The organism is Burkholderia sp. PU8-34 (assembly GCF_053427725.1).
The window spans coordinates 506139-619300 of record NZ_JBSAXC010000003.1 but is presented as its reverse complement, the minus strand read 5'-3'; the positions used below and the strand labels follow the sequence as shown (position 1 = coordinate 619300).

The 113162-nt window shown below is 67.0% G+C and carries 101 protein-coding genes, 1 other RNA gene and 1 pseudogene (1 of these 103 only partly in view); 35 read left to right on the top strand and 68 right to left on the bottom strand.

Going from position 1 to position 113162, the window contains the following annotated elements; genetic code table 11:
* The 7 genes from ACV22Z_RS11300 to ACV22Z_RS11270 all read left to right on the top strand — a co-directional run.
* A protein-coding gene (locus tag ACV22Z_RS11300) for a phage Gp37/Gp68 family protein (protein WP_448076364.1) crosses the window boundary here: on the top strand, positions 1–207 show its 3' portion. The gene continues 849 nt to the left of window position 1, outside the view; the window shows 207 of its 1056 coding nt (coding positions 850–1056); its start codon lies off the left edge, out of view; its stop codon occupies positions 205–207.
* Positions 204–506, top strand: a complete 303-nt coding sequence (locus tag ACV22Z_RS11295; protein WP_448076363.1) for a hypothetical protein — start codon at positions 204–206, stop codon at positions 504–506. The genes ACV22Z_RS11300 and ACV22Z_RS11295 overlap by 4 nt, the downstream gene beginning before the upstream one ends.
* A complete protein-coding gene (locus tag ACV22Z_RS11290; RefSeq protein WP_448076362.1) occupies positions 503–1219 on the top strand; it encodes a hypothetical protein in 717 nt (238 codons plus the stop codon). The genes ACV22Z_RS11295 and ACV22Z_RS11290 overlap by 4 nt, the downstream gene beginning before the upstream one ends.
* Positions 1219–2046, top strand: coding sequence for a DHHA1 domain-containing protein (locus ACV22Z_RS11285; protein WP_448076361.1), 828 nt, complete (start codon positions 1219–1221; stop codon positions 2044–2046). Before ACV22Z_RS11290 ends, ACV22Z_RS11285 begins: the two co-directional genes overlap by 1 nt.
* Positions 2047–2123: 77 nt before the next feature.
* Positions 2124–2372: a DUF4224 domain-containing protein gene (locus tag ACV22Z_RS11280; protein ID WP_448076360.1), complete on the top strand. Its 249-nt coding sequence runs from the start codon at positions 2124–2126 to the stop codon at positions 2370–2372.
* A 3-nt stretch (positions 2373–2375) separates the two neighbouring features.
* Positions 2376–3446, top strand: coding sequence for a tyrosine-type recombinase/integrase (locus tag ACV22Z_RS11275; protein WP_448076359.1), 1071 nt, complete (start codon positions 2376–2378; stop codon positions 3444–3446).
* 76 nt (positions 3447–3522) lie between these two features.
* Entirely contained in the window at positions 3523–4554 is a 1032-nt protein-coding gene (locus ACV22Z_RS11270) for a MerR family transcriptional regulator (RefSeq protein WP_448076399.1), read from the top strand.
* A 136-nt stretch (positions 4555–4690) separates the two neighbouring features.
* Here the strand turns inward: ACV22Z_RS11270 and ACV22Z_RS11265 are convergent, their stop codons facing one another.
* Positions 4691–6073: a sigma-54 interaction domain-containing protein gene (locus ACV22Z_RS11265; RefSeq protein ID WP_448076358.1), complete on the bottom strand. Its 1383-nt coding sequence runs from the start codon at positions 6071–6073 to the stop codon at positions 4691–4693.
* Between the two features lie 252 nt (positions 6074–6325).
* Here ACV22Z_RS11265 and ACV22Z_RS11260 point away from each other — a divergent pair, with 252 nt between their 5' ends.
* From ACV22Z_RS11260 to ACV22Z_RS11245, 4 genes are all read left to right on the top strand, one after another.
* Complete coding sequence (locus ACV22Z_RS11260; RefSeq protein WP_448076398.1) at positions 6326–7192, top strand: MBL fold metallo-hydrolase; 867 nt, start codon at positions 6326–6328, stop codon at positions 7190–7192.
* A 39-nt stretch (positions 7193–7231) separates the two neighbouring features.
* Positions 7232–8911: a TIGR01244 family sulfur transferase gene (locus ACV22Z_RS11255; protein ID WP_448076357.1), complete on the top strand. Its 1680-nt coding sequence runs from the start codon at positions 7232–7234 to the stop codon at positions 8909–8911.
* Between the two features lie 39 nt (positions 8912–8950).
* Positions 8951–9757: a sulfite exporter TauE/SafE family protein gene (locus ACV22Z_RS11250; RefSeq protein WP_448076356.1), complete on the top strand. Its 807-nt coding sequence runs from the start codon at positions 8951–8953 to the stop codon at positions 9755–9757.
* 131 nt (positions 9758–9888) lie between these two features.
* Positions 9889–11499, top strand: a complete 1611-nt coding sequence (locus ACV22Z_RS11245) for a DUF3472 domain-containing protein (RefSeq protein ID WP_448076355.1) — start codon at positions 9889–9891, stop codon at positions 11497–11499.
* Between the two features lie 102 nt (positions 11500–11601).
* Here the strand turns inward: ACV22Z_RS11245 and ACV22Z_RS11240 are convergent, their stop codons facing one another.
* The 4 genes from ACV22Z_RS11240 to ACV22Z_RS11225 form a co-directional block, all read right to left on the bottom strand.
* Entirely contained in the window at positions 11602–12435 is an 834-nt protein-coding gene (locus tag ACV22Z_RS11240) for an ABC transporter permease subunit (protein ID WP_448076354.1), read from the bottom strand.
* Positions 12432–13361, bottom strand: coding sequence for an ABC transporter permease subunit (locus ACV22Z_RS11235; protein WP_448076353.1), 930 nt, complete (start codon positions 13359–13361; stop codon positions 12432–12434). The genes ACV22Z_RS11240 and ACV22Z_RS11235 overlap by 4 nt, the downstream gene beginning before the upstream one ends.
* The gene (locus tag ACV22Z_RS11230; protein WP_448076352.1) at positions 13358–14518 is read right to left on the bottom strand and encodes an ABC transporter ATP-binding protein; all 1161 of its coding nucleotides are present in this window, start codon (positions 14516–14518) and stop codon (positions 13358–13360) included. The genes ACV22Z_RS11235 and ACV22Z_RS11230 overlap by 4 nt, the downstream gene beginning before the upstream one ends.
* An 86-nt stretch (positions 14519–14604) precedes the next feature.
* Complete coding sequence (locus ACV22Z_RS11225; protein WP_448076351.1) at positions 14605–15699, bottom strand: polyamine ABC transporter substrate-binding protein; 1095 nt, start codon at positions 15697–15699, stop codon at positions 14605–14607.
* 453 nt (positions 15700–16152) lie between these two features.
* Here ACV22Z_RS11225 and ACV22Z_RS11220 point away from each other — a divergent pair, with 453 nt between their 5' ends.
* On the top strand, positions 16153–16356 hold the full coding sequence (locus tag ACV22Z_RS11220) for a DUF1289 domain-containing protein (protein WP_448076350.1): 204 nt from the start codon (positions 16153–16155) through the stop codon (positions 16354–16356).
* Between the two features lie 100 nt (positions 16357–16456).
* Here the strand turns inward: ACV22Z_RS11220 and ACV22Z_RS11215 are convergent, their stop codons facing one another.
* The 3 genes from ACV22Z_RS11215 to ACV22Z_RS11205 form a co-directional block, all read right to left on the bottom strand.
* Entirely contained in the window at positions 16457–17098 is a 642-nt protein-coding gene (locus tag ACV22Z_RS11215) for an OmpW/AlkL family protein (protein ID WP_448076397.1), read from the bottom strand.
* 65 nt (positions 17099–17163) lie between these two features.
* Positions 17164–18354 (bottom strand): NAD(P)H-dependent flavin oxidoreductase, encoded by a 1191-nt coding sequence (locus tag ACV22Z_RS11210; protein ID WP_448076349.1) that lies wholly within the window; start codon positions 18352–18354, stop codon positions 17164–17166.
* A gap of 126 nt (positions 18355–18480) precedes the next feature.
* Positions 18481–19917 carry an aldehyde dehydrogenase family protein gene (locus tag ACV22Z_RS11205; RefSeq protein ID WP_448076348.1) on the bottom strand — a complete coding sequence of 479 codons (1437 nt, stop codon included), beginning with the start codon at positions 19915–19917 and terminating at the stop codon, positions 18481–18483.
* 325 nt (positions 19918–20242) lie between these two features.
* Between ACV22Z_RS11205 and ACV22Z_RS11200 the strand changes: the two genes are divergently transcribed.
* Positions 20243–20608 (top strand): hypothetical protein, encoded by a 366-nt coding sequence (locus tag ACV22Z_RS11200; protein WP_448076347.1) that lies wholly within the window; start codon positions 20243–20245, stop codon positions 20606–20608.
* Between the two features lie 21 nt (positions 20609–20629).
* Here ACV22Z_RS11200 and ACV22Z_RS11195 read toward each other — a convergent pair whose 3' ends face one another.
* The gene (locus tag ACV22Z_RS11195) at positions 20630–21535 is read right to left on the bottom strand and encodes a LysR family transcriptional regulator (protein ID WP_448076346.1); all 906 of its coding nucleotides are present in this window, start codon (positions 21533–21535) and stop codon (positions 20630–20632) included.
* Positions 21536–21634: 99 nt separating this feature from the next.
* Between ACV22Z_RS11195 and ACV22Z_RS11190 the strand changes: the two genes are divergently transcribed.
* Positions 21635–25216 (top strand): indolepyruvate ferredoxin oxidoreductase family protein, encoded by a 3582-nt coding sequence (locus ACV22Z_RS11190; protein ID WP_448076345.1) that lies wholly within the window; start codon positions 21635–21637, stop codon positions 25214–25216.
* 131 nt (positions 25217–25347) lie between these two features.
* Here the strand turns inward: ACV22Z_RS11190 and ACV22Z_RS11185 are convergent, their stop codons facing one another.
* From ACV22Z_RS11185 to ACV22Z_RS11175, 3 genes are read right to left on the bottom strand one after another with little or no spacing between them, the layout of a single operon-like run.
* Entirely contained in the window at positions 25348–25659 is a 312-nt protein-coding gene (locus tag ACV22Z_RS11185) for a hypothetical protein (RefSeq protein ID WP_448076344.1), read from the bottom strand.
* Between the two features lie 44 nt (positions 25660–25703).
* Entirely contained in the window at positions 25704–25970 is a 267-nt protein-coding gene (locus tag ACV22Z_RS11180) for a DUF2218 domain-containing protein (protein ID WP_448076343.1), read from the bottom strand.
* A gap of 33 nt (positions 25971–26003) precedes the next feature.
* A complete protein-coding gene (locus ACV22Z_RS11175; RefSeq protein WP_448076342.1) occupies positions 26004–26330 on the bottom strand; it encodes a hypothetical protein in 327 nt (108 codons plus the stop codon).
* A 345-nt stretch (positions 26331–26675) separates the two neighbouring features.
* Here ACV22Z_RS11175 and ACV22Z_RS11170 point away from each other — a divergent pair, with 345 nt between their 5' ends.
* The gene (locus ACV22Z_RS11170; RefSeq protein WP_448076341.1) at positions 26676–26942 is read left to right on the top strand and encodes a hypothetical protein; all 267 of its coding nucleotides are present in this window, start codon (positions 26676–26678) and stop codon (positions 26940–26942) included.
* Positions 26943–27542: 600 nt separating this feature from the next.
* Here ACV22Z_RS11170 and ACV22Z_RS11165 read toward each other — a convergent pair.
* A complete protein-coding gene (locus tag ACV22Z_RS11165) occupies positions 27543–29135 on the bottom strand; it encodes an ABC-F family ATPase (RefSeq protein WP_448076340.1) in 1593 nt (530 codons plus the stop codon).
* Positions 29136–29329: 194 nt separating this feature from the next.
* Entirely contained in the window at positions 29330–31597 is a 2268-nt protein-coding gene (locus tag ACV22Z_RS11160) for an AsmA family protein (RefSeq protein ID WP_448076339.1), read from the bottom strand.
* 156 nt (positions 31598–31753) lie between these two features.
* Here ACV22Z_RS11160 and ACV22Z_RS11155 point away from each other — a divergent pair, with 156 nt between their 5' ends.
* Together ACV22Z_RS11155 and ACV22Z_RS11150 are read left to right on the top strand one after the other, a co-directional pair.
* A complete protein-coding gene (locus tag ACV22Z_RS11155) occupies positions 31754–32452 on the top strand; it encodes an ABC transporter ATP-binding protein (RefSeq protein WP_448076338.1) in 699 nt (232 codons plus the stop codon).
* Positions 32449–33252, top strand: a complete 804-nt coding sequence (locus ACV22Z_RS11150; RefSeq protein ID WP_448076337.1) for an ABC transporter permease — start codon at positions 32449–32451, stop codon at positions 33250–33252. Before ACV22Z_RS11155 ends, ACV22Z_RS11150 begins: the two co-directional genes overlap by 4 nt.
* A 40-nt stretch (positions 33253–33292) precedes the next feature.
* Here ACV22Z_RS11150 and ACV22Z_RS11145 read toward each other — a convergent pair whose 3' ends face one another.
* The 3 genes from ACV22Z_RS11145 to ACV22Z_RS11135 form a co-directional block, all read right to left on the bottom strand.
* Positions 33293–33763, bottom strand: a complete 471-nt coding sequence (locus tag ACV22Z_RS11145; protein ID WP_448076336.1) for a PliI family lysozyme inhibitor of I-type lysozyme — start codon at positions 33761–33763, stop codon at positions 33293–33295.
* 334 nt (positions 33764–34097) lie between these two features.
* The gene (locus ACV22Z_RS11140; protein ID WP_448076335.1) at positions 34098–34649 is read right to left on the bottom strand and encodes a DUF6013 family protein; all 552 of its coding nucleotides are present in this window, start codon (positions 34647–34649) and stop codon (positions 34098–34100) included.
* Positions 34650–34822: 173 nt separating this feature from the next.
* Positions 34823–35839 carry a zinc-binding alcohol dehydrogenase family protein gene (locus tag ACV22Z_RS11135; RefSeq protein WP_448076334.1) on the bottom strand — a complete coding sequence of 339 codons (1017 nt, stop codon included), beginning with the start codon at positions 35837–35839 and terminating at the stop codon, positions 34823–34825.
* A 126-nt stretch (positions 35840–35965) separates the two neighbouring features.
* Here ACV22Z_RS11135 and ACV22Z_RS11130 point away from each other — a divergent pair, with 126 nt between their 5' ends.
* Both ACV22Z_RS11130 and serB read left to right on the top strand, forming a co-directional pair.
* Positions 35966–36934: a LysR family transcriptional regulator gene (locus tag ACV22Z_RS11130; protein WP_448076396.1), complete on the top strand. Its 969-nt coding sequence runs from the start codon at positions 35966–35968 to the stop codon at positions 36932–36934.
* A 235-nt stretch (positions 36935–37169) separates the two neighbouring features.
* Positions 37170–38015, top strand: a complete 846-nt coding sequence (gene serB, locus ACV22Z_RS11125; protein ID WP_448076333.1) for a phosphoserine phosphatase SerB — start codon at positions 37170–37172, stop codon at positions 38013–38015.
* 58 nt (positions 38016–38073) lie between these two features.
* Here the strand turns inward: serB and ACV22Z_RS11120 are convergent, their stop codons facing one another.
* The 5 genes and pseudogenes from ACV22Z_RS11120 to rimO all read right to left on the bottom strand — a co-directional run bounded on the left by ACV22Z_RS11120 (position 38074) and on the right by rimO (position 42639).
* Entirely contained in the window at positions 38074–39255 is a 1182-nt protein-coding gene (locus tag ACV22Z_RS11120; RefSeq protein WP_448076332.1) for a cystathionine beta-lyase, read from the bottom strand.
* A 126-nt stretch (positions 39256–39381) separates the two neighbouring features.
* On the bottom strand, positions 39382–39936 hold the full coding sequence (locus ACV22Z_RS11115; protein WP_448076395.1) for a hypothetical protein: 555 nt from the start codon (positions 39934–39936) through the stop codon (positions 39382–39384).
* Between the two features lie 18 nt (positions 39937–39954).
* Positions 39955–40347: pseudogene (locus tag ACV22Z_RS11110) on the bottom strand (acetyl-CoA C-acyltransferase); the annotation flags it as partial.
* A complete protein-coding gene (locus tag ACV22Z_RS11105) occupies positions 40348–41274 on the bottom strand; it encodes a sugar kinase (RefSeq protein ID WP_448076331.1) in 927 nt (308 codons plus the stop codon).
* Between the two features lie 3 nt (positions 41275–41277).
* Positions 41278–42639: a 30S ribosomal protein S12 methylthiotransferase RimO gene (gene rimO / locus ACV22Z_RS11100; RefSeq protein ID WP_448076330.1), complete on the bottom strand. Its 1362-nt coding sequence runs from the start codon at positions 42637–42639 to the stop codon at positions 41278–41280.
* A gap of 408 nt (positions 42640–43047) precedes the next feature.
* Here rimO and ACV22Z_RS11095 point away from each other — a divergent pair, with 408 nt between their 5' ends.
* Positions 43048–44748 (top strand): dihydroxyacetone kinase family protein, encoded by a 1701-nt coding sequence (locus tag ACV22Z_RS11095; protein ID WP_448076329.1) that lies wholly within the window; start codon positions 43048–43050, stop codon positions 44746–44748.
* Between the two features lie 205 nt (positions 44749–44953).
* On the opposite strand, the gene phaR is transcribed toward ACV22Z_RS11095, so the two are convergent.
* The 6 genes from phaR to ACV22Z_RS11065 all read right to left on the bottom strand — a co-directional run bounded on the left by phaR (position 44954) and on the right by ACV22Z_RS11065 (position 52030).
* Entirely contained in the window at positions 44954–45520 is a 567-nt protein-coding gene (gene phaR, locus ACV22Z_RS11090) for a polyhydroxyalkanoate synthesis repressor PhaR (protein ID WP_448076328.1), read from the bottom strand.
* Between the two features lie 118 nt (positions 45521–45638).
* Positions 45639–46379, bottom strand: a complete 741-nt coding sequence (locus tag ACV22Z_RS11085) for a 3-ketoacyl-ACP reductase (protein ID WP_448076327.1) — start codon at positions 46377–46379, stop codon at positions 45639–45641.
* A 103-nt stretch (positions 46380–46482) separates the two neighbouring features.
* A complete protein-coding gene (locus ACV22Z_RS11080; protein WP_448076326.1) occupies positions 46483–47664 on the bottom strand; it encodes an acetyl-CoA C-acetyltransferase in 1182 nt (393 codons plus the stop codon).
* 99 nt (positions 47665–47763) lie between these two features.
* Positions 47764–49632, bottom strand: coding sequence for a class I poly(R)-hydroxyalkanoic acid synthase (gene phaC / locus ACV22Z_RS11075; RefSeq protein WP_448076325.1), 1869 nt, complete (start codon positions 49630–49632; stop codon positions 47764–47766).
* 352 nt (positions 49633–49984) lie between these two features.
* Positions 49985–50824 carry a peptidoglycan editing factor PgeF gene (gene pgeF, locus ACV22Z_RS11070; protein ID WP_448076324.1) on the bottom strand — a complete coding sequence of 280 codons (840 nt, stop codon included), beginning with the start codon at positions 50822–50824 and terminating at the stop codon, positions 49985–49987.
* A gap of 6 nt (positions 50825–50830) precedes the next feature.
* Positions 50831–52030 (bottom strand): RluA family pseudouridine synthase, encoded by a 1200-nt coding sequence (locus ACV22Z_RS11065; RefSeq protein ID WP_448076323.1) that lies wholly within the window; start codon positions 52028–52030, stop codon positions 50831–50833.
* Positions 52031–52071: 41 nt separating this feature from the next.
* Between ACV22Z_RS11065 and ACV22Z_RS11060 the strand changes: the two genes are divergently transcribed.
* The gene (locus tag ACV22Z_RS11060) at positions 52072–52896 is read left to right on the top strand and encodes an outer membrane protein assembly factor BamD (RefSeq protein WP_448076322.1); all 825 of its coding nucleotides are present in this window, start codon (positions 52072–52074) and stop codon (positions 52894–52896) included.
* Positions 52897–52996: 100 nt separating this feature from the next.
* On the opposite strand, the gene ACV22Z_RS11055 is transcribed toward ACV22Z_RS11060, so the two are convergent.
* From ACV22Z_RS11055 to ACV22Z_RS11045, 3 genes are all read right to left on the bottom strand, one after another.
* Positions 52997–55240 carry an ATP-dependent DNA helicase gene (locus tag ACV22Z_RS11055; protein ID WP_448076321.1) on the bottom strand — a complete coding sequence of 748 codons (2244 nt, stop codon included), beginning with the start codon at positions 55238–55240 and terminating at the stop codon, positions 52997–52999.
* A 56-nt stretch (positions 55241–55296) separates the two neighbouring features.
* Complete coding sequence (locus tag ACV22Z_RS11050) at positions 55297–55512, bottom strand: DUF465 domain-containing protein (protein ID WP_448076320.1); 216 nt, start codon at positions 55510–55512, stop codon at positions 55297–55299.
* Between the two features lie 81 nt (positions 55513–55593).
* Positions 55594–56331 carry a hypothetical protein gene (locus tag ACV22Z_RS11045; protein ID WP_448076319.1) on the bottom strand — a complete coding sequence of 246 codons (738 nt, stop codon included), beginning with the start codon at positions 56329–56331 and terminating at the stop codon, positions 55594–55596.
* 136 nt (positions 56332–56467) lie between these two features.
* Here ACV22Z_RS11045 and ACV22Z_RS11040 point away from each other — a divergent pair, with 136 nt between their 5' ends.
* On the top strand, positions 56468–58792 hold the full coding sequence (locus tag ACV22Z_RS11040; protein ID WP_448076318.1) for a Tex family protein: 2325 nt from the start codon (positions 56468–56470) through the stop codon (positions 58790–58792).
* Between the two features lie 98 nt (positions 58793–58890).
* On the opposite strand, the gene ACV22Z_RS11035 is transcribed toward ACV22Z_RS11040, so the two are convergent.
* The 17 genes from ACV22Z_RS11035 to ndk form a co-directional block, all read right to left on the bottom strand.
* A complete protein-coding gene (locus ACV22Z_RS11035; RefSeq protein WP_448076317.1) occupies positions 58891–60810 on the bottom strand; it encodes a potassium transporter Kup in 1920 nt (639 codons plus the stop codon).
* A 256-nt stretch (positions 60811–61066) separates the two neighbouring features.
* On the bottom strand, positions 61067–61657 hold the full coding sequence (locus ACV22Z_RS11030; protein ID WP_448076316.1) for a phosphoribosyltransferase: 591 nt from the start codon (positions 61655–61657) through the stop codon (positions 61067–61069).
* 6 nt (positions 61658–61663) lie between these two features.
* On the bottom strand, positions 61664–63010 hold the full coding sequence (locus ACV22Z_RS11025; RefSeq protein WP_448076315.1) for an adenylosuccinate synthase: 1347 nt from the start codon (positions 63008–63010) through the stop codon (positions 61664–61666).
* Between the two features lie 112 nt (positions 63011–63122).
* The gene (locus ACV22Z_RS11020) at positions 63123–64271 is read right to left on the bottom strand and encodes an ATP phosphoribosyltransferase regulatory subunit (protein WP_448076314.1); all 1149 of its coding nucleotides are present in this window, start codon (positions 64269–64271) and stop codon (positions 63123–63125) included.
* A gap of 98 nt (positions 64272–64369) precedes the next feature.
* Entirely contained in the window at positions 64370–64561 is a 192-nt protein-coding gene (locus tag ACV22Z_RS11015) for a DUF2065 domain-containing protein (RefSeq protein WP_448076313.1), read from the bottom strand.
* Positions 64562–64597: 36 nt separating this feature from the next.
* The gene (hflC, locus tag ACV22Z_RS11010) at positions 64598–65497 is read right to left on the bottom strand and encodes a protease modulator HflC (RefSeq protein WP_448076312.1); all 900 of its coding nucleotides are present in this window, start codon (positions 65495–65497) and stop codon (positions 64598–64600) included.
* A 15-nt stretch (positions 65498–65512) separates the two neighbouring features.
* Positions 65513–66859, bottom strand: coding sequence for an FtsH protease activity modulator HflK (hflK, locus tag ACV22Z_RS11005; protein ID WP_448076311.1), 1347 nt, complete (start codon positions 66857–66859; stop codon positions 65513–65515).
* A gap of 47 nt (positions 66860–66906) precedes the next feature.
* On the bottom strand, positions 66907–68070 hold the full coding sequence (gene hflX / locus ACV22Z_RS11000) for a GTPase HflX (protein WP_448076394.1): 1164 nt from the start codon (positions 68068–68070) through the stop codon (positions 66907–66909).
* A gap of 72 nt (positions 68071–68142) precedes the next feature.
* Entirely contained in the window at positions 68143–68382 is a 240-nt protein-coding gene (gene hfq / locus ACV22Z_RS10995) for an RNA chaperone Hfq (protein ID WP_006399927.1), read from the bottom strand.
* 142 nt (positions 68383–68524) lie between these two features.
* The gene (gene der, locus ACV22Z_RS10990) at positions 68525–69862 is read right to left on the bottom strand and encodes a ribosome biogenesis GTPase Der (RefSeq protein WP_448076310.1); all 1338 of its coding nucleotides are present in this window, start codon (positions 69860–69862) and stop codon (positions 68525–68527) included.
* Between the two features lie 245 nt (positions 69863–70107).
* Positions 70108–71253, bottom strand: coding sequence for an outer membrane protein assembly factor BamB (gene bamB / locus ACV22Z_RS10985; RefSeq protein ID WP_448076309.1), 1146 nt, complete (start codon positions 71251–71253; stop codon positions 70108–70110).
* Between the two features lie 41 nt (positions 71254–71294).
* On the bottom strand, positions 71295–71924 hold the full coding sequence (locus ACV22Z_RS10980; RefSeq protein WP_448076308.1) for a YfgM family protein: 630 nt from the start codon (positions 71922–71924) through the stop codon (positions 71295–71297).
* 55 nt (positions 71925–71979) lie between these two features.
* On the bottom strand, positions 71980–73320 hold the full coding sequence (hisS, locus tag ACV22Z_RS10975; protein ID WP_448076307.1) for a histidine--tRNA ligase: 1341 nt from the start codon (positions 73318–73320) through the stop codon (positions 71980–71982).
* Positions 73321–73336: 16 nt separating this feature from the next.
* A complete protein-coding gene (ispG, locus tag ACV22Z_RS10970; protein WP_448076306.1) occupies positions 73337–74641 on the bottom strand; it encodes a flavodoxin-dependent (E)-4-hydroxy-3-methylbut-2-enyl-diphosphate synthase in 1305 nt (434 codons plus the stop codon).
* A gap of 91 nt (positions 74642–74732) precedes the next feature.
* Positions 74733–75776, bottom strand: coding sequence for a helix-turn-helix domain-containing protein (locus tag ACV22Z_RS10965; RefSeq protein ID WP_448076305.1), 1044 nt, complete (start codon positions 75774–75776; stop codon positions 74733–74735).
* Positions 75777–75942: 166 nt separating this feature from the next.
* On the bottom strand, positions 75943–77082 hold the full coding sequence (gene rlmN, locus ACV22Z_RS10960; protein WP_448076304.1) for a 23S rRNA (adenine(2503)-C(2))-methyltransferase RlmN: 1140 nt from the start codon (positions 77080–77082) through the stop codon (positions 75943–75945).
* Positions 77083–77137: 55 nt separating this feature from the next.
* Entirely contained in the window at positions 77138–77563 is a 426-nt protein-coding gene (ndk, locus tag ACV22Z_RS10955; protein WP_448076303.1) for a nucleoside-diphosphate kinase, read from the bottom strand.
* A 249-nt stretch (positions 77564–77812) separates the two neighbouring features.
* On the opposite strand from ndk, the gene ACV22Z_RS10950 reads away from it, so the two are divergent.
* On the top strand, positions 77813–78508 hold the full coding sequence (locus ACV22Z_RS10950; RefSeq protein ID WP_448076302.1) for a Bax inhibitor-1/YccA family protein: 696 nt from the start codon (positions 77813–77815) through the stop codon (positions 78506–78508).
* Positions 78509–78572: 64 nt separating this feature from the next.
* On the opposite strand, the gene rlmD is transcribed toward ACV22Z_RS10950, so the two are convergent.
* On the bottom strand, positions 78573–79877 hold the full coding sequence (gene rlmD / locus ACV22Z_RS10945; protein ID WP_448076393.1) for a 23S rRNA (uracil(1939)-C(5))-methyltransferase RlmD: 1305 nt from the start codon (positions 79875–79877) through the stop codon (positions 78573–78575).
* Between the two features lie 311 nt (positions 79878–80188).
* Here rlmD and ACV22Z_RS10940 point away from each other — a divergent pair, with 311 nt between their 5' ends.
* Positions 80189–81043 carry an endonuclease/exonuclease/phosphatase family protein gene (locus ACV22Z_RS10940; RefSeq protein ID WP_448076301.1) on the top strand — a complete coding sequence of 285 codons (855 nt, stop codon included), beginning with the start codon at positions 80189–80191 and terminating at the stop codon, positions 81041–81043.
* Between the two features lie 15 nt (positions 81044–81058).
* Here the strand turns inward: ACV22Z_RS10940 and ACV22Z_RS10935 are convergent, their stop codons facing one another.
* The 10 genes from ACV22Z_RS10935 to ffs all read right to left on the bottom strand — a co-directional run bounded on the left by ACV22Z_RS10935 (position 81059) and on the right by ffs (position 90579).
* Positions 81059–81835, bottom strand: coding sequence for a 3'-5' exonuclease (locus ACV22Z_RS10935; protein ID WP_448076300.1), 777 nt, complete (start codon positions 81833–81835; stop codon positions 81059–81061).
* A 3-nt stretch (positions 81836–81838) separates the two neighbouring features.
* Positions 81839–82918, bottom strand: a complete 1080-nt coding sequence (gene rpoS, locus ACV22Z_RS10930; protein WP_448076299.1) for an RNA polymerase sigma factor RpoS — start codon at positions 82916–82918, stop codon at positions 81839–81841.
* A gap of 11 nt (positions 82919–82929) precedes the next feature.
* Positions 82930–83808: a peptidoglycan DD-metalloendopeptidase family protein gene (locus ACV22Z_RS10925; protein ID WP_448076298.1), complete on the bottom strand. Its 879-nt coding sequence runs from the start codon at positions 83806–83808 to the stop codon at positions 82930–82932.
* A gap of 5 nt (positions 83809–83813) precedes the next feature.
* A complete protein-coding gene (locus tag ACV22Z_RS10920) occupies positions 83814–84857 on the bottom strand; it encodes a protein-L-isoaspartate(D-aspartate) O-methyltransferase (protein ID WP_448076297.1) in 1044 nt (347 codons plus the stop codon).
* Positions 84854–85615: a 5'/3'-nucleotidase SurE gene (surE, locus tag ACV22Z_RS10915; protein ID WP_448076296.1), complete on the bottom strand. Its 762-nt coding sequence runs from the start codon at positions 85613–85615 to the stop codon at positions 84854–84856. The genes ACV22Z_RS10920 and surE overlap by 4 nt, the downstream gene beginning before the upstream one ends.
* 116 nt (positions 85616–85731) lie before the next feature.
* Positions 85732–86937 (bottom strand): CaiB/BaiF CoA transferase family protein, encoded by a 1206-nt coding sequence (locus ACV22Z_RS10910; protein ID WP_448076295.1) that lies wholly within the window; start codon positions 86935–86937, stop codon positions 85732–85734.
* Between the two features lie 49 nt (positions 86938–86986).
* Complete coding sequence (gene recR, locus ACV22Z_RS10905) at positions 86987–87583, bottom strand: recombination mediator RecR (protein ID WP_010092235.1); 597 nt, start codon at positions 87581–87583, stop codon at positions 86987–86989.
* A 31-nt stretch (positions 87584–87614) separates the two neighbouring features.
* Positions 87615–87941 (bottom strand): YbaB/EbfC family nucleoid-associated protein, encoded by a 327-nt coding sequence (locus ACV22Z_RS10900; protein ID WP_017332240.1) that lies wholly within the window; start codon positions 87939–87941, stop codon positions 87615–87617.
* A 94-nt stretch (positions 87942–88035) separates the two neighbouring features.
* Positions 88036–90342, bottom strand: coding sequence for a DNA polymerase III subunit gamma/tau (gene dnaX, locus ACV22Z_RS10895; RefSeq protein ID WP_448076294.1), 2307 nt, complete (start codon positions 90340–90342; stop codon positions 88036–88038).
* A gap of 138 nt (positions 90343–90480) precedes the next feature.
* An RNA gene (ffs, locus tag ACV22Z_RS10890) (signal recognition particle sRNA small type) lies at positions 90481–90579 on the bottom strand.
* 371 nt (positions 90580–90950) lie between these two features.
* On the opposite strand from ffs, the gene trxA reads away from it, so the two are divergent.
* From trxA to ACV22Z_RS10850, 8 genes are all read left to right on the top strand, one after another.
* The gene (trxA, locus tag ACV22Z_RS10885) at positions 90951–91277 is read left to right on the top strand and encodes a thioredoxin TrxA (RefSeq protein ID WP_006402348.1); all 327 of its coding nucleotides are present in this window, start codon (positions 90951–90953) and stop codon (positions 91275–91277) included.
* A 203-nt stretch (positions 91278–91480) separates the two neighbouring features.
* Positions 91481–92743, top strand: coding sequence for a transcription termination factor Rho (rho, locus tag ACV22Z_RS10880; protein ID WP_006478662.1), 1263 nt, complete (start codon positions 91481–91483; stop codon positions 92741–92743).
* 132 nt (positions 92744–92875) lie between these two features.
* Entirely contained in the window at positions 92876–93376 is a 501-nt protein-coding gene (locus ACV22Z_RS10875) for a MerR family transcriptional regulator (RefSeq protein ID WP_448076293.1), read from the top strand.
* Entirely contained in the window at positions 93373–94929 is a 1557-nt protein-coding gene (locus tag ACV22Z_RS10870) for an MFS transporter (RefSeq protein ID WP_448076292.1), read from the top strand. The genes ACV22Z_RS10875 and ACV22Z_RS10870 overlap by 4 nt, the downstream gene beginning before the upstream one ends.
* A 38-nt stretch (positions 94930–94967) precedes the next feature.
* The gene (locus tag ACV22Z_RS10865) at positions 94968–95801 is read left to right on the top strand and encodes a M90 family metallopeptidase (protein ID WP_448076291.1); all 834 of its coding nucleotides are present in this window, start codon (positions 94968–94970) and stop codon (positions 95799–95801) included.
* Positions 95802–95958: 157 nt separating this feature from the next.
* Positions 95959–96222, top strand: a complete 264-nt coding sequence (locus ACV22Z_RS10860; protein WP_017332244.1) for a type B 50S ribosomal protein L31 — start codon at positions 95959–95961, stop codon at positions 96220–96222.
* Positions 96223–96379: 157 nt separating this feature from the next.
* Positions 96380–98209 carry an ArnT family glycosyltransferase gene (locus ACV22Z_RS10855; protein ID WP_448076290.1) on the top strand — a complete coding sequence of 610 codons (1830 nt, stop codon included), beginning with the start codon at positions 96380–96382 and terminating at the stop codon, positions 98207–98209.
* 2 nt (positions 98210–98211) lie between these two features.
* Entirely contained in the window at positions 98212–99567 is a 1356-nt protein-coding gene (locus ACV22Z_RS10850) for an MATE family efflux transporter (RefSeq protein WP_448076289.1), read from the top strand.
* Between the two features lie 20 nt (positions 99568–99587).
* On the opposite strand, the gene lipA is transcribed toward ACV22Z_RS10850, so the two are convergent.
* From lipA to ACV22Z_RS10825, 5 genes are all read right to left on the bottom strand, one after another.
* The gene (gene lipA / locus ACV22Z_RS10845) at positions 99588–100553 is read right to left on the bottom strand and encodes a lipoyl synthase (RefSeq protein WP_448076288.1); all 966 of its coding nucleotides are present in this window, start codon (positions 100551–100553) and stop codon (positions 99588–99590) included.
* Positions 100554–100555: 2 nt separating this feature from the next.
* A complete protein-coding gene (locus ACV22Z_RS10840) occupies positions 100556–101671 on the bottom strand; it encodes an acetoin dehydrogenase dihydrolipoyllysine-residue acetyltransferase subunit (protein ID WP_448076287.1) in 1116 nt (371 codons plus the stop codon).
* Positions 101672–101675: 4 nt separating this feature from the next.
* Positions 101676–102680, bottom strand: coding sequence for an alpha-ketoacid dehydrogenase subunit beta (locus tag ACV22Z_RS10835; protein ID WP_448076286.1), 1005 nt, complete (start codon positions 102678–102680; stop codon positions 101676–101678).
* Between the two features lie 57 nt (positions 102681–102737).
* Complete coding sequence (locus ACV22Z_RS10830) at positions 102738–103721, bottom strand: thiamine pyrophosphate-dependent dehydrogenase E1 component subunit alpha (RefSeq protein ID WP_448076285.1); 984 nt, start codon at positions 103719–103721, stop codon at positions 102738–102740.
* Between the two features lie 155 nt (positions 103722–103876).
* Positions 103877–104941 carry an ATP-NAD kinase family protein gene (locus ACV22Z_RS10825; protein WP_448076284.1) on the bottom strand — a complete coding sequence of 355 codons (1065 nt, stop codon included), beginning with the start codon at positions 104939–104941 and terminating at the stop codon, positions 103877–103879.
* 567 nt (positions 104942–105508) lie between these two features.
* Here ACV22Z_RS10825 and ACV22Z_RS10820 point away from each other — a divergent pair.
* The gene (locus tag ACV22Z_RS10820) at positions 105509–107425 is read left to right on the top strand and encodes a sigma-54-dependent Fis family transcriptional regulator (protein WP_448076283.1); all 1917 of its coding nucleotides are present in this window, start codon (positions 105509–105511) and stop codon (positions 107423–107425) included.
* 93 nt (positions 107426–107518) lie between these two features.
* Here the strand turns inward: ACV22Z_RS10820 and ACV22Z_RS10815 are convergent, their stop codons facing one another.
* Positions 107519–107926, bottom strand: a complete 408-nt coding sequence (locus ACV22Z_RS10815; RefSeq protein ID WP_448076282.1) for a carboxymuconolactone decarboxylase family protein — start codon at positions 107924–107926, stop codon at positions 107519–107521.
* Complete coding sequence (locus ACV22Z_RS10810) at positions 107878–108366, bottom strand: MerR family transcriptional regulator (RefSeq protein ID WP_448076281.1); 489 nt, start codon at positions 108364–108366, stop codon at positions 107878–107880. The genes ACV22Z_RS10815 and ACV22Z_RS10810 overlap by 49 nt, the downstream gene beginning before the upstream one ends.
* 273 nt (positions 108367–108639) lie before the next feature.
* On the opposite strand from ACV22Z_RS10810, the gene ACV22Z_RS10805 reads away from it, so the two are divergent.
* Both ACV22Z_RS10805 and ACV22Z_RS10800 read left to right on the top strand, forming a co-directional pair.
* Positions 108640–109275, top strand: a complete 636-nt coding sequence (locus ACV22Z_RS10805) for a ComEA family DNA-binding protein (RefSeq protein WP_448076280.1) — start codon at positions 108640–108642, stop codon at positions 109273–109275.
* Positions 109276–109361: 86 nt separating this feature from the next.
* Positions 109362–109793 (top strand): YidB family protein, encoded by a 432-nt coding sequence (locus tag ACV22Z_RS10800; RefSeq protein ID WP_448076279.1) that lies wholly within the window; start codon positions 109362–109364, stop codon positions 109791–109793.
* A 95-nt stretch (positions 109794–109888) separates the two neighbouring features.
* Here the strand turns inward: ACV22Z_RS10800 and clpB are convergent, their stop codons facing one another.
* Positions 109889–112486, bottom strand: a complete 2598-nt coding sequence (gene clpB / locus ACV22Z_RS10795) for an ATP-dependent chaperone ClpB (RefSeq protein WP_448076278.1) — start codon at positions 112484–112486, stop codon at positions 109889–109891.
* Positions 112487–112625: 139 nt separating this feature from the next.
* Positions 112626–113120 (bottom strand): Rrf2 family transcriptional regulator, encoded by a 495-nt coding sequence (locus tag ACV22Z_RS10790; RefSeq protein WP_448076277.1) that lies wholly within the window; start codon positions 113118–113120, stop codon positions 112626–112628.
* Between the last annotated feature and the right edge of the window lie 42 nt (positions 113121–113162).

The following is a 113162-nucleotide window of genomic DNA, read 5'->3' as shown; positions in this document are numbered from 1 at the left end:
CGCCATATGGACGTCGACGAGCAAATGGCCAACCCCGACGCAGTAGTTCGCGGCCGCACGACCGCGTGGCCGGACGGAATAATTGGACACGGTGATTTTCGCCAAAACGGCGGCTACGGAAAGCCGATTTTCATGCTCGGCAAGAAGGCTGCTGGCCGCCTGCTCGACGGCCGCACTCATGACGAATTCCCGGGAGGTTCCACGTGAGCGATAACGAAAAGTTCTACGACGAAGAAATCGCGCCGGCTCTTCTCGAAATCACACACAAGCTGCGGACGCGCGGGATGTCGATGGTCGCTACTGTCGAATACGAGCCGGGCTCGCGCGGCTCGACATACGAGATGCCAAAAGCCCGCGGATTTGAAATGGATCTGCTGCGCGCCCTGTCGCGCGCGGGCAATAACGTCGACGCTTTCCTGCTCTCGGTCATACGGATGTGTGACACGCGCGGCATCGACTACAAGGGAAGCATCTTCCTCCAGCGTCTTGCGGAGACGGCACGATGAAAGAGCGCCCTATCCTATTCAGCGGCCCGATGGTGCGCGCCATCCTTGAAGGCCGGAAGACGCAGACGCGGCGCGTGTTGAAGCGTCAACCGCCAGCGATCGGAGAAGGCTATGCGCCGAAGGTGTACTGGCCTACGCGCGACTCGCACATGTCGAATCGCGGCGACCGCGCCTATCTGCAATTTGAGCGCCCCGGCGAGTATGACGGTCGACACATCATGAAGGACGGATTCGGCTTCGATTGCCCGTTCGGCCAGCCCGGCGACCGCCTGTGGGTGCGCGAGACGACCTATGACGTCGAGCGGAACGGCTGGATCGGCCCCGTCTACGTTGAGTCGGACGACGGCGCTGCCGCTGCCGCATGGGGCTGGGGCGAATCGGACGATCCCGACTACATCGAACCGTACGAGCTTCGCAAACGCCCCGCCATCCACATGCCGCGCTCGATGGCGCGCATCACGCTCGAGATCACCGGCGTGCGCGTCGAGCGCCTGCAGGACATCAGCGAGGACGACGCGATCGCAGAAGGCATTGATGGCCCAATGTGCGCGGCCGCAGTCGGTCGCTCGCCATCCCGCCATAAGCTACTGCCGGCGGCAGTGCACGGTTACGCGCACCTGTGGGGCGGCCTCAACGCCGCGCGCGGCTACGGCTGGGACGCGAATCCATGGGTATGGGTTGTCGAGTTCAAACGAATCAACGGGGAAATGTGATGACAGGGAAGCCGCTCGTGATCTACCACGGCAACTGCGCTGATGGCTTCAGTGGTGCGTGGTGCTTTTGGAAGAAATTCGGCGACGAAGCGGAATACGTTGCCGGTGTGTATCAGAAAGATCCGCCCGACGTAGCGGGCCGCATCGTATATCTGGTCGACTTCAGCTACAAACGCGAGATCGTAAAGGAGATGGTCGCGAGCGCGCTGCGCGTCACCCTGATCGATCACCACAAGACAGCCATCGAGGATCTGGACGGACTTCCCGGCCTGCTCACGTTCACCGACCTCAATCGCAGCGGAGCAACGCTTGCATGGGACTTCCTCTTTCCCGAGGAAGATCGCCCCCTTCTGCTCGGCCACGTCGAGGACCGCGACCTCTGGCGCTTCAAGCTGCCGGGAACCCGTGAGATTCAGGCGTTCATGTTCTCGCACGAATACACCTTCGAGCTGTGGGATCGCCTGATGAGCGCCGACCAGGCCGAGCTCGTCAAGATGACTGCAGCCGGTGCGGCAATCGAGCGGAAACACCACAAAGACGTCGCCGAACTCGTCCGGGTCTGCAAGCGGCGCATGGTAATCGGTGGCCATGACGTTCCGGTCGCCAATCTGCCCTACACCATGTCGAGCGATGCCGGCCATCTGATGGCTCAAGGCGAGCTATTCGCGGCGTGCTACTGGGATACCGAAGAAGGCCGCACCTTCAGTCTACGATCAGCCGATGACGGGATCGATGTCTCCGACATCGCCAAGCAGTACGGCGGCGGCGGTCACGCGAAGGCAGCCGGATTCAAGGTCCCGCGCGAGCACCCGCTCGCATCCGCATGACGGCCTATCCGGAGATCGAGATTGCAGGAAGCAGCACAACGGATATTGGAAGTGACGCGGAAAAATTGGAGATTGGAATGAGCGATACCTTCCTTTCGGTTGAGGAAGTGGCAGAATTGACTGGCATCCGCACTGGGCGTCGCGGAAAGACACGCGAGCAGTTGCAAGCCGAATGGCTGCGATCTTCGGGGCTGCCATTCTGGATGAACGCCCGCGGCCGCCCAATCGTCGCGCGCATTGCCATCGAGGGCCGAGCCGGCGTCGCGCCTGCGGTAGAATCGCCACGGCCAAAGTGGCAACCCCCAACCCTCGCGCTCGTAGGCTAAGCCATGGGACGCAAACCAACAGTTCATACGAATATGCCGCCACGCATGCGGCCCCGCGTCCGCGGCAAGAAAACCTACTACTACTATGACGCCGGCGGTAAGCCTCGAAAGGAGATTCCACTCGGCTCAGATTACGTCGTCGCCGTCCAGAAATGGGCTGAGCTCGAGCAAGAGAAACTGCCACCAGGCGGCATCGTGACATTCGACGAGGCCGCGAACCAGTACGTCGCAGAGATCCTCCCGAAGAAAGCCCCACGCACGCGCAGCGACAATGTGAAGGAGCTCGCATTCTTGCGTGAATACTTCACTGGCGCGCCACTGCCCGACATCGAACCGACCGCCATCCGAGGCTATTTCCGCTGGCGCGCGCAGAAGGCGCGAGCATGGTACGAGTCGAAGAAGCGGCCGGCGCCTCAGGATGCTGGGCACGTGCGCGCCAATCGGGAGATCGCCCTGTTCTCGCACATCTTCAACTATGCCCGCGAGAACGGCCTCACGAAGGCTCCTAACCCATGCCTCGGCGTGAAGCGAAATAGTGAGGAAGGACGCGATGTATACATCGAGGACGACCTGTATCGCGCGGTGTATCAGGCGGCTGATCAGCCGACCCGAGACGCGATGGATCTGGCCTATCTGACCGGTCAGCGTCCCGCCGACACGCTCCGCTTCGACGAGCGGCATATCAACGCCAGCGGTGAGATCGAAATCCGGCAGGGCAAGACGAAGAAGAAGCTGCGGATCGTGATCGAGGGCGAGCTCGCGCAGTTAATCGAGCGCATCCGCGCTAGAAAACGCGGCTACAAGGTCGTCAGCACGTCCCTCGTCGTCAATGAGAGAGGGCAGCCGCTGCGGACACACGCACTTCGTACGCGCTTCGACAAGGCCCGCGAGAAGGCTGGCATCGACAAAGACCTGTTCCAGTTCCGCGACCTGCGTGCGAAGGCCGGAACTGACAAGACGGAAGCCGCCGGAGACATTCGCAAGGCTCAGCAGCAACTCGGTCACGCATCGATCGTAATGACCGAGAAGTACGTCCGGCAACGCCGGGGAGACAAGGTCAAACCGACCCGCTAACTATTCCGCAAAAGCTATCCGGACAACGGTCTGATGCGGCTTTGCGAGCGGAAAATTTCCGTGAATTGCGGAACAAATTACGACGTATGTCTTTGATTTTCAAAGACTACCCCATGGACTGACCGTCCGCACGCTGCACCACTATCACGCGATCGGTCTGCTGACACCTTCGGCGCGCGCCGACAACGGCTACCGGCTGTACGACCGCGACGACATCGCCCGGCTCCACCAGATCCAGGCATTGCGTCGCTTCGGCCTGCCGCTCGCCGAGATCGGCGCTTACCTGAACCAGCCCGGCACCCCGCTCGTCGAGATCGTCGCGAAGCAGATCGCGATGCTCGATCGCGAAATCGAGCAGGCCGCGCGGCTGCGCGAGCGGCTCGTGCACCTGCACGCGCAGCTCGCCGGCGGCGGGCAGCCGGAACTGGCCGATTGGCTCACCACGCTGGAGTTGATGACCATGTACGACAAATATTTTTCCGAGGAAGAACTCGCGCGCATGCCGATGTACCGCAAGAGCCAGACAGGCGATGCGGAATGGATCGCGCTCGTCGACGAAGTGCGCGCGCTGAAGGATGCCGGCGTCGCCCCCGAGGACGCCCGCGCCCGCGCGCTCGCCGAGCGCTGGATGGCGCTGCTCATGCGCGACACGAACGGCGACCCGCGGCTGCTCGCGAAACTGAACCTGATGCACGAGCGCGAGCCGTCGATGCAGGCGCAGATCGGTATTTCGACGGCGTTGCGCGACTACGTGCTGCGCGCCTCTGCCGAAACGAAGATGCAGATCTTCGAGCAGTACCTGGCGCCGGACGAGATCCGCTTCATGCGCGCGCACTACGGCGAACGCGCGATCGAATGGCCGCAGCTGATGGCCGACGCGCGCGACGCGATCGATGCGGGCACGCGGCCCGACTCGCCGGAAGGCCGGGCGCTCGCGCAACGCTGGCTCGACCTGTTTCGCAGCTATGCGGGCGACGATCCTGCGACGCACGCGAAATTCCGCCACGCGATGCAGAACGAGCCCGCGTTGATGAAGGACTCGTGGGCCGACGACGCGCTGCTCGGGTTCATGCGCGAGGCGATGGCGCAGTTGAAACCGCAGCGTTGACCAGTGTGCGCCCGGGTGGCACATGAGCGACGTGTGCCGCCAGGGCGCCCGTCATGCCGGGCACCGTGCGCCGGCGCGATGCGTCAGCCCGCGTCGCTCCGCGGCGGCTCGCCGAACCGCGGCCCGGCACACGCCCTCACGCATCCCGCGTCGCAATCCCGAGCGCGCGCAGCCGCCGGTACAACGTGCGCTCGCTGATCCCGACGCGTTCGGCCAGCGCCTTGCGCGTCCCCGTGAACCCGCTCGCGATCCGCACGAGTTCGGCATCGGTCAGCGCACTCGGGCCGCCCGCGCCGTCCTGCGGCATCGCGGGCGCGGCGATCAGCTCGGGCGGCAGGTGCTCGACGCGTATCGTCCCGTCGTCCGCGAACAGGCACGCGCGCTCGAGCACGTTGCGCAGCTCGCGGATGTTGCCCGGCCATGCATACGCGTCGAGACGCGCGCGTGCGGCATCGGTCAGCACGAACCGCGCCGTGCGCGCATCGCCCGCGCCGGCGCGCGCGTTCGCGATCCGTTGCAGGATCGACGTGGCGAGCAGCGCGATGTCGCCGCGCCGCTCGCGCAGCGCCGGCAGGTGAATCGGAAACGCGCTGATCCGGTAGTAGAGATCCTGCCGGAAGCGCCCGTCGTCGATCATCTCGCGCAGCGGCTTGTGGGTCGCCGCGACGAGCCGGAAATCTGCGCGCAGCGCCTCGACGCCGCCGACGCGCCGGAACGTGCCCGATTCGATCAGCCGCAGCAGCTTCACCTGCATCGGCAGCGGCACGTCGCCGATCTCGTCGAGAAAGAGCGTGCCGCCCTGCGCCGTCTCGACGAGCCCCGGCTTGCGCGCCGCCGCGCCGGTAAACGCACCCTTCTCGTAGCCGAACAGTTCGCTTTCGAACAGCGTCTCGGCGATCCCCGAGCAATCGACAACGACGAACGGCCCCATCGCGCGCGCGCTCGCCTCGTGCAGCGCCCGCGCGAACAGTTCCTTGCCGGTGCCCGACTCGCCGAGCAGCAGCACCGGCAGCGTCGACGGCGCAACGCGCTGCAGCGCGCCGAGCGCCGCGTTGAACGCATCCGAGCCGCCGACGAGCCCTTCGGCGCTCGGCTGCGCGGACGCGCTGCGCACCGTCGTCAGCCGCTCGACATACGCGATCACGCGCCCCGCCACGTCGAAGATCGGGCGCAGTTCGACGTCGACGTGCTCGGGGCCGCGCGGCGTGTGATGAATGTGCAGCACGCGGTTCAGGCTGCGCGATTCGCGCGCCTGCTTCATCGGGCAATGCTCGCCCGCCTGGTCGCACGGCACGTCGTAGTGATGCGACACGCGGTAGCAATGGCGGCCCACATGCTCGACGCCCGCGACGCCGAACTGGCGCCGGTAGGCGCCGTTCGCCGCGAGGATCTGGTAGTCCGGATCGACGACGATCATCGGCTGCGGGTCCTGCTCGAGATAGGCGACGAGCGCGCTCACATCGGGCGCGGCGCCGCGCGGTTCGTCGGGAACGATCGGAATGATGTCGTGCTGGCTCATGAGCGGGGGGGCGGCATAGCGGCGATTGCGATAACTGCCAATTCTGCCATGCCACTGCCATATCTGGCAGTGCATATGCGCTGCCGGCTCGGGCGTGGCGCGGCACATTGTGCTTCCGTCGACAAAAATACGATATAAATCAAGGGACTGGCGCTTTTCACGTGCATCGCTTCGACCTGGCATGCTTTTTGTACAAGAGGACGCCAATTGCAGAACCAGAACGAGGAGTTTCCCGTGAGCAACGCGTCCGTGATGTCGGTCGAAGGCTTCTTCGACCCGGCGACCAGCACCATCAGTTATCTCCTGCTCGATACGACGAGCCGCGAATGCGCGCTGATCGACAGCGTGCTCGACTACGACCCGAAGTCGGGCCGCACCCATACGGCGAGCGCCGACCGGCTGATCGCGCGCGTGGCCGAACTCGGCGCGACGGTCCGCTGGCTGCTGGAGACGCACGTGCATGCCGATCACCTGTCGGCGGCGCCGTACCTGAAGGCGCATGTCGGCGGCGAAATCGCGATCGGCGCGCAGGTGCGGCGCGTGCAGCACGTGTTCGGCCGGCTGTTCAACGCCGGTCCCGCATTCACGCCCGACGGCAGCCAGTTCGACCGGCTGCTCGACGACGGCGACGTGCTCGCGGTCGGCGCGCTGTCGATCCGCGCGATGCATACGCCCGGCCATACGCCGGCGTGCGTCACCTACTGCGTCGACGCCGGCGCCGAACGCGCGGCATTCGTCGGCGACACGCTGTTCATGCCCGACTACGGCACCGCGCGCTGCGACTTTCCTGGCGGCGACGCGCGTGCGCTGTACCAGTCGATCGCGCGCGTGCTGAGCCTGCCGCCCGACACGCGGCTGTACCTGTGCCATGACTACCAGCCCGGCGGCCGCGCGCTGCAGTACACGAGCACCGTCGCCGACCAGCGGCGCGCGAACGTCCACGTGCGCGATGGCGTGACCGAAGACGATTTCGTCGCGATGCGCGCCGCGCGCGACGCGACGCTCGACATGCCGGTGCTGATGCTGCCGTCGGTGCAGGTCAACATGCGCGCCGGCCACCTGCCCGAACCCGAAGACAACGGCGTGCGCTACCTGAAGATCCCGCTCGACGCGATCTGATCTGCACGCACCGCCCCGCCCCAACCGGAGTCCCCCCACATGAACATTCGCAAGCTGACCGGCACGCTGTCGGTCTCGCCCCAGATCACGGCGGCCGACCTGCCCGCGCTGCGCGACGCCGGCTTCCGCGCGATCGTCTGCAACCGGCCGGACGGCGAAGGCCCCGACCAGCCGACCGTCGCCGAGATCCAGGCGGCTGCCGTGCCGCTCGGCATCGCCGTTCATTACCTGCCGGTCGATTCCGGCAAGGTCACCGACGACCAGGCCGCGCAGTTCGGCGCGCTCGTCGCGTCGCTCGAGGGGCCTGCGCTCGCCTACTGCCGTACGGGCACCCGCTCCGCGACGCTGTGGGCGCTGTCGCAGGCCCGTCTGCGGCCGCTGAACGACATCGTCGCGACAGCCGCCGCCGCGGGCTACGACTTGAGCGCGCTCGCGCCCCGCATCGCGCAGCATGGGTCGCAGCGCGGCACGCCCATGACGCCGCCGGTCGAAACGCGGCACGACATCGTGATCGTCGGCGCGGGCGCCGCCGGCATCGCGGTCGCATCGAGCCTGCTCGCGCGCGACCGCTCGCTCGACATCGCGGTGATCGATCCCGCCGACGTCCACTACTACCAGCCCGGCTGGACGATGGTCGGTGCAGGCGTGTTCAAGCCCGAAACCACCGCTCGGCAGATGGCCGCCGTGCTGCCGCGCGGCGTGCGCCGGATCCAGGCCGCGGTCGCCGGATTCGAGCCGGACGCGCACGTGGTCGTGCTCGACGGCTGCCGGCGCATCGGCTACCGGCAGCTCGTCGTGTGCCCGGGGCTCAAGCTCGACTGGCACGCGATCGACGGGCTTCCCGAGACGCTCGGCCGCAATGGCGTCACGTCGAACTACCGCTACGACCTCGCGCCCTACACGTGGCAGCTCGTCCGCGAATTCCGCGGCGGCCGCGCGCTGTTCACGCAGCCGCCGATGCCGATCAAGTGCGCGGGTGCGCCGCAGAAGGCAATGTATCTGTCATGCGACCACTGGCAGCGCATGGGCCGCCTCGGCGCGGTCGACGTCGAGTTTCTCAACGCGGGCGCCGCGCTGTTCGGCGTCGCCGACTACGTGCCCGCGCTGATGGAGTACGTGAAGCGCTACGACATCGGGCTGTCGTTCGGCCACAACCTCGTGTCGATCGACGGCCCCGCGCGCCGCGCGACGTTCCGGCGCGCGCTGCCCGACGGCGGCGCGGAAACCGTCGTGTGCGACTTCGACATGATCCACGTCGTGCCGCCGCAGCGCGCGCCCGATTTCGTGCGCGCGAGCCCGCTCGCCGACGCAGCCGGCTGGATCGACGTCGATCCGGCCACGCTCAGGCACAAGCACCACCCCGACATCTTCGCGCTCGGCGACGCGACCAACACGACCAACGCAAAAACCGCCGCCGCCGCGCGCAAGCAGGCGCCCGTCGTCGCGCACAACGTGCTCGCGGCGCTCGGCCGTGCGCAAGGCGCCGCAACCTATGACGGCTACGGCTCGTGCCCGCTGACCGTCGAGCGCGGCCGGATCGTGCTCGCCGAATTCCTGTACGGCGGCAAGGTCGCGCCGACCTTCCCCGCGTGGCTGATCGACGGCAAGCGCCCGTCGCGGCTCGCGTGGCTGCTGAAGGAGCGCGTGCTGCCGCCGCTGTACTGGAAGGCGATGCTGCAGGGCCGCGAATGGCTCGCGAAGCCCGAGATTGCCGGTTGACCGCCGGCTGGGCCAACGGACGAATGAACGGATGACATCATGCTGATTTCTCTCGTGCTGGGCGGTATCGTCGGCGCGGTGCTCGGACTGACGGGCGCGGGCGGCGGGATCCTCGCGGTGCCGGCGCTCGTCGTCGGGATGGGCTGGCCGATGCAGCAGGCGACGCCCGTCGCGCTCGTCGCGGTCGCGGGCAGCGCGCTCGTCGGCGCGCTCGAGGGTTTCCGCCGCGGGCTCGTGCGCTATCGCGCGGCGCTGCTGATGGCCGCGGCCGGCGTGCCGCTCACGACGCTCGGCGTGCGGCTCGCGCACGTGCTGCCGCAGCGCGTGCTGCTGACTTTGTTCGCGCTGACGATGCTCGTCGTCGCGGGCCGGCTGCTGCAGCAGGCGCTCCGGTCGCCGCACGGCACGCCAGCCGTGTCGCCGCTGTGCGTCGGCCGCGTGAACCCCGACACCGGCCGGCTCGTCTGGTCGTGGCCCGCCGGTCTCGCGCTCGCGTCGACCGGTGCGGTCACCGGCCTGATGACGGGCCTGCTCGGCGTCGGCGGCGGCTTCGTGATCGTGCCGATGCTGCGCAAGTTTACTGATGTATCGATGCACGGGATCGTCGCGACGTCGCTGATGGTGATCGCGCTGGTCGGCACGGGCGGCGTGTTCGCGACGCTCGTCGCCGGCACGCACGCGCCGCTCGACGTGACGCTGTGGTTTACCGCGACGACCGCGCTCGGGATGGTCGCCGGCCGTGGCGTGTCGCGCTTTCTGTCCGCGCGGAACGTGCAGATCGGTTTCGCGGCCGCGCTCGTGTGCGTCGCGCTCGGGTTGCTTGCGAAGGCTGCGTTCGGCGCGTGAGCCGGACGCAGGGAACGACCGCGCGTCCCGTCGCCCGCCGTAACCTGGCGGTCAGGATCCGCATGCTAGACTCGCCGCCACGCGCCGTCCCCCGGCGCGTCAAGACCAACAACGAAAAGAGGAGTCTGGCCATGCACGTCGGCAGACGAGGAGGCACGGCACTTGCCGCGCTGCTGTTCACGCCGCTCACCGCGCTCGCGGCATCCGCCTATACGGCGACCTTGACGCTCTCCAGTCTCGCGCCGACAGTTGGCGGTACCGACAAGGCGACGCTCAATCTCGCGAACACCGGCACCACGCCGGCTGCCGCCGGCGTCGTGATCGGCATGCCCGCGGGTTTCACCGCGAACGGCTTCACGAGCGCGTGCGGCGGCACCCTGGCCAGCGACGGCACCGCGCAGCTCGCGCTGACCGGCGCGACGGTGCCGGCAGGCGGCGCATGCACGTTCACCTTCACGCTCGGCGTGCCGCCCGTTGCGTCCCTGCCGCCGCCGGGTGCACGCAGTTTCAGCCTCACGGCCAGCACGGCGCCGGGCCTCGCGACGCTGTCGGCCAGCACCGCGCCGACGCTCAACGGCTTCCTCGGCGCGACACCAGGGCTCTACAGCAACACGTGGTTCCCGTCGACGGTGCGCAGCGTCGCGATCCTCGACCTGTTCATCACGCCGCAGACCGACCCCGGCCCGAACTCGAACGTGTACTGGTCCAACCAGGTCAATTCGCTGCACGGCTACACAGGCTTGCAGTCGACCGAACTGGTGTCCGCCAGCGAAGGCGCGGGCAAGCAATTCCTGTTCAGCCTGTGGGGCGCGACCGCCGCGAAACCCGGCACGCCCGCGAGCGCCGGCATCGGCGCCGGCAGCTTCTGCACGGTCAGCAGCTCGGCAACGGACGGCAGCGCCGGCGCGCAATGCCGCTACCGCTACGAGTGGCAGGCGGGCCACACGTACCGCTTCCGCATTACGCCGGACACGAGCCAGGGCCCCGGCTGGTTCAAAAGCAACGTGACCGACGTGACGGGCGGCGCGACCGGCGACAGCTTCGACATCGGCAGCATCTACGTCGGCACGACGCAGACGCAGGTGCCGGTGTCGTCGATCAGCCAGTGGGTCGAGTACTTCGACTGGAATTCGAGCCGCACGAGCTGCGCGTCGGTCGCCTACACGAACGCCCGGTTCTCGGTGCGCGCGTACGACACGCTCGGCAATGCGGTGACGGTGCCGGCCCCGTCGGTCACGGTCAACAAGACGTGTCCCGCCTCCTATGCAAATGCGTCCGAGTCGAACGGCGTCGCGACGCTGATCGGCGGCCCGCAGCAGTCGGCGGCCGGCCTCGTCAAGGCCAACGGCGCGTGCCTGACGGCGTCGGGCGGCCTCACCGACGGCAGCGCCGCGACGCTCGGTGCGTGCCCGACGCTCGCGTCGGTGCGCGCATCCGGCGGCACGCATTTCAATCCGCAACTGTGGGTCGCCGCCGGCGACGGCACGCTGCAGACCAAGTACAGCTACTGCCTGACCGCGCCGGCGCCCGGCGCCGCCGGCAGCGCGCTGCTGCACACCTGCGTACCCGGCGAGGCGGACCAGCAATGGCAGGTGCAGGCCGGCACGTTGCCCGGCACGGCGCAACTCGTGTCGCTGCCGTCGGGCCGCTGCCTTGCGCCGGCCGGCAGCGCGCTCAGCCTCCAGCCGTGCACGACGGCCACGGCCGTCTGGACGACACCCGGCAAGAGCTTCGCCTACTGATTCACGTGCTGACCGTTGCGCCGCGCAGCGGCGCATAAGAAAACGCCCGGCCCGACTTGTCGTCGGCACCGGGCGTTTTGCGTGGCGTCGGGCGAAACGGCGTCAGGCCAGCGCCGCCTCCGCCATCGCCGCCATCCTGCGCCGCTCCTGGCGCAGCATCACGAAGTTCGCGAGCACGACGCCGGCCGTCACCGCGATGATGAACAGCGTCGCGAGCGCGTTCATCTCCGGATTCAGGCCGAGGCGCACGCGCGAGAACACGACGAGCGGCAGCGTCGTCGAGCCGGGGCCCGACAGGAACGCCGACAGCACGAGATCGTCGATCGACAGCGTGAACGACAGCAGCCAGCCGGCGATCAGCGCCTGCGAGATCAGCGGCAGCGTGATCGTGAAGAACACCTTCAGCGGCGTCGCGCCGAGATCGAGCGCGGCTTCCTCGAGCGACGGGTCCAGTTCGCGCACGCGCGACTGCACGATGATCGCGACGTACGAGATGCACAGCATCACGTGGCCGAGCCAGATCGTGAAGATCCCGCGCTCGGCCGGCCAGCCGATCCACTTGGCGAGCTCGATGAACAGCAGCAGCAGCGAGATGCCCTGGATCACCTCGGGAATCACGAGCGGCGCGTTGATCATCCCGCTGAACAGCGCGAAGCCGCGAAAGCGGCCCATGCGCGCGAGCACGAAGCCTGCCCACGTGCCGATGATCACCGACGCGAACGCGGTCATCACGCCGATCTTCAGCGACAGCCACGCGGCCGTCAGCAGCTCGTCGTCGTCGACAAGCGCCGAATACCAGCGGAACGAGAACCCGGACCACACCGTGACGAGCTTCGACTCGTTGAACGAGTAGACGATCAGGCTGAGGATCGGGATGTACAGGAACGCGAAACCGGCAAAGAGCGCCGCGAACTGCAGGAAACGATTCGGCTTCATTTGCGGCGGCCCTCCTGCTCCTTCGCCTGGAAGTGCTGGAACATCGCCATCGGCACGAGCAGCAGCAGCACCATCGCGCAGGTGACGGCGGACGCCATCGGCCAGTCTGCGTTGTTGAAGAACTCATTCCACATCACGCGGCCGATCATCAGCGTGTTCGCGCCGCCGAGCAGCTCCGGAATCACGTACTCGCCGACCGCCGGGATGAACACCAGCAGGCAGCCCGCGATGATCCCGTTCCTCGACAGCGGCAGCGTGATCTGCACGAACGCCTTCCACGGCTTAGCTCCCAGGTCGTACGCGGCTTCCAGCAGGCGCAGGTCCATCTTCACGAGGTGCGCATAGAGCGGCATCACGAGAAACGGCAGGTACGAATACACCATGCCGATGTAGACCGCATAGTTCGTGCGGTACAGCTCGATCGGCGCATGGGTCAGGCCGATCCACATCAGGAAGTTGTTGAGCAGCCCGTTGTTCTTCAGGATGCCGATCCATGCATACACGCGGATCAGGAACGACGTCCAGAACGGCAGCATCACGCCCATCATCAGCAGGTTGCGGGTCGCCGGGTTCGAGCGTGCGATGTAGTACGCCATCGGATAGCCGATCAGCAGGCACAGCACGGTCGTGATTGCCGCGACGAGCACGGAGTTCACGTAGGTCGCGAAGTACAGGCTGTCGGTCAGCAGGAACGCATAGTGCGACAGGTTCAGCGCGATATGGACGACGCCGTCCGCGTACGACGCGAGCTCCGAGTACGGCGGAATGCCGAGCTGCAGCTCGGCGAAGCTGATCTTGACGACCAGCACGAACGGCACGAGAAAGAACAGCACGAGCCACGTGAACGGCCCGGCGACGACCGCGGTGCTGCCGGTCAGGTTGAAGCGCTTCACCGGCCAGTTGAGCAGGGACTTGAACGCGGTCATGACGTCAGCACCACGCCCGCCGACGCGCTCCAGCGCACGTAGATCTCGTCGCCGAGCGCCGGCGTCTCGAGCTCGCTGATCGCGAGGCTCGACACGTTCGCGATCACCACCTTGCCCGAATCGAGGCGCACGTGATACAGCGAATAGCCGCCCATGTACGCGACGTTGGTGATCATGCCGTGCGCCCAGTTGAACGCGCCCTCGGGCGGCTTGCGCGTGAGCGCGATCCGTTCGGGACGCACCGATACCGTGACCGGCATGCCGAGCGGGCCCGAAATGCCGTGGTTCACGTACATCCGGCACGGCAGCTCCGGCGACTCGATGAACACGTGGTCGGGCTCGTCCTCGACGGTCGTGCCGTCGAACAGGTTGGTCGAGCCGATGAACTCGGCCGAGAACCGCGTGTTCGGATATTCGTAGACTTCGTTCGGCGAGCCGATCTGGACGATCTGCCCTTCGCTCATCACCGCGAGCCGGTTCGCCATCGTCATCGCCTCTTCCTGGTCGTGCGTGACCATGATGCAGGTGACGCCGACCTTGTTCAGGATGTTGACGAGCTCGATCTGCGTGCGCTGGCGGATCTGCTTGTCGAGCGCCGACATCGGCTCGTCGAGCAGCAGCAGTTTCGGGCGCTTCACGAGCGAACGCGCGAGCGCGACGCGCTGCTGCTGGCCGCCCGACAGCTGGTGCGGCTTGCGCTTCGCGTACTTGCCCATCTGCACGAGCTCGAGCGCCGCGTGCACGCGCTCCTTCAGCTCGGACTTCGGCGTGCCTTCCTGCTTCAGGCCGAACGCGACGTTCGACTCGACCGACATGTGCGGGAACAGCGCGTACGACTGGAACATCATGTTCACGGGCCGCTTGTACGGCGGCATCTGCGCGAGGTCCTCGCCGTCGATCAGGATCTTGCCCGACGTGACCGTCTCGAGGCCCGCGAGCATCCGCAACAGCGTCGACTTGCCGCAACCGGAGCTGCCGAGCAGCGCGAACAGCTCGCCCTGGCGCACCGTCAGGTTGACGCTGCGCACCGCTTCGGTCTCGCCGAATTTCTTGACGACGTCGATGATCTGGACAAAGTTCTCGGCGCGCGAATCGGCGCCGGACGAAGGAACGAAGGACGGCGCGCCCGCGACCGGCACGCTCGACTGGCTATTCATGATGTGCTGCTTCTCTCCTGCGTTTGACGAACAAAGCCCCCGGGGGTACCAGGGGCTTCATGACTGCGGGTGCGACTCCGTTCGCGTCAGCGGCCCGACTTCAGCTCGGTCCACAGACGTGTCTGCAGGCGCTGGATTTCAGGCGGCAGCGGCTTGAGCAGGAACAGCGTCTTCACGACGTCGGCCGGCGGGTAGACGGCCGGGTCGTTCGCGACGTCAGGCTTCACGTACTTGCGCGCCTCGGCGTTCGCGCTCGGGTAGTACACCGCGTTCGTGATCGCCGCGTGAACCTTCGGATCCTCGATGTAGTTGATCCATTGCAGCGCGGCATCCTTGTTCTTCGCGTCCTTCGGGATCGCCATCACGTCGAACCAGACCGGCGCGCCGCCCTTCGGGATGTAGTACTCGACCTTGTACGGCTTCTTCGCTTCCATCGCGCGGTGCTTCGCGATCACGACGTCGCCCGACCAGCCGTATGCGAAGCAGATGTCGCCGCCGACCAGGTCGTTGATGTAGCCCGACGAGTTGAACTGCGTGATGTACGGGCGGATCTTCTTCAGCACCTGCATCGCGGCCTGGTAGTCGGCCGGGTTGGTGCTCATCGGATCCTTGCCGATGTAGTGCAGCGCCGCCGCGAACATCTGGTCCGGCGCGTCGAGCACCGACACGCCGCAGGTCTTCAGCTTCGAGATGTTTTCCGGCTTGAACAGGATGTCCCAGTTGTCGAGCGGCACCTTGCCGAGGATCTGCTGCGCCTTGTTCACGTTGTACGCGAGGCCCGTCGTGCCGTACGCCCAGGGCACCGCGTACTTGTTGCCGGGGTCCGCGCCGGCGACGAGCGCCATCAGTTGCGGATCGAGATACTTGAGGTTCGGCAGCTTCGACTTGTCGAGCGGCGTGAAGATGCCGGCGGCGATCTGCTTGCCTGCGTAGTTGCTGGTCGGCACGACGATGTCGTAGCCCGAGCTGCCCGTCAGGAGCTTCGCCTGCAGCGTGTCGTCGCTGTCGTAGTTGTCGTAGCGGACCTTGATGCCGGTCTGCTTCTCGAAGTTCGGGATCGTGTCCTTCGCAATGTAGTCCGACCAGTTGTAGACATTGAGCTGCGTATCCTTCGCTGCTGCCGCCGATGCGCCCACGCACAGCGCGAGCGCCGCGAACCGGCCCGCCACTTTTGCTTTCATCCCGTTCTCCCGTCCGGCCGGAACCGTTGTCCGGCTGTCGTCTGCCTCGCCATGGCGGTGCGTGTTGGCCCGCTCCGCCCCTCGAAAACCCCGAACGCTACCATTATTCGCCTGCCGTCTCAAAAAAATCATGCCGGTGTCGCGCAAACGGAACAGAATCCGGTCGCGTGCCGACGCGGCGGCGCGCGCAGCGGGGTGATCCGACGGAAATTCTATCGGGTAATTGGCGTCTGTCCATCCGTAAAATGAACGGGTGCCGGAACGCCGGACCGCTTACGCCGGAGATGCGACCGTTTCATGACCGCCACGCAGGCAAGCGCCGTGCAACGGCGTCGTTTCACCCGCGAACCGACGCCCGCTTTCCGGTGACCGGCCGGTCCGCCGCACCGCCGGACGGCGTCGGCTGCGATGCATTAAAATTCGCGCTGACGTTTTCACTACGCGAACCTTCCGATGGCCTCCAACCTCCACGACCTGCCCGACAGCCCCTGTATCGGCGTCTGCTCGACCCTCTTCGACGAAATCTGCAAGGGGTGCGGCCGCACGGCCAGCGAGGTGTCGAACTGGGTGTTCCTGAGCGACGACGAGAAGCGCGCCGTGTGGGAACGCATCACCCGTGAAGGCACCGCGATGCGCTTCCAGTACGACAAGCTGTAAATCCGCGCGCACAAAAAAAGAGCGGCATGCTTACCGCCATGCCGCCAACCCCAACTCTGTCTTTTCTGTCGCTGCTGTCGCTGCTGTCTTTCCCCGCGCGCTAGAACTTCATCCCGACGCCCACGCCTACGATCAGCGGATCGATGTGCAGCGTGCCGATGCCCTTGTCGCCAAGCGTCGCATCGGTGCTCATCCAGATCTTCTTCAGGTCGAAGTTCACGAACACCTTCTTCGTCACCTGCACGTCGACACCGAACTGCAGCGCCGGACCGAAGCTGCTCTTGTTGATCGACACCCCCTCGCCGCCGACATTGAGCCCGTTGTTGTAGAAGTACGTGTAGTTCAGGCCCGCGCCGACGTACGGGCGCACCTTGCCGGCATGATTGAAGTGGTATTGCAGCAGCAGCGTCGGCGGCAGCACGTTCACGCCGCCGAGATTGCCGAGGTTCGACGTCATCTGGTGCCGCGACGTGGCGAGAATCAGCTCGACGCCGAGATAGTCGCGAATCATGTACGTGAAATCGAGCTCGGGCACGATCGCGTTGTTCACGCCGATGTTGATCGCGCCGAGCGTGTCGCTGCCGCGCTCGTTCGGCTGGATGCTGATCGCGCGCAGCCGCACGAGCCAATCGCCCTGGTTAATGCCGTCGCCCGGCGACGCCGCGTGCGACAGCGACGGCATGGCAAGGAGACTCGCGGCGCAGGCCGCGGCGGTGACACAGCTTCGAATCGTCTTGTGCATCTTATGGACCCCCAATGAATGGACTCCATTCTGTCTGTAGGGTCTTTCCCGCATCTTGATATCCGTCAAGCCAGCGTAAACATGGGGCGGTTTGTCGCAGGCTCGGCCGCGCTGCCCGTCAGCAGCAGGTCGAGCAGGTCGCGCACGCTGCGGATCGCGCGGCCGAACGGCAGCGCTTCGCGGCCGCGGAAGAACAGGCCGTTCGCGACATCGCCGCGCAACGCGGCGGCAAGACGCGTATCAATGCAGAAGTGGCCGAATTTCTCGATGCCGTCGCGCAGCCCGCACACGCTCAGGCATTCGAGCGCGGCCGGACAGCGCTGCTTGAACGCGCCGAGCTTGTCGCGAATGCGCGTTTCGTTGCGCAGGTAGCGCGCGAGCCACGGTGTGTTCACCGCACGCGCCGGCAGGCCCGTCACGCTGACGAACTCGACGATGTCGTCCGGCACCGCGTCGGCGAGCACGCGCTTGAAGTTCGGATGCGCGTCGCCCTCTTCCGTCACCGCGAACGGCGTGCCGACCTGCACGCCGTTCGCGCCGGCGGCGAGCGCGTCGCGCACCGCGGCATGACTGTTGATGCCGCCGGCGACGATCAGCGGAATCTGCTCGCGCGCGAGCCCGAGCGACGCGATTATCTGCGTCGTCTCGTCGAGCACGCGCGCGAAGTCGAAGCGCGCATCGTACATGTCGTCGATCTGCGTGACGCCGAGATGGCCGCCCGCGTGCGCAGGATGCTCGATCACGATCGCGTCCGGCAGCCGCCCCTTCTTCATCCACTTCTTCAGCACGAGCGCGATGCCGCGGCTGTCCGACAGGATCGGGATCAGCGCGATGTCGCGGCCGTGCGTCAGGTCCGGCAGGTCGAGCGGCAGGCCCGCGCCCATCACGATCGCGTCCGCGCCCTCGTCGCATGCGACGCGCACATAATCCGTGTGCGCGCTGACCGCCTTCATCACGTTGACGGCGATCATCCCGCGCCCTTCGCTGTAAGTCTTCGCGAGACGGATCTCGCGCGCGAGCGCGTCGAGGTTCGCGGCTTCGAGCGTCGCGCGGTCCGGTTGCGCGCGGCAGCGCGCGAGCAGGTCCGCATGGTGATGGCGCAGGTCGATGCTCGCGATCGTGCCGAGCGCGCCTTCGCGCGCGACGCTGCCCGCGAGACGGTGCGCGGAGATGCCCACGCCCATGCCGCCCTGGACGATCGGCAGCAACGAACGGCCGCGAACAACGAGCGGCGGAAAGGAAGAGCGTGCGGGCATCGGAAACCTCGTCGAACCATCGGAAACCGCGATGATCGACGATCCGCCGGCGCGCACCTTGAGCGGCGTCAACAAAAAAACGGCACGCGAAAGGCGTGCCGTTCCGGATGCGTTGCGGCGAGCCGCTCAGGCCGGCTTTTGCGTCCTGAGCTGCATCGACTTGTATTCGAGGTACTCCTCGAGCCCGTATACGCCGTTTTCGCGGCCGTGGCCCGACTGCTTGTAGCCGCCGAACGGCGCAGCCATGTTCCACGTGCCGCCGTTGATGTCGACCTGCCCGGTGCGGATGCGCCGCGCGACGGCCATCGCGCGTTCGTCGCTGCCGGCCCAGACCGCGCCGCCGAGGCCGTACGGCGAATCGTTCGCGATGCGGACGGCCTCGTCCTCGTCGCGGTACGTGATGATCGACAGCACGGGCCCGAAGATCTCCTCCTGCGCGATCGTCGATTTCGGATCGACGCGGCCGAACACCGTCGGCTTCACGAAGAAGCCCTTCGCGATGCCGTCCGGCAGGCCGACGCCGCCCGTCACAAGCTCCGCGCCTTCGTCGATGCCGCGCTGGATGTAGTCCTGCACGCGCTGCTGCTGCACCGCCGACGCGAGCGCGCCGAGCCGCGTCGCGTCCTGGCGCGGGTCGCCCGCGACATACGCTTCGGCCGCGGCCTTCGCGAGCGCGCTCGCCTCGTCGTAGCGCGCCTCCGGCACGAGCATCCGCGTGTGCGCGGAGCAGGTCTGGCCGGCGTTCAGGTAGCACGCGTTGACCGTGCCCTTCACCGCCGCCGCGAAATCGGCATCGTCGAGAATCACCGACGCCGACTTGCCGCCCAGTTCGAGCGCGACACGCTTGACGCTGGCGGCCGCCAGCTCGGCTACGCGCTTGCCCGCGCGGGTCGAGCCCGTGAACGACACCATGTCGACGTCGGGATCGGTTGCGAGCACTTCGCCGACGACCGGCCCGTAGCCGCACACGAGGTTGAACACGCCAGCCGGCAGCCCCGCTTCATGGATCGCTTCGGCGAGCATGAACGCGTTGAGCGGCGCGACTTCCGTCGGCTTGAGGACGACCGTGCAGCCGGCGGCGAGCGCCGGCGCGACTTTCAGCGTGATCTGGTTGAGCGGATAGTTCCACGGCGTGATCGCCGCGACGACGCCCACCGGCTCGCGCACGACGAGCGAGTTGCCGACCTTCGCTTCGAATTCGAACGACTCCGCGAGCTTCGCGTACGCGTTCCAGTTGTAGATCGGTCCGCCGACCTGGATCGCGCGCGACAGCTTGATCGGCATCCCGACTTCGCCGGTGATCGACTGCGCCAGCTCCTCGCTGCGCGCCTGCAGGTGCTCGGCGATCTTGCGCAGGTAGGCGGCACGGGTGGCGGGCGGCGTCGCGGCCCAGCCGTCGAACGCGGCGCGCGCGGCGCGGATCGCGGCCTGCGCATCGGCCGGCTGGCCTTCCGGAATCCGGCCGATCACGCCCTCGGTGCCCGAGTCGATCACGTCGATCGTGCCGGTGCCCGCCGGCTGGCGCCATGCGCCATCGATATAGAACTGGTCGTAGGTTTTCATCGTGATGTTCCGTCTCCATGGAAGCGGACATTCTAGCGACTGCGTGGCTGGCGTGACGATCCGCGTGCAAGACCGGCAGCGTGGCCGCCAGGTCTGCCGACACGGTTCGCAGCGCATTGCGTCGGTCGTGCCGGCATGTTCCGGTCGCCCGGCGCCGGCGGCCGGCGCGTTCACGGCCGGTCCGCTAGCGTGCCGCGCACCGTGCGGCGGGATCCGCAACTGCCCGGGTGCGCGACGTGGCCCGCATCGTGCTATGTTTTTACTATCGGCACCGGCCCCTTGCAGCCGGCGCCGCCCGGAATCGATGCATTTCGTGAGCGCTGCCATGACCGACGCCCCCCATACCCTCGGCTCGCACGACCGCCTGGAGCTGCTTTGCTGGCTCACCTGCGGCAACCTCGGCGCGTTTTACCTCAACGAATCGTGGCCGGATGCGGCCTTCCAGGTCCAGGCCGCGCATCGCTGGCTCGACCGCCACCTGCGGCAGGCCGACTGGCTCGCGATCGCGAAGCTGTCGGCGATCGCGCAGGACATCGCGAAGCGCCATGCGGGGTTCGTCGACGCGTCATGGGCGCGCGACGCGGTCGAGGAGATCGTCGACACCGACGACCTGAACTATCAGGCCAAGCTCGTGCAGTGGGTGTACGAAGACTGCTGCAAGGCGCTCGCGGATCAGCGGCTGGCCGACTGACGACGCGCGCCGGCGCGCGCGTCAGGTTCCGCACGCGTGGATCAGAAACTGCTGCAAGGCCATCGCCGGCCCGGCCAGCTTGCCCTTCTTCCGCCAGATCATGCCCGCGTCCATTTGCGGAATCGCGTCGTGGATCGGACGTGCTTCGATGCGCTTGCCTTCCAGCGACCACGGGCGAAACACCATGTCCGACAGGATGGTCACGCCGAAACCGTGCGCCACGAGTCCGCGCAGCGCTTCCATCGACGACGTGCGAAAGGCGACGTTCGGCGCGATGCCCGCTTCCCGCCAGTACCGTAGCGTCGACTGCTCGCCTTCGTCGACGGTAATCAGGATGTACGGATAGCCGGCAATGTCCTTCAGCGACGGCGCCCGCAACTGCGCGAGCGGATGCGACGGCGCGACCCACAACTGCCGCCGCGACCGGATCAGCACCTGGCTGTCGAACCGGTTCGGCCGCTCCACGTTCGACAGCAGCACGACTCCCATGTCGATCTCGTCGTCGAGGACCGCCGCCTCGATATCCGCCCGCTCCATGTCGCGCAGATCGAACTCGATGTAAGGATAGGTCGTACGAAAGCGCGCGAGCAGTTCCGGCAGGAAGTAGCCGAGCACCGTGTACGACGCCGCGATCCGCACCGTGCCGCGCAGGTCGTGCGAACGGAACGGCGGCTTGTGGACGGCATCGCGCGCGGCGTCCAGCACGCGTCGCGCGTGGTTGTAGAAGTCCTGGCCGTCCGGCGTCAGCGCGACCCCTTGCGGCAGCCGCTCGAAGAGCCGCATGCCGAGCCCGTTTTCGAGCGCGAGCACGGCGTTCGTGATCGCGGACTGCGACACGTGTTCGTTGGCGGCCGCCATCGAGAACTGGCCGGTTTGGGCAGCGGCGACGAAGTACCGCAACTGCCGGAGCGTGAGATCGAATGCCATCTGTTTTTCGCATACCAGAGTTTGCTATTTGTGATTTTACGATAGCAAATCGGCTTCCTATACTCGGCGGAAAAACAGGATGACCGGAGACAGATCGCCATGAACGCCCCCGCCCCGAGCGTTGCTGCCGCTTCCACGCCGCACGACGCAGCCGTATCCCTCGACGACAAGTACACGCTGGAAAAAGGCCGCGTCTACATCAGCGGCACGCAGGCCCTCGTACGACTACCGATGTTGCAGAAGGCCCGCGATCGCAAGGCCGGGCTCAATACCGCCGGGTTCATCTCCGGCTACCGCGGCTCGCCGCTCGGCGCACTCGATCAGTCGCTATGGAAGGCGAAGAAGCATCTCGAGGCAAATGACGTCGTGTTCCAGCCCGGCGTCAACGAGGACCTGGCCGCGACGGCCGTGTGGGGCACGCAGCAGATCAACCTGTGGCCGGGCGCAACGCGCGACGGCGTGTTCGGCATGTGGTACGGCAAGGGGCCGGGCGTCGACCGGACCGGCGACGTGTTCAAGCACGCGAACTCCGCGGGCAGCGACGCGCGCGGCGGCGTGCTCGTCCTCGCCGGCGACGATCACGCAGCCAAGTCGTCGTCCGTCGCCCACCAGTCCGAGCATGCGTTCATCGCGGCGGGCATGCCCGTCCTGTATCCGGCGAACGTGCAGGAATATCTCGACTACGGTCTGCACGGCTGGGCGATGAGCCGGTACTCGGGCCTGTGGGTCGCGATGAAGTGCGTGACGGACGTCATCGAATCGACTGCGTCGGTCGATCTCGATCCGGACCGGGTCCGCATCGTCACGCCGCCCGACCACGCGCTGCCGGCCGGCGGCCTCAACATCCGGTGGCCCGATTCGCCGCTCGCGCAGGAAGCGCGCCTGCTGGACGAGAAATGGTATGCGGCGCTGGCTTACGTGCGCGCCAACAAGCTGAACCGCGTGGTCATCGACTCGCCGACGCCGCGCTTCGGCATCATCACGGCGGGCAAGGCCTATCTCGACGTGCGGCAGGCGCTCAGTGACCTCGGTCTCGACGACGACGTCTGCGCGCAGATCGGCGTGCGCGTGCTGAAAGTGGGATGCGTATGGCCGCTCGACGCGCAGGATGCGCGCGCGTTCGCCACCGGGCTCGAAGAGATCCTGGTCGTCGAGGAGAAGCGGCAGATTCTCGAATATGCGCTGAAGGAAGAGCTGTACAACTGGCGCGAGGACGTTCGCCCGAAGATCTACGGCAAGTTCGACGAGCGCGACAACGAAGGCGGCGAATGGTCGGTGCCACGCGGCAACTGGCTGCTGCCCGCACATTACGAGCTGTCGCCCGCGCTGATCGCGAAAGCCATCGCCCGGCGCCTGATGCGCGCCGATCTGCCCGCGGACATTCGCGCGCGCATGCTGGCCCGGGTCGCCGTCATCGAAGCGAAGGAACGGGAAGCGGCGAAGCCGCGCGTGTCGGTCGAACGCAAGCCGTGGTTTTGCTCCGGCTGCCCGCACAATACGTCCACCCGCGTGCCGGAAGGCTCGCGCGCGCTGGCGGGCATCGGCTGTCACTACATGTCGATGTGGATGGACCGCAACACCGAGACGTTCAGCCAGATGGGCGGCGAAGGCGTTGCATGGACAGGCCAGATGCATTTCTCCGGCGACCGTCACGTCTTCGTCAACCTGGGCGACGGCACGTATTTCCATTCCGGGCTGCTTGCGATCCGCGCGGCAATCGCCGCACAGGCGACCATCACCTACAAGATTCTCTATAACGACGCCGTCGCGATGACGGGCGGTCAGCCCATCGACGGCGTGCTGACCGTCCCGCAGATCGCCCATCAGGTTCACGCGGAAGGCGCGAAGCGGATCGTCATCGTGACCGACGAACCGCAGAAATACGCTGCCGGCGTCGTGCTGCCGGCGGGGGTCGACGTTCACCATCGCGACGAACTCGATGCGATCCAGCGCATGCTGCGCGACACGCCCGGCACGACCATCCTCATTTACGACCAGACCTGTGCGACCGAGAAGCGCCGGCGCCGCAAGCGCGGCACGTATCCCGACCCGGCGCGGCGGGCGTTCATCAACGACGCCGTGTGCGAGGGTTGCGGCGATTGCTCGGTGCAGTCGAATTGCCTGTCCGTCGAGCCGCTGCAGACGCCGCTTGGCACCAAGCGGAAGATCAATCAGTCGTCCTGCAACAAGGACTTCTCGTGCGTGAACGGCTTCTGTCCGAGCTTCGTGATCGCCGAAGGCGCGCAGCTTCGCAAGCCGCAGGCGGCGCGCGCCGCCGGCTCCGGCCATCCGGATGTCGACGCGTTGCCGACGCCGTCGTTGCCCGATATCGCCAGGCCCTACGGCGTGCTCGTCACGGGCGTCGGCGGGACGGGGGTCGTGACGATCGGCGGCCTGATCGGGATGGCCGCGCATCTCGAGGGCAAGGGTGTCACCGTGCTCGACATGGCGGGCCTTGCACAGAAAGGCGGCGCGGTGCTGAGCCACGTGCAGATCGCCGCCGCGCCGGACGCGCTGCACGCGACGCGCATCGCGACGGGTGAAGCCCGGCTCGTGATCGGCTGCGACGCGATCGTGTCGGCATCCGCCGACGTGCTGTCCCGCACGCAGCACGGCGTGACCGTCGCCGCGATCAACAGCGGCGAGACGCCCACGGCGGATTTCGTCAAGAATCCGAAATGGGTGTTTCCGGGCGCGCAAACGGAAACCGCGTTGCTGGACAGCATCGGCGACGGCTGCTCGTTCATCGATGCCAATGCGCTGGCGCTCGCGCTGCTCGGCGATACGATCTACAGCAACCCGCTCCTGCTCGGCTTCGCGTGGCAAAAAGGCTGGCTGCCGCTCGGGCTGCCGGCGCTGCTGCGCGCCATCGAGCTCAATGGGGTCGCGATCGACAAGAACCGGCTGGCGTTCCACTGGGGCCGCCATGTCGCGCATCACGGTGCCGCGTCGGTTCAAGCGCTCGTCCGGTCTGCTTCCGCATCGCAGCCGATCGCCGCGCCGGCGCCCGAATCGATCGACACGCTGGTCGCCGCGCGGCAAGCGCTCCTGACGGCATACCAGAACGAAGGCTATGCGCAGGCCTATCGCCGCGTGGTCGACAGGATGCGGGCGAAGGAAACGCAACTCGGCGGCGATCCGGCGCTGCCGCTGACGCGGGCGGTTGCCGCGAACCTCGCGAAGCTGATGGCGTACAAGGACGAATACGAAGTCGCCCGCCTCTATGCGGATCCCGCCTATCTCGACAAGCTCCGGCAGCAGTTCGAAGGCGAACCGGGACGGGACTACCAGCTGAGCTTCCATCTCGCGCCGCCGATGTTCGCGAAACGCGACGAACATGGCCATCTGCGGAAAATGCGCTTCGGTCCGTGGATGCTGCCGGCGTTCCGGCTGCTCGCCCGCATGAAGGGACTGCGCGGCACGTCGCTGGACCTGTTCGGCAGGACGGCGGAACGGCGCGGCGAGCGGCAACTGGTCGCCGACTATGTCGCCCTCGTCGACGAGTTCTGCGCGACGCTCGATGCACGACGCCTGCCCGTGGCCGTGCAGTTGGCGGGATTGCCGGACGAAATCCGCGGGTTCGGCCATGTGAAGGAACGCAACGTCGCGGCGGTCGCGAGCAAGCGGACGCGCTTGCTCGACGCATACCGGACGTCGGTGGAACGCGTCGCCACGGTGTGACGCGACGCGAGTCGGCAGGTGGCCGCGCGATGCCGCGTGACCACCCGCCGATGCATATCGGATCGGCCGTTACCTGAGGATCCCGTTTTGACAGAAAGCCCGTCCGGGGACACCCCGGATGGGCTTTTTGTCTATTCGGGTTCGGAGCAGCGGGTGGCGACTTGCGCTTGGCCCTGGCTCGCGACGAACACGACCGCCAGCACCACGCCGATCGACGCGAACGGCATCGCCGGATGCAGTTCATACAGCATCGTGCCGGCCAGCGGCGCGACGACCATGCTGAACCCTTGCGCCATCGACATCGCGCCCGCGCACGCGGCCTGCTCGTGCGGTTCGACGGTCTCGGCCGTCAGATAACCCGGATCGTCGGGGTCGACCTGTTGTGCGACCCAGATCCCGTATTGCGCGGACGTCGCGCGGATCGGCAAGGATTCGTTTTTCATGAGCGGGTTGGCCCCGAAGTTCGTTGAACCGGAAGCGGGCCGCATCACGCGCCCCGCTTCCATGCGACCACCAGCGCCCGGTTGCGCGACATCAGCCCCAGGTGCTCGTCCATCACGTACTGGATCCGCTCGAGCTGCTCCGACGAAGCGGCTTCGCAGCGAAGCTGCAGCACGTCATCGGTGCGCAGCATCCGGCAGATGCCGTACGGAAAATCGACGGTCGCGCGATGTTCGTCGAACACGACGGGCACCTTGATCGCGTAGTGCTTGCACAGCTTGAACAGCACGCGGTCGGCCTGCGGCACCGACACCTGCGCCGTGCTGACGAACGGTTTAGTACTCCATCAATAGCCATCCATGTATGTCACGCGCCCAGGTGTGTGCTTACCGCCCCAGTACTTCAGCAGGGCTACAAATATTTCCTTCATGAATCGGTCATCCGCAGCGGCCTCCGCCCCTACATAGCCGTTTCCTCCCTGGAACGTCTCATAGCGCATTCGCATCGTAGGCTGGCTCTTTTCAAAGCCAACGGGTCCAAGCTCTTCCGGGAGCGCCGACAGATGGACCTGCCCGCTCGTATCAACCCAAAGCACATGGTGGCCCAGCTCGTCATCAGCGGCAGCAAAGACAGCGCGCAGTTCTTCAATGGACGGGGAATTGTTCAGATTCATGGCTGGCTCCGGTAGTCGATGGGCTGGCTAGTATCCCCACTATTTGATGACACGAAAAGCAGCGGTGCGCTGGAAAGACGCGCGCTCGCATCAGGGTATCGCGCGGGTTACCTGATGCGCGTCAGAGGGGCTGCGCGCGACGATGCCCGCGTGTGGAAACGGAGGGGGTACCGGGGGGAATTTCGCGGCAGGACTCTATCAGATACCGTTTCATATACGCGCCACAAACATTTCATACGGTAACGAAACCGGACCTATCGGAAGGTGAGTGTAATATCTGATTACTGCACCGCTTCATTTACTGCGCGCAGGACAACTACTTTCGATACGCTACAGGGGACCACCTTGAAAAAGATCATTCTCGCCGCGCTTCTTGTAAACGCAGGTGCAGCACACGCGCATACCTCCAGCTACGGCTACCGCTCATCCGGCTCGAATCTCTATGGGTCGTCTACCGGAGAGCATTACGTCAATGGCTACACGCGCTCAAACGGTACCTACGTTCAGGGCCACTACCAGACCAACCCGAACGACACAAAGCTAGATAACTGGTCTACCCAAGGAAACCAAAATCCATATACCGGTCAGTGGGGAACGAAGTCCCCGTATTGACAGGCCCTTAATAAGAGCTGCCCACAAGACCTCGGCATGAAGCCATAAGCTTCATATACAGGGGGACGTCAGCAGCTCTTTTCGCCCCTACATCCTGGAAGACTTCAGAGCGCTATGGACATCTTTACGGGTATTCTTATCGCTATTTTTGTTCCATTCTTACTGTTATCGTTTCTTTTTAGAAACAAGCCTGGGTCAACGTTTGGCCCCAAGGTCTGCGCCAGATGCAATGTTGAACTGCGTGGCTGGAATAGCTCTGGTCGGAAACAGGTTTGGTTTCGTACTGATGCCAACGGAAATCGCGTTTACCTCTGCGCCAAGTGCAAGAACAAGTGAGCGTCATTACGTCCTTACATGGCACCGTTAGCCATTGGTCAATAGCTATCTCTCAATCCCGGTCGCCACGATACTCCAGCTATCGAAGCAAGAAGGCCCACACCGACAATCTGCCGATGTGGGCCTTTCGTGTTTCTGGCGGTCCCGCCTTACGCGCTCCGCCTAGGCGCCCCTAGAAGGCGACACCGCCGTTGTCCCAACGGGACAATTCCGTGGGACAATCCGGGACACATGAACGGTGGTCTTGGGACAACCAGGCGACAATTACGCCTGACCCTGGCTCGTGAGGAAGTCCTCGTAATTGCCGCCGAAGTCGGTCAGCGTGCCGTGCGTGGTCACTTCGATGATCCGGTTGGCCAGCCCGCTGACGAACTCGCGGTCATGCGACACGAAGATCAGCGTGCCTTCGAACTTCTCGAGCGCGATCTGCAGCGACTCGATCGATTCCATGTCCATGTGGTTGGTCGGCTCGTCCATCAGCAGCACGTTGTGGCGGCCGAGCATCAGCTTGCCCCAGATCATGCGGCCCTTCTCGCCGCCCGACAGCACCTTCACCGACTTCTTGATGTCGTCCGCCGAGAACAGCAGGCGGCCGAGCGTGCCGCGCACCATCGTCTCGTCGTCGCCATCCTTGCGGTACTGGTCGATCCAGTCCATCAGCGTGATGTCGTTCGGGAACTCCTCGTAGGTGTCCTGCGGCATGTAGCCGACGTTCGCGTTCTCGGCCCACTTCACCGTGCCGTGCTCGAGCGCCAGTTTGCCGAGCAGCGAGCGCAGCAGCGTCGTCTTGCCCGCGCCGTTCTCGCCGATGATCGCGATGCGCTCGCCCGGCTGCACCGACAGGTTGAAGTTCTGGAAGATCGTGCGCTCGTACTTCTTCGTGATCTCATCCGCGACGACCGCGACGTTGTGCAGCTTCTTCTCGTACTCGAAGCGGATGAACGGGTTCTGCCGCGACGACGGCTTGAATTCCTCGATCTTGATCTTGTCGATCTGCTTCGCGCGGCTCGTCGCCTGGCGGGCCTTCGACTTGTTCGCCGAGAAGCGGCGCACGAAGTCCTGCAGTTCGGCCACGCGCTCCTTCGCGCGCGCGTTCGCCGCCGCCTGGCGCTCGCGGGCCTGCGCCGACGCGAGCATGTAGTCGTCGTAGTTGCCCGGCCAGACCTTCAGCGTGCCGTAGTCCATGTCGGCCATGTGCGTGCACACCGAGTTCAGGAAGTGACGATCGTGCGAGATGATGATCATCGTCGAGTTGTACTCGTTGAGCGTGTCTTCGAGCCAACGGATCGAGTTGATGTCGAGGTTGTTGGTCGGCTCGTCGAGCAGCAGCACGTCCGGCTTCGAGAACAGCGCCTGCGCGAGCAGCACCCGCAGCTTCCAGCCCGGCGCGACGTCGCTCATCGGGCCGTTGTGGAACTTCTCCTCGATGCCGATGCCGAGCAGCAGCGCGCCCGCACGCGCTTCGGCGTCGTAGCCGCCGTACTCGGCGAACTTCGCCTCGAGTTCGGCCGCGTGCATGTAGTCGTCATCGGTCGCTTCAGGGTTCGCATAGATCGCGTCGCGTTCGGTCATCGCGGCCCACATTTCGGTGTGGCCCATCATGACGACGTCGAGCACGCGCACGTCCTCGTAAGCGAACTGGTCCTGGCGCAGCTTGCCGAGGCGGACGTTCGGCTCGAGCGCGACGTTGCCGCCGCTCGCCTCGAGGTCGCCGCCGAGGATCTTCATGAACGTCGACTTGCCACAGCCGTTCGCGCCAATCAGACCATAGCGGTTGCCCTCGCCGAATTTGACCGAGATGTTCTCGAACAGGGGCTTCGGCCCGAATTGCATCGTGATGTTGGCAGTAGAAAGCACGGCAGATCCCGTTAGGAGATAGATCGACGGAAAACCGGGTATTTTAGCAGGAGTCGGTGAAACGCTGGGCTGCGCCGCATCGGCACGCCCAGGAAACGGGGGCGAATCGCAATTTCGTCGACGTGGCGCGGGCCGCTCGCGTACGGCCACACGGCCCGCGCGACCGGCCCGCACGGCCGGCTCATGCGACCCGATTACTTGCCGGCCTTCACCGGGATCTTCGCCGGCGCGTTGAGCTGCGCGAACAGTTCGGAGCACGGCACGTCCTTGTTATTGCTCGGCGCGATCAGCGGGATCAGCGCGGCGAACGGGTTGAGCAGCCCGAGGCCGACCATCGCGCCGGCGCGCAGCGCGAGCGCGCCCGCGTCCACCCCGACGTCCGGATTCTTGAACGTACCCTTCACATACAGCGGCGAGCGCAGCGAGAAGATCCGGAAGCCCTTCGTGTGCGGGTGGACCTTCAGGTTCATCGACTCGTCGCGCAGGCTGATCGGGCCATCGACATTGATCAGCGCATCGTCGGTATCGAATGCGAACACCTTCGTGTCGAGCACGCCGTTGGTCGCCTGGAAATCGACGGCCGCGCAGTTGATCTTCACGTCGCGGCCGCTGAACAACTTCTCGTAGACGACGTTCGCGACGTTCAGGCCGGCCGCTTCCATCAGCAGCCGGCTGATCGCGCCGTTCGTCACGATCGCCTTGACTTCGCCGTTCGATGTCGCGGCGAGCGCGGCCGGCGAATTGCCGGTCGCCGACAGCGACGCGTCGCCGTTGATCTCGCCGAGCGCGGACTGCATCACCTTCTGCGCCGGGAACAGCTGCTTGAGCTTCAGGTGCCGCGCGGCAACGGTGAAGCGTCCCTTGAGCGGCGCGCTGCTGCCGTCGAGATGCGCGGTGGTCGCGAGCGAGCCGCCCGCGACGCCGAACTTCAGCGGCTCGAGCGACAGCACGCCGTCCTGCATCACGATGTGCGTATAGAGATCGGTGATCGGCAGGTCCGCGCTCTTGATCAGCTTGCGGCCGGTGAACTTCACGTCGGCGTCGAGCGCGCGCCAGCGGTCGGTGCGGAACGTCTCGACCGGCAGCACGCGGCCCGGCGGCTGGCGCGTCGTGTCGCCGCGCTGCGCCTTGCTCGCGGCCGTGTCCGCGCCGATCACCGGTGCGAGATCGGAAAAGCGCAGCAGGTTCGACACGAGCTCGCCCGACAGCAGCGGGCGCGGCTCGCGCTGCGCGTACGCGAGCGTGCCGCTCAGGTCGCTGCCGCCGACCCGGCCGTTGAAGTTTTCATAACGGAACGTGCTCGCGTGCGGCTTGAAGTTGCCGATCAGACGCCCTTCGGTCGCATACGGCGGCGTATCGGGCAGCGTGATGCCGGTCAGCGCGTACAGATGCGACATCGTCGTGCCCTGCAGCCACAGCCGCAGGTCGACCGCGGCGAGCTCGCGCGGATCGGTCAGCGTGCCGACGATCGCGAGCCGCGTGTCGCCCGCCTTCACGTCGGCCTGCAGCGGGAACGGCCGAGACGCATCCTCGAGCGCGAGCACGCCGCCAAGCTTGCCGGTGCCGTCGATCGGCACGTTCTTGTAGCGGCCGGCGATCTTGAGGCCGAACGCGTAGGCCGGGCCGGCCGCTTTTGCGGTTGCCGAAGCGGCGGCGCTTGCACCGGATGCGTTTGCCGTTGCAGAAGCCGCCGCTGTAGCAGACGATGCCGACGACGCCGGCGATGCAGGCGTGGCCGCCGCGCTCGCGGCCTGCGCGGCGGATGCGCTCGATGCGGCCTCGGCATTCGCCTTCGCGCTCAACTGCGCGGCGCCGTGCTTGCCGACACGCTGCACAGACGCCGCGCGCGATGTTTCTTCCTGCTGCTTCAGCACGTCGCCGAGCGGAATCGGCTGGCCGAGCGTATCGATCGCGATCGTGAGGTCGGCCTTCGTGATCGCGTCGCGATACGTGACGGTGCCGTTCCCGAATCCGAAGCTGTTGAGCCGCACTTTCCACGGCGACGGCTGGTTCGACTGCTTGAACTGGAACGTCCACGTATTGCGGCCGTCGGCAAGGCGTTCGAGGTCCACCGCGGGATTGACGACGTCGATCGACGGGATGACGATTTCATGTGCGAGCAGCGGCAGCACCGCGAGATCGAAGTGCGCGGCGTCGAGCGTGACGAACCGGGGGTTTTTCGCCCAGTCGGGGTTGCCGATTTCGATCTGCGTCGCGGAGAGGCTCGGCCAGGGGACCCACGCGCGCCAGCCGGTTTCGCCGTCCGGGCGCTGCCAGTCGACCTTGAGGTCGCCGTTGATCGCGAACGGGCGGCCGAGTGCCGCACTCACCTGTTCGTTGACCCACGGTTTCACGCGGTTCCAGTCGAACGTGAAGAGAAACGCGCCGGCCGCCGCGATCACGACCGCGACGATGCCGACGATCCATGCAGCCGATTTGCCGATGGCTCCGGTAAGCGTCATGGCGGTTCCGTTGTTGTTCTGAATGCGATAGCCGCACGATACCGGGCCGCTTGCGTGGACGAACGGCGCACGACACCCGCGCGAGCTTTTCAATCGGTATTATGACGCACGCTACCCATCGCCCCGGCGCCATTAACGCTTTTTTTCATTTGTGACATGACAGCCACCGGCCTCATCGACGCGCAGGGCATGACCCGGCGCGACGCCAGCAGCGGCAAGATCCTGCTCGCGCCGACCGATTTCAGTCTGCCCGCGGGCGCACGCATTGCGATCACGGGACCGTCGGGGTCGGGAAAGAGCGTGCTGCTGCGCGCGCTCGCGCTGCTCGATCCGCTCGACGGCGGCCGCGTGCTGTGGCGCGGCAAGCCGATCCGGCGCAGCGCGATCCCGCGCTACCGGCGCAGCGTCGCGTATGTGCGCCAGCGTCCGGCGCAGACGGACGGCACGGTCGAGTCTCAGCTGCGCTATCCGTACACGCTCGCGGTCTATCGCAACCTGACGTTCGATCGCGCGCGCGCCGAGCAATTGGCCGCGCGCGCGGGCCGCGGCGCCGACTTCCTCGACAAGCGCGCGAGCGAGCTGTCGGGCGGCGAGGCACAGATCGCCGCGCTGCTGCGCGTACTGCAGCTCGATCCCGACGTGCTGCTGCTCGACGAGCCGACGTCTGCGCTCGACCCCGAATCGACGCGCGCGATCGAAGCGCTCGTCGGCGCGTGGTTCGACGCATCGCCCGACGCGCGCGCGTACATGTGGATCTCGCACGATCCCGCGCAGGCCGCGCGCATCAGCACGTCACGGATGACGATGCGCGCCGGCGTGCTGAGCGCCGCGCAGGCCACGGAGGTCACACGATGAATTCGGTACTGCAGGACCTGAGTCTCGTCGACGTCGGCATTGCGGCAGCGCTCGTCGCGGTCAACGGCGCGATCTCGGCCGCGCTGTCGCTCGGGCTCGGCCGCAAGCTCGCGCTCGCCGCCGTGCGCACCGTCGTGCAGCTGCTCGCGATCGGCTACGTGCTCGGCTGGGTGTTCGGCCATGCGCACTGGTACGTCGTGCTGCCGCTCACCGCGCTGATGACGTTGATCGCCGGTTTCGCGGGAGCCGGGCGCGGCAAGCGCACCTATCGCGGGCAGCGCATCGACAGCATCGCGTCGATCTGGTTCAGCAGCTGGTTCGTCGCGGCGATCGGCCTGTTCGTCGTGATCCGCATCCATCCGTGGTATGCGCCGCAGTACGCGATCCCGATCCTCGGGATGATTCTCGGCAACACGCTGACCGGCGTCGCGCTCGGCGTCGAGCGGATGACCGAGGAGCTCACCGCGCGGCGCGACCGCGTCGAGACTGCGCTCGCGCTCGGCGCGACGCGCTGGGAAGCCGCGCAGGATGCCGCACGCCAGGCCGTGCGCGCGGGCATGCTGCCGACGCTGAACCAGATGGCCGTGGTCGGCGTCGTCAGCCTTCCGGGCATGATGACGGGCCAGGTGCTGGCCGGCCAGTCGCCGCTGCAGGCCGTGCGCTATCAGATCGTGATCATGTTCCTGATCGCCGCGGCCTCCGCGCTCGGCACCGTCGGCGCGGTACTGCTGACCTATCGCCGGCTGTTCTCCGCCGATCACCGCTTTCTGGCCGCGCGGCTCGAAGAGCGCGCGCATTGACGGGCGGCAGGTGCCGCGCGCAGCGCTTCGCGTCGCGGGGCTAGCGCACGCGGTGCTTGCCGATCGCCTGCCGCAACGCTGCCGCAACGTCCGCGCCGGGCGCGAGACCGTCGACCGACGCGATCAGACGTACCGTGCGCGGCGTCGTCACGTACGCCTGCGCGCCGAGATAGCCGCCACTGCCCGCCGAACGCGTCGTGACGACGACCGCCTGGGGTGCACGCGCGCCGAGGTCGGCCGTGAATGCGTCGGCAACGATGCCGTCGCGCGCATGCAACGCCCCCGTCACATAGTCGTCCGTGTCGAAGCCAGGCGCCGTGTGCGCGGTCGAATAGATGCGCACCGCGTAGCTGCCGGTCGAGCACGGTTCGAGCGAGCCGCTCGATACGACGACCGTCTGCTGGCGCGACGGCAGTTCGATTTTCTTCACGAAGCTGCAATCGTCGGCGGCTTGCGCGGACGAAGCAAAAAGCACTGCGGCGGCAAGCAGCACGCTTATCCGGCCTTTCATGGGAATTCCGTTCGGGAGAGTGGCTGACGCCCGGCAGGATAGCGTGGCGGACGATTGGCGTCACGCAGACGCCGCGCCATGCGCAGTCCAGAACGTCGACGACATCGGCCGCGTGCGCTGTCACCGCGACGGACGTGCGAGTGACGGAAGCCGACCGCGATCCGGCCTCGCACTCATCGTGAACGCGTAACGATACAGAGCGCGATCACGCGGCGTGCGCGATCTCGGCGCGCACGCTCCAGCCTCCGCGTCAACTGCGCCACCGCCCCTCGTCGAGGGCCACGCACCGATCCGTTGCGCGCGCACCGGATCGGTCGTGCGTCGCGCGTGTCGCTCAGCGCTTGATCGACACCGACACCTTCGTGCCGTCGCTCATCGTGACGGTCTTCGATCCGCCGTTGGACGAGATCGTCAGCCACTTGACCTGGCTCACCGACACGACATTCGGACACTGCAGCGACTTGCCGCCGGCCGTCACGCTGCGCGTGCCTTTCGGCGCGGCCGCCTGGAAGCTCATCTGCACGTTCGCCATGCCCTTCGCGTCGATCGACGGCGCGAGCCGCACCTGCGTCTGCCGGACCATCGCACCGTTCGCATCGCGCGGCAGGTTGTCGGCATTCGGGCACCCGTCCGGTATCGCGACCGCGCCTTCGGGCGGCACCGACTTCCAGTTGAAGTCGTCCGTCTCGCCCGAGCGGATCTTGCGCGTCTCCTGCGTATTGCCGAACGTTTTCGAGTCGACCTTGACCGTGTACTCGAGCTGCCCGGTGCCGCCGCCCTTCAGGCTGCCCTTGACCGGCGGCGCCGCGAGCACGCCGGCGCTGACGCACGCCGCCGCAAGCGCGACCGACCACGACACGGCAACTGACAAGCTGCGTTGGCTCATGCTGACCTCCTTGTAATGCGGCGGCGCTGGCGCGCGCCGCGCGGTTTTCGATGCATGACGCGTTGCCAGTCTACCGCCAAGCGGCGCGCGATGTGTCCGGAACGCATCGGGTGTTACCCCGCTTGCGTTCGCGGCGCGGCGCATCTCCGGCACGCCGCGCGCGCGGAACGCGCTCAGAAGCCGGCCAGCACCAGCTTGCCGATCGCCCGCCCCGCCTCGAGCAGCCGATGCGCGTGCCGCACGTTCTCCGCGTTGATCGCGCCCAGGTGCTCGCCGAGCGTCGTGCGCAGCACGCCGCCGTCGACGAGCCGCGCGATTTCGGTCAGGATCTTGTGCTGCTCGATCATGTCCGGCGTGTCGAACATGGCGCGCGTAAACATGAATTCCCAATGAAACGCCGCGCTTTTCGCCTTCAGCAGCTCGACCGGCACCGGACGCAGGTTCTCGACGATCGTGCAGATGCCGCCCTGCGGCCGGATAACATCGGCCGCCGCCGGGAAATGGCGATCCGTGTCGTTGAAGAGCAGCACATAGTCGACCTGCGCATGCCCCGCGTCGCGAAGCTGCGCAGGCAGGTCGCCGAAGTGGTCGACGACCTGGTCCGCGCCGAGCGTGCGCACCCACCGGGCGGACTCGGGCCGCGACGCGGTCGCGATCACGTGCAGCTTGCCGAGCGTCTTCGCGAGCTGGATCGCGATCGAGCCGACGCCGCCCGCGCCGCCGACGATCAGCACCGACTTGCCCGCATCCGCACCCTGCGGCGACACGCGCAGACGGTCGAACAACGCCTCCCAGGCGGTCAGCGCGGTCAGCGGCAGCGCGGCGGCAGCTGCGAAATCGAGCGTGCGCGGCTTCAGCGCGACGATCCGCTCGTCGACCGCGTGGTACTCGCTGTTTGCGCCGGGCCGCGTGATGCTGCCCGCGTAGAACACCTCGTCGCCGGGGCGGAACAGCGTCACGTCCGGGCCGACCGCAACGACGATACCGGCGGCGTCCCAGCCGAGCACCCGCGGTGCCGCTTCGACTTGCGGCTTCGGCGCGCGCACCTTGGTATCGACGGGATTCACGGATATGGCCTCGATCTTGACGAGCAAATCGCGCGGGCCCGGCACGGGCTGCGGCAGTTCCACGTCGACAAGTGCCTGGGGGTCGTCGATCGGCAGGTAACGGGTCAGTCCAACGGCTTTCATCATGCGGCTCCTTGCAGAGGGTTCGAGGCGGCCGCGATCGCGGCCCCGTGACACCGCATCGTAGGCCGCGCGATCTTTCGAGAAAACAGCTATATTTCCTGAAACATTCTCTTGAAACTCCGAATAATGTCGCCCGAAGCGCCGACTCCTGCCGTGACTCCCGCCGCGATCCCCGCCGCCGACAAGCCGCTCGACCTGCTCGACGTCGGCCTGTTCGTGCGCGCGGCGCTGCTCGCGAACGTGACGGCAGCAGGCCGCGAATTCGGCGTGTCCGCGGCTGTGGCGAGCGCGCGCATCGCGCAGCTCGAGCGCCAGCTCGGCGCCCGCCTGCTGCACCGCACCACGCGCCGCATCAGCCTCACGCAGGACGGCGAGATCTTCATCGCGCGCGCAGAAGCGCTGCTGACGGCCGCCGACGCCGCACGCGCCTCGGTCGGCCATGGACGCACCGAGCCGTACGGGCGGCTGAAGGTGTCGATGTCATCGTCGTTCGGCCGCCAGCACGTCGCGCCGGTGATCCCGGCGTTCCTGCGCCGTTATCCGTCCGTATCGCTCGACCTGCGGCTGTCCGACGAAATCGTCGACCTCGTCGACGAAGGCTTCGACGTCGCGATCCGCCTCGGCGCGCTGAAGGATTCGACGCTCGTCGCGCGCAAGCTCGCCGCGAACCGCCGCGTGGTCTGCTGCTCGCCCGCCTATCTCGCCGAGCACGGCGCCCCGCGCCATCCGGCCGACCTCGCGCAGCACGAATGCGTGATCCTCGGCGACCAGCGCGACTGGTCGTTCGTCACGCCGCAGGGGCCGCTCACGGTACGCGTCGGCGGCCGGCTAGTCGCGAGCAACGGCGAGGCGATCCGCGAGGCGCTCGTCGACGGTTTCGGGATCGCGATCAAGTCGACCTGGGACGTCGCCCCCCATCTGGCGAGCGGCGCGCTCGTCAGCGTGCTCGACGACTATCCGCTCGCTGACGAGGTTGCGATCTGGGGCGTCTATCCGAGCCGCGCGCATGTGCCGCTGAAGACGCTCGCGTTCATCGCGTTTCTCGCCGAGCATTTCGGCGATCCGCCGTATTGGGATCGGGCCGGCGGGAGATAGCACGTTCGGCCTGCTGCCGGCGATCTGCGGTTTCGGTCCGCGACAGGAGCGTCTGCGGCAGCCGTCGGGATGCCATCGGGGTGCCGTCGGGATGCCGTCGGGATGCCATCGGAGTGCCGTCGGATAGCGATCGATCGTCTGGCACCAGTGCCGTACCGACCGGCTACAATGACGCGTTTACGGCGGCCGCGGCCCGGCTGCCCACGCATTTCATACGCATCGCAACCAACCCGCCATGACCCAGAATCTCGTCATCCAGAGCCTCGCGCCGCTGTCGGACGCGCATCACAAACCGCTGCTCGCGCTCGCACGCGGCGCCCGCGTCGTGCAGGTCGACGAATACGCGCTGCGCATCGAGGACGTCAATCCGGCGCAGCGGCCCGACATCGACGTGTACTGCGGCACGCACGCGCTCGACTTCGCATTCGTCGACGCAGGCCGCACGCTTGCCGACTTCGGGCTCGTCGTGATGGACATGGATTCAACGCTGATCACGATCGAGTGCATCGACGAGATCGCGGATTTCTGCGGCCTGAAGGCGGAGGTCGCGGCAATCACCGAGGCATCGATGCGCGGCGAGATCCGCGATTTCAACGAAAGCCTGACGCGCCGCGTCGCGCTGCTCGCCGGGCTCGACGCGCAGGCGCTCGAGCGCGTGTACGAGGAGCGGCTGCGGCTGTCGCCCGGCGCGGAATCGATGCTTGCCGGCGTAAAGGCCGCGGGGCTCAAGACGCTGCTCGTGTCGGGCGGCTTCACGTTCTTCACCGAGCGCCTGAAGGCACGGCTAGGCCTCGATTTCACGCACGCGAACACGCTCGAAATCGTCGACGGCAAGCTGACCGGCAAGGTGATCGGCGAAATCGTCAATGCCGACGTGAAGGCCCGCACGCTGCGCGACACGTGCGCAGCGCTCGGCATCGCGCCGAGCCGGGCGATCGCGATGGGCGACGGCTCGAACGACCTGAAGATGATGGCCGAGGCCGGCCTGTCGGTCGCGTTCCACGCAAAGCCGGTCGTGCGCGAAGCCGCGACGGTCGCGTTCGATCACGTCGGACTAGACGGCCTGCTGCGCCTGTTCTGAAACAAAAACGCCGGCACGACGCGACGTCGTGCCGGCGTATCGCGTATTTGCGCGACGTTCAGCCGAGCGTCGTGCGCATCGCGCGCTCGATGTCCGCGCGCAGGTCCGCTTCATCCTCCAGACCGACGTAGAACCGCACCAGCGTGCCGCGATGCGGCCAATCCTGGCGCATCGACGCGACGTCGTACGGCATCGCGAGGCTGCACGCGCCGCCCCAGCTCCAGCCGATCGCGAACAGTTCCAGCGCTTCGACGAAGCGATCGACCTGTTCCGCACTGTAGCGTTCGTCGAAGATCACCGAGAACAGCCCGCCCGCCGCCGTGAAATCGCGGACGAACGATGCATGGCCCGGGCAATCCGGCAGTTGCGGGTGCAGCACCGCGACGATTTCCGGCCGCGACTTCAGCCAGTGCGCGAGCGCGAGCGCGCTCTTGCTGTGCACATCGAAACGCGCCTGCATGCTCGGCAGGCTGCGCAGCACGAGCGAGCAGTCGTCGACCGACACGCCGATCCCGCAGCGCATCCGCGCGAGCTTCAGGTGCGCGTGCAGCGCCGCGTCGGCGGTGATCGTCGCGCCCATCAGCAGGTCGCTGCCGCCCGACTGGTACTTGGTGAGCGCCTGCACCGAGATGTCGACGCCGTGCTCGAACGGCTTGAACGCGAGCCCTGCCGAATACGTATTGTCGATCGCAGTGACGACGCCGCGCGCTTTCGCGACGGCCGTGATCGCCTGGACGTCCGGCACTTCCATCGTCACCGAGCCGGGCGCCTCGAGCCAGATCAGCCGCGTGTTCGGCTGGATCAGATCCGCGATGCCGGCGCCGGCGAGCGGGTCGTAGAAGCGCACGGTAATGCCGAAATCCTTCGCGAGCCACAGGCCGAAATCCGCGTTCGGGCCGTACGCGTTGTTCGGGATCAGCACGTTGTCGCCCGCCTTCACGAAGCCGAAATAGACGTTCATGATCGCCGCGAGGCCCGACGGCTGCAGCAGCGCATGCGTGCCGCCCTCGATCTCGGCGAGCCGCTGCGCGAGTGCGAGCGACGTCGGCGTCGCGTGCAGGCCGTAGCGCCACTGGCCGTCCTGGCGCCAGTCGAGATTGCGCATCGTTGCGAGATCGGGGAACACCACCGTCGATGCGCGTTCGACCGGCGCGACGAACGAGCGGAAGCCTTCCGGAATGACGTCGTCAGGTTGAACGATACGGGTTTGCAGCGCGCGTTTGGAATGAGATGCAGTCATGGCGATGAGGCCGCGCAGGCGGCCGATCGGTTGCGAAATAGACCGACAGCATAGCCAAAGCCGGCGCGTTTGGCCCGGTACAATGCGCGCCGGGCTTACCAAGCCAGCACCGAGCCGGCGCCGGATTCAGTCGCCGCTGCGCAGATTGACGATGCCGCCGACCGTCTCGATCTCCTGCACGCGGCCGTTGCGCACCTGGAGCGCCGCGCGTGTGCCGTGGGCCGGGCGCAGCACGACCGGCTGCGGATCCGACTCGTCCGAGTTCATCCGGTCGGCCTTGAGGCCGCCCGACGCGTCGAAGCGGCCGATCCACACGCCGGTGATGTTGGTGCCGTCGTTGGATTCCTCGATCTCGAGCGTGTCGCCGTCGCGGTCGCCCGCAAGCAGGACCACCTCGCCGGTGTCCGTGAACTGATATTCGCCGTGCACGCCCTCTTCGTTCTCCTTCGGACCGAGGCGCACGACGATCGGCCGGTCGCCGAGCGTGCCCTCGTAGCGCGGCAGGCGGGCGAATTCGGGATTCGGCCGCAGCGGCCGCGCGGGCGCACTGTCGTCCGGCTGAACGTTCTGCTGCGCGTCCGGCGCGACAGCCTGCGCCGCGCTTGCGCCATGTGACGCGAAGCCTGCGGCCAGCGCACATGCGACGACAAGTGCCCGTTGCCATCCCGAATATCGACCCACCAACATGGACTCCCTGTTTCAGATTCGCTCGAAAATCGCGGCGATGCCCTGCCCGCCGCCGATGCACATCGTCACGAGCGCATAGCGGCCGCCGATGCGCTGCAACTCATGGAGCGCGTTGACCGTGATCAACGCGTCCGTCGCGCCGATCGGGTGACCGAGCAAGATGCCCGACCCGTTCGGGTTGACCTTCGCCGGGTCGAGACCCAGCGCCTTCGTCACCGCGCACGCCTGCGCGGCGAATGCGTCATTGGCCTCGATCACGTCGAGATCGGCGACCGTCAGCCTTGCGCGCTCGAGCACCTTCCGCGTGGCCGGCACCGTGCCGATCCCCATGTAGGCCGGATCGACGCCCGCGTGCGCATACGCGACGAGGCGCGCGAGCGCCTTCGCGCCGCGCTGCTCCGCCAGTCAGACCTGCATCAATCGCTCCACCGCATCGCGGCGCGGGATCGGCGCGACCGCGCCGTAGCCCGTCGTCGACAGCGCCGCCGCCGCGTTCGCGTAGCGCGCTGCGGCAAACGGATCGTCGCCGGCGACGATCCGCGCGACGAACGCGCCGCCAAAGCAGTCGCCCGCGCCCGTCGCATCGACCGCTTCAACCGCAAAACCCGGCACGACGCGCCGCTCGTGTGGCGTCGCGACGTAAGCGCCTTCCTTGCCGAGCTTCAGCGCGACCACCTGCGGCCCGAGTTCGAGCATCGCGTCGACGATCGCATCACGATCATCCGCGCCCGTGAGCGCCGTGACATCGTCCCAACTGGGCAGGCAGATGTCCGTCTGGCGTAACGCTTCGCGCATCACTGCGCGAGCGCGCGGCAGCGGCCACAGTTTCAGGCGCAGGTTCGTGTCGAAGCTGACCTTCGCGCCATGCTTGCGCGCATGCTCCATTGCCGCGAACGCGGCGTCGCACGCGGCCGTGCCGATCGCGAGGCTGATGCCCGACAGGTGCACGGCCTTCGCGGCAGCCAGCGCGTCGAGCGGCAGGTCGGCCGGCGCATAGCGGCTCGCTGCCGACCCGGCGCGCAGGTAGTCGAACTGGTGGCCGTCCGGACCGTGCGTGACGAAGTACACGCCGGTCGGCGCCGACCGGTCGACGCGCACGTACGTGGTGTCGACCCCTTCGCAGCGCCACAGGTCGTTCAGCAGCCGGCCGAACGGATCGTCCCCGACCGCCGACACGAAACCGGCCGACGCGCCCTGGCGCGCGGCAGCGATGCAGAAGTTCGACGTGTCGCCGCCGAAGCCCTGCAGGAATTCGGGCTGCCCCGGCTTCGACTGGTTGAATTCGATCATCGCCTCGCCAAGCGCGAGGATCTCGGGAAACGGCGCGGCCATTCCTTACACCTCGCCCCACAGATCGTGGCCGTCGGCGCCCGTGATCTTCACGGACACGAAGTCACCGACCTTGTAGCGCTTCGATGCCTTCTGCGCCGGCTCGACATAGACGACGCCGTCGATTTCCGGCGCATCCGCGGCCGTACGGCCGATGCCGCCCTCTTCGCCGACCTCGTCGATCAGCACCTTGAGCGTCTTGCCGACCTTGCGCTGGATGCGCTTCGCCGACACTTCCTCGGCGACTTCCATGAAGCGCGCGCGGCGTTCCTCGCGCACTTCGTCGGGCAGCGCGCCGTCGAGTTCGTTCGCGCTCGCGCCTTCGACCGGCGAATACGCGAAGCAGCCGACGCGATCGAGTTCCGCCTCGCGGATGAAGTCGAGCAGCGTCTCGAACTGTTCCTCGGTCTCGCCGGGGAAGCCCGCGATGAACGTGCTGCGGATCGTCAGGTCCGGGCAGATCTCGCGCCACTTCTGCACACGCTCGAGCACCTTCTCCGCGTTCGCGGGGCGCTTCATGCGCTTGAGCACTTCCGGATGCGCGTGCTGGAACGGCACGTCGAGATACGGCAGCACGTGGCCCTTGAACGGGCCTTCGGCCATCAGCGGAATCACTTCGTCGACGCTCGGATACGGATACACGTAGTGCAGGCGCACCCATGCGCCGTACTGTGCGGCGAGTTCGCCGAGCGCGGCCACCAGGTCGGTCATGCGCGTCTTGATCGGCTTGCCGTTCCAGAAGCCCGTGCGGTACTTGACGTCGACGCCGTAGGCGCTCGTGTCCTGCGAAATCACGAGCAGTTCCTTGACGCCGGACTTGAACAGGTTTTCGGCTTCGAGCATGACCTCGGCGACCGGGCGCGACACGAGATCACCGCGCATCGACGGGATGATGCAGAACGTGCAGCGGTGGTTGCAGCCTTCGGAGATCTTCAGGTACGCGTAGTGGCGCGGCGTGAGCTTGATGCCGGCCGCGGGCACGAGATCGACGAACGGATCGTGCGGCTTCGGCAGGTGCGAATGGACGGCCTGCATCACCTCGCCGACCGCGTGCGGGCCGGTGACGGCGAGCACCTTCGGGTGCACTTCCTCGATCAGGCCGGAGCCGCTTGCGCTCTTCTTCGCGCCAAGACAGCCGGTGACGATCACCTTACCGTTTTCGGTCAGCGCCTCGCCGATCGCGTCGAGGCTCTCCTGCACGGCTTCGTCGATGAAGCCGCAGGTGTTGACGACGACGAGGTCGGCGCCGTCGTAGGTGCCGGAGATTTCATAGCCTTCGGCGCGGAGCTGGGTGATGATCTGTTCGGAGTCGACGAGGGCTTTAGGGCAGCCGAGCGAAACGAAGCCTACTTTGGGGGACTGGGACATCTGGAATGTGGGGCGTGGCGGCAAAAGTGAGAGTTTACAGCCATTTAGGGTTCGGCGAGGCAAAACAAGTGGGCGGCGGCGGTATCGACCGCCGGCTCGAATACGCCGCCGGATGTGGCGATCGAGTACGAAATGGCGTTTGATGCGTCCCTTTCATTCAGAGACGAGAGATCGTCGGCCTGTCACCCGCGCCATGACAGGCAAGGCGGCCTCGACGTGCTTCTGCGCGCCGTCAAATACGGCCGGGTGCCGGCGTGCTTCGTTTCGATGCCAACCCTCCGTGGAAGGATTTTCTAGCCTGATGTATCGTGGCGCGAAGTGCGCTGCGTCCGCCTCCGAAATACGAAAGCCGTCCGACACGCGAGCGCGTTCGGCTGCGTCCCTTTCACCTGTCCTGACACCGTCGCCATGAAAAAGCTTGTCAACCGCCCATCCGACGTCGTGCGCGAAATGCTGGAAGGTATCGCGCGGCAGTCGCCGCATCTCGCGATTCTCGGGGACGAGCACGTGCTTGTTCGCAAGGCGCTGCCCGAGCCGTCGCAGCGCGCCGTCGCGGTCCTTTCCGGCGGTGGCAGCGGCCACGAGCCCGCGCACGGCGGCTACGTCGGCGACGGCATGCTGAGCGCGGCCGTCTGCGGCGAGGTGTTCACATCGCCATCCACCGACGCCGTGCTGGCCGCGATCCGCGCGACCGCCGGCCCGAACGGCGCGCTGCTCGTCGTCAAGAACTACACGGGCGATCGGCTCAATTTCGGGCTCGCCGCCGAACTCGCGCGAGCAGAAGGCATTCCGGTCGAGACAGTCATCGTGGCCGATGACGTATCGCTGCGCAACCGCGTCGAGCGCGGGCAGCGACGCGGAATCGCGGGCACCGTGCTGATCCACAAGCTCGCCGGCGCGGCCGCCGCGCGCGGCCTGCCGCTTTCACGCGTCGCCGCCATCGCGCGCGAGGCCGCGGCCGATCTCGGCACGATGGGTGTCGCGCTCGACGGCTGCACGATACCGGGCGCCGACAAGTCGGGCTTCAGCCTCGCCGACCACGAGATCGAGCTCGGCCTCGGCATCCATGGCGAAAAGGGTGTCGAACGCACTGCGCCGCTGCCGGCCGACGCACTGGTCGACACGCTGCTGTCGAGCATCGTCGCCGATCTCGTCCTCGACGGCGGCGACCCGGTCGCACTGTTCGTCAACGGTCTCGGCGCCACGCCCGACATGGAGCTGGCGATCGTGCTGCGTGCCGCATACGACAACCTGAGCCGGCGCAGCATCGCCGTCGAACGCGTGTGGGCCGGCACGTTCCTGTCCGCGCTGGACATGCCCGGCTGCTCGATTTCCGTGCTGCGGCTGAACAACGAGCGAGCGGCGCTGCTCGACGCGCCGACGCAGGCACGCGCGTGGCCAGGAGGCGGTGCTGTCAACCCGCAGATCCGCGTGGCCGCCGCGGAAACCCGCAATGCGCCTCCCGCGCCGCTCGACGCATCCGGCCGTGCATGGGCCGCGCGCCTGCAGCCGGCGCTGCACGCGGTCGCGCGCACGCTGATCAATAACGAAGCGACGCTGACGGAACTCGACGCGGCGGCCGGTGACGGCGATCTCGGCGCGAGCATGCATCGGGCCGCGCAGGCGATTCTCGAGTTGCCCGACGCCGCATACGGCACGCCAGCCGGCGCGCTGGCGGCGCTGGGCGCCGCGTTGCGTCGCGCGATCGCGGGCAGTTCGGGGCCGTTCTATGCGACCGCGCTGCTGCGTGCGTCGCGTCGGCTTGCCGACATCGCCGAGCCGTCGGCGCGCGACTGGGCCGCTGCGTTCCGCAGCGCGGTGGAGTCGATCGGTGAGTTGGGCGGTGCGCGCGCCGGCGACCGGACGATGCTCGATGCGCTCGTGCCGGCCGTCGGCGCATTCGATCGCGCACTCGATGACGGCCTTGATGCTTCGGCCGCATGGGCAGCGGCCGTCGAAGCCGCCGAACGCGGCGCGCAGGAAACGACCCGCATGACGCCGCGCGCAGGACGTGCGACCTATCTGGGCGAACGCGCGATCGGCACGCCCGACGGGGGCGCTATTGCGGTTGCATACTGGTTGCGGGCATTGCAGCCGCACGTGCGGTGAGCGGCGACGCAGGCGGACTCGTCGCCAGCTCTAACGTACGGTTTCGGCGCGACGGCGGTGGGAGTGTGCGGCACAAGAGTGGCGAGCATCGGATGACCCGCGCGCGGCCCCCGGGCGGATGCGCCGCGCAGCGCATCGGCCCGACGGCGCGCAGATGCACCGCCGACCGCGCGACCTCGGGCCTTCTCCCGCCCGAGCCCCGCCGTTACTTCTTCTCCGGCTCCGTCGACCCCGGCTGCTTGAACGGGAACGTGCTGAACATCGACTTCGCCTGGTTCTGCATCTGCTCCTGCATCTGCACGAACATGTTCTTCGACTGCTCGATGTAGCTCGTCATCATCCCCTGCATCATCGGCGCCTGCATGTTCATGAACTGCGACCAGACTTCCGGATTCATCGCGTTCGTTTCGTACAGGTTCTTCGACTGGTCCGCGAGCTTGTTCTGGATGTCGATGAATGCCTGGATGTTCTTCTCCAGGTAGGTGCCCATCATCCCCTGCATCGCATGCCCGTAGAAGCGGATGATCTGCGACAGCATCGACGACGAGAACATCGGCACGCCGCCGCTTTCCTCTTCGAGAATGATCTGCAGCAGGATGCTGCGGGTCAGGTCTTCGCTGGATTTCGCATCGACGACCTTGAAGTCCTCCTGGTCCAGCACGAGCTGCTTCACGTCGGTGAGCGTGATGTATGTGCTTGTCTCGGTATCGTAGAGCCGGCGATTCGGATACTTCTTGATGAGCCGCTCGGCCGTTTTCTTTGTAGTAGTCATGTAACGCCTTTCATTGCCAGCGTAGCGCATTGACGAACCCCCGCCGCCCGAAAACCGGGTGGCGGGGCCCTTTGGAAATGCCGAACCGCGCGGCCGCCCGGCCCGCGCGGTCGGGGGCTCAGCCCATGTGCAGGCCGCCGTTCAGCGAGAAGTCGGCGCCCGTCGCGAAGCCCGAATCGTTCGACGCGAGCCACGCAACGATCGAACCGATCTCCTCCGGCCCACCGAGGCGACGCACCGGAATCGTCGCGACGATCTTCTCGAGCACGTCCGGACGGATCGCCTTGACCATGTCCGTGCCGATGTAGCCCGGCGACACGGTATTGACCGTCACACCCTTCGTCGCGACTTCCTGCGCAAGCGACATCGTGAAGCCGTGAATGCCGGCCTTCGCGGTCGAGTAGTTGGTCTGGCCGAACTGGCCCTTCTGGCCGTTCACCGACGAGATGTTGATGATCCGGCCCCAGCCGCGCTCGACCATCCCGTCGATCACCTGTTTCGTCACGTTGAACAGGCTCGTCAGGTTCGTGTCGATGACCGCGGTCCAGTCCTCGTGCGTCATCTTGCGGAACACGACGTCGCGCGTGATGCCCGCGTTGTTGACCAGCACGTCGATCTCGCCGACCTCGGCCTTGACCTTGTCGAATGCTTCCTTGGTCGAATCCCAGTCGCCGACGTTGCCTTCCGACGCAATGAAGTTGAACCCGAGCGCCTTCTGGTCCTCGAGCCACTTCACGCGACGCGGCGAGTTCGGACCGCAGCCTGCGACCACCTTGAAGCCGTCCTTCTCCAGGCGCTGGCAGATGCTGGTGCCGATGCCGCCCATCCCGCCCGTTACGTAAGCAATTCGCTGAGCCATAAATCTCACTCCATTTTCTTGGTTTCGAGAGTTGCCGAGCGGCGCCCTCTGACTACACGCGGTGCCTGCCGGACCGACGGCCCGGCAGGCACCGAGAGACGAATTACGGGCGTTCGACCGCGAGCGCGACGCCCATCCCGCCGCCGATGCACAGCGACGCCAGGCCGCGCTTCGCATCGCGCTTCTGCATTTCGTGCAGCAGCGTCACCAGGATCCGGCAACCCGACGCGCCGATCGGGTGGCCGATCGCGATCGCCCCGCCGTTCACGTTCACCTTCGACGTGTCCCAGCCCATCTGCTTGTGCACCGCCAGCGCCTGTGCCGCGAACGCCTCGTTGATCTCCATCAGGTCCAGGTCGCCCGGCGTCCAGCCCGCGCGCTCCAGGCACCGGCGCGACGCCGGCACCGGGCCCATCCCCATCACGCTCGGGTCGACGCCTGCGTTCGCGTACGCCTTGATCCGCGCGAGCGGCGTCAGGCCGAGTGCCGCCGCCTTCTGCGCCGACATCACCAGCACCGCCGCCGCGCCGTCGTTCAGACCCGACGCGTTCGCCGCCGTCACCGTGCCGTCCTTCGTGAACGCCGGTTTCAGCCCCGCCAGCGCGTCCGCCGTCACGCCGTGACGCACGAATTCATCGGTCGCGAACTGCAGCGGCTCGCCCTTGCGTTGCGGGATCGACACCGGCACGATCTCGTCGTCGAAGCGGCCCGCCTTCTGCGCGGCTTCCGCCTTGTTCTGCGACAGCGCCGCGAATGCGTCCTGCTCTTCGCGCGTGATCCCGTATTCCTTCGCGACGTTCTCCGCCGTGATGCCCATGTGGTACTGGTTGTACACGTCCCACAGGCCGTCGACGATCATCGTGTCGACCAGCTTCGCGTCACCCATCCGGAAGCCGTCGCGCGAGCCCGGCAGCACGTGCGGCGCCGCGCTCATGTTCTCCTGCCCGCCCGCGATCACGATGTCCGCGTCGCCCGCCACGATCGCGTTCGCCGCCAGCATCACCGCCTTCAGGCCCGAGCCGCACACCTTGTTGATCGTCATCCCGGGCACCGCGCTCGGCAGCCCGGCCTTGATCAGCGACTGACGCGCGGGGTTCTGGCCCGAGCCGGCCGCCAGCACCTGGCCCATGATCACTTCGCTCACCTGCTCCGGCTTCACGCCGGCGCGCTCCAGCACCGCGCGAATCACCGTCGCGCCCAACTCCGGCGCCGCGACCTTCGCAAGCGAGCCGCCGAATTTGCCGACCGCGGTCCGCGCGGCCGATACGATCACTACGTCCGTCATTTCACTTTCCTCCGGACCGGCGCGACACGACGCATCGCTACCTGCCCTGTTAAAAAAACTGCGGCGCGCCGGACAGCGTGCGCCGCTGTCCGGCGTTCGTCAATCGCGTTGCAGCACGTAGCGGCCAGGCGCCGGCTCGATCACCGCGAACTGCGTCGAGCCGAGCTGCGCGGGCGGCGCCCCTTTGCGGCCACCATACTGGTCGAGCCATTCGGTCCACGTCGGCCACCAGCTGCCCGGATGCTCGGTCGCGCCTGCGAACCAGTCATCCGCCGATTCCGGCAGGTCGCGATCGTCGTCGATCCAGTAGCTGCGCTTCTTCTTCGCGGGCGGGTTGATCACGCCGGCGATATGGCCCGACGCGCCGAGCACGAACTTCAGCGGGCCCGTCAGGATCGATGCGGACGCATAGGCCGTCTGCCACGGCACGATGTGATCCTCGCGCGAACCGTAGATGAAGGTCGGCACGTCGATCCGCGACAGGTCGACCGACTCGCCGCAGACGGTGAGCGCGCCCGGCACGCGGAGCTTGTTCTCGAGATAGGTATTGCGCAGGTACCACGCGTACATCGGCCCGGGCAGGTTCGTCGAATCGCTGTTCCAGTACAGCAGGTCGAACGGCGCCGGCGTGCGGCCCTTCAGGTAGTTGTCGACGACGTAGTTCCACACGAGGTCGTTCGGACGGAGGAACGAGAACGTGTTCGCGAACTCGACGCCACGCATCAGCCCCGGCGGCGTACCGCTCTTGCCACCGATCGTCTGCTCGCGCATCTGCACGTGCGCCTCGTCGACGAACACGTCGACCACGCCCGTATCGGAGAAGTCGAGCATCGCGGTGAGCAGCGTCATCGACGCGGCCGGATGCTCGCCGCGCGCCGCCAGCACCGCGAGCGCGGTCGAGAGCATCGTGCCGCCGACGCAGAAGCCGAGCGTGTTGATCTGTTCGCGGCCGCTGACCTGCTGCACCGCGTCGATTGCGGCCAGCACGCCTTCGTTCATGTAGTCGTCCCAGTTCTTGTGGGCGACCGAGGCGTCCGCGTTACGCCACGACACGAGGAACACCTGATGGCCGGAAGACAGCGCATGCGCGACCAGCGAGTTCTCGGGCTGCAGGTCGAGGATGTAGAACTTGTTGATGCACGGCGGCACGATCAGCAGCGGCCGCTCGAACACCTGCTCCGTCGTCGGCCGGTACTGGATCAGCTGGATCAGGTCGTTCTCGTAGACCACCGCGCCTTCGGTACAGCCGAGATTCTTGCCGACCACGAACTGCGATTCGTCGGTCTGCGAAATCTTGCCGCGCTGCATGTCGCCGAGCAGGTTCATCATCCCCTGCCGCAGGCTCTCGCCCTGCGTCTCGAGGATCGACTTCTGCGCATCCGGATTGAGCGCGAGGTAGTTGCTCGGCGAGGCGGCCGCCGTCCACTGCTGGACCGCGAAGCGGATCCGCTCGCGGGTCTTCGGATCGGTCTCGAGCGAGTCCGCGAGCTCCTGCAGGTAGCGCGCATTCAGCAGGTACCACGCCGCCGCGAACGCATGCGCGGGCGAGGCCTTCCACGCGTCGCCGCTGAAACGGCGATCCTTCAGCTCAGGCGCCTCGAGCTTCACGGCGGTCGCCTGCTGCATCAGCGTCACGCAGTCGCGCGCATAGTCGGACTGCAGCTTCTGCAAGCGTTCAGGCGGAATCGCGGCAACCGGCAGCTGCATCCCCGCGAACGGCGATGCCGCGGCGCCGAAGTCGGGCATCGACGGCACCTGGAACGGAAACGATTTGGGGAACTGAAATGTCGCGAACGGATTGGTCGCGGCCGACGCGGTCGCGGCACGAGCCGGATCCGCAAAACCTCGCCACGCGGTCAACCACGCCTCGAACATCTGCTGCATCGGCTGGACTGCCTGGTCGAATGCCTGGCGGCCAGCGGAAGTGTCCGCCTGTGCGGACGTCGACGAGTTTTTCGATGCTGTCATTACCTGCCTTACCGGTGATTCCTGAGCGTCTATCGTGGAAATCCTGCTCGCGACGCGGCATGCCGCCCAGCGAGCCGGGCCGTCATGCTCTGGAGAGGCATCTCCAGATTCTGCCGCAGTGCGGTATTTTTATCATTATCGTTTTCCCCATGTGAAGCGCCACATCAAACCATCGCCCTTTTCAGTGCGGAGATAATCCACGCACGACAGGCGGGACAAGGCTTCCGGCAAACGGGAAAACATTTTGATTCGCTTGACTTCGCATTTCTTCATTTGACCGCGCAAGCAACGCCGAAGCGCCGCGCCAATATCGAGATAATCGATTGTGCATCGCAACAAACCTGCGCGCAAGTCAATCTGCGAGCCAGATTGCCGCGGCCATCCGGCCCGTCACCCGGTCTCGCCGATACGAATAGAAGCGCGCGCGCTCGGTGACCGTGCACGCGTGGCCGCCGCTCACATGCATGACGCCGGCGCGCGCGAGACGCAGCCGGGCCAGTGCGTAGAGGTCGGCGAGATACTTGCCGGGCGCGCCATCGATCGCGACGAACGCGCGTCGGGTTTCATCATGCTCCGACTGCGGGGCCATGTCGAGAAATGCGTCGCGCACGTCCGCGCCGACCTCGAATGCGTGCGGGCCGATGGCCGGCCCGAGGAACGCGCGCAGGCCGTCCGGCGCACCGCCGGCAAGCGCTGCGACGCGCGCCGCCGTGTCTTCGACGATGCCGGCCGACAGCCCGCGCCAGCCCGCGTGAGCGGCGCCCACCGCGCGCCCTTGCGCATCGCACAGCAGCACCGGCAGGCAGTCGGCGACCATCACGACACAGATCGCATGCGCACGGTCCGTCACGCTCGCGTCGGCCTGCACCGGTGCGGCGGAACCGGGATCGGCCGCGATCACTTCATCCGCGCGCACGATCCGCGCGCCATGAACCTGCTCGAGCCACGCCGCGCGCGGCTCGCCCGCGAGCGCCAGCAGCCGCGCGCGATTCTCGGCGACATGCGCGGGATCGTCGCCCGTGTGCAGGCCGAGGTTCATCCCGCCCGGCTGCGCGGCACCCGCCTGCCAGCGCCCGTAGGGCCCGTCGCTGATCCCGCCGTCGCGCGTCGTGACCAGCGCGCGCACGCGCGGCGACGCCTGCCAGTCAGGCTGCACACAGTCCCGCCACGTCAACGGCGCCAGGTTCGTCATCGCCACTCACTCCTCCTCATCGTCGTCATACGGCTCATCGTCATACTCGCCGCCGAAATCGTCGTCGTACGCCCCTTCGTCGTCGAATTCCGCGTCGTCGTGCCCGAAGCCGAGCGCCTCGACGAGCGCGGTCATGTCGTCCGGCAGCGGGCAGCGCCATTGCATCGTCCTGCCCGTCACCGGATGCACGAGACCAAGCCGCCATGCGTGCAGCGCCTGCCGTGCGAACCCGTCCGGCAGCGGCTGCACCGACCGCTTGCCGCGCGCGCGCCCGTACACCGGGTCGCCGAGCAGCGGATGCCCGACATGCGAACAATGCACGCGAATCTGGTGGGTCCGGCCCGTCTCGAGGTCGCACTGGATCGCCGAAACCGGCTGACGTTGCCACATGCATGTGTCAACCGTGCGGAAATGCGTGCGCGCGGGCTTGCCGGACGCACCGGTCACGACCGCCATGCGGGTGCGCTCGCGCGGATCGCGGCCGATCGGCGCGTCGATCGTGCCTTCGTCCGGCATCGTGCCCCAGACGAGCGCGAAGTAACGGCGCTTCACGGTACGCGCCTGCAGCTGGCGGACGAGGTCGGTCTGCGCGGCAAGCGTGCGCGCGACCACCATCAGGCCCGACGTTTCCTTGTCGAGCCGGTGGACGATGCCGGCGCGCGGCAGGCCGGCCGCCGCGTCGCCGTAGCGGTGCAGCAGCCCGTTGAGGATCGTGCCGCTCCAGTTGCCCGCGGCGGGGTGCACGACGAGGCCGGCCGGCTTGTTGATGACGACGAGCGCATCGTCCTCGTAGACGATGTCGAGCGGCACCGGCTCCGGCGTGAACGCAAGCTGCTCCGGCAGCAGGTCGGGCACGAGCTCGATCGTCGCGCCAAGCGGCACCGGCTGGCGGATCTTCGCGGGCGCGCCGTCGACACGCACCCGCTGTGCGTCGATCCAGCTCTGCAGCCGGCTGCGGGAGAATTCGGGAAAGAGCTGCGCGAGCGCCTTGTCGAGGCGTTCGCCGGCAAGCGATGCGGGGACTTCGACGACGCGCGGCGCGTCGTCGCCCGCGACAGGCGGCACGACGGACGACTGCAGCGCGTCGCCGGTCAGGTCATCGTCGAGCGAATCGCCGGCGGCAGCGTCGGCTGGCCGGTCGCTTGGGCTATAATCTTCGCGATTTGACGTGCCCGGCTGGGCATTCTGCGAACTTGAACGGGTCATTTAGACTGGGTCACCGAGACTTGAAGCTAGGACATGCGAGCATGATGAATTCGACCAAACGTGCGGCAAGAACCGTCGTCGCCCGGGCCACGGCGGTTGCAGCCGCTGCCCTCATCGCGGGCTGCCACGGCTTGCCGCAGAAGCAGGACGAGACGGCGACCTGGTCGAACAACAAATTATACTCAGAGGCCCAGGACGCGCTGTCCGGCGGCGACTGGGGCAAGTGTGCGAAATACTTCGAGTCGCTGCAGGGTCGCGACCCGTTCGGGCATTTCGCGCAACAGGCGCAGATCAACGTTGCGTACTGCAACTGGAAGGACAACGAACCGGCCGCCGCCGATCAGGCCGTCGACCGCTTCATCCAGCTCCACCCGGATCACCCCGACGTCCCGTACGCGTACTACCTGAAGGGCATGATCCACTTCAACGACGATCTGGGCCTGTTCGGCCGCTTCTCCGGCCAGGACATGAGCGAGCGCGACCCGCAGGCGCTGCGCGAGTCGTACGATGCGTTCAAGGTCGTCGTCGACCGTTTCCCGAAGAGCAAGTACGCGCCCGACGCCGCGGCCCGGATGCGCTATATCGTCAACGCGCTCGCGTCGCACGAAGTGCACGCCGCGGACTACTACTACCGACGCGGCGCGTACGTCGCGGCCATCAACCGCGCACAGCTCGCGATCAAGGAATACAAGGGCGCACCGGCGATCGAGGACGCGCTGCACATCATGATCCTGTCGTACGGCAAACTGAACCAGCCGCAGCTCGCCGAGGACACGAAGCGCGTGCTCGCCGGCACGTTCCCGGACAGCCCGTACATCACGGGCCATGCGCGCCCGGGCGCGGCGAAGTCGTGGTGGCAGTTCTGACCGTCGGTGTCGCGTGAAGCAATAAAAAACCCGGCCCATCAGGCCGGGTTTTTTATTGGCGCCACTGCACAGCGTGGCGCCAGCCGGTAGCCCCGTACGGCTATATCCGCTTTGCCGCGCGGTGCTCGGCGAAGAACTCCTCGACGACCTCGATCTCGCGGGTGCGCTTGAACGGCGGCAGGCTCTGCCAGATCCGCCGTCCATAAGGTTTATCGACGAGACGCGTATCGCAGATCATCAGCACGCCGCGGTCGGTCTCCGCGCGAATCAGCCGGCCTGCGCCCTGCTTCAGCGTAATCACGGCCTGCGGCAGCTGATGCACGGCGAACGGGCTCAGCCCTTTCTTCGTGAGCGCTTCGAGCCGCGCGGCGAGCACCGGATCGTCGGGCGGCGCGAACGGCAGCTTGTCGATCACGACGAGCGACAGCGCGTCGCCGCGCACGTCGACGCCTTCCCAGAAGCTCTGGCTGCCGACGAGGATCGCGTTGCCGTACGCGCGGAAGCGGTCGAGCAGCTCGGTGCGGCTCGCATCGCCCTGCACGAGGAGCGGCGTATTCCAGCCGCGCGACTCGATCACGTCGCGCAGCTTCGCGGCGATCCGGTCGACTGCGCGCAATGTCGTGCACAGCATGAACACCCCGCCGCCCGACGCCTCGATCGCCGGCAGCGCGGCATCGAACACGGCGTCCGTGAATGCCGGCGACGACGGCTGCGGCAGATTGCGCGGTACGTAAAGCAGCCCTTGCGTCTGGTAGTCGAACGGGCTCGCGAGCGTCATCGAGCGCCGCGAGCTGAGCCCCATTTGCGCCGCATAGTGCGTGAAATCGCCCCGCACGGACAGCGTCGCCGACGTGAACACCCACGCGCGCGGCACACCGGCGCGCTGCTTCGCGAAGATCGGCGCAACGGATAGCGGCGTTTCATGCAGCTGGACCGTATGCGAGAACACCTCGACCCAGCGCACTTTCTCGTTGGGGTCGTCACCTGCGCCCGACGCCCCGTCCGCTGCGGCCTGCGCAGCCTCCTGGGCGGCACCGGGCGCGACCCAGCCCGCAAGCATGTCCTGCAGCTCGCGCGCGCGCCGCAGGCACGCACCGAGCGACTCCGCCCGTTCGGCCTGGCTCGCGAGCGCCGACGCCAATGCTTCGAGCGCAGCCTCGAGCCCGTCGAGCGCACCGAACAGCGGGTGGTCGTCGCCAAGCTGCGCAAGCGACATGCGCACGATCGTGTCGTCCGCGAACGCGAGCCGCACATCGCGCGCCGCCCGCTCGAGCGCGCCGCCGAGCTTCACCCACTCGACCGCATCGCGCGCGTGGCTCAGGCCTTCCGCGACCGTGTCGCGCGCGAGTTCGAGAATCTGCGTCGTCGACAGCGTCTCGCCGAAGAACAGCGTCGCCGTCTCCGGCAGCTGGTGCGCTTCGTCGAAGATGATCGTGTTCGCGTTCGGCAGCAGCTCGGCCATGCCGGTGTCGCGCAGCATGATGTCCGCGAAGAACAGGTGGTGATTGACGACGACGACGTCGGCCTGCTGGGCCTCGCGTCGCGCCTGCATCACGAAGCAGTCCTTGTAGTGCGGGCACTCCTGGCCGAGGCAGTTGTCGCGGGTCGACGTGACCATCGACCACACGGGCGCCGTCTCCGGCACGCTCGCCAGTTCGGCCTTGTCGCCGCTCTTCGTGATCTTCGCGAAGCGGACGATCTCCTGCAGGTAGGCCGTGTCCTGACGCGACGGCAGCCGCCCGTTGTCGGCGGTGCGCTGCAGGTAGTAGTGGCACAGATAGTTCGCGCGACCCTTGAGCATCGCGACCGTCACCGGCACCGCGAGCGCGTCGCGCACGGTCGGGATGTCGCGCTGGAACAGCTGGTCCTGCAGGTGCTTGGTGCCCGTCGACACGATGACCTTGCCGCCCCACAGCATCGCGGGCACGAGATACGCATAGGTCTTGCCGGTGCCCGTGCCGGCCTCGACGATCAGCGTGTTGTCGCCCGCGTCGTCGGCGGCACCATCGGCGTCCGCGCCATCCGCGCCGGCCTCGCCCGCCTTCTCTGCGTCGTTCTGCAGACGGCGTGCCGGACGCTTGCGCGTCTCGAAAATTTCAGGCTCGGGCATCCGGCGCGCGGACGCCTCCATCGCGGCCGCGACCGCGCGCGCCATCTCGATCTGCGATGCACGGGGCCGGTAGCCGTCGAGCGCGCGCGCGAACAGCCCGCCGTCGCCGAAGATCGTGTCGAGTTCGTCGACACGCTTGCGGCTCAGCTCGAAGGCAGCTTCGGGCACACGAACGCGCCCGGCGGACGAGGCGTCTCGCCGGGCATCGGGGGTGGCTTCAAGCGGTGAATTCAAGGCAAGCGTTCCTGTGTCCAGCGCCCGTTGCGGCGCCGGCGCTTGCCAGGCCGCGCTCAGGCGCGCTTATCCGGTTCCAGCTGCGACTGCAGCATGATGATTTTGTCCTTGGCCAGCAGCTTTTCCTTCTTCAGCCGGTGCAGAGTGATGTCGTCGATGTCGGACCGCCCTTCCTTCAGCTCGATCTCCCGAGCCAGCTGCGCGTGGAGCTCTTCCAGTGAAGCCAAACGGTTGTGCAATTCCTGCTGCTGTTCCACTTGACGGTTCTGCATGTGCGCCTCCTCATCGAAGCAGCGCACCGGCTTGCGCGCCGGCGCGCTCGGGACTGTTGTCCGGATCAACGTTCCAACACGTTACTGCCCCTGCTGCTGTTGCTGCCTGGCCTTCTCGGCCGCGTCCTTCTGCCGCTGCTCCACATCGGCCTTGTGCTGCGCCGCTTCCTTCTGCTTCTGCTCGTACCGCGCCGCGTTGTCCGCCCGTTCCTGCGCCTTCTGGGCGGCCTGCCGGTGCGCGTCGTCGAGCTTGCGCTGGAAATCGGCCTGCTTCTGGTCGTAAGCCTGCCGGTTCGCGCTGCGCTGCGGGCCTTCCGCGCCGCGCTGCGCCTGCTTCAGCGCGTTTTGCTGCTGCTTGTCGCGATAGGCGGCCGCGTTCGCCGCTTCGTTCGCCGCGCGCTGCGGCGCTTCCGCTGCATTCTGCGCCTGTTTCAGCGCGATTTGCTGATCGCGCTGTTGCGCCCGCACCGCGCGCTCCTCGTCGTCGAGCGCAAGCTGCTCCTGCCGGACGCTCGCGCGCTCCTCGCGCATCTTGTCGCGCGCCTTGTCGAGACAATGGTTGACGAAGAACGTGCTGTAGCAATCGTGCTCCGCTACCGCATAACGATAATCGTTTTCGGCCGTGCGTTGATCGAGCACTTTTTGACGGGCGTCGAAGTCGGGGGCGGCGCCGTTCGCAACGGGCGCTGAAGCGGCGGCAGCCGACGCCTGCGCATGCGCGCCGGCCGCCCCGAAGGTCAAAGCCGCGGCGAGCGCTGCGCCGAGCGCGACGAGAGGAAAACGGGAGGTTGGCAACGTCGTAGGAAAGCTGCGGGACATGTGTCAAATTCTATCACCCCGCGGATGGGCGCTCCGCCATTTATGGCAAAATGCCCCGCTTCACTCACCCGCGGCGTCAGGTTCGGCGGGCCCCGCCGGCCCGCGCCGCGATTTCAGCAGGCAGATCATCCACGACATGACGGAAACCGTAGCACTCAAGATCGTACAGCGCATCGCCACCGAACTGACCGTCCAGCCGCGCCAGGTCGCGGCGGCAGTGCAACTCCTCGACGAAGGCGCGACCGTTCCGTTCATTGCCCGGTACCGCAAGGAAGTGACCGGCAACCTGGACGACACGCAGCTGCGCCAGCTCGAAGAACGCCTGCTGTACCTGCGCGAGCTCGAGGAGCGGCGCGCGTCGATCCTCGCGAGCATCGACGAGCAAGGCAAGCTGAGCGACGAACTGCGCGCCGCGATCGACGCGGCCGACAGCAAACAGGTGCTCGAAGACCTTTACCTGCCGTACAAGCCGAAGCGCCGCACGCGCGCGCAGATCGCCCGCGAAGCCGGCCTCGAGCCGCTCGCGCACGCGCTGCTCGGCAACCCGCTGCTCGATCCGCAGACCGAGGCGGCCGCTTACGTCGACGCCGACAAGGGTGTCGCCGACGTGAAGGCCGCGCTCGACGGCGCCCGCGACATTTTGTCCGAGCAATTCGGCGAGACGGCCGAGCTGCTCGGCAAGCTGCGCGACTACCTGCACAACCAGGGCGTCGTATCGTCGGCAGTCGTCGAAGGCAAGGAGAACGAAGAAGGCGAGAAATTCCGCGACTATTACGACTACGCGGAAACGATCAAGACCGTGCCGTCGCACCGCGCGCTCGCGCTGTTCCGCGGCCGCAATGCAGGCGTGCTGACGGTCAAGCTCGGCCTCGGCGAAGAACTCGACGCGCAGGTGCCGCACCCGGGCGAAGCGATGATCGCGCGCCATTTCGGGATCGCGAACCAGAACCGGCCGGCCGACAAGTGGCTGTCCGACGTGTGCCGCTGGTGCTGGCGCGTGAAGGTACAGCCGCACATCGAGAACGAACTGCTGACGCAGCTGCGCGAGACCGCCGAAACCGAAGCGATCCGCGTGTTCGCGCGCAACCTGAAGGACCTGCTGCTTGCGGCGCCGGCCGGCCCGAAGGCCGTGATCGGTCTCGACCCCGGCCTGCGCACCGGCGTGAAGGTCGCGGTCGTCGATCGCACCGGCAAGGTGCTCGCGACCGATACGATCTACCCGCACGAGCCGCGCCGCGACTGGGACGGCTCGATCGCGAAGCTCGCGCGCATCGCCGCGCAGACGCAGGCGGAACTGATCAGCATCGGCAATGGCACCGCGTCGCGCGAAACCGACAAGCTCGCGAGCGAGCTGATTGCCAAGCACCCCGAACTGCGCCTGCAGAAGATCGTCGTGTCGGAAGCCGGTGCGTCCGTGTACTCGGCATCCGAACTCGCGGCGAAGGAATTCCCCGAACTCGACGTGTCGCTGCGCGGCGCCGTGTCGATCGCGCGCCGCCTGCAGGATCCGCTCGCGGAACTCGTCAAGATCGAGCCAAAGGCGATCGGCGTCGGCCAGTACCAGCACGACGTCAACCAGCGCGAGCTCGCGCGCTCGCTCGACGCGGTCGTCGAGGACTGCGTAAACGCGGTCGGCGTCGACGCGAACACCGCGTCGGCTGCGCTGCTTGCGCGCGTGTCGGGCCTGAACGCAACGCTCGCGCGCAATATCGTCGACTACCGCGACGCGAACGGCCCGTTCCCGTCGCGCGACCACCTGCGCAAGGTACCGCGCCTCGGCGACAAGACCTACGAGCAGGCAGCCGGCTTCCTGCGCATCAACGGCGGCGAGAATCCGCTCGACCGCTCGTCGGTGCACCCGGAAGCCTATCCGGTCGTCGAACGGATCCTCGCGAAGATCAGCAAGCGCATCGATGACGTGCTCGGCAGCCGCGACGCGCTCGCGGGGCTGTCGCCGGCCGAATTCGTCGACGAGCGCTTCGGTCTGCCGACCGTGCGCGACATCCTGTCGGAACTGGAAAAGCCGGGCCGCGACCCGCGTCCGGAATTCAAGACCGCGACGTTCCGCGAAGGCGTCGAGAAGGTGTCGGACCTGGCGCCGGGCATGCTCCTCGAAGGCGTCGTGACGAACGTCGCCGCGTTCGGCGCGTTCGTCGACATCGGCGTGCACCAGGACGGCCTCGTGCACGTGTCGGCGATGTCGACCAAGTTCATCAAGGATCCGCACGAGGTCGTGAAGGCCGGCCAGGTGGTCAAGGTCAAGGTGCTCGACGTCGACGTCAAGCGCCAGCGCATTTCACTGACGATGCGTCTCGACGACGAAGCCGGCCCGGGCGCATCGGCGCGCGGCGGCCAGCAGGATCGCGGCAGTGCAGGCCGCGGCCAGGCGCGAGCGCCCCGCTCGCGCGAGTCGGAACCGGCCGGCGCGATGGCCGCCGCGTTCGCGAAGCTCAAGCGCTGAGTCTCGCTTCACGGCTTCACCGCAACAAAAAGCCCGCCTGATGACGGCGGGCTTTTTTTCGTTCCGGCGGCAGGCGGGACGCTCGCCCCGCCATCGCGTCAGATCTCGATCTTCGTGCCGAGTTCGACCACGCGGTTCGCCGGAATCGCGAAGAAGTCGGTCGGCTTCGCGGCGTTCTGGTGCATCCACGCGAACACCCGCTCGCGCCAGATCGACATGCCCGGCAATTGCGTCGGCACGACCGTTTCGCGCGCGAGGAAGAACGACGTATCCATCAGCTCGAACGTCATGTCGTGCGTGCGGCCGAATTCTTCCAGTACCGCCTTCACGTCGGGCGTCTCGTTGAAACCGTATTCCGCCTTCACGATGTACATGCCGCCGCCCGCATCGCGCGAGGTCAGCCGCTTGTCGTCACGCACGTACGGGATGTCGCGCGTGACGAACGTGAGGAAGATGGTCCGCTCGTGCAGCACCTTGTTGTGCTTCAGGTTGTGCAGCAGGCTGACCGGCACGAGCGTGTCGTTGCCGGTCAGGTAGATCGCGGTACCCGACACGCGGTGCGGCGGATGCGCGAGCAGCCCTTGCAGGAACGGTTCGAGCGGGATACCGTCGGCCGCCGTACGCTCCTTGACGATGTGGCGCCCCTTGTACCAGGTCATCAGCAGGAAGAACAGCAGCGCACCGATGCCGAGCGGCAGCCAGCCGCCCTGCGCGACCTTCAGCAGGTTCGCGCCGAAGAAGCCGAGGTCGACCGCGAGGAACACGGCGATGATCGCGCCGACCAGCAGCTTGTTCCAGTTCCACACCTTCACCATCACGACGGCCGCGAGCACGGTCGTGATCACCATCGTCGCAGTCACTGCGATGCCGTAGGCCGCGGCCAGGTTGTCCGAACTCTTGAAGCCGATCACGATGCAGAGGATCACGAACAGCAGCATCCAGTTCACGACCGGCACGTAGATCTGGCCGATCGCCAGTTCGGACGTGTGCAGCACTTTCATGCGCGGCACGTAGCCGAGCTGGATCGCCTGCGACGTCAGCGAATAGGCACCGGAAATCACCGCCTGCGACGCGATCACGGTCGCGACCGTCGACAGCACGACGAGCGGCAGCAGCCCCCAGTCGGGTGCGAGCAGGAAGAACGGGTTCTCGATCGCCTTCGGGTTCTGGATCAGCAGCGCACCCTGCCCGAAATAGTTGAGCACGAGCGACGGCATCACGAGCCCGTAGGCGGCGAGGCGGATCGGCTTCGCGCCGAAGTGCCCCATGTCCGCGTAGAGCGCTTCCGCGCCCGTCAGCACCAGCACGACCGAGCCGAGCACGACGTAGGCCTGCAGCACGTGCTCCGACATGAACGACGCGGCGTAATACGGGTTGATCGCCGCGATGATGCCCGGTACGCGCGCGATGTGGTACACGCCGAGCGCGGCAATCACGACGAACCACAGCACCATGATCGGGCCGAACAGCTTGCCGACCGTCGCGGTGCCGTGACGCTGGATCCAGAACAGCGCGATCAGGATCACGATCGTGATCGGCAACACCAGATGGGACAGGTGCGGCGTCGCGATCTCGAGGCCTTCAACCGCCGACATCACCGAGATCGCCGGCGTGATCACCGCATCTCCGTAGAACATGCAGGCGCCGAAGATGCCAAGCGCCATCAGCGCGCCCGTCACGCGGGCTTTCGAGTCGAGCGGCCGCAGCGACAGCGCCATCAGCGCCAGCACGCCGCCTTCGCCGTTGTTGTCGGCGCGCATCACGAACAGCAGGTACTTGATGCCGACCACCAGGATGATGGCCCAGAACAGCAGCGAGATCACGCCGAGGATCGAGCTTTCCGTAAGCGGAATGCCATGCGCGGGGCTGAACGCCTCCTTCAGCGAATACAGCGGGCTCGTGCCGATGTCGCCGAACACAACGCCGATGGCAGCGATCGCGAGTGCCTGCAGCGAATGTTGTTGCGTCGACGAGTGCGGCGCGTGGATCGCGTTGGTCGCGTGGGTCGTGTCGTTCATATGAAGCGTAATAATCGGGTCCGGAGTCGGACAAAACGAGCGCTATTCTACCCACACATGCCAAAAATGCCGCCCTGTCCTGTTGCCGCAAAGCCACGTGACGCACACCGCGCATGCAACGCGGCGCGAGCTGTGGCAGGGCTGCCATCATAGCCGCGGCCGCGGTGTCTGCCTACCCTCGAGCGCGGCCCGCCCATGAAAAACGGCGCCGCAAGCGGCGCCGTGAAAGGGTCTCCAGCAATCGGCAGACAGGCGCTTATGCGCCGCCGCCGTTACGCTGCGCGTTGCCGCGCTTGATCCAGGCTTCGAGATTGTGCGGACGAACCGTGTCCCACTCTTCGAACGGCTGATGGATCCACGGATTCGTCGGCAGAAACTGCACGTGGTAATCGGGCTTCACCTTCGAGCAGCCCTTGTACCAGAGCACCGCCGAGCGCACGGCCGTGACGGCCGGATAGCGCTCCTTCAGGTGCTCCTGCACGCGCGCGAGCGTGACGCCGGAATCGACGAGGTCGTCGACCAGCAGCACGTTGCCCGCGAGGTGGCCGCGCGTCATCGTGATGTACTGCGCGATGTCGAGATCGCCCTGCTCACGGCCGGCCGCTTCCCGATACGAGCTGGTCGCGAGGATCGCGAGCGGCACGTCGTAGATGCGCGACAACTGGTCGCCGACGCGCAAACCGCCGCGTGCGAGACACAGGATCTGGTCGAATTTCCAGCCGGATTCATGCACCTGGAGCGCGAGCAGCTCGATCAGGCGGTGATACTCGTCCCAGCCTACCCAGAGATTCTTGTCGTCGTTGCGCGGATCGGACATGACAAGCGAAGTCGTAATTTGCTGCGTCATCGAGCGTTACACCTTGAACGGATGGCGGAGCAGAATCGTCTCGTCGCGGTCCGGACCGGTCGACACCATGTCGATCGGCACGCCAGCCACTTCCTGAACGCGGGTCAGGTACGCACGGGCGTTCGCCGGGAGTGCATCCCACGAATTGATGCCGACGGTGCTTTCCTTCCAGCCGACGAACGTCTCGTACACGGGCTCGCAGCGTGCGACGTCAGCCGCGCCGCGCGGCAGGATGTCCGCATCGTTGCCGTCGATCTTGTAACCGACGCACAGCTTGACCTCGTCGAGGCCGTCGAGCACGTCGAGCTTCGTCATGCACAGGCCCGACACACCGTTGATCTGGATCGAACGGCGCAGCGCAGCGGCGTCGAGCCAGCCGGTACGGCGCGGACGGCCCGTCACCGAACCGAATTCCTTGCCGACGTTCGCGAGCGTGATGCCGATCTGGTCCTGGCGCTTCGGGTTGTCCGCGTCGTACAGTTCGCTCGGGAACGGGCCCGAACCGACACGCGTGCAGTACGCCTTCGTGATGCCGAGGATGTAGTTGAGCTTCTGCGGGCCGACGCCCGCGCCGGCTGCCGCCGCGCCGGCAACGCAGTTGCTCGACGTGACGAACGGATAGGTGCCGTGGTCGATATCGAGCAGCGTGCCTTGCGCGCCTTCGAACAGCAGGTTGAGGCCCGCGTTGTTCGCGTCGTACAGACGGCGCGACACGTCGGCCACCATCGGCTTCAGACGGTCCGCATAGCCGAGCATCGTGTCGAGCGTGGCCTGGAAGTCGACCGCCGCGCCGCCCAGGTACTGGGTCAGCACAAAGTTGTGGAAGTCGAGGTTTTCGCGCAGGCGATCGGCGAAGGTCTTTGCATCGAACAGATCCTGCACGCGCAGCGCGCGGCGGCCGACCTTGTCTTCGTATGCCGGGCCGATGCCGCGGCCGGTCGTGCCGATCTTGCCCGCGCCCTTGCGTGCTTCGCGCGCCTGGTCGATCGCGATGTGATACGGCAGGATCAGCGTGGTCGCTTCGGAAATGAACAGACGCTCGCGCACGTTCAGGCCGGCCTCTTCGAGTTCGCCGATTTCCTTGAACAGTGCCTCGGGAGACAGGACGACGCCGTTGCCGATGTAGCAGGCAACGCCTTCACGCATGATGCCCGACGGGATGAGGCGCAAGATGGTCTTCTTGCCGCCGATGATGAGGGTGTGGCCGGCGTTGTGGCCGCCCTGGAAACGCACGACGCCTTGAGCGTGGTCCGTCAGCCAGTCGACGATCTTGCCTTTGCCTTCATCACCCCATTGAGTCCCCACGACGACGACATTGCGCCCGGGAGTCACATTCACTGCGCTGGCAGACATGTTGATTCGTTAGCTGGTTAAAAACGTATTCTACCTATGTTCGCGGGCGATTCCGAATTTTTCCGTTTCGCTTCAACGATATGGACGCCAAAACACGGCCCGCGAACGCCTTTTAACGGGGTTCGACCACCCATGCGCCGTTGCGCTCGACGAGCGAGCGGTCGCATGCGAACTCGTCGAGCACATGGTCGTGCCCCGGCAGCGCCTGGATCACGACCTCACCCGCGTCGCGCAACACCGCGACGGCTGCGCGCAGCGCGTCGTCCTGCACCCACGGCGCGAGGATCGCGGTGCCGCGCGCCTCGACGGGCGAGATCCGCGCGATTTCGCGCAGGTCGAGCGAGAAGCCGGTCGCCGGACGCGCGCGGCCGTACGCCTGCCCCACGTGATCGTAGCGGCCGCCGCGGGCAACCGCGTTCGGCACGCCGTCGACGTACGCCGAGAACATCGCGCCGCTGTGGTACGCATAGCCGCGCAGGTCGGCCAGGTCGATCGCCACTTCGGCGTTCTTCACCTGCGCCGCGAGCTGCGCGAGATCGTCGAGCGCACGGGTGATTTCCGGCAGCGCCGGCAGCTTCGCACGCGCCTCGTCGAGCACGCTCGCGTCGCCGTACAGGTGCGGCAGCGCGCGCAGCGCGGCGCGCGTGTCGGCGCCGAGATCGTCGGTCAGCTCGTTCAGCAGCGGCACGTCCTTGCCCGCCAGCGCATCGTAGAGCGCCTCGCCGCGCTCGGCCGCCTGCGCGTCGCGCGCGAACAGCGCGGCGAGCACGCCGGCGTGGCACAGGTCGAGACGGATCTTCGACAGGCCGGTCAGGTGGAGCGCGTCGAGCATCAGCTGCTGGATCTCGAGATCGGCTTCGAGGCCTGCGTGTCCGTAGATCTCCGCACCGATCTGGATCTGCTCGCGCGTCGCATGCAGGCCGCGCGGACGCGTATGCAGCACATTGCCCGCGTAGCAGAGGCGCGTCACGCCCTGGCGGTTCAGCAGGTGTGCGTCGATGCGCGCGACCTGTGGCGTGATGTCCGCGCGCAGGCCGAGCGTGCGCCCCGACAGCTGATCGACGAGCTTGAAGGTGCGCAGGCGCAGATCGTTGCCGCCGCTCGTCAGCAGCGACTCGAGATATTCGAGCAGCGGCGGCATCACCATCTCGTAGCCGTACGAACGGAAGCGGTCGAGCAGCCTGCGGCGCAGCTCCTCGATCTTGCGCGCTTCCGACGGCAATACGTCGGCGATATTCTCGGGAAGTAACCAGGTCGACATCGTTACGGTCCTACGACAGGAAACATGGCGCGCGACACGCGCACCGCGGGGTGAATCGGATTCGAGTGGAAGCGGACGGGCCGGTGCGCCCGTCCGGATCAGGTGGCGAGCAGCAGCAGCGTGAGCCCGAGCACCATCACGATCAGCCCGCCGATCCGGATATGATGCGGCGGCCGCTCCGCTATTCTACGAAACGTGTCGCGCCAGGCGACGGGAAAAACGAAGGGGAACGCCCCCTCGATGATCAGCATCAGCGCAACTGCGAGCAACAACGAGCCAGCCAGGTCCATGCGAGCGACGGCGCCGCGCGATGCGGCGCCCCAAGGTCAGTGTTTGCGGGGAGCGGGCGCCGCCGGTGCGGCGCCGCCCGTCGGGCTGCGCATGAAGCGGAAGAACTCGCTGTCAGGATCCACGACGATGATGTCGTTGCGCTTGAAGGTGTTCCGGTAGGCCTGCAGGCTCGCGTAGAACTGGTAGAACTGCGGATCGCGGCCGAACGCGTCGGCGGCGATCGTCGCGGCCTTCGCATCGCCCTCGCCCTTGATCGTCTGCGCGGACTTGTACGCATTCGCGAGCACGGCCTGCTGCTCGCGCTCCGCGTCGGCCTTGATCCGCTCGACGTCTGCCGCACCCTCGGCACGGACCTGCTCGGCCTGGCCATGCAGCGCCGCGATCATCCGCTGATACGCGGCATCAGCCTGCGCAGCAGGCAGATCGACACGCGTGAGCTGCACGTCGACCACATCGACGCCGAATGCGGACGCCTTTGCCTGCAGCGCGCCGCGGGCCGCGTCGGCGATCGCACGCTGCCCGCCGATCGCATCGTCGAGCGCGTGCTGGCCGACCGCGTCGCCCAGCGCCGCCTTCATCGCGGCGGTCAGCCGGTTGGCGGCCTCGGACGGCTCGCCGCCTGTCGTGACGAAATACTTCATCGGATCGGCAATCCGGTACTTGACCGCATAGCCGACGAGCAGGTCGTGCTTGTCGGCGGTCGAGAGCTGCAGCGGATCGGCCGACTCGAGCGTCTGCAGTCGGGTGTCGATCAGCGTCGCCGTCTGCAACGGCGGCGGCAGCTTGAAATGGACGCCCGGACCGGCCAGCGAAGGCTCCGCGCCCGAGCGGCCGGACAACACGGCCATGTGGCGCGGATCGACGGTGAGCACGGTCGACGACGCGGCAAACGCGGCGATCACGATCGCGACGACAAGCGCAATGATTCGATTCATGACACGCGCTCCCCGTTACTTCAGATCGTCTTCGCGCGACCGGCTGCGGAACGCTTCGCGCGATCGCAGCACGTCGCTGCCGGGCGCCGGTGCGGCCGCCGCAGCGCTGGCAGGCGCAACGGCTGCGGGCGCCGAGCCTGCAGTCGCGGCGGACGCCGCATCAGCCGCGGATGCGCCGGCCGCCGGCGCGGCGTTCGCGGCACCCTGACGGCCCTGCTCGACCAGCTTGTCGAGCGGGAGATACAGCACGTTGTTGCCGCCCTTGCTGCCGACGAAGATCTTCGTCGAATTCGAATAAATTTCCTGCATGGTCTCCAGGTACATCCGTTCGCGGATCACGGCCGGCGCCTTCGAATACTGCGCATAGACCTGCTTGAACCGCTCTGCGTCGCCTTCGGCCTGCGTGACGACGCGATCCGCATACGCCTTCGCGTCGTCGACGAGCTTCGCGGCATCGCCCTGCGCCTTCGGCAGCAGGTCGTTCGCATACCCCTGCGCGGCACGCTTCGCCGCTTCGCGCTCGTCCCGCGCCTTCGCCACTTCGGCATAGGCGGCTTGCGTCTGCTCCGGCGCGGCGACGCTCTGCATCGTCACGCCAGCCACCTCGAGGCCCGTCTGGTAGCGGTCGAGATCACGCTGGATCGCTTCGGTCAGTTGCTGACGCAGCGCATCGCGATCCTGGCTGAGGATGTCCGTCGCACTGCGCGTGCCGACGATCGCACGCACGGCGGCCTGCGCGGCCTGCGACACGCTGCGCTCGGGATCGACGCTGCGGAACAGGTAGTCGGTTGCCGAGCGGATCCGGTACTGGACGGCGAAGCGCACGTCGACGATGTCGGCGTCACGCGTAAGCATCGACGCCTCCTTGACGTTCGCGAGACGCACGACGTTGTTGCGGCCCACCTCGATCGAACGGATCTGCGACGTGTCGACGATTTCATGCGACGCGAACGGATACGGCGCGCGCCAGTGCACGCCCTGGCCGACGGTGTCGGCAATGCGGCCGAACTGCAGAACGACGCCCGTCTGGCCTTCCTGCACGACGAACAGGCCGCTGCCCGCGTAGACCGCGGCGAGCACGCCGATCACGATGCCGACGCCGACCCGCGCAGCGCGGCCGTTGTCCGGACGAAAACCGTTGCCGCCCTTGCCGCCGAGCAGGCCGCTCAGGCGCCGGTTGAAGTTGCGCCACATTTCGTCGAGATCGGGCGGGCCCTCGCCGTCTCCGCCTGGGGGGCGCTTCGATTCGTTCGCGCGGGGCTGGGTCCCGCCATTGCCTTCGCCACGCCCCCAGCGGGGATCGTTGATCGACAGCAAGGCGCGCATCCGCCGCCCGTTACTCCGCTCGTTGTATTCGTTCACCAGAGTTTGTTCACCAGATTGGACGCCGGCGAACCGGCCGGGACCGGTTAGCGCCCGTGTTCGGAAAGCGTGTGGTCTTCGTGTGATTCTGCGGGCGCGCCGTCGAACGGCATCGCGCCCGAAAGGTGTTCCGCGGAAGCGATCTCGGCAATGGCGGCGCGCAGCGCGTCCAGACCCTGACCGGTGCGCGCGCTCAAAAAGACGCGCGAAATATTACCATACTCGTCCCGCTCGACCGCGTCGCCACGGGCTGCCAGCTCGGGCACGTTGTCGATCTTGTTGAACACCAGAATCTGCCGGACCGTGTCCGCGCCGATCTCGTGCAGCACGCCGTTGACCTGTTCGATCTGCTCGAGACGCACCGCGCTCGACGCGTCGACGACGTGCAGCAGCAGGTCCGCGTGGATCGTTTCCTCGAGCGTTGCGCGGAAAGCCGCGACGAGCTGGTGCGGCAGCTCGCGAATGAAACCGACGGTGTCCGACACGACGATCTGGCCGACATCGTCGCCGAGGTACACGCGCCGCGACGTCGTATCGAGCGTCGCGAACAGCTGGTCGGCCGCATAGGCCTGCGCTTTCGTCAGCGCATTGAAGAGCGTCGACTTGCCCGCGTTCGTGTAGCCGACGAGCGACACCGACATCGTGCCGCTGCGCGCGCGTTGACGGCGCTGCGTGTGATGCTGCCGGCGCAGCCGTTCGAGCCGCGCCTTCAGCATCTTGATGCGTTCGCCGATCAGCCGGCGGTCGGTTTCGAGCTGGGTTTCGCCCGGACCGCGCAGGCCGATACCGCCCTTTTGCCGCTCGAGGTGGGTCCACGCACGGATCAGCCGGGTCGACAGGTACTGCAGCTGCGCGAGCTCGACCTGCAGCTTGCCTTCGTGGCTGCGCGCGCGCTGCGCGAAGATGTCGAGGATGAGACTCGTGCGGTCGACTACCCGCCTGTTAAGCGCGCGCTCCAGGTTGCGTTGCTGGGCCGGCGCAAGGGCGTGGTTGAAGATGACGATTTCGACGTCGTTGGCTTCGCAGGCGAGCCGCAATTCCTCGGCTTTGCCGCTGCCGACGAACATCGCTGCATCGGGACTGGACCGGCGGCCGGTCAGGGTGACGGCGGGATGCGCACCCGCGCTGGATGCGAGAAGAGTGAGTTCTTCGAGACTGGCTTCGAAATCGGTCTTGCCGAAATCGATGCCGACGAGCGCTGCGTTGATCAAATTATCGGGTGTCAAGATTTGGCGGCTGGCATCGGTCGCACGCGGCGACCGGATGCCGGCCGCGGCGATAGGTTAGGACGAAGCTTCCGCGTCCGGGTGGAAGTTCACCGGGCGCGCCGGCACGACCGTCGAGATGGCGTGCTTGTACACCATCTGGGTCACCGTATTACGGAGCAACACGACGTACTGGTCGAACGATTCGATGTTCCCTTGGAGCTTGATGCCGTTGACGAGGTAAATCGAAACGGGCACATGCTCCTTGCGCAGTGCGTTCAAAAACGGGTCTTGTAACAATTGCCCTTTGTTGCTCATGGCGTACTCCATCTTTTTTTGCAGGTTGATCTGGATTGGCGACGAAGAAAAAGAGATCCGGCGCCAATCGCTACACTATAGCCGATTTTGCCTGCCCCGCCCGGGCGTCGGCCATACGGCCGACCCCCTGCGGGGCGTGCGTTCAGCTCTTGTCCGCGTACGGGTTGTTCGACGAACGGAACTCTATGCGCAATGGAGTCCCGGTCAGGGAGAAAGTTTCGCGGAAACGGTTCTCCAGGTAGCGCTTGTAGGTTTCGGTCACGGCATCGAGCGCGTTGCCGTGGATCACGATGATCGGCGGATTCTGGCCGCCCTGGTGCGCGTAGCGCAGCTTCGGGCGCACCGGGCCGCGGCGGCGCGGCTGCTGGAACTCGACCGCGTCGATCAGCGCGCGCGTGAGCTTCGGCGTCGGCAGCTTCGCCATCGCCGCCGCATACGCGTCGTCGACCGAGCGCATCAGCGTGCCGATGCCGGTCTTCTTCGCGGCGGAAATGAAGTGCGACTTCGCGAAGTCGAGGAACTTCAGCTTGCGGGTCAAATCCGCTTTCGCGCGCTCTCGCGCGTGCTCGTCGAGCCCGTCCCATTTGTTGACGCCGATCACGAGCGCACGGCCTTGCTCGACGACGAAGCCCGCGATGTGCGCGTCCTGGTCGGAAATGTCCTGCTGTGCATCCAGCAGAAGAATGACGACGTTCGCGTCGGAAATCGACTGCAGCGTCTTCACGACCGAGAACTTCTCGATCGCCTCGAACACCTTGCCGCGGCGGCGCAGGCCGGCCGTATCGATCAACGTGTATTTCTTGCCGTTACGCTCGAAGTCGACGTAGATCGAGTCGCGTGTCGTGCCCGGCATGTCGAATGCGATCACGCGGTCTTCGCCGATCAGCGCGTTGACGAGCGTCGACTTGCCGACGTTCGGCCGCCCGACGATCGCGATCTTGATGCCGCGCGACGGATCGTCGTCGTCGGCTTCTTCCGGCTGGCCCGCGTAGGCGACTCCGAGCGCCTCGTTGATCATGTCGGTGACGCCGTCGCCGTGCGCGGCCGAAATCGCGCGCGGATCGCCGAGCCCGAGCTCGTAGAAATCGGTCGCGACCGCCGTGTACTTCATCCCCTCGGCCTTGTTGACGACGAGGAAGATCGGCCGGCCGGTCTTGCGCAGGTAGTCGGCGATCGACTTGTCCTGCGGCGCGAGCCCGTTGCGGCCGTCGACGATGAACACGACGACGTCGGCCTCCTCGACCGCCTGCCGCGTCTGGCGCGCCATCTCGTGCAGGATGCCGTCCTTCGCGACCGGCTCGAAGCCGCCCGTGTCGACGACGAGATACGGCCGCTCGCCGACGCGCCCTTCGCCGTAATGGCGATCGCGCGTCAGGCCCGGCAAGTCGGCCACCAGCGCATCGCGCGAGCGCGTGAGCCGATTGAACAGCGTGGATTTCCCCACATTGGGGCGCCCAACGAGGGCAATGACCGGTTTCATCTGTGTAGTCTACGGTGAGGCGCAGCAGCGGGAAGCCCGCTGCTGCGGGCGGCTGCGCTGAATGAAAATATCACGAATTCGCGCCGCGCCGGATGCGCGCGCCAGGCGCGCACCGCGCGCCGTCATGCTTTCGTTTCGAACTGCCTTTCAAATACCGAGCGGCCGGGGACACCGGCCGCCTTCGTTTCACGCACGGGCGCGGCATGCGGGACCTGCCCGCGCCGCCACCCGCGCGTCGTTGCGCGTCAGCGCGGACGGAAGCCGTACAGGCCGCCGTCGTTCGTCTGCACGACGAGCGTGTTGCCCGCGAGAACCGGCGCCGCCGTAATCCGGCTGCCGTCGGTCTTCATGCGCGCGATGAACGTGCCGTCTTCCCGCGACAGGAAGTGCACGTAACCCTGGTAGTCGCCCATCACGACCGCATGGCCGAGCAGGTACGGGACGCCTACGTCACGGCTCTTCAGCTTCTCGTTGCGCCAGAGCGGGTTGCCGCTCGCCGCATCGTATGCCGTCACGACCGACCAGTCGTCGCCGCCCGCGACGACCGAATCGTCCTGCGCGAGGCCGCTGCGGCTCGAGAACGACTTCTCCCACAGCGGGCGGCCCGAGTTCGCGTCGAAGCAGCCGAGCTGGCCCTGGAACGTCACCGCGCAGGTTTGCGCGCCGACGAGCGTCGGCGGACCGCTGACGTCGTTGATGCGCTCGACTTCCGTCACGCCCTTCGGGAACGACACGGGCGTCTGCCAGTACGGCTCGCCCGTCTGCACGTTGATCGCGACGAGGCCGCCGCCCGGGAAGCCCGCCAGCACCGCGGCGTCGCCCGCGAACGTCATGCCCGCCGACACGCGCAGGTTGAGCGGCACCGCGCGGTTGCGGTAGTTCCACTTCTGTTCGCCCGTCTGTGCATCGAACGCGATCACCTGGCCGTCGATCGTGCGAACGACCACGAGACCGTTGCCGACGAGCGGCGGCGAGAAAATCTCGCCCTGCACGGACGTCTTCCACAGCAGCTTGCCGTCCTGGCCGAGCACGAACACGCCGCCCTTCAGCGCGCCGACCGCGGTCAGGTTGCCGTCGCTGCCGACACCGGCCGACAGGTCCGAATCGAGCTTGGTACGCCAGAGCGTCTGGCCAGTCTTCGCGTCGATCTTCTCGACCGAGCCGTTCGCGCCGGCCGCATACACGGCATCACCCACCGCCACCGGCGAGAACAGGTAGCGCCCGCCCTTGCCGACGCTCGCCTTCCAGACCTGTTGCACGTCGAGGACGGATTTGAACTCGGTGAGCGGCGTCGGCACGCGACGCGCGTCCTTCGTTGACGAGCAGGCCGCCAATGCCAGCACGGCCGCCGCGCAGGCAACGGGCACAGCGTAACGTTTCAGCAAATTCATCGGTTAGCGAAGCAAAGTTAAGAGGTTGAGGGGGCCGGCACTCAGCCGCCGAGCGCGTCCAGCTTGAACTGCACGAGCTGGCGCGCCGACTGGTCTTCCTTCGGCAGGCTGTCGAGCGCGAGCTTGTACGCGCTGCGCGCGTCGTCGCCCTTGCCTTGTGCCGCGAGCAGATCGCCGCGGCGATCGGCCACGAGGCCCTTGAACGCGTCGACCGGCGTGCCCGACAACAGCGCGAGCCCCGCGTCGTACGCCTTCTCGTCGAGCAGCAGCGACGCGAGGCGCAGCTTCGCGATCTGCTTGTACTCGTCGTCCTTCGCGTGATCAGCGGCCCATTGCAGCTGCGCCTTCGCACCGGCGGTGTCGCCCGCGGCGTACAGCACCTTCGCGGCCGCAAGCGCCGTCATCTGCGCATACGGCGTGCCGCCGTACTTGTCTTCCATGTCGGCGGCGGCGCGGGCCATCGTCGTCTTGTCGTTGGCCGCGGCGGCCTTCTGCACCTGCTCGTACAGCCCGGACGCCTGCGCGGCCTGGCGACGTTGCCAGAAATTCCAGCCGTTGAAACCGGCCGCGACGACCAGCGCCGCGAGGACGATCCATGTGGTGAGGTTGCCCCAGCGGGCCCACCACGCCTTGAGGCTTTCAATCGATTCTTGTTCGTCGTGGTAACTCATCGGCGAGCGATTCCTTCCTGTTCAGGCCTTTGTTGTCGAGCGAACGCCGGCGCGATCAGTCGTCGCCGTCTTCGGCGGATGCAACCATCGCATTGATTAGGAATTCGGTCAAGCTTTCGACCGGTACGGTCTGCTGAACGTTCTTTTCCCCATCTTCGCCCGTGCCGCGCAGCGCTTTCACGCCCACCGTGCCGTTCGCGATCTCCTCTTCGCCGAAGATCACCGCGAACGCGGCGCCGCTCGCATCGGCACGCTTCATCTGCGACTTGAAGCTCGCCGGCGCGCCGTCGGCGCTGCAATGGAAGATCACGTCGAGACCCGTGTCGCGCAGACGCTCGGCCGCGATGAACGCCTGCTCGCGCGCGGCTTCACCCTGGTGCACGATGTAGACATCGACGCCGTCCTGCTCCGGCACGAGCGCCTCTTCCTTCAGCAGCTCGAGAATCCGCTCGATGCCCATCGCCCAGCCGCACGCGGCGGTCGGCTTGCCGCCGAGTTGCTCGATCAGCGGATCGTAGCGGCCGCCGGCCGCCACCGTGCCCTGCGCGCCGAGCTTGTCGGTGACCCACTCGAACACGGTCAGGTTGTAGTAATCGAGGCCGCGCACGAGACGCGGGTTGATCGTGAACGGAATGTTGTTCGCCTTCAGCAGGCGCTGCAGCCCGTCGAAGTGCGCGCGCGATTCGTCGCCGAGGAAGTCGATCAGCTTCGGCGCGTTCTGCACGATTTCCTGCAGCGCCGGGTTCTTCGTGTCGAGCACGCGCAGCGGGTTCGTATACAGGCGGCGCTGCGCATCGGCGTCCAGCGCGTCGACGTGCTGCTCGAGATACTTGATCAGCTCGACGCGGTGCGCCGCGCGCTCCTCGGCGAGACCCAGCGAGTTGATCTCGAGCTTGATGCCGGTCAGGCCGAGGTCGTCCCACAGGCGCTGGCACATCATGATGATTTCCGCATCCGCGTCCGGGCCCGCGAAGCCGAGCGCCTCGACGCCGACCTGGTGGAACTGGCGGTAGCGGCCGCGCTGCGGACGCTCGTGACGGAACATCGGCCCGATGTACCACAGGCGCTTCGGGCCGTCGTACAGCATGTTGTGCTCGATCGCCGCGCGCACGACGGCCGCGGTGTTCTCCGGGCGCATCGTCAGGTGCTCGCCGTTCAGCGCGTCGGTGAAGCTGTACATCTCCTTCTCGACGATGTCCGTGACTTCGCCGATGCCGCGCGTGAAGAGTTGCGTGTGCTCGACGATCGGCGTGCGGATGTTCTGGTAACCGTAGGCGCGCAGCAGCGACTTCACGGTGGCTTCGAAGAATTCCCACAGGCCGGCATCCTGCGGGAGGATGTCGTTCATGCCCTTGACGCCCGCGAGCTTCTCGATCTTGCGTTTTTGTTCAGTCATCGTGTGTGTTGACGGATTAGTTCAGTGCCGCAGCGCGGCCGTAGGTGCGTTCGACGTAATCGCTGACGATCTGCTGGAATTCTTCCGCGATGCGTTCGCCGCGCAGCGTCTTGGCCTTCACGCCATCGATGAAGACGGGCGCGGCCGGGTTCTCGCCCGAACCCGGCAGGCTGATGCCGATGTTCGCGTGCTTCGATTCGCCCGGACCGTTGACGATGCAGCCCATCACCGCGACGTTCATCGTCTCGACGCCCGGATAGGTCTTGCGCCAGACCGGCATCTGCTCGCGCAGGTAGGTCTGGATCTGCATCGCGAGTTCCTGGAACAGCGTGCTCGTCGTGCGGCCGCAGCCCGGGCATGCAATCACCATCGGCGCGAACGAGCGCATGCCCATCGTCTGCAGGATTTCCTGGCCGACGACCACTTCACCCGTGCGCGGCGCGCCCGGCTCCGGCGTCAGCGAGATGCGAATCGTGTCGCCGATGCCTTCCTGCAGCAGCACGCCGAGCGCCGCCGTCGAGGCGACAATGCCCTTCGAGCCCATGCCCGCCTCGGTCAGCCCGAGGTGCAGCGCGAAGCCGCAGCGGCGCGCGAGTTCGCGGTACACGGCGATCAGGTCCTGCACGCCGCTGACCTTGCACGACAGCACGATGCGGTCGCGACCGAGGCCCAGCTCGACCGCGCGCTCGGCCGAGCCGATCGCCGACTGGATCAGCGCTTCGTACATCACGCTCTGCGCGTCCCACGGTTCCGTGCGCGAGCCGTTCTCGTCCATCATGCGGGCGAGCAGGTCCTGGTCGAGGCTGCCCCAGTTCACGCCGATCCGCACCGGCTTGTCGTACTTGATCGCCGCTTCGATCATCTGCGCGAACTGCGTATCGCGCTTCGCACCCTGGCCGACGTTGCCGGGGTTGATCCGGTACTTCGACAGAGCTTCCGCGCAACCGGGATAGTCACGCAGCAGCAGGTGGCCGTTGTAATGGAAATCGCCGACGAGCGGCACCGTCACACCCATCCGGTCGAGCTGCTCGCGGATCGCCGGCACCGCGGCCGCAGCCTCGGGCGTGTTGACCGTGATGCGCACCAGCTCGGAGCCCGCGTTCGCGAGTTCCTTGATCTGGATCGCCGTGCCGATCGCGTCCGCGGTATCGGTATTCGTCATCGACTGCACGCGCACCGGCGAGTTGCCGCCGATCGTCACGAGCTGCCCGCCCCAACGGACATTCACCGCATGCGACACGCGACGCGGCGCATGCCCGCCGAACACCGGCTCGGTTGAACAAATCTGGCTGCTGCGTGGGGATTGAGCTTCGGATTGCATCGATAGATCCATTTACGCGGAATGCACCGCAATGCGGAACATGAATTGAAAAAGCGCCGTGCCCGCTTAGCCACGGCGCTTACTCGTACTGTCAGGGCAACGTGAACCGCGCCACGTTCCCCCGCGCTGCCGAATATTTTGCCGGATCGACGGGTTTGCCGTCGAAAGCGATCGTGTCGAGGCCCGCCTTGTTGCCGATCGTGACCTTGAGCGGGCCTTCGCCCGCAACCTGCTTCGCGTCGCCGGCACGCACCAGCGCCGAGAACAGCTCCTTGCCGCTCTTGTCGCGCACGCTGAACCAGCTGTCCTGCTTGACCTTCAGTTCGACGACCGACTGGCCTGCCGCGACCACGACGCTCGCCGGTGCGGCCACTGCCGCGCTTGCGGCCGCCGCCACCGTGCTCGCCGCCGGCGCAACCGCAACGGGCTGCGACACCGGCGCTGCCGGCGCCGGTGCAGCCGACGCCACCGTTTGCGGCACTGCCGCGACGACACCGGACGTCGCACCCGACGCCGCCGCCGGGGCCGAAACCTGATTGGCCGCAACCACAGATGCGCCGGCCGCACTCGCTTCACCGGTGGACGACGCTGCCGCCACCGGCGCCCGCACAGCGGAAGCACCTTGCGCGTCGCCGCCCTTGAAGCGTGCTAGCCAGTTCGACGAATCGCCGCCAGTGTGCCACATCGCCGCGGCGATCACCGCGACGACGGCGGCAGCCGTCCCCCACATCCACGGGCGATGGCGCGACGAGCCACCGAGCGGAATCGACACGCGCCCGCGCGGCAGATCCGTGCCCGACGCCGCCGGCATCGACAGATCCACTTCCGGCACGACGCGTTCGCGGCGCAGCGCCTGCGCAAACGGCTCCGGATCGACGCCGAGCATCTTCGCGTAACTGCGCACGACGCCGAGCGCGAACGTCACGCCGGGCAGATGGCTGATATCGCCCGCCTCGAGCGCCCGCAGCTTCGGCGGTGCGACCTTGAGCCGCGCCGACACGTCATCGACAGTCCAGCCCCTCGCTTCCCGAAGCTGCGCCAACCGGCTCCCGACGGCCGCGAGCGACTCCAATCCGGCCGTTGCCGGCTTGCCGGCGTTCGTCTCTGCACCGTTTGACGGCTGCGGCTCACTCATCCTTGTCCTCGCGTCGATTCTTCTTCACTGGCGGGCGCCGCCGGCTCCTGCCGGCGCGGCGCCCGCGCGCCGTCCATACCATGCGCGGCGCACCTGGCGCCGCGTCCGATCGCTATTCGCGTGTTGTACCGCCAAAAAGCCCGGGCATCCCCGCCGGGTATCCCCGTTATACCGCCCGGACCTCGATAATTTTCCCTGCCGCCCCCGTCCGTTCCGCGAGGCGCGTACGATCCTTCACGGCACCGGCCAGCTGGCCGCACGCGGCGTCGATGTCGTCGCCGCGCGTCTTGCGCACCGTCGTGACGACGCCTGCGTCGATGAGTACCTGCGCGAAGCGCTTGATCTGTTCCGGCTTGGAACGAATGAGCCCCGACTCGGGAAACGGATTGAACGGGATCAGATTGAACTTGCACGGGACGTCTCGCGTGACCGCGAGCAGTTCGCGCGCATGCGCCTCGGTGTCGTTGACGCCGTCGAGCATGCAGTATTCGAACGTGATGAAGTCGCGCGGCGCGACTTTCAAATAGCGCTGGCACGCGGCCATCAGCTCGCGAAGCGGATGCTTCTTGTTGAGCGGCACCAGCTCGTCGCGGAGCGCATCGTTCGGCGCATGCAGCGACACGGCCAGCGCGACCGGCAGTTCGGCGCCGAGGCGGTCCATCATCGGCACCACGCCGGACGTCGACAGCGTGACGCGGCGGCGCGACAGGCCGTACGCGTTGTCGTCGAGCATCAGCCGCATCGCGGGCACGACCGCGCTGTAGTTCAGAAGCGGCTCGCCCATGCCCATCATCACCACGTTGGTGATCACCCGTTCGGCCTTGCCGTTCGGGCCGGGCGCGCGGCCGAGCGACGCACGCAATGCAAATTCGGCCATCCGGAGCTGGCCGATGATTTCACCGGTCGACAGGTTGCGGGAGAAGCCCTGCTTGCCCGTCGAGCAGAAGCGGCAGTTGACCGCGCACCCGGCTTGCGACGACACGCACAGCGTGCCGCGCGTCTCCTCCGGGATGAACACGGTTTCGACCGCATTGCCGTTTCCGACGTCGATCAGCCACTTGCGCGTGCCGTCGGCGGAAACGTGATCGCTGGCGATATCCGGCATCGCGATCGTCGCGCGGCCCTTGAGCTTTTCCCTCAGGGACTTCGCGAGATCGGTCATGCCGTCGAAATCGCCGGCGTTGTATTGGTGGATCCAGCGCTGCAACTGCTTGGCGCGGAACGGCTTCTCGCCGAGGCTGCCGCAGTACGCGACAAGGCCCTCGGCGTCGAAGTCGAGAAGATTGACGGAAGTTTCGCTCGTCATGATTTGCTGCCTTGCCGCGTGCGCTGAATCCTGCCTACCTGCTGTCAGCCAGGGCTTAACGCGAGTAAACGTTCATTTCCGGGAAGAAGAACGCGACTTCGACCGCAGCCGTTTCCGCTGCGTCCGAGCCGTGCACGGCGTTCGCGTCGATGCTGTCCGCGAAGTCGGCGCGGATCGTGCCCTTTTCCGCCTTCTTCGGATCCGTCGCACCCATCAGGTCGCGGTTCTTCAGGATCGCGCCTTCGCCTTCCAGAACCTGGATCATCACCGGGCCCGAGATCATGAACTCGACGAGGTCCTTGAAGAACGGACGCTCTGCGTGGACGGCATAGAACTTCTCTGCGTCAGCGCGCGACAGGTGCGCCATGCGCGCTGCGATGACCTTCAGGCCGGCGCCTTCGAAACGGCTGTAGATCTGGCCGATCACGTTCTTTGCCACCGCATCCGGCTTGATGATCGACAGGGTGCGTTCGATTGCCATAAAAACTCCAAAAAATTAAGAAGTTACACTTCCAAATGAATCCGCTATTGTAGCACGATCCCGTGTATCATTGCGATTGAACCCTTACACGCGTGAAAGGTTCCAAATCCATATGTTTTGCACCGGCCGGCCATTGAAACCTCCCGGCGCGGAACGTATCTTAGCCATAGCTGTACCGGTTTGCTGCGCCGCACACCGCGCGCGCCAGGCCGGCCCCGGACGCCCACGCGTTCAATGTTAGGAGAAACCATGAACGACTCGTACAATTTCGGCCGCGGCGGCACCGTCAGCACCGTCGAGGTTCGCAATCGCGTGCTGCGGAACACCTACTGGCTGCTCGCGCTATCGATGGTGCCGACGGTGCTGGGCGCGTGGGTCGGCGTCGCGACCGGCTTCTCGCTGTTCGCGGCCACCAGCCCGACGATGAGCCTCCTCGCGTTCTTCGCGATCGCGTTCGGCTTCATGTTCGCGATCGAGCGCACGAAGAACAGCGCTGCCGGCGTGTTCGTGCTGCTCGGCTTCACGTTCTTCATGGGCCTGATGCTGTCGCGCCTGCTCAGCTTCATCCTCGGTTTCTCGAACGGCCCGTCGCTGATCATGCTCGCGTTCGGCGGCACCGGCATCATCTTCGCCGCGATGGCGACGATCGCCACCGTCAGCAAGCGCGATTTCTCCGGGCTCGGCAAGTGGCTGTTCATGGGCGTGATCGTGATCCTGCTGGCATCCGTCGCGAACATCTTCCTGCAACTGCCCGCGCTGATGCTGACCGTGTCGGTGCTCGCGATCGCGATCTTCTCCGCATACATGCTGTTCGACGTCCAGCGCGTCGTGAATGGCGGCGAGACGAACTACATCACCGCGACGCTCGCGATCTACCTCGACCTGTACAACGTGTTCACGAACCTGCTCGCGCTGCTCGGCATCTTCGGCGGCAACCGCAACTGACGTTTCCTTCGCTGCAAAAAAACCGGCCCTCGGGCCGGTTTTTTCATGCCCGCCGCCCGCGCGATCAGTCGCGCTCGAACAGCGCGATCGATTCGACGTGCGACGTATGCGGGAACATGTTGACGACGCCCGCGCCCTTCAGCCGGTAGCCGGCCTCGTGCACGAGCAGGCCCGCATCGCGCGCGAGCGTCGACGGGTTGCACGACACGTAGACGATCCGGCGCGGCAGCGGCCCTTCGCCGCTCTGCGCGATGTCCGCCAGCGCCTTCGATACCGCGAGCGCGCCCTCGCGCGGCGGATCGATCAGGAACTTGTCGAACGCACCGAGCGCACGGATGTCGTCAGCCGTCACTTCGAACAGGTTCCGGCATGCGAACGTCGTGTGGCCGTCGACGCCGTTCTCGCGCGCATTCGCGAGCGCGCGCGTCGTGAGCGTCTCGCTGCCCTCGATGCCCATCACCTCGCGCGCAAGACGCGCAAGCGGCAGCGTGAAATTGCCGATCCCGCAAAACAGGTCGAGCACGCGATCGTCGCGCGTCGGCGCGAGCAGGCGCAGCGCGCGGCCGACCAGCACCCGATTGATCTGGTGGTTCACCTGCGTGAAGTCGGTCGGCTTGAACGGCATGCGGATGCCGAACTCGGGCAGCGTGTAGTCGAGCGGCACGTCGAGCGGGTAGAACGGCGTCACCGTGTCCGGGCCCTTCGGCTGCAGCCAGAACTGCACGTTGTGCTCGTCCGCGAACGCGCGCAGCAGCGCTTCGTCGTCCGCATTGATCGGCTCCAGCACGCGCAGCACGAGCGCCGTGACCTGCGAGCCGACCGCGAGCTCGATCTGCGGCATGCGGTCGCGGATCGACAGCCCCTCGACCAGCCGGCGCAGCGGCACGAGCATCGCCGACACGTGCGGCGGCAGCACCTCGCAGCTCGTCATGTCGGCCACGTAGCTGCTCTTCTTCTCGTGGAATCCGACCAGCACGCCGCCCTTCTTCACGACGTTGCGCACCGTGAGGCGCGCGCGGTAGCGATAGCCCCACGACGGGCCGTGGATCGGCGAGAACACCGTCTCCGCGCGCAGCTTCGCGAGATGCCACAGGTTGTCCTCGAGCACGCGCTGCTTGATCGCCACCTGCGCGCGCATGTCGAGATGCTGCATCGAGCAGCCGCCGCAGGTGCCGAAGAACTTGCATTTCGGCTGCGTGCGCATCACGCTCGGGCGCAGAATGTCGACAACCGTCGCCTGCTCGTAGCTCGGCTTGCGGCGGTAGCTCGAATAGGTCACGCGTTCGCCGGGCAGCGCGCCCTCGACGAAGATGACCTTGCCCGGTTCGCCGTCCTCGGTCGTCACGCGGCCGACACCGCGCGCTTCCATGTCGAGCGATTCGATCTCGAGAACCGGGGCGCTATCGGGCGCGGCGGGCACGCTTTTCAACTTGCGCGCAGAAGTGGGGGCGGCTTCAGACACCAGCTTTTCCTGACAAACGTTGAAGAAGGCGAGATTGTAGACGATGGACCGCCTCGCCGGCTCTGCATGACACCCGACCGAGCGCCGAAGCGCTCACTCGGGTCGACCGCGAAGCACGGGACCCGAGCACGCACTGAAGCACCAACTCGGGTCAAGCTTTGCATGGGATCGGGGCAAGCGCTAAAACGCCGGCTCCGATCGGCACTGGAGAATCGACCATGCGACTGATCGACTGGAACATCCAATGGGGTCGGGACGCGGATGGCGTCGTCGACCTCCCCCGCACGATCGCCGCCGCGCGCCAGCTCGGCGACTTCGACGTGCTGTGCCTGCAGGAAGTCACGCGCGGATTCGGCGCGCTGGCCGGCCACCCTGGCCCCGACCAGTTCGCGGAACTCGCCGCGCTGCTGCCCGGGTACACGATTTTCGAGGCGATCGGCGCCGACTTGCCGCCCGCCGCGCCCGGCGCACCGCGCCGCCAGTTCGGCAATGCCATCGCCACCCGCCTGCCGGTCGGACGCGTGATGCGCCAATTGCTGCCGTGGCCGGCGGACGATGCCGCACCGTCGATGCCGCGTGTCGCGCTCGAGGTCGAACTGGCGACCGCGTCCGGCCCACTGCGCGTGACGACCACCCATCTTGAATATTATTCCGCGCGGCAGCGGCGCGCGCAGGTCGACGCACTGCGCGACCGGCATCGCGAAGCTTGCGCGCATGCCGATCACCCTGCTCGGGCCGAGAATCAGAACGGCCCGTTCAGCGGCACCGCTCAGCCGCGCGATGCGATCGTCTGCGGCGATTTCAACAGCGTGTACGACAGCGACGCCTATCGGCGCCTCATCGAACCGATCGACGACGCACCGGGCTTCGCCGACGCGTGGACGGCGCGCCATCCGGGGCTCGCGCCGCCGCCGACAGCCGGCGTGTACGACACCGTTCAATGGTCCGAAGGGCCGCTCGCGTGCGATTTCGTGTTCGTCACCGACACGCTGCTGCCACGCGTCACGCGATGCGAGATCGACGGCAACACGCGCGCGTCCGATCACCAGCCGATCATCCTCGAACTGGATTGACCGGCTTGAACGGCGTCATGCGTCGAATGCGGCCAGATACTCGGCCCAGTGCGGCGCGGGCTCCTGCGCGAGCGCGTTCTTGACGAGCAGGATCTCGTCCGCGTATTCGCTCGGCGTCAGGCCGCCGCGCATCAGCAGGAACCGGCAATAGAGCAGGTACGTGTTGACGACGTCGGTTTCGCAGTAATTGCGGATCTCCTCGATCCGCCCGTCCCGGAACGCCGTCCAGACCTGGCCGCCGTCCATCCCGAGCTTGCCGGGAAACCCGCACAGCTTCGCGAGCGCGTCGAGCGGCGCGTTCGCGCGCGCCTGGTACATCGCGAGCACGTCCATCAGGTCGGTGTGCCGCGAGTGATAGCGCGAGATATAGTTGTTCCACTTGAAATCGCGGTCGTCCTCGCCGAGATCCCAGTAGCGGGTCGCGGTGATTCCGTGCACGAGCGCGCGGTAATGGAGCACCGGCAGGTCGAAGCCGCCGCCGTTCCACGACACGAGCTGCGGCGTGTACTTCTCGATCACGCGGTAGAACGACTGGATCAGCGCCGCTTCGTCGTCCTGCGGCGTACCGAGCGAGCGCACGCGAAAGCCGTTGTTGTCGCGAAACACGCACGAGATCGCCGCGACGCGCTGCAGGTGGTGCGGCAGGAAATCGCTGCCCGTCTTCTCGCGGCGCGCGGCGAACGCATGCTCGGCCACCGCGGCATCGTCGAGCGTCGCAGGCAAATCTTCGAGACGGCGAATGCCGTCGACATCGGGAATCGTCTCGATGTCAAAAACCAGAATCGGAGTCATCAGTTACAGGACGGCGTCCTTGCGAACGCCATTGGAGGCGAAGAACCGCTTGAGGCGCACCAGTGCTTCCTGCTGGATCTGCCGCACGCGCTCGCGCGTCAATCCCATCTCGTCGGCGAGTTCCTCGAGCGTTGCGGGCTCGATGTGGTTCAGGCCGAAGCGGCGCTCGATCACGTGACGGTGCTTGTCGGACAGACGCGACAGCCACGCGCGCGTCAGCGTCTCGAGCTCGCGGTGCTGCACTTCGGCGTCCGGCGACTGGCTCTGGTCGTCCGGCAGCAGGTCGAGCAGACTGCTCGCAGGGTCGAGATCGAGCGGCGCGTCGAGCGACGCGGTGTGTTCGTTGAGCGCGAGGATGTCGGTGACTTCCTCGGCGGTCTTGCCGGTGAGGTAGGCGATGTCGTCGATGCTGGCTTCGCGGCGCTCGGCCGCCTCGCCCGTCGACATCGAGTTCTTTTCGAGGTGGCGCTTCGCGCGCAGCACCTGGTTCAGTTCGCGGATCACGTGCACCGGCAGGCGCACCGTGCGGGCCTGGTTCATGATCGCCCGCTCGATGCTCTGCCGGATCCACCACGTCGCGTAGGTCGAGAAGCGGAAGCCGCGAGTCGGATCGAACTTCTCGATCGCGTGCATCAGGCCGAGGTTGCCTTCCTCGATCAGGTCGAGCAGCGGCACACCGCGATTCAGGTAGCCCTTCGCGATGCTGACGACGAGCCGCAGATTGCGCTCGATCATCACCTGCCGCGCCTCGAATTCGCCGGCCTTCGCCAGGCGGGAATAGCGCTGCTCTTCCTCGACGGTCAGGAGCGGCTTCACGCTGATGCGGTTCAGGTAATGCTGGATCGTGTCGGCGGTCAGCTCCGCCTGCAGCAAGGCCCGAAAATCGTCGAGATCGGGCGCCGCGGCCGCATTGCCTTCGCGCTCGTCGTCGCCATCCGATTCGGCGTCGCGCGCCTCGAATTCGCGTTCGTTGTCCGCGGCGTCATCTTCGTCGTCGGTCGAAGCGCCAGCCCGCTCCACCTGCGTGGCGCGACTGACTTTCTCAGACTCGGCTTGCGGATCGTGGCGCTTCGATTTCGGCATGTTCGTCTCGGTTATTGAGGCGGCAAGTACTTCAGCGGATCGACAGGTTTACCCTGACGGCGAACCTCGAAATGCAGCATCACGCGGTCGGCATCGCTATTACCCATCTCGGCGATCTTCTGCCCCTTCGTCACCGCGTCCCCCTCTTTTACCATCAAAGCGCGATTGTGTGCATATGCCGTGAGGTAAGTTGCATCGTGTTTGATGATAATGAGGTTGCCGTAGCCGCGCAGCCCATTGCCCGCGTAGACGACACGGCCGTCCGCGGCTGCCTTCACGGACTCGCCGGCAGTGCCGCCGATGTTGACGCCCTTGTTCTTCGCGTCGTCGAAACTGTTCAGCACGGGGCCGCGCGCGGGCCACGCGAACGTCACGGGGCCGCTCGGCGCCGCCGTCGTGTCGCTCGATGCTGCCGCGGCAGCCGGCGGCGTGCCGGTCGACGCGCCAGCCGGCGTGGCCGGGCCGCTGCTGAGCGGCGCGGTCGCGACTGCGCCGCCCATCACGGGCGCGGTGGCCGGCGCACCGGCGACTGCCGCGCCGCCCGGCGGCGCGACGCGCAGCAGTTGATCGACCTCGATCTGATTCGGATTCGCCAGATTGTTCCACGCGGCGATGTCGCGGTAGTTCTGCCCGTTCTCGAGGGCGATCCGGTACAGCGTGTCGCCCGGCTTCACACGGTAATAACCCGGAGGCGGCGGGCCGAGCGGCACCGCGGGCGCCGCGGTGCCCGTCGTGCCAAGCGAACCGGAGCGGTCGACGACGGGCGCGTTGTCGAGCCGCGTTGCACAGGCGGCCAGTAGCGTGGTGAACGCAGCCACACAGATCGCGCGCTGGGCGAGCGTGAGCGGTTCCTTGGAACGGTTGTTTTGCATCGCGCGCAACATACTCATCGGTTTCAAATCACTCCGGATTTTAAAGGGACAAAGAAAACGCGATCAAGCCGCGACTCTCGCCATTGCGCGTGCGCGACGCGCTCGACGAGCGTGAGCACCTGATGCTGTCCGCTCTGCGCGCCGACCGGCGCGACGAGACGTCCGCCGATCGTCAGCTGCTCGAGCAGCGCTTGCGGCACGTCCAGCCCCGCCGCGGCAATCACGATCGCGTCGAACGGCGCCGCTGACGGCAAGCCCACGCGCCCGTCGCCGTAATGCAGACGGATGTTCGGCACGCGCAGCGGCCGCAGGTTCAGCTTCGCGCGCTCGTAGAGCGGCTTGATGCGTTCAATCGAATACACGTCGCGCGCCACGTGGCTCAGCACGGCGGCCTGGTAGCCGCAGCCCGTGCCGATTTCCAGGACGCGCTCGAGGGTCCGGCCGGCCATCGCAAGCTCGATCATGCGTGCGACGACCGACGGCTTCGAAATCGTCTGCTGGTGGCCGATCGGCAACGCGGAATCTTCGTAGGCCTGCGTCGCGAGCCCGGGATCCACGAACATGTGGCGCGGCACCGCGGCCATTGCCTCCAGCACGCGCGCGTCGGTCACGCCGTTCGCGCGCAGTCGTTCGACCATCCGCTCGCGCACGCGTTCCGACGTCAGCGCGAAGGTTCCCGCGAGCGCGATGTTCGGCGCAGCGGCGGGCTTCGGCGCAGCGGACTTGGGCGCGCCTGCGGCCGGCTTCGACACGACCGGCGTCGACACAGCCGGCGTCGACGCAACCGGTTTCGACACGACCGGTTTCGAGGCGACCGGCTTCGGCACGAGCGGCGTCGGCGCGGGCGACCTCGACGCGCCCGGCTTGTCCGCGGTCGCGGCGAGTACTGCCGCGCCGCCGCGCGACGGCCGGCTGTCCTGCGCGTTCGCCGGCGCACCGGTGGACCCACGCTGGCGGGCGCTGTCGCCTGCCGCGTGGCGCTCGCCTGCCCGTCCTTCGGTCTTGCGCGGCGCTCGCTTGAGGTCCTCGAGCGCGAGCGGGAACCGCTTCGCGCGCTGGCCGCTCATGAAGCGCGCCCTCCGGCGCGCGCCCAGTCGTGCGTCGCGGACAGCATTTGCGTGTGCGTGAGATCGAGTTGCAGTGGCGTGATCGACACGAAACCGTTTGCGACCGCATGAAAATCGGTGCCTTCGCTCGCATCGAGCGCTGCACCCGCAGGCCCGATCCAGTAGATCGGCTCGCCGCGCGGGTTGGTCTGGCGGATCACCGGTTGCGACGGATGACGCTTGCCGAGGCGCGTGACCTTCCAGCCTTTCAACGCGTCATACGGCAGGTTCGGAATATTGACGTTCAGCAACGGCTGGCCGGGCAACGGATGCGCGAGATAGTGCTGCACGATCTCGGCGGCGACGCGCGCCGCATCGGCGAGATGCGCCCAGTCCTTGTCGACCAGCGAGAACGCGATCGCGGGCACGCCGAACATGATGCCTTCGGTCGCCGCCGCAACTGTCCCTGAATAGAGCGTGTCCTCGCCCATGTTCTGGCCGTTGTTGATCCCCGATACGACGAGATCCGGCTTTGCGTCGAGCATGCCGGTCAGCGCGATGTGCACGGAATCGGTCGGCGTGCCGTTCACATAGAAGAAACCCGTACTCGCGGAGCGCTGGACCGACAGCGGTCGCGACAGGGTCAGTGAATTCGATGCGGCGCTGCAATTCTGCTCGGGCGCCGTCACCGTGAGCTCGGCCAGCGGCTGCAGCGCGTCGTGAAGCGCCGCGAGACCGGGGGCGAGATAGCCGTCGTCGTTGCTGAGTAGGATTCGCATCCGGCGATTGTAACCGAGGAAAGATGGCGCGAGAGCGACAGTCCGGCGTGCCGGAACGTGCACTCGCGCGCCGTGCGCCGCCGCGCAACGTGGCGGCGTGCGGCGGCCTTTTCCGGTCAGATCGCGCCCGCGTCGCGCAGCGCCGCGATCGCCTGCGCGTCGTAGCCGAGGCCGTGCAGCACTTCGTCGGTATGCTCGCCGAGTTCCGGGCCGAGCCAGCGCGTGTCGCCCGGCGTGCCGGACAGTTTCGGCGTGATGTTCGGCAGCGGAATCTCGGTGCCGTCGGCGAGCTTGAAGCGCTGGATCATCTGCCGCGCGACGAACTGCGGATCGGTGAACATGTCGGCCACGCTGTAGATGCGCCCGGCAGGCACGTCCGCCGCATTGAGCACCTCGAGCGCGGCGTCGATCGTGCGCGGCGCGAGCCATGCGGCAATCGCGTCGTCGATTTCCCGCGTGCGCGGCACGCGTCCGTCGTTGTGCGCAAGCGCCGGATCGTCGGCGAGGTCGTCGCGTTCGATCGCCTTCATCAGCCGCTTGAAGATCGGGTCGCTGTTGCCGCCGATCACGATGCTGCCGTCGCGGCACGCATAGGTGTTCGACGGCACGATGCCGGGCAGCGACGCACCGGTACGCTCGCGCACCATCCCGTACACGCCGTACTCCGGCACGACGCTTTCCATCATGTTGAACACGGCTTCATACAGCGCGACGTCGACCACCTGCCCCGCGCCGCCGTTCACGTTGCGGTGATGCAGCGCCATCATCGCGCCGATCACGCCATGCAGCGCGGCGATCGAATCGCCGATCGAGATGCCGATGCGCGGCGGCGGCAGCTCCGGATAGCCGGTGATGTGGCGCAGCCCGCCCATCGACTCGGCGATCGCGCCGAAGCCGGGCCGGTCGCGATACGGGCCCGTCTGCCCGTAGCCAGACAGGCGCACCATCACGAGGCCCGGATTGTCGGCCGACAGCACGTCGTAGCCGAGCCCGAGCTTTTCGAGCAGGCCCGGGCGGAAATTCTCGATCACGATGTCGGCCTCGCGCGCGAGCTGGCGCGCGATCGCCTTGCCGGCGTCCGATTTCAGGTTCAGCGTGACGGATTTCTTGTTGCGCGCCTGGACGGACCACCACAGTGACGTGCCGCCCGATTCCGGATGCAGCTTGCGCCACTTGCGCAGCGGGTCGCCGCCTTTCGGATCCTCGATCTTGATGACTTCCGCGCCGAATTCGGCAAAGAGCCGCGACGCGAAGGGCCCCGCGATCAGCGTACCGAATTCGAGCACTTTGACGCCCGCGAGCGGGCCCTGGCTGGTGCTCATGTGTCTCCCTGGCATGAGGAACGGCGTCGCCGGCATGGCGGCGGCCGAGTTACATCGTGCGGCGGTCGAGCATCGCGCGCGCGATCGTGCCCGCGTCGACGTATTCCAGTTCGCCGCCGACCGGCACGCCGCGCGCGAGGCGCGTGACCGCGAGCCCGCGCGCCTTCAGCGTCTGGCCGAGATAGTGCGCGGTGGCCTCGCCTTCGTTCGTGAAGTTGGTCGCGAGCACGACCTCCTTGACGATGCCGTCGGACGCGCGCCGCACCAGGCGGTCGAAATGGATTTCCTTCGGGCCGATGCCGTCGAGCGGGCTCAGCCGCCCCATCAGCACGAAATACAGCCCGCGATAGGTCATCGTCTGCTCGAGCATGATCTGGTCGGCAGGCGTCTCGACGACGCACAGGAGCGTCGGGTCGCGCTCCGTGTCGCTGCAGACCTCGCAGATCTGCGCCTCCGTGAACGTGTTGCACTTCTCGCAGTGCTGCAGGTGCTCGGTCGCGAACAGCAGCGACCGGCCGAGCCGCTCCGCGCCCTCCCGATCGTGCTGCATCAGGTGGTACGCCATGCGTTGCGCGGATTTCGGGCCGACCCCGGGCAGCACGCGCAGCGCTTCGACGAGGGCGGACAAGGCGGATGGCTGTTTCATACGGCGACGGAAGCGGAAACGGGCGCTGCGCTCAGAACGGCAGCTTGAAGCCCGGCGGCAGCGGCAGGCCGGCCGTCATGCCACTCATCTTTTCCTGCGACGTCGCCTCGGCCTTGCGCACCGCATCGTTGACCGCGGCGGCGACGAGATCCTCGAGCATGTCCTTGTCGTCCGCGAGCAGGCTCGGGTCGATCGACACGCGGCGCACTTCGTTGCGGCAGGTCATCGTCACCTTGACGAGGCCCGCGCCCGACTGCCCTTCGACCTCGATCTGCGCAAGCTGCTCCTGCATCTTCTTCATGTTTTCCTGCATTTGCTGCGCTTGCTTCATCAGTCCGGCGATGTTGCCTTTCAACATGGGAATGCTCCTTCTTGATCGTGAGAACACCGGCACGCGGCGCGTGCCGGCCTGTGTAGGTAAACGTGATTGTGCGCGTGGCGGCGCGGCCCGTTCAATGCAGCGTCGGCGGCACGCCGTCCGCCGGTGCGGCCGCATCCGCCAGCGGCCGCACCGAGCCTTCGACGATGCGCGCGCCGAACTCGCGCACGAGCTGCTGGACGAACGGATCCGCATGGATCTCCTGCTCCGCGTCGCGCTGGCGCGCCGCGCGGGCAGCCGCGTCGAGCGCCGCCGCCGTGCGCCGCGCCGGCCCGACTTCGACCGCGACGTCGACCGGCTTGCCGAGCGCATCTGCGAGCGCGGCCTTCAGTTTCGCAACCTGCGCGGCGTCCGCATACTGCGGCACCGGCACGGACAGCTTGAGCGTCGTCGCGTCGACGGCCGTCAGCTCACTGTTGAACGCGAGCTGGTACGCGACGCCCTTGAGCGGCAGCCGCGCGGCGAGCGCCGGCCATTCGCCGTCGAAGCCGATCGGATCGAGCGCGATCGCGGGCGGCAGCGGACGCGCGTCGACCGGCGCGGCCGGCCGCGATTCCGCCGGCTTCGGCGCAACGCGCACGTCGTCCGGCCCGCTGTCGAACACCGGGACGAAACCGTCGTCGGCCGGACCGCCGAACATCTCGTCCGCGCTGAGCGGCACGTACTCGTCCGGCGGAATGTCTTCCCACGGGGGCGGCGCCTGGCGCGTATCGGTCTGCGGTGCACGGGCCGCGGCGCGCGGCGTGGGCATCTGCACGGCCGGACGCGGCGCGGCAGGCTTCGCGGCGGCCGGCTGGGCCGCCGGTTTCGCTGCCGCGGGCGTGCGCGCGCGATCGGTCGATACGCGCATGCCGGCATTGCGCAGCACGTCGAGCGCGGCCGCAGCGCCGCCCTTACGCGCTGCGGCGGGCTCTGCCGCCGCGGTACGCGGCGCGGGTTCAGCCGGCGGCACGGGTTCGTCATCCATCGCGACAACGGGCGCGACGGCTGCTCGTGCGCCGCCCTCGGCAGCGTCGATCACGGCAACGGCTTGCGGCGCACCGCTACCGCTGTCCGGCATGACCGCCGGTGCGGTGGCAGGCGGCTTGCCGGCACCGTCGTCCGGTTGCGGCGAACTTGCGGCAGCAGGCCGTGCGACAGGTGCGGGAGCAACTGAAACGGCGGGGGCAACAGCGGCAGGCGCGCGCACCGTCTCGGCCGAAGCCGGCTTCGCGGCTGCGGCCGGCATCGCGGCCCGCGGCCCCGGCACGGCGCGCGGCGCCGACGGCTGGCCGACCGGCGCGCTGCCGACGGCTGCTGCCGGTTCGAAGGCCAGCATCCGCAGCAGCGTCATCGTGAAGCCCGCGTATTCGTCCGGCGCGAGGCCGAGTTCCGCGCGTCCGACCGTCGCGATCTGGTAGAACAGCTGCACCTGCTCGGGACTCAATGTGTCAGCGAAACGGCGCAGGTCGGTCGCTTCCGGCCATTCGTCGAGCACCGACCCCGGCGCGAACTGCGCCCACGCGATCCGGTGCAGCAGGCTCGCGAGATCCTGCAGCGCGGTCGAGAACGACAGGCTGCGCAGCGACATCTCGTCGGCGATCGCGAGGACTTCGGTGCCGTCGCCGGCCGCGAGCGCGTCGAGCAGGCGCACCATGTAGGTCTGGTCGAGCGCGCCGAGCATCCCGGACACGGCCGACTCCGTCACCTCGTTCGCCGAATAGGCGATCGCCTGGTCGGTCAGCGACAGCGCGTCGCGCATGCTGCCTTGCGCGGCACGCGCGAGCAGGCGCAGCGCCTGCGGCTCGAACGTGATCTTCTCTTCGCCGAGAATGCGCTCGAGGTGCGACACGATGTGCCCGGCAGGCATCTGCTTCAGGTTGAACTGCAGGCAGCGCGACAGCACCGTGACCGGGATCTTCTGCGGATCGGTCGTCGCGAGAATGAACTTGACGTGCGGCGGCGGCTCTTCGAGCGTCTTCAGCATCGCGTTGAACGCGTGGTTCGTCAGCATGTGCACTTCGTCGATCATGTAGACCTTGAAGCGCGCATCGACGGGCGCGTATACCGCGCGCTCGAGCAGCGCGGCCATTTCGTCGACGCCGCGGTTGCTCGCGGCATCCATTTCGACGTAGTCGACGAAGCGGCCTTCGTCGATCTCGCGGCATGCGCGGCACACGCCGCACGGCTGCGACGTGACGCCGGTTTCACAGTTGAGTGCCTTCGCGAAGATCCGCGACAGCGTCGTCTTGCCGACGCCGCGGGTTCCGGTGAACAGATAGGCGTGATGCAGACGCCCGCCGTCGAGCGCGTGCGTGAGCGCCCTGACGACGTGCTCCTGGCCGACGAGCGAAGCGAAATCCTTCGGACGCCACTTGCGTGCGAGAACTTGATAGGTCATCGGGAAATTGTATCAGCAACGCTGCGTCGCGCCGACACGCGAAACGGTACGGAACACGGATGCGGAAACGAGCGAACGCGAGAGTGGACGCGAATGAAGGAGAAATAAAAAACGCCCGGCGAACGGGGCGAGAAGGAAGGTGACGAGCCCGACCCTCGGCACTGGCGGAAAACGGCTGTGGCTGCTTCGTTCCCGACCTGACCAGGTTCACCGGCCCACCATGCGAGGAGGCCCGTCACGTCGCATTCTATCACCGCTTGCTGCCGAATGCGACCGTTTATTCGCACGAATGTGCGGACAGCAGCACACGCGATTGCCGGCGGGCCCGCCCTCTTGTATTTTGCGGGCCGGCCTCCATCTGCATGGCGCAACGGTCGTCGGCGCGTCGTACCCCTACTTGCATAGCGGCTACTATCGCCGCCCGCAGCAGATAGCAATTTAGGCTAATATGACGCCCGAATGACCCGCGAGCCGCGGTACGCAGCGCTTACGCCCTTCTTTTCCGGAGAGCGGAGCTACCTGCCGCAGCGGCCGGCAGCCCGCCGGGTGGCCGGCGCGTCGCAAGGCGCCAAGCAGGCAGTCCCCGAACCGAAAGAGGTATTGACCAAATGAGCGAACAGATCAAACACATCAGCGACGCATCGTTCGAACAGGACGTCGTCAAATCCGACAAGCCCGTGCTCGTCGATTTCTGGGCCGAATGGTGCGGCCCGTGCAAGATGATCGCCCCGATCCTCGACGAAGTCGCGAAGGATTACGGCGACAAGCTGCAGATCGCGAAGATCAACGTCGATGACAACCAGGCAACGCCCGCGAAGTTCGGCGTGCGCGGCATCCCGACGCTGATCCTGTTCAAGAACGGCGCCGCAGCTGCGCAGAAGGTCGGCGCGCTGTCGAAGTCGCAACTCACCGCGTTCCTGGACAGCCACCTGTAATCCGGGACCACTCCGGCAAGTTCGCGGACGTGTTGTCAACCGGCAACACGTCCGCCGCAAAGCCGCCGATCGGCCGCTCAAGCGCGAATCGGCGTATGCTAGAATCAAAAAACGTCTACAAGACGCATTAAGCCTCAGAGCGCTTCCGCTCGCCCTCCTCCCTTTTTTCTTTCGTCGCTTCTCCTCCCTGGCGGGATCTCCGTATGCATTTATCCGAGCTCAAGTCTCTGCACGTGTCCGAATTGATCGAAATGGCCAACGGCCTGGAGATCGAAAACGCGAACCGCCTGCGCAAGCAGGAGTTGATGTTCGCCATTCTCAAAAAGCGCGCCAAGACGGGAGAGACGATCTTCGGCGACGGCACGCTCGAAGTGCTGCCGGACGGTTTCGGCTTCCTGCGCTCGCCGGAAATGTCGTACCTCGCTAGCACCGACGACATCTACATCAGCCCGTCGCAGATCCGCCGCTTCAACCTGCACACCGGCGACACGATCGAAGGCGAAGTCCGCACGCCGAAGGACGGCGAGCGCTACTTCGCGCTCGTCAAGGTCGACAAAGTCAACGGGCAGCCGCCCGAGGCCTCGAAACACAAGATCATGTTCGAGAACCTCACGCCGCTGCACCCGAACAAGCCGCTGTCGCTCGAGCGCGAGATGCGCGGCGAGGAAAACGTCACGGGCCGCATCATCGACATGATCGCGCCGATCGGCAAAGGCCAGCGCGGCCTGCTCGTCGCGTCGCCGAAGTCGGGCAAGACCGTGATGCTCCAGCACATCGCGCACGCGATCAAGCAGAACCACCCGGACGTGATCCTGTTCGTGCTGCTGATCGACGAGCGCCCTGAAGAAGTGACCGAAATGCAGCGCTCGGTCGCGGGCGAAGTGATCGCGTCGACGTTCGACGAACCGGCCACGCGTCACGTGCAGGTCGCCGAAATGGTGATCGAGAAGGCCAAGCGCCTCGTCGAGATGAAGCACGACGTCGTGATCCTGCTCGACTCGATCACGCGTCTCGCGCGTGCGTACAACACCGTGATTCCCGCATCGGGCAAGGTGCTGACGGGCGGTGTCGACGCGAACGCGCTGCAGCGTCCGAAGCGCTTCTTCGGCGCGGCGCGCAACATCGAGGAAGGCGGCTCGCTGACGATCATCGGCACCGCGCTGATCGAAACCGGCAGCCGCATGGACGACGTGATCTACGAAGAGTTCAAGGGCACCGGCAACATGGAAGTGCACCTCGAGCGCCGCCTCGCGGAAAAGCGCGTATACCCGTCGATCAACCTGAACAAGTCGGGCACGCGCCGCGAGGAAATGCTGATCAAGCCCGAGATCCTGCAGAAGATCTGGGTGCTGCGCAAATTCATCCACGACATGGACGAAGTCGAGGCAATGGAATTCCTGCTCGACAAGATCCGCCAGACGAAGAGCAACTCCGAGTTCTTCGACCTGATGCGCCGCGGCGGCTGATCGCCCCCGCCCGCAACCCGACGGCCGCCCGCGCGCTTTGCCCGGCCGCCGTTTTTCGGCCCCAACGTGTACGTGAACGTACACGTTTAACTATACTCGTCTCGTCGCCCTGACCGAATTCCCCTCACCCCGATGCCGAACGACACCTCCACCCCGCTGCTGACCGTGAGCGACGCCGCGTCGCGGCTCGGCGTCACGCCGCGCACGCTGAAGTATTACGAGGAGCGCGGGCTCGTCACGCCGTCGCGCAGCGAAGGCCGCTACCGCCTCTACGACGAAGCCGACCTCGAACGCTTCGCGCGCATCCTGCGGCTGCGCGCGCTCGGCTTCTCGCTGCACGGCATCACCGAGATGCTGAAGCGGCCGCTGGAAGAAACCGGCGACGGCCGGCGCCGCTATTCGGACGCGTCGCTGCGCGACATCCGCACCGGCCTCGCCGGGCAGATCGCTACGCTCGACCAGCGGATCGCGGCCGTCCAGCGCGAGCTGAAGGAAGCCGTCGCATTGCGCAAGGAACTGCAGCACGACATCAACTACGTCGAACGGCGCCTCGGCGGCGAAAACCCCGATGCGCTGCTCGCGCAGCGGCGGGCCGAAACCGGCGACCGGCGCACGCGCAAGGCTCGCTCATGAACGAGGCGCCGGGCCGATCGCCACTGTGGAGCCGCGCGAGCCTGCGCGCGGACCTGTTCCCGTGGGCGCTCGCGTTCGTCACCGGCGTCGACTACTTCGACAACGCGATCTTCTCGTTCTTCGCGAGCTACATCGCGGGCGGCATCAATGCGTCGCCCGACGAACTCGTGTGGTCGTCGAGCGCGTACGCGGTCACGGCCGTGCTCGGCATCCTGCAGCAGCAATGGTGGATCGATCGTCTCGGGCACCGCCGCTACGTTGCGGGCTGCATGCTGATGTTCTCGTTCGGCGCGATTGCGTCCGCACTGGCCGACACGTCGCTGCAGCTCGCGTTCGCGCGCGGCTTCCAGGGTTACTTCATCGGCCCGATGATGGGCGCATGCCGGATCCTGATCCAGATCAGCTTCAAGCCGCAGGAGCGGCCGCCCGCGACGCGCGCGTTCCTGATCCTGATCCTGCTCGGCAGCGCACTCGCGCCGATCATCGGCGGGCTGCTCGTCGCGCATTCGACATGGCGCGCGCTGTTCGCGTGCACGGCGCCCGCCGGCATCGCGTTCGCGATCCTCGCGCTGCTCACGCTGCCCGACACCGGCAACACGCCCGACGACGAACGCGGCACCGGACACTTCTGGCCATACGTCGTGTTCGCGCTCGCGCAGGGTGCGCTGCAGGTCGTGATGCAGCAGGTGCGCTACCAGCTCTACAGCGGCTCGCCGATGCTGATCCTGCTGACGGTCGCGGGCCTCGGCGCGCTCGCGTGGTTCGCGTATCACCAGTGGCACCACCCGACACCGCTCGTGCGCCTGCACGCGCTCCGCCAGCGCACCTTCCAGGTCGGCCTCCTGCTCTACATGTTCTATTACTACGAGTCGACAGGCTTCAGCTACCTGACCTCGCGCTTTCTCGAAACGGGCCTCGGCTACCCGGTGGAGAACGCCGGGCGCCTTGTCGGCACGATGTCGCTCGTCTCCGCGACCGCGCTGTTCGCGTACCTGCGCTACGCGAAGCTGATCACGCACAAGAAGTGGATCATCGTGCCGGGCTTCGCGGTCGCCGCGTTCGCCGCGCTGTGGATGACGCGCATGACGCCGCAGGTCGGCGAAGCGGCGCTGATCCTGCCGTTGCTGTTGCGCGGCCTGCTGTTGCTGTTCATCGTGCTGCCGGTCGCGAACCTGACGTTCCGGATCTTCGAGCTCGACGAATACACGCACGGTTACCGACTCAAGAACATCGCGCGCCAGCTGACGATCTCGTTCGCGACCGCGTCGGTGATCATCGTCGAACAGCATCGGCTCGCCGTGCATCAGACCCGCCTCGTCGAGCGTGCGAACGTGTTCGATCCGCTGTTCCAGCAGACGGTCGACGCGCTGACCCGCAGCTATGCGGCCGCCGGACACGTGCTGCAGGATGCGCACGCGCTCGCGATCGCGTCGATCGCCCGGATGGTCGCGCAACAGGCATCGTTCCTCGCGTCGCTCGACGGGTTCTATTTCCTCGCGGGCGTCGCCGTGTGCGGCGGGCTCTTCGCAGCATGGCAAAAAGACATCGATTGAGTTAAAAGACTGGCTTTGGGCTCCCGCTTGCCGTCTCCATGCTTTCGAAACTGACCCGCTGGCTCGACCACCGCCGCCGCGACCGCGCGCTGCGCAGCCACCCGATTCCCGATGCGCTGTGGCACGACACGGTCGACCGGCTGCCGTTCCTCGACTACCTGGCGCCGGACGAACTCGGCCGGCTGCGCGAGCTGACGAGCCTGTTCCTCGCGCAGAAGTCGTTCACGACCGCGCACGGCCTCGAACTGACCGACGCGATGATCGTCGGCATCGCGGTGCAGGCCTGCGTACCGGTGCTGAACCTCGACCTGTCGCTGTACGACGGCTGGGTCGGCATCGTCGTGTATCCGGGCGAGTTCGTGATCCGCAAGACCGTGCAGGACGAGGACGGCGTCGTCCACGAGATCGAGCAGGACGCGAGCGGCGAGGCCTGGGAGGGCGGCCCGGTGATCCTGTCGTGGGAAGACGCGCAGATGACCGACGGCCGCGACGCGTACAACGTCGTGATCCACGAGTTCGCGCACAAGATCGACATGATCAACGGCGCGGCCGACGGCTATCCGCCCCTGTTTCGCCGCTGGCATGCGCCGCACCTCGACGCGCAGGCGTGGGCCGACGTGTTCGACAACGCGTACGACCAGTTCTGCGCGCGCGTCGATGCGGTGCCGGACCGCGCGTGGACGCGCTTCGAGCGGGATTCGCTGATCGATCCGTATGCGGCCGACCACCCATCCGAGTTCTTCGCGGTCTGCAGCGAAGCGCTGTTCGTGCGACCGCGTGCGTTCGAGTCCGAATTTCCGGAGCTGTACCGGCTGCTCGCCCGCTACTACCGGCAGGATCCGGCCAGAACGGGCGCACTCGACGCAAGCTGAAAATTAATCGCCAACCGTCTGATTTTCGGGCATAATCTCTGTTTTTCGACCTTAGGCAAGTGGCTCGCGCCGGGCTTGACGCCAGCCGACACGCGCAAAATGCGCGGTTCGGAGCGGCAAGCGGCGGGTTGGCTACCGCTCTCACCAAGGAAAGACCATGAAAGAAGGCATCCACCCGAATTACCGCGAAGTCGTCTTCCAAGACATGTCGAACGGCTTCAAGTTCATCACGCGCTCGACGATCCAGACGCGTGAAACCATCGAATTCGAAGGCAACACCTACCCGCTCGCCAAGATCGAAGTGTCGTCGGAATCGCACTCGTTCTACACGGGTCAGCAAAAGATCATGGACACGGCAGGCCGTGTCGAGAAGTTCAAGAACAAGTTCGGCGCACGCGCCAGCGGCAAGGTCGCGAAGTAAGCTTCGCACCGCATCCGGTGGTCGCAACACACCGGTACCGCACCAAAGGGCAGCCCAGGCTGCCCTTTTTTGTCTCCGCTTTTTGCCTCTGCTCGACGGATCGCCACGGCCGGCACCCGGACGACGCCGCTGACGCACAGCGGCCGGCGCGTCTACAATGCCGCATGCTCAAAACCGGCTCGCCGCGCGGCATCGCGCGGGCCACGCCCATAACAAATCGCTGATCTGCATGAAGCCTGTCGTTCGTCTCACCGCCTCCGCCACACGCGCGCTGCCACGCTGGCTGCTGCTCACGCTCTGCCTCGTCTACGCGGCGTTCGGTCTGTTCGGCCGCGATCCGTGGAAGAACGAGGACGCGGCGGGCTTCGGCGTGATGTGGACGATGGCCACGGGCAGCTGGCACGACTGGCTGCTGCCGAACCTGGTCGGCAAGTTCATCACGACGGACGGGCCGCTCGGCTACTGGCTCGGCGCGCTGTCGATCCGCGCGCTTGGGCCCTGGGTCGACGCGAGCAACGCGTCGCGGCTCGACACGGGAATCCTGTTCTGCGTCGCCTGCGCGTTCGTCTGGTACGCCGCGTATCTGCTCGGCCGCCGCGCCGAGGTCCAGCCGTTCAAATATGCATTCGGCGGCGAGCCCGAGCCGCGCGACTACGGCCGCACGCTCGCCGACGGCGCGCTGCTGATCCTGCTCGCCTGCTTCGGCCTCGCGGAACGCGGACACGAAACGACGCCGCAGCTCGCGCAGTTCGCGTGGATCGCGATGCTCGTGTACGGCATCGTGCGCAGCATCGACAAGCCCGTGCAGGGTGCGCTCTGGTGGGGGCTCGCGATCGGCCTCGTCGCGCTGTCGGGCAACCCGGTGCTGGTCGTCGCGCTGATCGCCGGCACCGCCGCGCTGTGGCTCGTCACGCCGGAGATGCGCAACCTGCGCCTGCCCGTGATCGGCCTGCCGCTCGCCGCCGCGATCTTCGCTCTGTGGCCGCTCGCCGCGTCCGTCGCGGCGCCCGACGACGCCGGGTGGTTCTTCAACCAGTGGGTGCATGGCAGCCTGATGCGCTTCTCGGGCCCGCCGACCGCCGTGCTCGCGTACGCGGCGAAGAACCTGCCGCTCTTCACATGGCCCGCGTGGCCGCTCGCGATCTGGGCGTGGTGGAGCTGGGCCGGCATGCGCCGGCGCGCGCACATCGCGATCCCGCTGTCGGTCGCCGTGCCGCTCATCGCGCTCGTGATCCTGCAGAGCCAGCAGTCGAACCGCATGTACATGCTGCTGCTGCCGCCGCTCGCGGTACTCGCGACGTTCGCGCTGCCGACGCTCAAGCGCGGCGCGATCAACGCGATCGACTGGTTCGCGGTGCTGAGCTTCACGATCCTCGGCAGCTTCGTCTGGCTCGTCTGGCTCGCGTCGCTCACCGGCTTCCCGCATCCGCTCGCGCGCAACCTCGCGCGGCTCGTGCCCGGCTACGAGCCGCACTTCAAAGCGCTGTCGTTCGTCTGCGCGGTCGCGGTGACGGTCTGCTGGTTCATGCTCGCGAGATGGCGCGTGTCGCGGCAGCCGAAGGTGCTGTGGCGCAGCGTCGTGCTGTCGGGCGCGGGCACCACGCTGATGTGGGTGCTGCTGATGACGCTGTGGCTGCCGATCGTCAACTACGGCCGCACCTACCGCGACGTCGCGCAGCAGATCGCCACGCACCTGCCGGCCGACTACGAGTGCATCTCGCCGGTGCGGCTCGGCGACGCGCAGATCGCGACGTTCGCGTATTTCGGCGACATGCATTTCGACTTCTCCGGCGACTGCGACGTGATCCTGCGCCAGGACCGCGCCGATTTCGGCGAGCCGAGCTCGATGTCGCAGTACGTGTGGCGTCTCGTCTGGGAAGGCCGCCGCGTCGCCGACCGCGACGAGCGCTTCCGCCTCTACGAACGCATCGAGCGGCCGAAGACACCGGTCAAGCGCCGCCCGCCGCGCCATCAGGCAGGGGATTGACGATGTTCGCCGACATCCGCCGGATCGTCGGCCTCGCGTGGCCGGTGCTCGTCGGCCAGCTCGCGATCATCGCGTTCGGCGTAATCGACACCGCGATGGTCGGCCGCTTTTCCGCCGTCGATCTCGCTGCGCTCGGGCTCGGCTCGTCGATCTATGTATCGATCTACATCGGCCTGACGGGCATCCTGTCCGCGCTGCAGCCGATCACGGGCCAGCTCTATGGCGCGCGGCGCTATGCGGAGATCGGCGAGGAAGTCCGCCAGGCGCTGTGGCTCGCCGCGCTGCTGGCAATCCCCGGCTTCCTGCTGCTGCACTTCCCCGAGCAGCTGTTGCGCGTCGCGCACGCGCCGGCCGCGCTGCACGACCGCACCGTCGCTTACCTGCGCATCCTGTCGTTCGGCCTGCCGGCAAGCCTCGTGTTCCGCATCTACAACGCGCTGACCAATGCCGCCGGCAAACCGCGCCTCGCGATGATCCTGCAGGTCGGCGCGCTCGCGCTCAAGTTTCCGCTGAACGTGTGGTTCGTCTTCGGCGGCTTCGGCGTGCCGGCGCTCGGCGGCCCCGGCTGCGGGCTCGCGAGCACGCTGATCAACTGGGCGCTCGCGCTGATCGGCTTCACGCTGCTCGCGAAACTCGACGTGTTCGCGCCGCTCGCGATCTTCGCGCGCTTCTGCTGGCCGGTCTGGGCACGCCAGAAGGCGATCCTGAAGCTCGGCGTGCCGATGGGCCTGTCTTACCTGATCGAAGTCACGTCATACACCTGCATGGCGCTCTTCATCGCGCAGTTCGGCACGACGACGCTCGCCGGGCACCAGATCGCCGGCAACATCGGCGCGGTGCTGTACATGACGCCGCTGTCGATCGGCGTCGCCGCGTCGACGCTCGTCGCCCGCGCGCTCGGCGCCGGGCGCCCCGACGAAGCGCGGCAGCTCGGCCGGCACAGCGTGATGCTCGCGTGCGGGGTCGCGGCGCTGTACGGCGTGCTCGTGTTCGCGCTGCGGCCGCTGATCGTCGGCGGCTACACGCCGAATCCGGCGGTCGCCGCGGCCGCGATGCCGCTCGTCGCGATCGTCACCTGCTATCACTTCTTCGACGCGCTGCAGATCACGTCCGCTTTCGTGCTGCGCGCGTACAAGGTCGCGGTCGTGCCTACCGTGATCTACGCGGTCGCGCTGTGGGGCGTCGGGCTCTGCGGCGGCTACGTGCTCGGCTTCGACGTAGGCGGGCTCTCACCCGCGTGGCTGACCGGCGCGCGCGGCTTCTGGTTCGCGAACATGACGAGCCTGATGCTCGCGGGCACCGGGCTCGCGCTCTACCTGCGGCACGTGAGCCGCGGGCCGCTGCCCGACGCGGCCTGAGCAACCGCGCCGGCCTCCCGTCACACCGGCTGCAGCACCTCCGCCGCGTGATACGACGAACGTACGAGCGGACCGGCGACGACCTCCGCAAAGCCGAGCGACAACCCTTCGTCGCGCCATGCAGCGAACGCTTCCGGACTCACGTAGCGGCGCACCGGCAGGTGATGCGCGGACGGCGCGAGATACTGGCCCAGCGTCAGCACGTCGACGCCGTGTGCACGCAGGTCGCGCAGCGTCGCGCGCACCTCGTCGTCACGCTCGCCGAGCCCGAGCATCAGCCCCGACTTCGTCACGAGCGACGGCCGCGCGCCTTTCGCACGCGCGAGCAGATCGAGCGAGCCGCGATAGTCGGCGCCCGGCCGGGCCGCCCGGTACAGCGACGGCACCGTCTCGATGTTGTGATTGAACACGTCCGGCCATGCGGCCGACAGCGCATCGAGCGCGCGCGCGATGCGGCCGCGGAAATCCGGCGTCAGCACCTCGACGCCGATGCCCGGCACGCGCGCACGCACCGCTGCGATGCACGCGGCGAAATGCGCGGCGCCACCGTCGCGCAGGTCGTCGCGGTCGACCGACGTGATCACGACATAGCGCAGCGCGAGCGCGGCGACCGCGTCCGCGAGCCGCGCGGGCTCGTCGGGATCGAGCGGGTCCGGCCGCCCGTGCGCGACGTCGCAGAACGGGCAGCGCCGCGTGCACAGCCCGCCCATGATCATGAACGTCGCCGTGCGCTGCGCAAAGCACTCGCCGATATTCGGGCACATCGCCTCCTCGCAGACGGAATGCAGCCGATGATCGCGCAGCACCGCCGCCATCGCGGCGACGGTGTCACTCATCATCGGCCGCGCGCGCAGCCATGCCGGCTTCGGCAGCGCCGCGCCGGCCGCGGGCTCGACGCGCACCGGAATGCGCGCGAGCTTGTCGCGGCTGCGCGCACCCGGCTGGCCGAGCGCCGTCAGGCTGGGTCGTTCGAGCGCGGCCGTCATCGTCAGCCCCCGAGGAACGCGACGATCAGGCGGTTCACGTCGGCGGCCGCCTCCATCTGCACCATGTGCCCGCGGCCCGCGAGCACTTCCGCGCGCACCGCGTCCGGCAGCCCCTGCGCGTGATGCGCGGGGATCACCTGGTCGCGCTCGCCCCAGATCACAAGCGTGCGCGGCGCGAGCGCCGCGAGCCGGTCGCGGAAGATGCGCCGCTGCGTCGCGCCATCGAACGCGGACGACGCGATCTTCTCGAGCGTCGCCTGCACGCCCTCGAGCCGCTTGTACTTGACGAGGTCCTCGACCAGCTGCCGCGTGACGAGCGCGCTGTCCGCGAACAGCTTGCCCAGATGCGGCTTCAGCGTATTGCGGCTGTTGCCGGCGACGAAGCCGTCGATGTAATCGCGGTCGATGTCGCTGCCGAGGCCCGCGCTCGCGATCAGCGTCAGCGATGCGACGCGGTCGGGCGCGCGCTCCGCCGCCGTCATCGCGACCGCGCCGCCCATCGAATGGCCGATCAGGTGTGCGCGCACGATGCCCTGTGCGTCGAGCAGCGCCAGCACCGCGTCGGCCAGCTCGTCGAGGCTGCCTGTCTCGACCGCCTTGGCCGATTCGCCGTGGCCCGGCAGGTCGAGCGCCCAGACGGGCCGGTGCGCGGCCAGCTCCGCGTGATTGAACAGCCAGTTGTTCAGGTCGCCGCCGAAGCCGTGGATCAGCACCGCCGGCGTGCCCGCGCCGTCGCCGAGCTTGAGGAAGCGCACCGTGCGCCCGCCGATCTGCGCCTTCTCGGGCTGCGGGCCGGCCGCGTCGTCGGCAGCCGCGCTCGGCGTGAAATCGCGCAGGAATTCGGCGATCGCCGCGTCGATGTCCGCGTCGCTCGCGTCCGCCGCCGCGACGACGCCGAGCAGCGCGCCGACCGGCAGCGTGTCGCCCTCCTGCGCAACCTGCCGGCGCAGCGTGCCGTCGAACGCGCATTCGACGCCCGACGAGATCTTGTCGGTCTCGACGTCGAGCACCTCGTCGCCCTTCGTCACCCGCTCGCCGACGGCCTTCAGCCAGCCGTTGACCTGCCCCTGCTCCATCGACAGCCCCCACTTGGGCATCGTGATCATGTGAATCGACATCGTGTCAGCTCCTCGTCTTCAGCACCGCCTGCGCGATCGCGTCGGCGGACGGGATATACAGGTCTTCGAGCACGCCCGCGAACGGCGCCGGCGTATGCGGCGCAGTCACGAGCTCGATCGGCGCCTTCAGCGAGCGGAACGCGCGCTGCGCGACCAGTGCGGCAATGTCGGTCGCGATCGAGCAGCGCGGATTCGCCTCGTCTACGACGACCACGCGCCCGGTGCGCGCCGCGCTTTCGAGGATCGTCTCCTCGTCGAGCGGCGACGTCGTGCGCAGGTCGATCACGTCGGCCTGGATGCCGTCCTTCGCGAGTTTCGCGGCAGCATCCATCGCGAGATGCACCATCCTTCCGTAGGTGACGATCGTCACGTCGTCGCCGTCGCGCACGATGTTCGCCTCGCCGAACGGGATCGCATAGGATTCCTCAGGTACATCGCCCTCGCGCGTGTACAGCAGCTTGTGCTCGAGGAAGATCACCGGATCGTTGTCGCGGATCGCCTGGATCAGCAGCCCCTTCGCGTCATAGGGCGTCGACGGGCACACGACCTTCAGCCCCGGGATGTGCGTAAACAGCGACGTCAGCATCTGCGAATGCTGTGCGGCCGCGCGCAGCCCCGCGCCGTACATCGCGCGGATCACGACCGGCGTCACCGCCTTGCCGCCGAACATGTAGCGGAACTTCGCGGCCTGGTTGAAGATCTGGTCGAAGCACACGCCCATGAAATCGATGAACATCAGCTCCGCGACGGGCCGCATCCCGCATGCGGCCGCGCCGACCGCGGCGCCGATGTAGCCGCCCTCGGACAGCGGCGTGTCGAGCACGCGGCCCGGGAACTTGTGGAACAGCCCTTTCGTCACGCCGAGCACGCCGCCCCACGCGTCGTCCTCGCCCGGCGCACCCGCGCCGCCCGCGTTGTCCTCGCCCATCACGATCACGCTGTCGTCGCGCGACATCTCCTGCGCGAGCGCTTCGTTGATCGCCTGCGAATATGTGATCTTTCTTGCCATGTCTGTCTCCTGGGATTTTTACTGCGTATCGCTACGGTCGGTTCGACTGCGCGGCGCTCACGGGTACGACACGTACACGTCGGCCAGCAGGTCGGCCGCATCGGGCAGCGGCGCCGCCTTCGCGTCCGCGACCGCGTCGTCGATCAGTTGCTTCACCTGCGCGTCGACGGCGCGCAATTCGTCGACCGTGAGCACCTCCGCACGCACGACGCGCGCTTCGAAATGCTTCAGGCAATCCTTCTCGTCGCGCAGCTTCTGCACTTCGCCGGGCGCGCGATAGGTCTGCGCGTCGCCCTCGAAGTGCCCGAAGTAACGCGAGAACTTCACTTCGACGAGCGTCGGCCCGCCGCCGCCGCGCGCCCGCTCGACCGCTTCGCCCAGCGCCTCGTGCACCGCGAAGAAGTCGAAGCCGTCGACGATCACGCCGGGCATCCCGAAGCCGTTCGCGCGATCGGCGATGTTGTCGGTCGCGACCGACCAGCTCGACGACGTCGCTTCCGCATAGCCGTTGTTCTCGGCGACGAAGATCGCAGGCAGCCGCCACACCGATGCGAGGTTCATCGATTCGAAGATCACGCCCTGGTTCGATGCACCGTCGCCGAAGAAGCACACGCCGACGCCGCCCGTCTTCCGGTGCTTCGCCGCGAGCGCCGCGCCGCACACGAGCGGGCCGCCCGCGCCGACGATCCCGTTCGCGCCGAGCATCCCCATCGACAGGTCGGCGATATGCATCGAGCCGCCCTTGCCGTGGCAGACGCCCGTCTTCTTGCCGTAGATCTCGGCCATCATCCCGCGCACGTCGACGCCCTTTGCGATGCAGTGGCCGTGGCCGCGGTGCGTGGTTGCGACGTAGTCGGCGATGCCGAGATGCATCATCGTGCCGACCGCGGACGCTTCTTCGCCCGCATACAGATGCACGAAGCCGGGAATTTCGCCGGTCGCGAACTCGACATGCAGGCGCTCCTCGAATTCGCGGATCGTGCGCATCAGCCGATACGCGTCCAGCAGCGTGTCCCTGCTGAGCTGAGTCGAAACGGTCATGTGTGTCTCCTTGTTTCCTCGTTGAAATGCCGCCTCGCGGCGGTGTGCTGCATGGGTTCGGTGCCGATGCGCCGATGGGCTGTCGCCGGCGGCCCGCGTCCGGATGCCGTCATCGTGTGTCTCCTCGCTGGTCGGAATCGTGGTCGGCGGCCGCGTCAGTCCGGCCGCTCATGCGCCGCGGCATCGCGCAACAGCTGGCGCGACGCCGCGTAGCGCAGCGTGCGGTCGACGTCGAGCGTCAGCGGCCCGTGCCAGTCGAGCGCGATCTCGTAGCGGTCGCCGCGCGCGACTTCGATCTCGCGCTCGCCGTCGAACGCGAGCGTCCCGTGCTCGAACGGAATCGGCTGCCAGGCACCCGGCTCGAGCCGTTCGCAACTGCGCATCACGACCCGGTCGACGCGCCCTGGCGCGATCGGTGCGACGAGCGGCGTGCCGGCCGACTTGCCTTGCGCGGCAAAGCGCATCGCGAGGCCGTGCGGCGCGCTGCGCTCGACCGGCGCCCACGCGCCGCCGAGCGCGGACAGGCCGATGCCGTCCGGTCTGGCGAAAGTCAGGTAGAGCGCATCGATGTCGTCGGGGCCGGAGATCGCGCGCGCGCCGACGAAGCGCTGCCGCGCCGCGCAGACGTCGACGAGCGCGATGTCTTCGCGCCCCGGCTGCGAACCGTCCGCGCAGCGCACGACGAGCCGCTTGTTGCGCGTGAACGCAACGTCGGGCGGCACCGCGCCGGTCGCGGCGAGCCCGGCCGCGACGCCGGCGACGGTCGCCTCGCGATGTTCGGGAAACGCGTTGTTGGTGCCGGTGGACAGCGCGACGAGCGGCGTCGTGCCGCAATGCGCGGCGACCGCGCGATGGGTGCCGTCGCCGCCGAGCACGACGATCGACGCGACTTCCATCCGGCGCATGTATGCGGCGCCGGCATGCGTGTCGGCAACGCTGTCGGTGATCGGCAGATCGACGAATTCGACGGCGGGCCAGCGCTCGTGCGGGGCGACCGCGCGATGCGTGTCGAGGGCGCGCAGCAGCAGCGTCGCGATACCGGTCCGGTCGCGCAGCGTCAGCACACGCTCGACGCCCATCGCGCCGAGACCGGCCAGCAGGCGCACGATCATGTTCGCTTTCTCGGCGGTCGGGAACACCGACGCGTGCGTGGTGAGGCGGCGGATATCGCGTCCGGATGCGGGATTTGCGATCACGCCGACGGTTACGGGCTTTACCACGGGCTTGTCTCCTGTCGGCCGGTGTTGGCGCTTTAGCGCTTACTCCGGCCCCATGCTTCGCGGTCGGCCGGTGTTGGCGCTTTAGCGCTTACTCCGGCCCATGCTTCGCGGTTGGCGCTTTAGCGCTTATGTCGTTGTCGCCGGCACGGATGCGCCGGTCTTGCCCGACATATCTGCAAGCGGCGTGCCATCGTGTTCATGACGCACTTCGATTGCACACAAACGACGGCGTGGCGGGCCTGTGCGCCATGGACTCCGATCGAAGCAACGCCGTCCGGCACCGGCACATCGCCCGCGCGTCTCAGGCTTCGGCACCGGATCGCGGTGGCCGCAGCGTCCACACGCACCGCGCGACAAGGCTCGCCAACCCGCGCGCATTCAGGCGCCGCGCGCTACGAACCCATCCGGATGCGGACAAGGCAGCACGCGACCGCGCATCTCAACGGCGTGAGATGCGGTTGAGACGAACGTCTCACGCGCGCTTCGTGCTGCGATGCAATGTGATCAGGCGAAGCGGATGTGCTACAAGAACGTCGACATCCCTGCCCTCCTGAGCCGGAGCCGACCATGCCCTACGTCGTTCCCCAGACCCAGCACGCGGACCGGGTGCTCGGCGCGCTCGCCGGGCGCCTGCCCGCGCCGGCCGAATCGACGCGTCTCGTATCGTCGTGGCAGCGCTCGCTCGAGCGCTACCGGCTCGACCCGGCGTCGTCGATCGGGCCGCGCGTGCTGACCGCCGCGGAACTGCGCGAGGTGCGCGACAAGGAAGAGGCATTCCTGCGCGCGTCCGGCCAGTGCCTGACGCGCCTGCACGACATGATCCGGGTCGCCGACTACTGCGTGATGCTGACCGACGCGCACGGCGTGACGATCGACTACCGGATCGATCGCGAGCGCCGCACCGATTTCCGTCACGCGGGGCTCCACATCGGCTCGTGCTGGTCGGAGAGCGAGGAAGGCACCTGCGGCGTCGCGAGCGTGCTGACCGATCTCGCGCCGATCACCGTGCACAAGACCGATCACTTCCGCGCCGCATTCACGACGCTCACCTGCAGCGCGGCGCCAATCTTCGCGCCGGCGGGCGAACTGATCGGCGTGCTCGACGCGTCGGCCGTGCAGTCGCCCGACAACCGCGACAGCCAGCGCCTCGTCTATCAGCTCGTGCGGCAAAGCGCGGCGCTGATCGAGGACGGCTATTTCCTGCACAGCATGGCCCAGCACTGGATATTGTTCGGCCATCCGAACCGTCACTACGTCGAGGCGCAGCCCGAATGGCTGATTGCGTTCGACGAGTGCGGCAACATCGTCGCCGCGAACCGGCAGGCGCGCGATGCGTTGCCCGAATTGCGCGAGCCGCGCCACATCGACGAGATCTTCGATTCGACCGAGATGCCGCTGCGCGACGCCGCGCGGATCGACGCGATCATCGCGCTGCGGCTGCGCGCAACCGGCGCACCGCTGTACGCACGGCTGCGCGCGCCACTGCGACGCCCCGCGCGCGAGCCGGGCACCGCGTCGCGCCGCCCCGGTACGCCCACGCGTCACGTCGGCGCACTCACGCCGTTCCTGCACAGCAGCGACGCGCGCATTGCGCAACAGGCGGAACTCGCGCTGCGCGTCGCGAGCAAGCGGCTGCCGATCCTCGTGCTCGGCGAGACGGGGGCGGGCAAGGAGGTGTTTGCACGGGCGATTCACGACGCGGGGGTGCGGCGCGCGCGGCCGTTCGTCGCGGTCAATTGCGGTGCGCTGCCGGAAGCGCTGATCGAAAGCGAGCTGTTCGGCTACGCGGCCGGCGCGTTCACCGGCGCGCGCAAGCATGGCGCGCGCGGCAAGATCGCGCTCGCCGACGGCGGCACGCTGTTTCTCGACGAAATCGGCGACATGCCGCTCGCGCTGCAGACACGCCTGTTGCGCGTGCTCGCCGACGGCGAGGTCGTGCCGCTCGGCAGCGACACGCCGGTGCGCGTCGATCTCGACGTGATCTGCGCGACGCACCGCGATCTCGCCCGGATGGTCGCAGCCGGCACGTTCCGCGAGGATCTGTATTACCGGCTGAGCGGCGCGGTGTTCGAACTGCCGCCGTTGCGCGAACGCGCGGACGTGCGCGACGTGATCGCCGCGGTGTTCGCCGAGGAAGCGCATGCGACGGGCCACGTGCTGGTGCTCGACGGCACGCTGGCAGAACAGCTCGCTGCGTATCCGTGGCCCGGCAATGTCCGGCAGCTGCGCAACGTGCTGCGCTATGCGTGTGCGGTATGCGACAGCGCGCGCGTGACGGTGTGCGACCTGCCCGCCGATCTGGCCGCGCAGCTCGCGCCGGGCACGGCCGGCGCGCTGCCCGACGACGAGCGCGGCCGTATCGTCGCCGCGCTCACCGCGCACCGCTGGCGGCCCGACGCAGCCGCGCAGGCGCTCGGTATCTCGCGCGCGACGCTGTACCGGCGCATCGCGAAACACCGGATCGTTGCGCCGCACCGCGTGTGACGCATATGACGCGTGCGGCGATCTGGCGCCTCACATCTCACGCCTCACGCCTCACGCCTCACGAGTTACGCGTTACGCGTTACGCGTTACGCTTCACGCAGCCTGCGCCGCCGGCTCGCCGTCGCGCTGCCGGAACACCTCGTGCGCGGCGAACAGCGCATTCAGCGCTGCGGGAAAGCCGGCGTAGAGCGCCATCTGCATGAATACCTCGACGATTTCGTCGCGGGTGCAGCCGACGTTCAGCGCCGCCTCGATGTGCACCTTGAGCTGCGGCTGCGCATTGCCGAGCGCGGCCAGCGCGGCGATCGTCGCGATCTCTCGCGCGCGCAGGTCGAGCTGCGGCCGGCTGTAGACATCACCGAAGCCGAACTCGATCAACAGCCGCCCGAAGTCTGGCGCAATCGGCTCGAGCGCCGCGATCACGCGTTCGCCCACTTCGCCGTCGATTTCCTTCAGCTTGTTCCAGCCGCGCGTGTAGCGGTCTTCAACGAGTCGTTCCATTGCGAGTGTCCTTGATCCGGTTGTGAAGGGTTCGCCCGTCGTCCCGCATTGCGCTCCGCCGCCTCGTAGTACGCGATCTTGTCGCCGATCGCGTCGAGGTTCGCCTGCAGCTCCGCGATATGCGCCCGCACTGCGTCGCGATGCGCGACGAGCAGCGCGCGCCGCGCGCCGATCGTCGGCTCGCCTTCGGCACGCAGTGCCGCGAACTGCTGCATCTGCGCGATCGGCATGCCGGTCGCCTTCAGGCGCATCACGAAATCGAGCCAGTCGAGATCGGCCGGCGCATAAAGCCGGTGACCGGCCGGCGTGCGCGAAATCGCACGCAGCAGGCCCGCCTGCTCGTAGTACCGCAGCGTGTGCGTCGACACGGCCATCCGGTCGGCGACCTGGCCGATCGTCAGCGGCCCGGCAGCGGAAGGTTTCGATACGGTGTTTGACATGGCACGCTCGAGGTTAGAAGTTAGAGTGCACTCTAAGTCAAGCGCCGTCCGACAACCAGCGCGGCGGCGCACGGCGACTACGTAAAGAATCGTCAAAACCGCCGGCTGCGGCCCGTGCAGCCTTTACAGCGGCACAAGCATTCAGCAAGATTCGGACGGCCTGTCTTAAAAAGGGCACGCATTTGACCTATGCTTAACGGCGGCGCCTGGCTTCGCGTCGCCTGTCGTCTGCTGCAACAGCCAATCATCCGTCGGAACCAGGGAGCCTATGCCATGCTGAAGAAGCTGCTGATGCTGTTCGTCGCGCTATCGCTGTCGCTGACTGCGGCCTTTGCCGCGGCGGTCGAAGTCAACACGGCCGACCAGGCCGCGCTCGAATCGGTGAAGGGTCTCGGGCCCGTGAAGTCCAGGGCGATCATCGACGAACGCACCAGAAACGGCGCGTTCAAGGACGCCGACGACCTCGCGAACCGCGTGAAGGGGCTCGGCACGAAATCGGTCGCGCACCTCGAGGAAAACGGCCTGACGATTGGCGGCTCGTCGACGCCGCCGACGGGTGCGAAGGCAGCGAAGCCGGCCGCAACGGCGCCGGCGACGAAACCGGCGGCAACGACGGCCCCGGCTGCTACAACTGCTACAACTGCTACGATGGCCCCGGCGACGACCGCCGCAACGACCGCGGCGCCGGCCGCGAGCGCGCCGGAAGCGGCAGCCAAGCCGGCCAAGACCAAGCGTGCGTCGAAGAAGGACAAGGCGGCGTCGGCTGCGGTGACGACGGCCGCGGCTTCGGCGACGGCCGCCGCGGCTGCAGCGCCGGCCGAAGCGTCGTCCACGAAGGCGACAAAGGGTTCGAAGAAGAAGAGCAAGAAGGACAAGGCTGCCTCCGCCGCCGCGGCGTCGGGCGCCTGATGCGCGCCGCGCGCGCACTGCGTGCGCGCGGCTTCGTTCAACGGGCGCCGCAAAACGCGGCGCCGTTTCAGTGAAGGTGAAGAATCATGGGTCTACTCGATATCGTCGGCGGTCTGATCGGCGGCCAGGCCGGCGGCAACTCGCAAAGCGCGCTGCTGTCCGCGGCGCTCGAACTCATCAACAACCAGCCGGGCGGCCTGAACGGCCTGATCGAGAAGTTCAACGCCGGCGGCGCCGGCGACGTCATCGGTTCGTGGGTCGGCAACGGCGAGAACCAGCCGATCTCGGCCGATACGCTGCAGAACGTGCTCGGCTCCGATGCAATCGGCGCGCTGGCGAGCAAGGTCGGCATCGATCCGCAGCAGGCATCGGGCATCCTCGCGCAGGTGCTGCCGCACGTCGTCAACCACGCGACGCCGAACGGCGAAGTGCCGGCCGACGGCCAGGTCGACACGTCGAACGTGCTTGGCACGCTGACGCAGCTTGCGGGCCTGTTCGGCGGCAACAAGCAGGCCTGAGCCCGGGTCGGCATTTCCGGGTCGCATAAAGCAACACCCCGCCATCGGCGGGGTGTTTTCGTTTGGACCGGCAATCGCCGGCCCGCAGTGCACGCTCAGTGGACGACGCGGTCGAACACGAACTTGCCGTCCTGGATGTCGACCGGAATCACGTCCTTCGGGCCGAAGCGGCCCGCGAGGATGAGCTTCGCGACCGGGTTCTCGATCTCCTGCTGGATCGCGCGCTTGAGCGGCCGTGCGCCGAACAGCGGATCGTAGCCGACCTGGCCGATCTGTTCGAGCGCCGCGTCCGACACGTCGAGCGCCATGTCGAGCTTCGCGAGCCGTTCGTGCAGGCGCGCGAGCTGGATCTTCGCGATCGACTGGATGTTGCTGCGGTCGAGCGCATGGAACACGACGACGTCGTCGATCCGGTTCAGGAACTCGGGGCGGAAATGCTGCTTCACCTCGAGCCACACCGCGTCCTTGATCTCGTCCTGCGGCGCACCCGTCATCGCCTGGATCACCTGCGAGCCGAGGTTCGACGTCATCACGATCACCGTGTTCTTGAAGTCGACCGTGCGCCCCTGCCCGTCCGTCATCCGACCGTCGTCGAGCACCTGCAGCAGCACGTTGAACACGTCAGGGTGCGCCTTCTCGATCTCGTCGAGCAGGATCACGCTGTACGGCTTGCGGCGCACGGCTTCCGTCAGGTAGCCGCCCTCCTCGTAGCCGACGTAGCCCGGCGGCGCGCCGATCAGCCGCGCGACGCTGTGCTTCTCCATGAACTCGCTCATGTCGATGCGGATCAGGTGCTCTTCCGAGTCGAACAGGAACGCCGCGAGCGCCTTGCACAGCTCGGTCTTGCCGACGCCCGTCGGGCCGAGGAACAGGAACGAGCCATACGGCCGGTTCGGATCGGCGAGACCCGCGCGCGAACGGCGGATCGCGTCGGCGACCGCGTCGATCGCCTCGTTCTGGCCAACCACGCGCTCGTGCAGCTTCTCCTCGATGTGCAGCAGCTTTTCACGCTCGCCCTGCATCATCCGCGACACGGGAATGCCGGTCGCGCGCGACACGACTTCCGCGATTTCTTCCGCGCCGACCTGCGTGCGGAGCAGCCGCGGACGCGTCGGGTTGTGCTGCTCCCGCTCTTCCGCCTGCGTGACCTGCTTCAGCTGCGCGTCGAGCTGCGGCAGCTTGCCGTACTGCAGCTCCGCGACCTTCTCGAGCTTGCCTTCGCGCTGCAGCCGCGCGATGTCGGCACGCACCTTCTCGATCTCTTCCTTCAGCTGCGCGCTGCCGAGCACGGCAGCCTTCTCGGCCTTCCAGATCTCCTCGAGATCCGCGTACTCGCGCGACAGCCGCTCGATTTCTTCCTCGATCAGCGCAAGCCGCTTCTGCGACGCCTCGTCCTGCTCCTTCTTCACGGCCTCGCGCTCGATCTTCAGCTGGATCAGCCGGCGGTCGAGCTTGTCCATCTCTTCGGGCTTCGAATCGATTTCCATCTTGATCTTCGACGCCGCCTCGTCGATCAGGTCGATCGCCTTGTCCGGCAGGAAGCGGTCGGTGATGTAGCGGTGCGACAGTTCGGCCGCGGCGACGATCGCCGGGTCGGTGATGTCGACGCCGTGGTGCAGCTCGTACTTCTCCTGCAGCCCGCGCAGGATCGCGATCGTCGCCTCGACGCTCGGCTCGTCGACGAGCACCTTCTGGAAGCGGCGCTCGAGCGCGGCGTCCTTCTCGATGTACTTGCGGTATTCGTCGAGCGTCGTCGCGCCGATGCAGTGCAGCTCGCCGCGCGACAGCGCCGGCTTCAGCATGTTGCCCGCGTCCATTGCGCCTTCGGCCTTGCCCGCGCCGACCATCGTGTGGATCTCGTCGATGAAGACGATCGTCTGGCCTTCGTCCTTCGCGATGTCGTTGAGCACCGCCTTCAGGCGCTCCTCGAACTCGCCGCGATACTTCGCGCCGGCGAGCAGCGCCGCCATGTCGAGCGACAGCACGCGCTTGCCCTTCAGCGTCTCGGGCACTTCGCCGTTGACGATCCGCTGCGCGAGCCCTTCGACGATCGCGGTCTTGCCGACGCCCGGCTCGCCGATCAGCACCGGGTTGTTCTTGGTACGACGCTGCAGGATCTGGATCGAGCGGCGGATTTCGTCGTCGCGGCCGATCACCGGGTCGAGCTTGCCCGAGCGCGCGCGTTCGGTCAGGTCGACCGTGTATTTCTTCAGCGCTTCACGCTGGCTTTCGGCGTCCTGGCTATGCACCTGCGAGCCGCCGCGCACCGCGGCGATCGCGGTTTCGAGCGCCTTGCGCGTAAGGCCGTGCTGGCGCGCGAGCTTGCCCGCTTCGCCCTTGTCGTCGGCGATCGCGAGCAGGAACATCTCGCTCGCAATGAACGTGTCGTTCAGCTTCTGCGCTTCCTTGTCGGCCTGGTTCAGCAGGCCGGCCAGCTCGCGGCCGACCTGGATGTCGCCGCCCGTGCCCGTCACTTGCGGCAGGCGCGAGATCGCTTCGTTCAGCGCGCCCTGCAGCGCCTGCACGTGCACGCCCGCACGCGACAGCAGCGAGCGCGCGGAGCCGTCCTGCTGCGCGATCAGCGCCGACAGCACGTGAACGGGTTCGATGTATTGATTGTCGCGGCCCGCCGCAAGACTCTGCGCGTCCGACAGTGCTTCCTGGAACTTGGTGGTGAGCTTGTCGATTCTCATTAGAGACCTCCAATTTTCGATTAACACCAAGGTGAGGATGGTTATGCGGCTTTCAAGCGGATCGAAGTTGATTCAACGCAAAAATGCGCCGGGATCGCAACGGGCGGGGACTGCCGCGCAAAATTGCGCGGGGGTTGCGTCAGCCGGCGAGCGGCGAAGGTTCGGCGGACGGTGCGTCGCGCACGATCGCGATCGGCTTGACGCCGAGCAGCGCCGCGAGCGGCGACGCGGGTTGTGCAAGCTCGCCGAGCGTGTGACGGTCGAGTTCCGCGAAAAACGCGTCGCGCGCCGCCGCCAGCACGCCCTTCAGGCGGCACTGCGGCTCGATCACGCACCCGCGCGACGTTTCGCCGCCGGCGAAGCAGCCGACCAGCGCGAAATCGGTCTCGGTCGCGCGCACGACCTGGCCGACCGTCAACTGCACCGAGTCCGGGAACAGCCTCAGCCCGCCATTGCGCCCGCGGACCGTGTCGACCCAGCCCAGCTCGCCAAGCCGCTGCACGACCTTCATCAGATGATTCTTCGAAATGCCGTAGGCGTCCGAAATTTCCTGGATCGTCGCGAGCCCTTCACCGCGCACGGCAAGGTACAACATGACTCTCAGCGAGTAATCGGTGTAGTCGGTGAGTCTCATTGGCGAAAACGGTCTTTGATGATCATGCCCCGATTATGCAAG

Bases quoted from the DNA above. Each gene is read 5' to 3' on its own strand.
- ACV22Z_RS11290 (WP_448076362.1), top strand. From the start codon at position 503: ATGAAAGAGCGCCCTATCCTATTCAGCGGCCCGATGGTGCGCGCCATC.
- ACV22Z_RS11285 (WP_448076361.1), top strand. From the start codon at position 1,219: ATGACAGGGAAGCCGCTCGTGATCTACCACGGCAACTGCGCTGATGGC.
- ACV22Z_RS11280 (WP_448076360.1), top strand. From the start codon at position 2,124: ATGAGCGATACCTTCCTTTCGGTTGAGGAAGTGGCAGAATTGACTGGC.
- ACV22Z_RS11275 (WP_448076359.1), top strand. From the start codon at position 2,376: ATGGGACGCAAACCAACAGTTCATACGAATATGCCGCCACGCATGCGG.
- ACV22Z_RS11265 (WP_448076358.1), bottom strand. From the start codon at position 6,073: ATGAGCCAGCACGACATCATTCCGATCGTTCCCGACGAACCGCGCGGC.
- ACV22Z_RS11260 (WP_448076398.1), top strand. From the start codon at position 6,326: ATGTCGGTCGAAGGCTTCTTCGACCCGGCGACCAGCACCATCAGTTAT.
- ACV22Z_RS11255 (WP_448076357.1), top strand. From the start codon at position 7,232: ATGAACATTCGCAAGCTGACCGGCACGCTGTCGGTCTCGCCCCAGATC.
- ACV22Z_RS11250 (WP_448076356.1), top strand. From the start codon at position 8,951: ATGCTGATTTCTCTCGTGCTGGGCGGTATCGTCGGCGCGGTGCTCGGA.
- ACV22Z_RS11245 (WP_448076355.1), top strand. From the start codon at position 9,889: ATGCACGTCGGCAGACGAGGAGGCACGGCACTTGCCGCGCTGCTGTTC.
- ACV22Z_RS11240 (WP_448076354.1), bottom strand. From the start codon at position 12,435: ATGAAGCCGAATCGTTTCCTGCAGTTCGCGGCGCTCTTTGCCGGTTTC.
- ACV22Z_RS11235 (WP_448076353.1), bottom strand. From the start codon at position 13,361: ATGACCGCGTTCAAGTCCCTGCTCAACTGGCCGGTGAAGCGCTTCAAC.
- ACV22Z_RS11230 (WP_448076352.1), bottom strand. From the start codon at position 14,518: ATGAATAGCCAGTCGAGCGTGCCGGTCGCGGGCGCGCCGTCCTTCGTT.
- ACV22Z_RS11225 (WP_448076351.1), bottom strand. From the start codon at position 15,699: ATGAAAGCAAAAGTGGCGGGCCGGTTCGCGGCGCTCGCGCTGTGCGTG.
- ACV22Z_RS11220 (WP_448076350.1), top strand. From the start codon at position 16,153: ATGGCCTCCAACCTCCACGACCTGCCCGACAGCCCCTGTATCGGCGTC.
- ACV22Z_RS11215 (WP_448076397.1), bottom strand. From the start codon at position 17,098: ATGCACAAGACGATTCGAAGCTGTGTCACCGCCGCGGCCTGCGCCGCG.
- ACV22Z_RS11210 (WP_448076349.1), bottom strand. From the start codon at position 18,354: ATGCCCGCACGCTCTTCCTTTCCGCCGCTCGTTGTTCGCGGCCGTTCG.
- ACV22Z_RS11205 (WP_448076348.1), bottom strand. From the start codon at position 19,917: ATGAAAACCTACGACCAGTTCTATATCGATGGCGCATGGCGCCAGCCG.
- ACV22Z_RS11200 (WP_448076347.1), top strand. From the start codon at position 20,243: ATGACCGACGCCCCCCATACCCTCGGCTCGCACGACCGCCTGGAGCTG.
- ACV22Z_RS11195 (WP_448076346.1), bottom strand. From the start codon at position 21,535: ATGGCATTCGATCTCACGCTCCGGCAGTTGCGGTACTTCGTCGCCGCT.
- ACV22Z_RS11190 (WP_448076345.1), top strand. From the start codon at position 21,635: ATGAACGCCCCCGCCCCGAGCGTTGCTGCCGCTTCCACGCCGCACGAC.
- ACV22Z_RS11185 (WP_448076344.1), bottom strand. From the start codon at position 25,659: ATGAAAAACGAATCCTTGCCGATCCGCGCGACGTCCGCGCAATACGGG.
- ACV22Z_RS11175 (WP_448076342.1), bottom strand. From the start codon at position 26,330: ATGAATCTGAACAATTCCCCGTCCATTGAAGAACTGCGCGCTGTCTTT.
- ACV22Z_RS11160 (WP_448076339.1), bottom strand. From the start codon at position 31,597: ATGACGCTTACCGGAGCCATCGGCAAATCGGCTGCATGGATCGTCGGC.
- ACV22Z_RS11155 (WP_448076338.1), top strand. From the start codon at position 31,754: ATGACAGCCACCGGCCTCATCGACGCGCAGGGCATGACCCGGCGCGAC.
- ACV22Z_RS11150 (WP_448076337.1), top strand. From the start codon at position 32,449: ATGAATTCGGTACTGCAGGACCTGAGTCTCGTCGACGTCGGCATTGCG.
- ACV22Z_RS11145 (WP_448076336.1), bottom strand. From the start codon at position 33,763: ATGAAAGGCCGGATAAGCGTGCTGCTTGCCGCCGCAGTGCTTTTTGCT.
- ACV22Z_RS11140 (WP_448076335.1), bottom strand. From the start codon at position 34,649: ATGAGCCAACGCAGCTTGTCAGTTGCCGTGTCGTGGTCGGTCGCGCTT.
- ACV22Z_RS11135 (WP_448076334.1), bottom strand. From the start codon at position 35,839: ATGAAAGCCGTTGGACTGACCCGTTACCTGCCGATCGACGACCCCCAG.
- ACV22Z_RS11130 (WP_448076396.1), top strand. From the start codon at position 35,966: ATGTCGCCCGAAGCGCCGACTCCTGCCGTGACTCCCGCCGCGATCCCC.
- serB (WP_448076333.1), top strand. From the start codon at position 37,170: ATGACCCAGAATCTCGTCATCCAGAGCCTCGCGCCGCTGTCGGACGCG.
- ACV22Z_RS11120 (WP_448076332.1), bottom strand. From the start codon at position 39,255: ATGACTGCATCTCATTCCAAACGCGCGCTGCAAACCCGTATCGTTCAA.
- ACV22Z_RS11105 (WP_448076331.1), bottom strand. From the start codon at position 41,274: ATGGCCGCGCCGTTTCCCGAGATCCTCGCGCTTGGCGAGGCGATGATC.
- rimO (WP_448076330.1), bottom strand. From the start codon at position 42,639: ATGTCCCAGTCCCCCAAAGTAGGCTTCGTTTCGCTCGGCTGCCCTAAA.
- ACV22Z_RS11095 (WP_448076329.1), top strand. From the start codon at position 43,048: ATGAAAAAGCTTGTCAACCGCCCATCCGACGTCGTGCGCGAAATGCTG.
- phaR (WP_448076328.1), bottom strand. From the start codon at position 45,520: ATGACTACTACAAAGAAAACGGCCGAGCGGCTCATCAAGAAGTATCCG.
- ACV22Z_RS11085 (WP_448076327.1), bottom strand. From the start codon at position 46,379: ATGGCTCAGCGAATTGCTTACGTAACGGGCGGGATGGGCGGCATCGGC.
- ACV22Z_RS11080 (WP_448076326.1), bottom strand. From the start codon at position 47,664: ATGACGGACGTAGTGATCGTATCGGCCGCGCGGACCGCGGTCGGCAAA.
- phaC (WP_448076325.1), bottom strand. From the start codon at position 49,632: ATGACAGCATCGAAAAACTCGTCGACGTCCGCACAGGCGGACACTTCC.
- pgeF (WP_448076324.1), bottom strand. From the start codon at position 50,824: ATGACGAACCTGGCGCCGTTGACGTGGCGGGACTGTGTGCAGCCTGAC.
- ACV22Z_RS11065 (WP_448076323.1), bottom strand. From the start codon at position 52,030: ATGACCCGTTCAAGTTCGCAGAATGCCCAGCCGGGCACGTCAAATCGC.
- ACV22Z_RS11060 (WP_448076322.1), top strand. From the start codon at position 52,072: ATGATGAATTCGACCAAACGTGCGGCAAGAACCGTCGTCGCCCGGGCC.
- ACV22Z_RS11050 (WP_448076320.1), bottom strand. From the start codon at position 55,512: ATGCAGAACCGTCAAGTGGAACAGCAGCAGGAATTGCACAACCGTTTG.
- ACV22Z_RS11045 (WP_448076319.1), bottom strand. From the start codon at position 56,331: ATGTCCCGCAGCTTTCCTACGACGTTGCCAACCTCCCGTTTTCCTCTC.
- ACV22Z_RS11040 (WP_448076318.1), top strand. From the start codon at position 56,468: ATGACGGAAACCGTAGCACTCAAGATCGTACAGCGCATCGCCACCGAA.
- ACV22Z_RS11035 (WP_448076317.1), bottom strand. From the start codon at position 60,810: ATGAACGACACGACCCACGCGACCAACGCGATCCACGCGCCGCACTCG.
- ACV22Z_RS11030 (WP_448076316.1), bottom strand. From the start codon at position 61,657: ATGACGCAGCAAATTACGACTTCGCTTGTCATGTCCGATCCGCGCAAC.
- ACV22Z_RS11025 (WP_448076315.1), bottom strand. From the start codon at position 63,010: ATGTCTGCCAGCGCAGTGAATGTGACTCCCGGGCGCAATGTCGTCGTC.
- ACV22Z_RS11020 (WP_448076314.1), bottom strand. From the start codon at position 64,271: ATGTCGACCTGGTTACTTCCCGAGAATATCGCCGACGTATTGCCGTCG.
- ACV22Z_RS11015 (WP_448076313.1), bottom strand. From the start codon at position 64,561: ATGGACCTGGCTGGCTCGTTGTTGCTCGCAGTTGCGCTGATGCTGATC.
- hflC (WP_448076312.1), bottom strand. From the start codon at position 65,497: ATGAATCGAATCATTGCGCTTGTCGTCGCGATCGTGATCGCCGCGTTT.
- hfq (WP_006399927.1), bottom strand. From the start codon at position 68,382: ATGAGCAACAAAGGGCAATTGTTACAAGACCCGTTTTTGAACGCACTG.
- der (WP_448076310.1), bottom strand. From the start codon at position 69,862: ATGAAACCGGTCATTGCCCTCGTTGGGCGCCCCAATGTGGGGAAATCC.
- bamB (WP_448076309.1), bottom strand. From the start codon at position 71,253: ATGAATTTGCTGAAACGTTACGCTGTGCCCGTTGCCTGCGCGGCGGCC.
- ACV22Z_RS10980 (WP_448076308.1), bottom strand. From the start codon at position 71,924: ATGAGTTACCACGACGAACAAGAATCGATTGAAAGCCTCAAGGCGTGG.
- hisS (WP_448076307.1), bottom strand. From the start codon at position 73,320: ATGACTGAACAAAAACGCAAGATCGAGAAGCTCGCGGGCGTCAAGGGC.
- ispG (WP_448076306.1), bottom strand. From the start codon at position 74,641: ATGCAATCCGAAGCTCAATCCCCACGCAGCAGCCAGATTTGTTCAACC.
- ACV22Z_RS10965 (WP_448076305.1), bottom strand. From the start codon at position 75,776: ATGAGTGAGCCGCAGCCGTCAAACGGTGCAGAGACGAACGCCGGCAAG.
- rlmN (WP_448076304.1), bottom strand. From the start codon at position 77,082: ATGACGAGCGAAACTTCCGTCAATCTTCTCGACTTCGACGCCGAGGGC.
- ndk (WP_448076303.1), bottom strand. From the start codon at position 77,563: ATGGCAATCGAACGCACCCTGTCGATCATCAAGCCGGATGCGGTGGCA.
- ACV22Z_RS10950 (WP_448076302.1), top strand. From the start codon at position 77,813: ATGAACGACTCGTACAATTTCGGCCGCGGCGGCACCGTCAGCACCGTC.
- rlmD (WP_448076393.1), bottom strand. From the start codon at position 79,877: ATGGAAGCGCGCGGTGTCGGCCGCGTGACGACCGAGGACGGCGAACCG.
- ACV22Z_RS10940 (WP_448076301.1), top strand. From the start codon at position 80,189: ATGCGACTGATCGACTGGAACATCCAATGGGGTCGGGACGCGGATGGC.
- ACV22Z_RS10935 (WP_448076300.1), bottom strand. From the start codon at position 81,835: ATGACTCCGATTCTGGTTTTTGACATCGAGACGATTCCCGATGTCGAC.
- rpoS (WP_448076299.1), bottom strand. From the start codon at position 82,918: ATGCCGAAATCGAAGCGCCACGATCCGCAAGCCGAGTCTGAGAAAGTC.
- ACV22Z_RS10925 (WP_448076298.1), bottom strand. From the start codon at position 83,808: ATGAGTATGTTGCGCGCGATGCAAAACAACCGTTCCAAGGAACCGCTC.
- ACV22Z_RS10920 (WP_448076297.1), bottom strand. From the start codon at position 84,857: ATGAGCGGCCAGCGCGCGAAGCGGTTCCCGCTCGCGCTCGAGGACCTC.
- surE (WP_448076296.1), bottom strand. From the start codon at position 85,615: ATGCGAATCCTACTCAGCAACGACGACGGCTATCTCGCCCCCGGTCTC.
- ACV22Z_RS10910 (WP_448076295.1), bottom strand. From the start codon at position 86,937: ATGAGCACCAGCCAGGGCCCGCTCGCGGGCGTCAAAGTGCTCGAATTC.
- recR (WP_010092235.1), bottom strand. From the start codon at position 87,583: ATGAAACAGCCATCCGCCTTGTCCGCCCTCGTCGAAGCGCTGCGCGTG.
- ACV22Z_RS10900 (WP_017332240.1), bottom strand. From the start codon at position 87,941: ATGTTGAAAGGCAACATCGCCGGACTGATGAAGCAAGCGCAGCAAATG.
- dnaX (WP_448076294.1), bottom strand. From the start codon at position 90,342: ATGACCTATCAAGTTCTCGCACGCAAGTGGCGTCCGAAGGATTTCGCT.
- trxA (WP_006402348.1), top strand. From the start codon at position 90,951: ATGAGCGAACAGATCAAACACATCAGCGACGCATCGTTCGAACAGGAC.
- rho (WP_006478662.1), top strand. From the start codon at position 91,481: ATGCATTTATCCGAGCTCAAGTCTCTGCACGTGTCCGAATTGATCGAA.
- ACV22Z_RS10875 (WP_448076293.1), top strand. From the start codon at position 92,876: ATGCCGAACGACACCTCCACCCCGCTGCTGACCGTGAGCGACGCCGCG.
- ACV22Z_RS10870 (WP_448076292.1), top strand. From the start codon at position 93,373: ATGAACGAGGCGCCGGGCCGATCGCCACTGTGGAGCCGCGCGAGCCTG.
- ACV22Z_RS10865 (WP_448076291.1), top strand. From the start codon at position 94,968: ATGCTTTCGAAACTGACCCGCTGGCTCGACCACCGCCGCCGCGACCGC.
- ACV22Z_RS10860 (WP_017332244.1), top strand. From the start codon at position 95,959: ATGAAAGAAGGCATCCACCCGAATTACCGCGAAGTCGTCTTCCAAGAC.
- ACV22Z_RS10855 (WP_448076290.1), top strand. From the start codon at position 96,380: ATGCCGCATGCTCAAAACCGGCTCGCCGCGCGGCATCGCGCGGGCCAC.
- ACV22Z_RS10850 (WP_448076289.1), top strand. From the start codon at position 98,212: ATGTTCGCCGACATCCGCCGGATCGTCGGCCTCGCGTGGCCGGTGCTC.
- lipA (WP_448076288.1), bottom strand. From the start codon at position 100,553: ATGACGGCCGCGCTCGAACGACCCAGCCTGACGGCGCTCGGCCAGCCG.
- ACV22Z_RS10840 (WP_448076287.1), bottom strand. From the start codon at position 101,671: ATGTCGATTCACATGATCACGATGCCCAAGTGGGGGCTGTCGATGGAG.
- ACV22Z_RS10835 (WP_448076286.1), bottom strand. From the start codon at position 102,680: ATGGCAAGAAAGATCACATATTCGCAGGCGATCAACGAAGCGCTCGCG.
- ACV22Z_RS10830 (WP_448076285.1), bottom strand. From the start codon at position 103,721: ATGACCGTTTCGACTCAGCTCAGCAGGGACACGCTGCTGGACGCGTAT.
- ACV22Z_RS10820 (WP_448076283.1), top strand. From the start codon at position 105,509: ATGCCCTACGTCGTTCCCCAGACCCAGCACGCGGACCGGGTGCTCGGC.
- ACV22Z_RS10815 (WP_448076282.1), bottom strand. From the start codon at position 107,926: ATGGAACGACTCGTTGAAGACCGCTACACGCGCGGCTGGAACAAGCTG.
- ACV22Z_RS10810 (WP_448076281.1), bottom strand. From the start codon at position 108,366: ATGTCAAACACCGTATCGAAACCTTCCGCTGCCGGGCCGCTGACGATC.
- ACV22Z_RS10805 (WP_448076280.1), top strand. From the start codon at position 108,640: ATGCTGAAGAAGCTGCTGATGCTGTTCGTCGCGCTATCGCTGTCGCTG.
- ACV22Z_RS10800 (WP_448076279.1), top strand. From the start codon at position 109,362: ATGGGTCTACTCGATATCGTCGGCGGTCTGATCGGCGGCCAGGCCGGC.
- clpB (WP_448076278.1), bottom strand. From the start codon at position 112,486: ATGAGAATCGACAAGCTCACCACCAAGTTCCAGGAAGCACTGTCGGAC.
- ACV22Z_RS10790 (WP_448076277.1), bottom strand. From the start codon at position 113,120: ATGAGACTCACCGACTACACCGATTACTCGCTGAGAGTCATGTTGTAC.